We start from the raw sequence: 112,390 nt of genomic DNA on the forward strand, positions 1-112,390 counted from the left end.
GACGCGTCAGTCAGACGGCCGACGACCGTGGCGCGTGGCCCGCGCGATCAGGGCACTCCTCAGTCGGTGAGGACCGAGGCGGCGTCGTCGGTCGGACAGCCGCACTCGAGCGCCAGTTCCTGGAAGGGGGCCGCGAGCGAGGTGCCGCGCATGATCCCGGAGCCGGGCGTGGCGGCGCCGTACCGCTCCCCCAACGCGTCCACCGCGAGGATCACGGCCGCGGCGGTGAAGGTGGAGTGTTCCTCGGGCCAGAACGCGTTGGGGTTGTCGTTCGGATAGGTCGGGTCCTCGTAGACCCACCCCGTCCAATAGCCACCGTCCTCGGCGCGGAGGTGTTGCATCGTCCGGAGCAGCTCGAACCCGCCGCGGTGGTCGCCGAGGTTGTCGAGGGCGAGCGCCAGCTCGCAGGTCTCGGCGCCGGTGACCCATGGGTTCGTGTCGACGCACCGAGCACCGAGGCCGGGGACGACGAAATGGGACCACTGCGACTCGATCAGCTTCCGGCCGGCGGCGCCCGTGACGGCGCCGCCGAGGACGGGGTAGTACCAGTCCATGGAGTACGACGACTTGTCGGCGAACTCGTCACGGTGCTCGCGCAGCGCGTGACCGAGCCGGCCACCGGCGAGCTCCCACTCCGGCTGCGGGTCGTCGACCAGCTCCGCGAGCGCGACGCCGGCCCGCAGCGACTGGTAGATCGACGACGAGCCGGTGAGCAGGCAGAAGGAGTCACGCCGCGTCCAGGCGATGCCGCCGAAGGCCTGCTGCAGACCGACGACGAAGTCGAGGCCCGCGCGGACCGACGGCCACAGCCGCTCCACGAAGGCGCGGTCGCGCCGCATCAGCCAGTGGTGCCAGAGCCCGACGGCGAGGTAGGCCGACATGTTGGTCTCCCCCAGCGGGTCCACGATCTCACCGGCCACGATCCTCATCGGCGCCGAGCCGTCGACGTTCTGCACCGTGGGCACCCAGAGATACGCGGCCTCCGCCTCCTCGACGAACCCGCCGACGAGCAGCCCCATCGCCGCCTCGACATGGTTCCAGACGTCGGCGTGCTGGCCCGCCACCCACGGGATCGCCCCGCAGGGCTCCTGCTGGCGCGCGATGGACCGCGCCGTGGCGCGGACGTCGTCGGCGGAGAGCACACCGTCGACGAAGGGCAGTGGCACCGGCATCGTCACCGGGCGCCTGGCCGTCAAGCCGCCGCCTGCGGCTTGCGGAAGTAGAGCACCAGCGACTTGCCGATGACCGGGTCGAGCACCTTCCCGGCGAGCTTGAGCACCTTCGGCTGCTTCACGATCTCCCAGACCAGCAGCTTGTGGTAGGCCTTCGCGAGCGGGTGCTGGTCGTTGTCGACGCCGACGGCGCACTTGATCCACCAGTACGGCGAGTGCAGGCCGTGGGCATGGTCGTGGCCCTCGAACTCCAGGCCGCGCTTGGTGACCTTGTCGACCAGCTCCTCCTCGGTGTAGATCCGGATGTGGCCACCCTCGACGTTGTGGTAGTCGGCCGAGAGCTTCCAGTTGATGATCTCGGGGAACCAGCGCGGCACGGAGACCGCGAGGGTGCCGCCCGGACGCAGGACGCGGACCAGCTCCTCGATCGCCTGGATGTCGGCCGGGATGTGCTCGAGGACCTCGGCGGCGACGATGCGGTCGAACTCGCCGTCCGCGAACGGCAGCGCGAGCGCGTCGCCCTCCTTGGTCTCCGCGTTCGCGCCCTCGGGGACCTCGCCGGCCTCCTTCATCGCCCAGAACCACTCGTTGACGCGTCCCAGCTCGTCGGCGTCGCGGTCGAAGGCAACGACGTCGGCACCGCGGCGATACATCTCGAACGCGTGGCGTCCGCCGCCGGCGCCCATGTCGAGGACGCGCTCGCCGGGCTTGAGCCCGAGCCGGTCGAAGTCAACGGTGAGCATTCTTCTCCTTGGTGTTATCGGCCGCGAAGTCGGCGAGGACGTCGACGTACGCCGCGACGACCTGCTCGGCCACGGCGTGCCAGCTGAACAGCTCCTCGACCCGAGCGCGGCCGGCCGCGCCGTACCGCTGCCGACGCTCGGGGTCGTCGAGCAGCGCCTCGAGGGCCTGCTCGAGCTCGCCGACGTCGCCGGGCGTGACGAGGTCAGCACAGAGACCGTCGGGGCCGACGACCTCGGGGATGGCGCCGGCACGCGAGACCACAAGCGGGGTGGCGCAGGCCATCAGCTCGGCGGTGGGCAGCGAGAACCCCTCGTAGAGCGAGGGCACGCAGGCGACCTCGGCGGACCCCATCAGCGCCACCAGTTCGTCGTCGCTGAGGCCGTGGACGAAGCGCACGTGGCCGGCGATTCCGAGTTGGTCGATGAGCTGCTCGGTGATCCCGCCGGGCTTCGGCCGCGAGACCAGGACCAGCTCGACGTCACGCTCGGTCCGGAGCTTGGCGAAGGCCTCGAGGAGGGTGCCGATCCCCTTGAGGGGTGCGTCGGCGCTCGCCATGGCGAGGATCCGGCCCGGCACGCGCGGCTCGGTCGGTGGGACGAAGCCGGGTGCGACGCCCAGCAGGATCGGTGTGACCCGCGCCGGGTCGACGCCGAACTCGGTGACGATGTCGCGCTTCGAGGTCTCCGAGGGCGTGAGGATGCGGCGCAGGCGGCGGGCGACCTTCGCCTGCATGCCGACGAACGAATACCACCGGCGCACGCCGAAACGCCGCTTCCAGCCCTCGGCGCTGGCGAGCTCGATCCGGCGGTCGAACGAGATCGGGTGGTGGATCGTCGTGATGAGCGGGAGTCCGAGCTCCTCAATGCGCAGGAGCGGGGTGCCGAGGGTCTGGTTGTCGTGCACGAGGTCGAACTCGTCGCGGCGCGCGGCGAGCAGCTTCACCACCCGGCGGGAGAAGGTCAGCGGCTCGGGGAAGGCGCCGGTGCGCATGCGCAGCCACTCCTCGACGTCGGTGAGGTCGCGGAGCTCGGAGAGCCGCGGGTTGTGGAACGGGTCGGGCTCGGCGTAGAGGTCCAGGCTGGGGACCTTGGTGAGGCCGACGCCCTCGTCGAGGTCGGGATAGGGCTGGCCCGAGAAGACCTCGACGGTGTGTCCCAGCCGGACCAGCTCGCGGCTGAGATGGCGGACGTAGACGCCCTGGCCACCCACATGGGGCTTGCTGCGGTACGACAGCAGCGCGATCCGCATCCGCCTCGGTCCTCTCCCTGCGTTTCTAGAACGTGTTCTGCACTAGCAGGTAGCTAGCGCGAGGGTCACCCTACAGCGGTTCGAGTCAGCTGCCCTCGCTCGAATGACCGGGGAAGACGTGAGCGCCGGGGTGGACGACCGGCACGAGGTTGTTGACCGCAGTCGCCGCCTCGCCGAAGCCGACCGCGATGAGCCGCACTTTACCGGGATGCTCGGTCACGTCCCCGGCGGCGAAGACCCGCGGCAGGGTCGTGGCCATCGTCTCGTCCACGACGATGTGCCGCTTCTCGGTGGCGATGCCCCACTGCTGGATCGGACCCAGGTCGGCGACGAAGCCCAGGGCGGCCACGAGCTGCTGCGCCTTCACCGTCTCGGTGGCGCCGTCGTGGGCGATGTCCACCTCCTCGAGCCACGGGTCGCCGCGCAGCTCGACGACCTCGGCGTCGGTGATGATGCGGGCACCGCCCTGCCGGAGCCGCTGCACGCTGTTCTCGTGGGCGCGGAACTGTGCCCGACGGTGGACGAGCGTGACCGAGCGGGCCAGGGGCTCGAGGTGGATCGCCCAGTCCAGCGCCGAGTCGCCGCCACCGACCACGACGACGTCCTTGCCGGCGTACGGCGCGAACGACGGGACGAAGAAGTCCAGTCCTCTCCCCTGCCAGCCGTCACCGGCCGGCAGCGGCCGGGGGCTGAAGGTGCCGATCCCGGCGGTGACCAGGAGGGCGCGGGCGTGGACGCACGTGCCGTCGGCCAGCCTCAGGTCGAGTCCGTCGTCGCGAGCGTGCAGGTCACACGCCGTACGCCCCAACAGGTAGGTCGGCTCCGCGGTGGCCGCCTGGGCGACGAGTCCGTCGACGAGATCACGGCCCTTGATGCTCGGGAACCCGGCGACGTCCAGGATCTGCTTCTCGGGATACATCGCGGTGATCTGGCCGCCGAGCTCCGGCAGCGAGTCGACCACGGCGACCGAGAGGCCGCGGAATCCGGCGTAGTAGGTCGCGAACAGGCCCGTCGGACCGGCGCCCACGACCGCCAGGTCGACGCTGATCTCCTCGACCGGGTCCTGCTCGCCCGCAGCGGTGACGGTGCTCACGCCCCGATCCTGCCGTGCCACGCCGACCCGTCTCAAGGGCCGGCGTTCCGGCGGGCCGCCGTTAGGGTGACCCCGTGCTGCCGACATGGGGGTCGTCCGTCCGTGCTGATCATCGGCGTATCGCCGCGGTGAGGGGTCGGGCCCGATGATCAGCCGCCGCGCGCCCGCGCTGTGGGCCGTCCGGACCCACCCCAACGCCGTCCTCCTCGTGGCGCAGCTGGCGGTCGTCGTGGGCTATCCCTTCCTCGGGAACTCGACCGCCGGGCGCGCGATCGTCGGCGTGCTGCAGCTCGTCGCGGTGTTCTCCGCCGTCGGCGTCGTACGCCGCAGCCCCGCCGTCACCTGGCTGGCCTTCCTCCTCGGGCCGCCCGCGATGACCTTCGCGGTCTGGGAGTCGGTCGACCCGTCGAGGCACTGGGTCATCCTGATCTCCGCGGCGCTGCACGTGCCGTTCTACCTATTCGTGTCCTACGGGCTCATCCGCTACCTGTTCCACGACCAGGTCGTGACGCGCGACGAGCTCTTCGCCACGGCTGCCGCCTTCACCGTGGTCGCGTGGGCCTTCGCCTATGCGTACGCCGCGGTCCAGGTGCTGTGGCCGGGCTCGTTCGGCGATGCGCGGCCGTGGTACGACCTGCTCTTCCTCTCGTTCACGACACTGACCAACACCGGGCTCGGCGACTTCGGGCCGGTGCTGTCCCATGCTCGCTCGGTGGTCGTCCTCGAGCAGGTGGCGGGGGTCTTCTACGTCGCCCTCGTCGTCTCCCGCCTCGTCGGGCTCGCGATCAACCGAGCCCGCTCCTGAAGCAGTCGCCCGGAGGGCTCGGACGTCCTCGGCGGCTCAGGCGTCCCAGGCCGCCGGGCGGAGGCTCTTGGGCATCCGCGAAACGACCAGCCGGTAGGACTCGTCGACGGCCTCGAGCAACTCGTCCTCGGTGATGGCGCCGTCGAGGCGCAGGGTGTTCCAGCCCGAGCGGCCGATGTAGGCCATGGGCGAGGCATCGGCCGGATGCCGGTGCAGCCACTCGTCCGCGACGTCGCGGTTCGCGCCGCACTTGACGCCGAGCGTCGTCGTCCCGAGGAACGCGAAGATCTTGCCTCGCTCGGCGGGACCGACCTTGGCGACCCGGTCGTCGCCCCAGGGCTGGTCGGCCCAGGCGCCGGGCTTGGCGAGTGCGTACGCCGCCAGCGACCCCGCCAGCCGCTCCGGGTCCATGCCGCGAGTCATGGCTACGCCGCCATCGGACGGTCGACCATGGTCGAGCCCTGCTCGACGCGATCGCGTCCGGTGCCGCGTCGGACCCGACGGCGGTAACGCCAGATCTGGAGCGCGCCCACGCCCCATGCGACGTACTGCACGCTCATCGCCCAGCGGAAGGCCGACGGGGTGTAGTCGGTGGCGCCGCCCGGCGTACGCCAGTCGAGCACCCAGCCGACGACGAGGACGACGAGGAGCGCCGCGACGAAGCCGCCCTGGTTGATGATCCCGGAGGCGCTGGCGAGCCGGGTCGCGGGGTTGCTCGTCCGGCCGACGTCGAAGCCGATCATCGACGCCGGCCCGCCGAAGCCGGTGACCAGCGCGAGGAGAGCGAGCAGCCAGACCGGCGCCTGTCCGGGCCAGGCGAGGACGACGGTCCACATGGCCACGATCGCCGCGACGATCGACAGCGCGGTCGTCGAGCGGTGCCACGGATGGCGGCCCGCGGCCCAGCCCATGATCGGGCCTCCGGTGATGTTGGCGACGACGATGAGGGTCAGCAGCGAGCCCGCCGTCGTCGGGCTGAGCCCCTCGCCCTTGACGAAGAACGGGTAGCCCCAGAGCAGGGCGAGCATGGTGGCGCTGAACGGCGTCGTGAAGTGGACCCAGAAGCCGAGTCGGGTGCCGGGCTGGAACCACGAGGCGCGCAGGCTGGCCGCCAGCGCGCGGCGCGACAACGCCGTGCCGCGCACGTGCTTGCGCTCAGGATGGTCGTGGAGCAGGAACCGCAGCACGACCAGCAGCACCGGCCCGATCGCCGCGGCGGTGAGGTACGCCGTCGTCCAGCCCAGGTGACCCAGCGCCCACGTCATGGGTACGGCGGCGCCGACCGCGCCGAGCTGCCCGATGTTGCCGGTGAGCTGGCTGACCAGTGGCACCCGGCGCCCCGGGAACCAGCTGCTCACCAGCCGTAGCACGCAGATGAACGTCATGGCGTCCCCCATGCCCACGAAGACCCGGGCGACCAGGGCGGCCGGATAGGAGGACGCGAGCGCGAAGCCAGCCTGAGCGAGGCTCAGCACGATGGTCCCGCCGGTGAGCACAGTGCGCGACCCGAGCCGGTCGACCAGCAGGCCGACGGGGATCTGCATCCCGGCATAGACGAGCAGCTGCAGCATCGCGAACGTCGCGAGCTGGCTCGCGGAGATGTCGAACCGGTCGCTCGCCGCGAGCCCCGCGACCGCGAGGCTGCTGCGGTGGAAGACCGCCAGCACGTAGACCGAGAGCCCGACCCCCCAGACCAGCCAGGCGCGACGTGTCGGGGCGGGGTCAGGCTCTGTCACGAGGGGATTTTATGCCCACGCGGAGCGATCGCTCACTTCGTCGACAGGAGTTGGTCGGGCCACGTCCGCAGACGGTCGCCAGCCGCGTGGTCGGTCGGTCCTCGCCGCTCGCTTCGTCGCCGGCGGGCTCGCTTCGCTTCGCTCGCAGCTCCTCGTTCGTCGGGAATGCACTCGCGCTCGTTCCTCGCGCGGCGCATTCCCTCCTCACTTCGTCGCTTCCATCATCTGGCGGAGCTCCTTCTTGAGGTCGGAGATCTCGTCGCGCAGCCGCGCGGCGACCTCGAACTGCAGCTCGGCGGCGGCGCCCTTCATCTGCTCGGTGAGATCCTGGATGAGCTGCGCGAGATCGGCGCTCGGGAGGCCCACCAGGCCGTGCTCGCGGGCGTCCTTCGCCGCATCGCCCAGGACCGGCGTCGGCGACTTCTTCCCGGCCTTGCCCGCACGGCTCTTCGCCTCCGTCCCGGCCCAGGTCTCGAGGAGCGCCTGCGTGCTCTCGTCCTCCCGGGCGAGCATCTCAGTGATGTCGGCGATCTTCTTGCGGAGCGGCTGCGGATCGATGCCGTGCTCTTCGTTGTAGGCGATCTGGATCGCCCGGCGACGATTGGTCTCGTCGATGGCCGACTCCATCGAGGGGGTGATCTTGTCGGCGTACATGTGGACCTGGCCCGACACGTTGCGGGCCGCGCGGCCGATCGTCTGGATCAGCGACTTGTCGGAGCGCAGGAAGCCCTCCTTGTCGGCGTCGAGGATCGCCACCAACGACACCTCGGGCAGGTCGAGGCCCTCGCGCAGCAGGTTGATGCCGACGAGCACGTCGTACTCCCCCAGGCGCAGATCGCGCAGCAGCTCGACCCGCTTGAGGGTGTCGACCTCGGAGTGGAGGTAGCGCGTGCGGATGCCGGCGTCGAGGAGGTAGTCGGTGAGGTCCTCCGACATCTTCTTGGTCAGGGTCGTCACGAGGACGCGCTCGCTCTTGTCGACGCGGAGCCGGATCTCGTGGATGAGGTCGTCGATCTGTCCCTTGGTCGGCTTGATGACGACCTCCGGGTCGACCAGTCCGGTCGGGCGGATGATCTGCTGGACCACATCAGGGGGGCCGCCGCCGTCGCTGACTTTGTCCAACTCGTAGTCGCCGGGCGTCGCCGATAGGTAGATCGTCTGGCCGATCCGCTCGAGGAACTCCTCCCAGCGCAGCGGCCGGTTGTCCATCGCGCTGGGCAGCCGGAACCCGTGGTCGACCAGGTTGCGCTTGCGGGACATGTCGCCTTCATACATCCCGCCGATCTGCGGGACGGCGACGTGGGACTCGTCGATGACGAGGACGAAGTCCTCGGGGAAGTAGTCGAGCAAGCAGTTGGGCGCGGACCCGCGGGTGCGGCCGTCGATATGCATCGAGTAGTTCTCGATCCCGGAGCAGCTCCCGACCTGGCGCATCATCTCGATGTCGTACGTCGTCCGCATCCGCAGCCGCTGGGCCTCCAGCAGCTTGCCCTGCTTCTCGAACGTCGCGAGCTGCTCCTCGAGCTCGGCCTCGATGCCGGCGATCGCGCGCTCCATGCGTTCGGGGCCCGCGACATAGTGGGTCGCCGGGAAGACGTAGAGCTCCTCGTCCTCGGTCAGCACCTCGCCTGTGACGGCGTGCAGCGTCATCAGGCGCTCGATCTCGTCCCCGAAGAACTCCACCCGGACGGCGTGCTCCTCATAGACCGGGAAGATCTCGAGCGTGTCGCCGCGGACCCGGAACGTCCCCCGGGTGAACGACATGTCGTTGCGGGCGTACTGGATCTCCACCAAGCGCCGGAGCACGGAGTCACGGTCGTGCTCCTCGCCCACCCGCAGGCGAAGCATGCGGTCGACGTACTCCTGCGGGGTGCCGAGACCGTAGATGCACGAGACGGTGGCGACCACGATGACGTCACGCCGGGTCAGCAGGCTGTTGGTCGCGCTGTGGCGCAGCCGCTCGACCTCCTCGTTGATCGAGGAGTCCTTCTCGATGTAGGTGTCGGTCTGAGGGACGTAGGCCTCGGGCTGGTAGTAGTCGTAGTAGGAGACGAAATATTCCACCGCATTGTCGGGGAAGAGCTGGCGTAGCTCGTTGGCGAACTGGGCAGCGAGCGTCTTGTTGGGTTGCAGGACGAGGACCGGCCGCTGCAGCTTCTCCGCCACCCAGGCGACGGTCGCTGTCTTGCCGGTGCCGGTCGCGCCGAGGAGCACGACGTCCTCCGCACCCGCCTCGATCCGCTTGGAGATCTCCGCGATCGCCGCCGGCTGGTCTCCCGAGGGCTCGTAGTCGGAGACGACCTGGAAGGGCGCCACCCGGCGCTCGAGATCGGTGACAGGACGCATGCGTCGAGCCTACGTCGGACCACCGACAGTCCGGCTCGGACGGTGGGGTGACCGGCGGCTACCGGGCGCCGGCGTGGCGGGAGCTGTGCCAGTGCAAGCGGTGCCCGGCGAGCGGCCGCCTGCGGGCACGCACAGGCGCTGCCTCTCCGCTGCTTCGGACCTCTCCGTCCCCGCCCGCCGCTGCGGCTCCACCACCGGCGGGCGCGGTCTTCGCGCGTTCCGCGGGAGCAACCCGGTCTGCCGCTCGCGACGCCTCGCGTACGCCGACCACGGCGAACCGGCCGAGCGCGAACGCGGCGAGGAACAGGATCGCGGCGCCGAGCCCGCCGAAGAAGCCGACGTACTCGACGGTCTGCCGCGTCGTGCCGCCGTACGCGGCGCCGACCGTGGGACTCCCCCAGATGGCCGAGAGCGGCACCCCGAGGATGAACCAGGCGCCGCTCACCGCGGCCAGCCAACCGCCGAACATGGCGGTCACCCGGTTGGCGCTGCCGAGTGTCAACAGGCCACCGAGGATGGCGCCGACTCCGGGCAGGATCTCGAGGATGAGCCGACCGTTGGTGTAGTCCCACGTGGTGTTCGGTGCGTACGCGTAGTCGACGTACGGACCGATGAACGGAATGAGGGCGCCCCACACGCCGAGCAGTACGAGCAGGATGCCGCTGATAGCTCCGCGACTGCGCGGAACTCGCATCGTCCCGGGCATGCCGATCACCTTCTGAGAGAGTGCTGAACGGACATTTCGATCATCGCGCGGTGACGCTGCGGACTCAACCACGAGATCTCCCTCGCAATCGACGTGCGGCACCCCGCTACCGTGAGCGGCGGCTGCCGCTCGGCGGACATCCCGGTGGCCCGGCATGACAAGGAGGTCCTCCGCCGCTGCTGCGGTTGACTACGCTGTCCCGCGGTAGGGCGAGGTTGAGGAGGGTCAGCGTGAAGACGGTCCCATCCAACGCGAGCGGGACGGCGGGTGTTCGGCCCGGTTCGGCCGCTCAGCACGATCGGCGTCGGCGCATCCTCGATGCCACGATCGCGCTCGCCACCGAGGGCGGGTTCGAGGCCGTCCAGATGCGGACGGTCGCCGACACCGCCGACGTCGCGCTCGGCACCCTCTACCGCTACTTCCCGTCGAAGGTCCACCTCCTGGTGTCGGCGCTGGGCCGCGAGCTCGAGGGAGCCGACCGCCGGACCGCGCTCCAGGCGCTCGCCGGGGCCACCGCGCACGAGCGCGTCGTGCACGTCCTCGGCCGCACGACCCGACTGCTGCAGACGCAGCCGCGGCTGACCGAGGCACTGGTGCGCGCCTTCATGTTCGCGGACGCGTCGGTCGGTGCGGAGATCGACGAGGTCAGCACGCGTCTGACCTCGATGATCTCGCGCGCGATCTCAGGCTCCCCCGACCACGGTGAGGTCATCGAGGAGCAGACGGTCATCGTGCGCGTCATCGCCGACCTGTGGCTCTCGGCGCTGGTGGGCTGGGTCGCCGGCCGGACGGCGGCGAAGGACGTGGAGAAGTCGATCGACGTCGCCGTAGGTCTGCTCTTGCCATGAGCCGCACGCGATCACGAAGTTCACAGCACGGAACGGGGTGGGCCGAAGTGCCGTTCACCTTGCCGCCTGGCCCTAGATTAGTGCCGTGATGTCGGTGGGGACCTCGGTGCCGGAGCGCATCATGAAGCTCGTCCGTCGACTCCTCGCGGTCTTCTTCGGGCTGCCGGTCCTGATCGCGGTCGGCATGAGCCTCGTCGACGCCTATCGTCGCCGTGGCAAGAAGGCGAAGCCGTTCCCCGTCACGCCGCCCGGCACGGTGCCGGTCGGCGGCGGGTCGCTGACGACGTACACCTTCGGCGACGACCTGTTCGAGGACATGCTGAAGGCCATCGAGGGCGCCCGGAAGCAGATCTTCTTCGAGACCTACATCTGGAAGGGCGACGACGTCGGGCAGCGGTTCAAGACGGCGCTCACCGACGCGGTCGCCCGCGGCGTCGAGGTCTACTGCATCTACGACACCTTCGCGAACCTCGTCGTGCCGCCCCGGTTCAAACGGTTCCCGGCGGGGATGAAGGTGCTGCGCTACCCGGTCTATCCGGCCGGCTGGCGCTTCTTCGACCTGTCTCGCTATGGCCGCGACCACCGCAAGATCCTGGTGGTCGACGACGAGGTCGGGTTCGTCGGTGGCTACAACGTCGGCAGTGCGTACGCCGACGAGTGGCGCGACACCCACGTCCGCATCACGGGGCCGGCCGTGTGGGACCTGCGGCGCGCGTTCGCCGACTTCTGGAACCTCAACCGACGGCGCCGGCTCGGCGCGTCGCACCGGCCGCTCCTCATCGAGACGACGCCGGTGTGGGAGCCGAAGGTGCGCTTCCACCGCAACGTGCCGCGGCTGTGGATGTTCCCCATCCGCTCGATGTACCTCGAGGCCATCAACCGTGCGGCCAAGAACATCTGGCTGACCCAGGCCTACTTCCTGCCCGACCAGGACTTCGTGGACGCGCTCAAGGACGCGGCGCGCCGAGGCGTCGACGTACGCCTGCTGCTGCCGCTCAAGTCCAACCACGTCGTCGCGGACTGGATCTCGCGCGGCTACTTCTCCCAGATGCTCGACGCCGGCGTGCGGATCCTGCGGTTCCGTGACGCCATGGTCCACGCCAAGACGGCCACTGTCGACGGCACCTGGTCGACCGTCGGCACGGCCAACATCGACCGGCTCAGCCTCTCCGGCAACTACGAGATCAACCTCGAGGTGATCGACGAGGCGGTGGCTGCGCAGATGGAGGCGATCTTCGAGCGGGACCAGTCCAACTGCCTCGAGCTCACCCGCGCCGAGTGGGAGGCGCGCGACGTGCACCGCAAGTTCACCGAGCTCGTTCTGACGCCGCTGCGACCGTTGCTGTGACCGGCGCTGGGCCGGCGGTCCGCACGGCCGCGGCTAGGCCGGCAGGTGGGTGCGCGGCGCCATCCGCGGACCGTGCCGCGGCCGGTGACCCGCGACGGCGTAGACGAGTGCGACGACGCGTCGGCGGTGGCCGTGGTAGGGCGCGAGGTAGGCGCGCAGCCGGTCGTCGTCCCACGGCCTGCCGGTGAGGCCATGGCCGACGTCCTTCGCGACGTGCCAGTCGCCGAACGAGACCGCGTCGGGGTCGCCGTGCGCCCGCTGCCGCACCTCGGCGGCGGTCCACTCACCGATCCCTGGCAGGCTGGTCAGCCGCCGCTCCACCTCGTCACCGGGCAGGCCGAGCGTGCGCTCGAGACTGGGCGCGACGCGCGCCGCGGTGACGACCGCCTTCGAGCGCGCCGGGTCGACCGGCATCCGCAGCCAGTCCCAGCTCGGCACGGTGCGCAGGGTGTCAGCGGCAGGCTGAACCCAGAGCCGGTGGTCAGCCCCGGGTCCCGGCGCCCGCTCGCCGAAACGCTGCACCAGCCGGCGGAACCCGGCGAACGCCTCCTGGCCCGTCACCTTCTGCTCGATCACGGCGGGGACCAGGGCCTCCATGACCAGACCGGTGCTGCCGAACCGGGGCACGCCGCAGCGCCGGACGGCGGCGATGAGGATCGGGTCGGTCGGGGCGAAGCCGGTCGGGTCGTCGTACGCGCCGAGCAGGGCCGGCACCTGATCGAGCGCCCAGGTGGCACCGCTCCCCCACGCCTCGGCGACGATTGCCGTCCCCCGCTCGGCCAGAACGAGCGTCGCCGGGCCCTCGGGCGTGCGGATGCCACGCCAGTGCCGACCGCCGATGATCCGGTACGTCGGGTCGCCGCCGCCCCGGCGGAGGTGACCGATCATCGCGCCGATGCGCACGGGCCGCGCCGGCCGCCACACGCGGGTCGCTGCGGGTGTCACCAGCCGATCGCGTTCGGACGTGGCAGGGCTGAGGGCATCGACGGGCCGGGCATGGTGCGACGGTAGCTCAGGGCTGTCGGCGCGCAGGTGTTGACTGGGTCCATGCTGCTCGCCGACCTCGCTGCGACCTCTGCGACCGTCGCCGCCACCCGATCGCGCAAGGCCAAGGTGGCGGCGCTGGCGGCCTGCCTCGAGACCGCGGAGGACGCCGAGCTGGAGGTCGTGACGTCCTATCTCGGCGGGGCGCTGCGCCAGCGTCGTACGGGCCTCGGGTGGCGGTCCTTGACGGACCTTCCGCCGCCCGCGCAGGACGCCTCGCTGACGGTTCTCGAGGTGCACCGTGCCTTCGACGCGATCGCCTCGCTCGCGGGCCCGGGCTCCCAGGGGGCACGTGCCGCGGCCGTCCGGGAGCTCTTCGGTCGGGCCACCGCGGCCGAGCAGCAGTGGCTGCGTGGCGTCGTGACCGGCGAGGTGCGGCAGGGGGCGCTCGACTCGCTCGTCCAGGAGGCGATCGCCCTCGCCGCCGACGTGCCAGTCGTCGCCGTGCGGCGTGCCGCCATGTTCGCCGGCTCGACGGTGGCCGTCGCGCGGCTCGCGTTCGACGGCACGGACGCGCTCGGTGCGGTCGGGCTCGTCGTGGGCCGGCCGGTGCTGCCGATGCTCGCCTCGAGCGCAGGCTCCCTCGCCGAGGCACTCGCCAAGCTCGGCGGGACGGCCGTCGTCGACACCAAGCTCGACGGTGTCCGGATCCAGGTGCACCGCCGCGACGACGACGTCGTCATCGCCACCCGGACGCTCGAGGACATCACCGCCCGGCTTCCCGAGGTCGTCGACGTCGTGCGCCGCCTGCCGGCTTCCTCCGTCGTGCTCGACGGCGAGGCGATGACGGTCGGACCGGACGGCCGACCCCGGCCGTTCCAGGAGACGGCGTCGCGCACGGCGACCCGGGGCGCATCGGCGGTCCACGTCGCGCCCTACTTCTTCGATCTGCTCCATCTCGACGGCCGGGACCTCCACGACCTGCCGCTGGCCGACCGCCTGGCGGCGCTGGATGCCCTGGTGCCCGCCGCCCACCGCGTCGAGCGCCTGGTCACCGACGACGTCGCGGCGGCGGACGACTTCGCGTCCCGGGTGGTCGACGCCGGTCACGAGGGCGTGGTGGTGAAGGGCCTCGACGTGCCGTGGGAAGCGGGTCGCCGTGGCAACGGGTGGATCAAGGTCAAGCCGGTGCACACGCTCGACCTCGTCGTGCTCGCGGTCGAGTGGGGCTCGGGCCGTCGCAAGGGCTGGCTCTCCAACATCCACCTCGGTGCCCGTGATCCCGAGACGGGTGACGTCGTGATGTTGGGCAAGACCTTCAAGGGGATGAGCGACCGGATGCTCGCGTGGCAGACGGAGCGCTTCACCGAGCTGGCGACCGTGCCCGACCCCCGTGCTGACTGGGTCGTGCCTGTTCAGCCGACCCAAGTGGTGGAGATCGCCTTCGACGGGGTCCAGCGCTCGACCACCTACCCCGGCGGCGTGGCCCTGCGGTTCGCCCGGGTGGTCCGCTACCGCGACGACAAGACCGCGGCCGAGGCCGACACGATCGATGCCGTCCGTGCGCTCCTGCCCTAGCGGCGTGGCCGGCGCGATGCGCTCGGTGTTCCCGTGAGCTCCGCGCGCGCTCCCGGTCGGCGCCCACTCGCCGCCCAGCCGCCGACGCGCCATGGGGCTCCGTCCGAACAGATTTCCGTTCGGGACAGAGGTGCTGCCACAGAGGTGCTGCCGACGGCGCGCCAGAGAGCGCGGCGGTGCGCCCACCGCCGTGGACACCGACGCCGCGCAACTGGCAGTTACACGCGTCGTACACTCAAGCCATGACGGCTCCCGAGACCGACGGCCGACGCGCCACGGCCGCCGCACGCCGGCGGGCGCGCGAGGCCGAGATCATCGCGGCGACCCGCGAGCTCTTCGACGAGCGGGGCGTCCGCGACGCGCAGATCGAGGACATCGCCCGCGCCGTGGGGATCAACCGCGCGATCGTCTATCGCCACTTCACCGGCAAGGAGGAGATCTTCGCGCTGACGCTCGTCGTCTACCTCGACGAGCTGCGCGACGAGCTCGGGAGGGCGACCGGCTCGGTGTCGGCCCCGCGCGAGCAGCTCTCTGCCGCGGTCGGCGCCTTCGTCGAGTACGGCGTGGCGCACCCCGCGTTCGTCGACTGCGCCCAGGCGCTGATGCGGCGCAGGGGGCCGGAGCTCCTCGACGAGCTCTCCGAAAGCGCGCTCTTCCGGCTCGGCCGAGCGATCACGGGCTGCCTGAGCATCCTCATCGGCGTCTTCGAGGAGGGCGAGCGCGTCGGCGAGTTCCAGGTCCCGGAGCCGACCCTCCTCGCCAACACGCTCTATGCGACGGGGCTCGGCGCGTTGCAACTGGCGCGGGTCGGGATCCTGGTGACGGAGTCGGCCCCCGGCGTACCCACCATCGGCTCGGTCTCCCCCGGCCAGGTCAAGGACTACCTCGTGACCGCTGCCCTCGCCCTCGCCTCCGCCTGACGCAGGACCGAGCCTGCCGATTCGGCTTGCCTGCATGCCGAACCGAATCGGCAGGCTGAGGTCGCTCAGGGGCGCTCGATGATGGCGGTCACGCCCTGGCCGCCCGCGGCACAGATCGAGATGAGACCACGGCCCCCCGTGCCGGTCGATCCAGCCTTCTCGTCAAGAAGCTTGGCGAGCGTGTGGATGATCCGTCCGCCCGTGGCGGCGAACGGGTGACCGGCCGCGAGTGAGGAGCCGTTGACGTTGAGCTTCTCCCGCGGCACAGTGCCCAGCGGCGCGTCGAGGCCGAGCCGCTCCTTGCAGAACACCGGGTCCTCCCATGCCTTCAGCGTCGAGAGCACCTGCGAGGCGAATGCCTCGTGGATCTCGAAGAAGTCGAAGTCGTCGAAGGTCAGACCGTTGCGCGCCAGCATCCGCGGCATGGCGTACGCCGGCGCCATCAGCAGGCCCTCACCGCCGTGGACGTAGTCGACCGCGGCGACCTCGGCGTCGACGAAGTAGGCCAGGATCGGCAGGTCGTGGGCCTTGGCCCAGTCCTCGGACGCAAGCAGCACCGCGGAGGCGCCGTCGGTCAGCGGCGTGGAGTTGCCGGCGGTCATGGTCGCTGCCTCGCCCTTGCCGAAGACCGGCTTCAGCTTCGCGAGCTTCTCGACCGAGGAGTCGGGCCGCAGGTTGTTGTCGCGCTCGAGGCCGCGGAAGGGCGTGATCATGTCGTCGAAGAAGCCGCGCTCATAGGCGGCAGCCAGCTTCTGGTGGGACGACGCGGCGAGCTCGTCCTGCGCCTCCCGGGTGATCTGCCACTCGAGCGCGGTGAGCGCGGCGTGCTCCCCCATCGAGAGGCGCGTGCGCGGCTCGACGTTGGCGGGGATGTTGGGGATGAGGTCCCCGGGGCGCAGCTTCGCGAAGGCCTTCAGCCGGCCCTGCAGGTCCTTCGCACGGTTGGCCTCGAGGAGGATCTTGCGGAGCTTCTCACCGATCGCGATCGGCGCGTCCGAGGTGGTGTCCGTGCCGCCCGCGATGCCCGCCTCGATCTGACCGAGCGCGATCTTATTGGCGATGTACGTCGCCGCCTGCAGACCCGTCCCGCAGGCCTGCTGCAGGTCGACGGCCGCGGTCTCCGGCGCAAGCTTCGAGCCGAGGACCGACTCGCGGGTGAGGTTGAAGTCCCGGCTGTGCTTCAAGACGGCACCGGCGGCGACCTCCCCGATCCGCTCGCCCTCGAGGCCGTAGCGCGCGACCAGCCCGTCGATCGCAGCGGTCAGCATGTCCTGGTTGGAGGCGGTGGAGTACGCCGTGTTGGAGCGGGCGAACGGGATGCGGTTGCCGCCCACGATGGCGACGCGGCGAGTGGTGGTCATGGCTCCATCCTTGTCTCAGCGGTGCTCACAGAGAAGGGTATGTCGGGGAGGTCACGATATGTGGACACCGAGTTACAACTCTAGTTACATACCCGCGGGTAACATACGCCATGACCACCAGACCCCTGAGACGACCAGTGAGGACGACGACCAGATGAGCGACAAGTACCAGAGCTTCACCCAGTCCACGATCGGCAAGTTCCTGGTCAAGAACCTCGGCCTTCCCAGCCCCACCAAGCTCGAGCGGTACGCCGCCGGCGACCCTCTCGTGAAGGGAACCGTTCTGGTGGGCGGGCGGGGCCGTCTGGCCGAGTCGCTGGCCGGTCTGCTCGGCGAGCTCGGCATCGAGTCGACCGACACGCGGACGGACGGCGCCACCTACAAGGGCCTGGTCTTCGACGCCAGCGGTCTGACCTCCATCGACCAGCTGGTCGCGCTGCAGGAGTTCTTCACGCCGGTGCTCCGCAGCCTGGAGAGCTGCCCGCGCGTGGTCGTGATCGGGACGCCGCCGACGCTGGTCGAGGGCCGTGAGCGGGTCGCGCAGCGTGCCCTCGAGGGCTTCACCCGTAGCCTCGGCAAGGAGATCGGCCGGGGCGGCACGGTCCAGCTGGTCTATGTCGCCGAAGGATACGAGCAGTCCCTGCTCTCCACGCTCGGCTTCCTGCTCAGCCCCAAGTCGGCGTACGTCTCGGGGCAGGTCGTCCGGATCGGCACCCACCGCGAGCAGCAGGCCGAGACCGTCACCGACTGGACGGCCCCGCTCGCGGGCAAGGTCGCCCTCGTCACCGGCGCCAGCCGGGGCATCGGCGAGCAGATCGCGCGCGTCCTCCACCGCGACGGCGCCACCGTGGTCGGCCTTGACGTCCCCCAGGCCGCGGACGAGCTCCAGAAGGTCATGAAGGAGGTCGACGGCGACTGGCTCACCCTCGACATCACCGCGAAGGACGCCCCTCAGCGGATCGCGCAGCACCTCAAGGAGAAGCATGGCGGCGTCGACGTGGTCGTCCACAACGCCGGCGTCACCCTCGACAAGAAGCTGGCCAACCAGACGCCGGAGCGCTTCGGCAAGGTGTTCGAGATCAACATCGACGCGCCGGAGCTGATCACCGCCGAGCTGCTCGCGCAGCAGGTGATCAACCCGAACGGCCGCATCATCGACGTCTCCTCCATGGCGGGCATCGCCGGGAACGTCGGCCAGACCAGCTACGCCGCCTCCAAGGCGGGCGTGATCGGCCACGTCGACGCGCTCGCCGACGAGCTGGTCGACGGCATCACCATCAACGCCGTCGCGCCGGGCTTCATCATCACCCAGATGACGGCCGCGATGCCGTTCGGCCCGCGCGAGGTGGGCCAGCGGATGAATGCGATGGCCCAGGGCGGCCTGCCCGTGGACGTCGCCGAGGCGATCGCGTGGTACGCCAACCCGGCGTCCACGGCCGTCAACGGCAACGTCGTGCGGGTCTGCGGCCAGATGATGCTGGGGGCCTGAGATGACCGAGCCCACCCTGGTGACCCGCACGGGCGTGAGTGCGCTGCTGCGCGCCGCGCTCCCCTCCGTCCCGGTCGTCGGCGCGCTGCCCGGCATCCGCAAGGACAGGGACGCCACCGACGGCTTCGCCGTCACCCGGCCGTCTGCGACGGTCGAGCGTGAGCAGGTCGAGCGGTACGCCGTCCTCTGCGGCTTCCCGGTCAAGGACACCGTCCCGGTGACCTATCCGCACATGCTGGCCGCACCGCTCCATCTCGCCGTCCTCTCCGACCCTCGCTTCCCGTCGGCGGCGATGGGCATGGTCCACGTCGAGAACAGCATCAGCCAGCACCGGCCCATCGCGATCGGCGAGACCCTCGAGGTGACGACCGCGGTCGGCGCGCCGCTCCCCCATCCCGTCGGCACGGCCTGGGCGCTCACCACGACGGTCAGCGCCGCGGGCGAGACGGTGTGGGAGTCGGTCTCGACGTACCTGCGTCGCGGGCGGCGCAACCCCGACGCGACCTGGCCCGACGAGCTGGTCGACGTGCCGCCGAGCGGCCCGGTGTTCGCGCTGAGGAGCGACCTGGGGAGGCGGTACGCCGCGGTCTCCGGCGACTACAACCCGATCCACCTGACGACGCTGTCGGCCAAGGCGCTGGGTTTCCCTCGCCATATCGCCCACGGCATGTGGACCAAGGCCCGGTGTCTCGCCGCGTTGGAGAACCGGCTGTCCGACGCCGTACGCATCGACGTGGCGTTCAAGAAACCGGTCTTCCTGCCGTCCTCGGTCGCGTTCGGCTCGCGGCCGGCGCAGGACGGCAACGGCTACGACTTCTCGCTGCACAGGCGGGGAAGTGACACGCTCCACCTCCTGGGGCGCACCCGCGCGCTCTAGCGCCGCTGGCCGGGAGGGTTGCGTCGCCTCCGACGGCCGGCGAGCTGTCCGGGAGAGCTGTTCACGGCGCCGGTGACGACTCAACCCACCGCGTGGGCGGCTCAGCCCCGACGGGGCGGCCGGATGATGCCCTCCTGCGCCACCGTCGCCACGAGCGTGCCGTCGGCGGTGAAGACGCGCCCGAGGGAGAGTCCCCGGCCGCCTTGGGCCGACGGCGACTCCTGGTCATAGAGCCACCACTCGTCCGCGCGGAAGGGACGGTGGAACCAGATCGCGTGGTCGAGCGAGGCCATCTGGACGTGCCTGGTGTCGAGGGTGTGGGCCGCGAGCGAGGCGCTCAGCAGGGTGATGTCGGAGGCCCACGTGAACGCCGCCTGATGGATCTGCGCGTCGTCGGGCAGGCGGTCGGCGATCCGCAGCCAGACCCGCTGCTGGGACGGGCGCGCCGGATCCGCCTCGAGCCCGAGCTGGCTGTTACCGACGGCGCGCATCTCGACCGCGGCCCACTCCCTGGCGAGCGCCGCGCCCTCGGCGCTCTCGCCCTTCGCCATCAGCTTGAGCATGTCGACACCGGCCTGCGGCGGAATCACCTCCGGCATGGTGTCCTGGTGCTCGAAGCCGACCTCGTGCTTCTGGAAGTTGGCGGTCATGTAGAAGATGTCGCGACCGTGCTGGCGTGCCGCGACCCGGCGGGTCTGGAAGGAACGGCCGTCGCGGATCCGCTCGACGTCGTACACGATCGGCTTGAGCGGGTCACCGGGGAGCAGGAAGTAGGCGTGCATCGAGTGCACGTGGAGGCCTTCGCCGGCGGTCCGGATGGCAGCCATCAGCGACTGGGACGCCACCTGACCGCCGAAGGCGCGACCACGTTCGTTCGGTGCGGGCGCACCGCGGAACAGGTCGAGGTCGATCTCCTCGAGATCGAGCAGGCGCACGAGCGAGGCCACGGCCTCGTTGGCGATGGTCGTCACTGGTCACCTTCGCGGTCGTCGTCGGAGAGACCGGCGAGGAACTGCTCGAACTCGCGCCCGAGCTCGTCCCCCGTCGGGAGGGGCTGGTCCGGCGCGAGCAGGCTGCGGCCGGAGTCCTCCGCGCGCTGGAACGTGTCGTACTGGCGCTCGAGCGCCTCCACGACGTCGCCGACCTCGTCGTTCTCGGTGAGGTACGCCGCGATCTCCTCTTCGCGGCGCTGGGCCTCGGCGCGGAGGTCGGCGAGGTCGATCGTCAGCCGCCCGGCCAGCTCGACCTGCTCGAGCAGAGCCGCGGCGGCAGCCGGGTAGTCGAGCTGGGCGAGGTAGTGCGGCACGTGGGCCACGAAGCCCTGGGCGTCGTGTCCCCACTCCCCGAGCCGCACCTCCACGAGGGCCTGCGCCGACGACGGGACGCGAATCTCGCCGCGCCATGGACTGTCCTCGCGCACCCGGGACGGGTCATTGGCGTGGTGGGTCAGGGTGAGCGGACGTGTGTGGGGCACCGCCATCGGCACGGAGCCGAGGCTGATGACGTCGGTGACGCCGAGACGCTCGACAACGGCGCGCACGGCGCGGGCGTATGCCTCCCAGCGGTTGTCGGGCTCCGGGCCGTGCAGGAGGAGGTACGGCGAGCCGCCCGTGTCGCGGAGCAGCCGCACCACGAGTCGGGGCGCGTCGTACTGCTCGTAGTGGTCGCGGACGAACGAGATCGCGGGCCGCCGGGCGCGGTAGTCGTGGAACTGGTCGACGTCGAACGCCGCCACGATGGGCGCGTCGCCGCTGGTCTGGGCCAGGAGGTGCTCCGCGACGCTCGCGGCGGCGTTGCCGGCGTCCAGGAAGCCGTCCAGGATCTGGATCATCGGCAGGTGACCCCGGGCGTCGCCGAGCCCGGGCACCTCGTCGACGATGTGGACCAGCTTCGACATGGCGGCCTCACTCCTCGGTCTGCTCGGACGGACGGTGTCGGGGCGCTCGCCGGCGCCCGTCTCGGACCTCTGCACACGGCGCTTCCTGGGCTTCCACATGGCGTGGAGGGCAGCGCCGACGACTCCCACGATATTCCCTCCCTGCTCACCGGACGGCGCGCGAGGTTTGAGTGCCCTCCTCGTGCCGGCGCCGGGCATCCTGACGCGACGGCGATGATGTTACCGAAGGGTAGGCCGGCAGCTGGCGGCGCCGTAGGGCCGCTCGGTCAGCGCTCGACTGGCTGGTCGGGGGCGAGTGTCGCAGAGGCGTCGAGGGTGCCGAGCCGTTCGATCGTGTCGAGTGCGATCGCCTGCGGGGTGAGCCCGATCCGCTCGAGGATGGCCTCGCGCTTGGCGTGGTGCAGGAACTCCTGGGGAATGCCGTGGATGCGGACCGGCGTCGTCACCCCGGCGTCCGAGAGCGTCTGCAGCAGCACGGCGCCACAGCCGCCGATCTCTCCGTTGTCCTCGATCGACACGACGAGCGCATGCTCGCGGGCCAGGTCGACCACGGCGGGGTCGACCGGGGTGACCCAGCGCGGGTCGACCACCGTGGCGCCGATGCCCTGTGCGACGAGGCGCTCGGCGACGCCCACCGCCACGCCCGCCATCGCGCCGACCCCGACCACGAGCACGTCCTTGGTGCCGCTGCGGAAGAGCAGGTCAGCGCCGCCGGCCTTGCCGATCGCCGGGATGTCGGCCGGCGGGGCTCCCTTGGGGATGCGCAGGACCGTCGGCGCGTCGTCGACCGCGACCGCCTCGCGCAGCAGCTCCTGCACCCGCGCGCCGTCGCGGGGGGCGGCGAGTCGCAGGCCCGGGACGACCTGGAGGATCGAGAGGTCCCACATCCCGTTGTGGGAGGCGCCGTCGTTGCCGGTCACCCCGGCCCGGTCGAGCACGAAGGTCACGCCGCATTTGTGCAGTGCGACGTCCATGAGCACCTGGTCGAAGGCACGGTTCAGGAACGTCGCATAGACCGCTACCACGGGATGCAGGCCGCCCAGTGCCAGCCCGGCCGCCGAGGTCACGGCATGCTGCTCGGCGATGCCGACGTCGAAGACCCGCTCCGGGTAGGCCGCCGCGAACCGGTCGAGGCCGACGGGGTGCATCATCGCCGCCGTGATGGCGACGAGGTCGGGTCGCTCGGCCGCCAGCGCGAGGATCTCCTCGGAGAAGAAGTCCGTCCAGATCCGGCCCTTCGGGGCCGACTTGTGCGTCACGACGTCGAACGGGTCGGTCTGGTGGAGCTGGTCGACCTCATTGAGCTCAGCGGGGTCGTAGCCGAAGCCCTTGCGCGTGATCGCATGGACGATCACCGGACCGCCGAAGCCCTTCGCCTGCTTGAGCGCCTGCTCCATCGCGGACCGGTCGTGGCCGTCGACCGGGCCGACGTACTTCAGCCCGAGGTCCTCGAAGAGACCCTGAGGTGCGACCGCGTCCTTGAGTCCCTTCTTCATCGCGTGCAGGACGTCGTACGCCGCCGACCCGACGCCGGGGACGGCGTTGAGGCGGCGCTTCACCAGCTCGAGGACCTTCTCGTAGCGCGGGTTGGTCCGCAGGGAGGTGAGCGCGGTCGTGAGGCCGCCGATGGTCGGCTGGTAGGAGCGGCCGTTGTCGTTGACGACGATGACGAGGCGGCTCTCCTTCGCCACGGCGATGTTGTTGAGGGCCTCCCAGGCCATGCCGCCGGTCAGGGCGCCGTCCCCGATGACGGCGACGACGTGGCGGTCCTCGCCCCGGATGACGTAGGCCTTCGCGAGCCCGTCGGCGTAGCTCAGCGAGGTCGAGGCGTGGGAGTTCTCCACGATGTCGTGCTCCGACTCCGCCTGGCTCGGGTAGCCCGACAGTCCGCCCTCCTGGCGCAGGCCGTCGAACTGCGCAGCACGCCCGGTGAGCATCTTGTGGACATAGGCCTGGTGACCGGTGTCGAAGACCACCCGGTCGCGCGGGCTGTCGAAGACGCGGTGGATCGCGATCGTCAGCTCGACGACGCCCAGGTTGGGACCGAGATGGCCGCCGGTGCGGGCGCAGGTCGAGACCAGCAGGTCCCGAATCTGGGTGGCGAGGGCGTCCAGGTCGTCATCGCTGAGGCTCCGCAGATCACGAGGAGAGCCGATTCGTTCGAGAAGACCCATGCTCGGGAGTTTACGCATGGGCGGCTCCGATGCACGTGTCCCGGCCGTCCCCAGCGGCGTGAGGCGTCGCGGCGGTGGCGCTGGCTAGGCTCGGTCCCATGACGGACACGAAGGCGGCCAAGGTCGTCGTGGCATGCACGCTGGCACAGCTCGTCGTCGGGCCGATCACGCTGCGCGACCTGCGCCGCCGTGACGCGGCCCAGGTGCGCGGCCCGAAGCTGCTGTGGCGGCTGTGGGCGGGCTCCAACCTCTTCGGCGCCGCGACGTACTGGGCGGTCGGCCGCCGGTGACTCCGGTCAGCCGGCCAGGAAGCTGAACCGCACCTCACGCTCGGCGTTGTCGACGTTGAGGTCGACGAGACAGATGCTCTGCCAGGTGCCGAGCGCGAGACGGCCACCGAGCACCGGCACGGTGGCGTACGGCGGCACCAGGGCGGGCATCACGTGGGAGCGGCCGTGGCCGCGCGAACCGTGGCGATGCTGCCAGCGGTCGTCGGCGGGCAGCAGGTCGGCGAGCGCGGTGAGCAGGTCGGTATCGCTCCCGGCACCGGTCTCGATGATGGCGAGCCCGGCCGTGGCGTGCGGCACGAAGAGGTGCAGCAGCCCGTCGTCGTACCCACTGACGAAGTCGGCCGCGTCGTGGGTGAGGTCGAGGACGACCTCGTCGCCACCGGTGCGGTAGCTGCGCGTCGTCGACTCCATCACTCGCCTGCCAGGGCCTGCTCGACCCGCTCCACCTTCGCCGTCAGCTGACCGGTGAAGCCGGGCCGGATGTCGGCCTTGAGGACGAGGCTGACCCGGGGTGAGACGGCGGCGACCGCGTCGACCGCCTGCTTCACGACCGCCATCACCTCGTCCCACTCCCCCTCGACGTTGGTGAACATGGCGTTGGTCTCGTTGGGCAGGCCCGACTCACGGACGACGCGGATGGCGTCGGCGACGGCGCGCGACACCGAGCCGCTCGGGTCGTCGGTCGTGCCCGGAGCGATGGAGAAGGCAACCAGCATGTGACCGACCCTAGCGACACCCGGGCTACCCGCCGGTAATGTGCGCGCAGTCACGCAGACCGGCGCATGAGGGAGCGCCGGATGGGGAGGTTGTTCATGACGGAGGAAATCGGCCGCCTGGCGGCCACAATCGGCGTGCCCGAGACGCGGCTGGCGCAGCTGACTGCGTGCGACGGTGAGGAGCTGCGGCGCCTCGACGAACTGATCGACGGGGCACTGCGGGCCGAGGACGAGGCCTTCGACGCCGGGCTCGAGGCGGCACTGCGGTTCGTGCCGCGGCTGGTCCGCGGACCGGCCAAGGCGTTGCTCTTCCCGGGAGGCGCCCGTGGGTGACCTGGCCAGCCGCCTCGAGGTCGCCAAGCTCGCCCGCCAGCTCGGCGTGGACCAGGGCGGCCTCGCTTTCCTGACCGACCGCAGCCCGGCCGAGCTCAAGGACCTCCGCACGGTCGCTGCTCACGCGCTCTTCTCCCGCAACGAGGACCGAGTCACGCGGCTCGCGGCGCTGAGTCGGATGCTGCCCGTCCCGATCACCGCCAAGATCGCCGAGCACGCGCTCGGTCCGATGCTCAGCGCGCGGGTCGCGGCCGTCCTCGATCCGCGGGAGGCGGCCCGGCTCGCCGGCCGCCTCGACCCGGACTTCCTCGCTCGGCTCGCGGTCTCGCTCGACCCCGGCCGGGTCGCGCCGATCGTCCGCGGACTGCCCGACGACCTCGTCGTCGGCGTCGGCCGACGCCTGCTGCGCGCCGGGGAGCACCTTACCCTGGGCCGCTTCGTCTCCGTCGTCTCTGTCGATGTCGCACTCGCGGTCGTCGAGGGCGCCTCGGGGCACGACCTCTTGCAGGTCGCGCTCTTCACCGACGAGCCGTCCTCGCTCGAGGCGATCGTCCGCCGGCTGCCCGACGACCTGCTCGGGGAGATCATCCGCGCCGCCGACGCCGATGGCGCGTACGACGCCGCCGTGGGCCTGCTCCTCTCGCTCAGCCCGGAGAGCTGCGCCCGCCTGGTCGCCCAGGTAGGCATCGTGTCGGCGGGCGCTCGGGAGGCCATCGTCGAGGCGGTTGCCGAGCACGACGTGTGGCCGGCGGTCCTGCCCGCCCTCCATGTCGTGGATGCCCCGGTGCTCGCCGCGCTGGTCAACGTGCCCTCGACCCTCGATGTCGCGGCGGTCGACCGGGTCGTCGAGCACGCCCGCGAGCTCGACCTCGCGCCGGTGCTCGTCCAGCTGGTGCTCGGCTTCGACGACGACCACCTGGACGTCCTCCGGGAGTCCGATCGCCTCCGCGACCCGGCCCTGCAGGAGTGGCTGATCACGCACGCCGGCGTCTCCGGCCGCCTCGTGATCCCGGTGCTCGAGTCGCTCGGGCTGCGCTGACTCCGGCGCCCGCCAAAGCCAGCGGCCCGCTCCTCTTGCGAGGAGCGGGCCGCCGTCGTACGCCGGGCTCGGATCAGCCCTTGAGCAGGTTGCGCAGGACGTACTGCATGATGCCGCCGTTGCGGTAGTAGTTCGCCTCACCGGGGGTGTCGATGCGGACGACCGCGTCGAACTCCACACCCGAGTCGGTGGTGACCTTGACCGTCTTCGGCGTGGTGCCGTCGTTGAGGGCGGTGATGCCGGAGATGGAGAACGTCTCCTCGCCGGTCAGGCCGAGCGACTCGGCGGTCTTGCCCTCGGGGAACTGCAGCGGGATGACGCCCATGCCGATGAGGTTGGAGCGGTGGATGCGCTCGTAGCTCTCGGCGATGACCGCCTTGACGCCCAGCAGCGAGGTGCCCTTGGCCGCCCAGTCGCGCGAGGAGCCGGAGCCGTACTCCTTGCCCGCCAGGACGACGAGCGGGATGCCCTTCTCCTGGTAGTTGACCGAGGCGTCGAACACCGTGGTCACCGGAGCGTCGCCGGCGTTCTCCGCGGCGGTGAAGTCGCGGGTGAAGCCACCCTCGGTCCCGGGGGCGATCTGGTTGCGCAGGCGGATGTTGGCGAAGGTGCCGCGGATCATGACCTCGTGGTTGCCTCGGCGCGAGCCGTAGGAGTTGAAGTCACGCTGCTCGACGCCGTGCTCGAGGAGGTACTTGCCCGCGGGCGAGTCCTTCTTGATGGCACCGGCCGGGCTGATGTGGTCGGTGGTCACCGAGTCGCCGAGCTTGAGGAGCACGCGCGCGCCCTCGATGTCGGTGACCGGCGCCGGGCTCTCCGGCATGCCCTCGAAGTAGGGCGCCTTGCGGACGTACGTCGACGCGTCGTCCCACGCGAAGGTGTCACCCTCGGGCGTCGGGAGCGACTGCCAGTTCTCGTCGCCGGCGAAGACGTCGGCGTAGTCCTTGGAGAACATCTCGGAGGTGATCGCCCCGGCGATCGTGGCCTCGACGTCGGCCGGGCTCGGCCAGATGTCCTTGAGGAAGACGTCGTTGCCGTCGGTGTCCTTGCCGAGCGGGTCGTTGAACAGGTCGACGTCCATCGAGCCGGCCAGGGCGTAGGCGACGACGAGCGGCGGCGACGCGAGGTAGTTCATCTTGATGTCGGGGTTGATCCGGCCCTCGAAGTTGCGGTTGCCGGAGAGGACCGAGACGACCGCGAGGTCCTTCTCGTTGACCGCGGCCGACACCTCGGGGATGAGCGGGCCGGAGTTGCCGATGCAGGTGGTGCAGCCGTAGCCGACGAGGTTGAAGCCGAGCTTGTCGAGGTACGGCGTGAGGCCGGCCTTCTCGTAGTAGTCGGAGACGACCTTCGAACCCGGCGCGAGGGTGGTCTTGACCCACGGCTTGCGCTGAAGGCCCTTCTCGACGGCGTTCTTGGCAAGCAGCGCCGCGCCGATCATGACCGACGGGTTGGAGGTGTTGGTGCACGAGGTGATCGCGGCGATCGTGACGGCGCCGTGGTCGAGGGTGAACTTCGTCCCGTCCTCGAGGGTGACCTCGATCGGGTCGGAGGCGCGGCCGCCGTCCTTCGGCGCAGCCGAGAGGTGGTCGCTCGGAGCGGGCGAGCCGTTGCCGCCGGAGTACGACGGGGCGTCACTGGCCGGGAAGGACTCGGCCGAGGCCTCGTCGTACCCCTCCTCCGGGCCGTTCTCGCCCGCGTAGTCGACCAGCGCGCCGCGGAAGGCCGGCTTGGCGTCGGTGACCTGGATGCGGTCCTGCGGGCGCTTCGGGCCGGCGATCGACGGCACGACCGTCGCGAGGTCGAGCTCGAGCTTCTCGGAGTAGCGCGGCTCGGCGTCGGGGTCGTGCCAGAGGCCCTGCTCCTTGGCGTAGGCCTCGACCAGCTTGAGCTGCTCCTCGGAGCGGCCGGTGAGCTTGAGGTAGCTGACCGTCTCGGCGTCGATCGGGAAGACCGCGATCGTCGAGCCGAACTCGGGCGACATGTTGCCGATGGTGGCGCGGTTGGCCAGCGGCAGCGCGGAGACACCGGCGCCGTAGAACTCGACGAACTTGCCGACCACGCCGTGCTTGCGGAGCATCTCGGTGATCGTGAGGACGAGGTCGGTCGCGGTGGAGCCCTCCGGCAGGTCGCCGTGGAGCTTGAAGCCGACGACGCGCGGGATGAGCATCGAGACCGGCTGGCCGAGCATCGCGGCCTCGGCCTCGATGCCGCCCACGCCCCAGCCGACGACGCCGAGGCCGTTGACCATCGTGGTGTGGGAGTCGGTGCCGACGAGGGTGTCGGGGTAGGCCTGGAGCTCGCCGTCGACCTCACGGGTGAAGATCGTGCGGGCAAGGTGCTCGATGTTGACCTGGTGCACGATGCCGGTGCCGGGCGGGACGACCTTGAAGTCGTCGAAGGCACCCTGGCCCCAGCGCAGGAACTGGTAGCGCTCGCGGTTGCGCTCGTACTCGATCTCGACGTTGCGCTGGAACGCCTCAGGGGTGCCGAAGACGTCGGCGATGACCGAGTGGTCGATGACCATCTCGGCCGGGGCGAGCGGGTTGATCTTCGACGGGTCGCCGCCGAGGTCGGCCATCGCCTCACGCATCGTGGCGAGGTCGACCACGCACGGAACGCCGGTGAAGTCCTGCATCACGACGCGCGCCGGGGTGAACTGGATCTCCTTGTCGGGCTGGGCGGTCTCGTCCCAGCCGGCAAGGGCCTTGATGTCGTCGGCGGTGATGTCGGCGCCGTCCTCGGTGCGCAGGAGGTTCTCCAGCAGCACCTTCAGGCTGTAGGGCAGCGACGCGACGTCCAGCCCCTCGCCCTGCACCGCGTCGAGGCGGAAGATCTCGTAGGACTTGCCGTCCACGTCCAGGGTGCTCTTGGCACCAAAGCTGTCCTGACTGGCCAACGCGTTCATCTCCTTGCTCGCGCATGTGGTGACGTTCAGTCTCAGGCCCATCCTGCCGCGCTCTTCCGCGGCCCGGAAACCAAGGTCTGCCTAAGTTCCGGTGTTGGTCGCCTGGATGTCTCTTGATGTCAAGATACACGATATCGAGCGGAAACCGGAGACCTCGCCGCCCGCGCGTCACCGGTCGGGAGTGGCGGCCTCGTCCGGACGCAGCAGCGCGACACATTCGACGTGGTGCGTCATCGGGAACAGGTCGAACGCGCGCAGCTGCGCCAACCGGTAGCCGTGCTCGGCGAAGATCGCCACGTCACGGGCCAGCGCTGCCGGGTCGCAGGCCACGTAGGCGACGGCTCGCGGCGTACGCGCCGTGACGGCCTCGACGACGGCACGCCTCGCGCCCTCCCGCGGCGGGTCGAGCACGACCAGGTCGAAGGCCTCGTCGTACGACGCCCCGAGGACCGTCGCGACGTCCCCGGCAGTGACCTCGGCCGACGGCACGTTGCGCGCCGAGAGGGCGGAGGCCGTCCGGTCTCCCTCGACCGCGACCACACGCGCGGCGGGTCCCACGCGGTCGGCGAGGAACGCCGCGAAGAGGCCGACGCCGGCGTACAGGTCGAGCACCGACTCCCCCGGCCGCGGCGCGAGCTGGTCGAGGACGGTCTCGACCAGGACCCGGGGTCCGCCCGGGTGGACCTGCCAGAAGCCGTCGGCGGCGACCTCGAACTCGTGAGCCGCCTCGCCGGCCTCGACGCGCTCGACCACGGTGCCCGGCGCCGGCTCCCGGGCGTCGCGGCGCGCGATCAGGCAGTCCTCGACCGGGACCACCTCGTGGGAGCGGTACTTCCGCATCCCCCGTCCCTGCGGCAGCGCGACATAGCGCTGCCGCGTGCGCCAGCGCAGACCACGGTGGGTGTCGGCGTCCCCGGGCACGGGCTCCACCACGACGTCGAGCTCGAGACCGGCCAGCCGGGAGAGCTGCTCGCGGACGACGGCGGCCTTGAGCTCGCGCTGCGTCGGCAGCGCCACGTGCTGGAGGTCGCAGCCCCCGCACAGTCCCGGGCCGGCGTACGGGCAGGGTGGGACGACCCGGTCGGGCGAGGCCTCGACGATCTCGACGGCGTCGCCGCGCCAGAAGCGGTCGCCCTCGGTGCCCTCCGTGATCTCCACGACGACGCGCTCGCCGGGCAGCGCGTGGCGCACGAAGACCACCCGGGACGCCGTGGTGCCGTCGGTCGACGTCACCGGCACGCGTACGACGACGTGGCCGCCGTGCGCGATGGGCCCGGCCGTGGCGGCGTACCGCTGTCCGACGACGGACCTGCCGCGCGGCTCACGACGCCGAGCGTCGCCGCGCCGCTGACCCGACCCCCGCCGGGGCGTGCGACGGCTCATCGGCCGGTCTGGTTGCCGCGGTAGCGCCCGGCGCCGCGGATCGTGCCCGGCGCGACCCAGTACTCGTCGCGCAGCTCCCGCCGGCGCTGCTCCGAGGAGTGCAGCTGATAGGGCACCGAGATCACCATGACACCGGGGGTGAACAGCAGACGCCCCTTGAGACGCAGGGCGGTCTGGTTGTGGAGCAGCTGCTCCCACCAGCGGCCGACGACGTACTCGGGGATGTAGACGGCGACGACGCCGCGCGGGTTGGCCTTCCGGATGGCGCTGGCGTACTCGACCACCGGACGGACCAGCTCACGATAGGGCGAGTGGAGCACCTTGAGCGGCATCGGGATGTTGCGCTCGTCCCACTCCTCCAGGAGCCGCGCCGTCGACTCGTCGTCGATCGAGACCGTGACCGCCTCGAGGGCGTTGGGCCGCGACGCCTGGGCGAAGGCGAGCGCGCGCAGCGTCGGCTTGTGGAGCTTGCTCACGAGCACGATCGCGTGGACCCGCGTCGGCATGACCGAGTCCTCCTGCTCCGCAGCGAGCTCGGCCTCGACGTTGTCGTAGTGGCGCCGGATCCCCCGCATGACCAGATAGAAGAAGATCATCGCGAGGATCGTGATCCAGGCGCCGGCGAGGAACTTCGTGATCAGCACGACGACCAGGACGACCGCCGTGAACGTCAGACCGATCCCATTGATGACCCGCGAACGCATCATCCGGCGGCGCACGACGGGGTCGCGCTGGGTCTGCAGCTCGCGGGTCCAGTGCCGGATCATGCCCAGTTGGCTGAGGTTGAACGAGACGAAGACGCCGACGATGTAGAGCTGGATCAGCCGGGTCGTCTGCGCGTCGAAGGCCAGGATCAGGATGATCGCCATGATGGCGATGAAGAGGATGCCGTTGCTGTAGGCCAGGCGGTCGCCGCGCGAGCCCAGCGCGCGGGGGGCGAACCCGTCGCGGGCCAGGATCGAGCCGAGCACGGGGAAGCCGTTGAACGCGGTGTTGGCCGCGAGCACGAGGATGACCCCGGTGACGGCGACGACGAAGTAGAAGCCCGGCGGGAAGTCGTTGAAGACCGCCTTCGCGACCTGCGCGATGACGGCGTTCTGGGTGTGGTCGTCGCCGAGCGGCTTGCCGTCCAGGAGCAGGCGGTGCTGGGAGTTGGGGTCGACGAACCGCAGCCCCATCTGCTTGGCGAGAACGATGATGCTCACCATCATCGAGATGGCGATGAGACCGAGCATGAGCAGCGTCGTCGCGGCGTTGCGCGACTTCGGCCGCCGGAACGCCGGCACGCCGTTGCTGATGGCCTCGACACCGGTCAGCGCCGCACACCCCGACGAGAACGCCCGCGCGAGCAGGAACAGCAGCGCCATCGTGCCGAGCGGCGACTCCATGCCGGGCGCGGGGACGATGTCGAACTTCGCGCTCTCGACGTGCGGCAGCGAGCCGCCCGCGAGCCGCACGAACCCGTAGAGCGCCGTCCCCAGGATCGCGAGCATGAAGCAGTACGTCGGCACCGCGAACGCCGTCCCGGCCTCCCGGATGCCGCGCAGGTTGATCGCGGTCAGGATGAGCACCAGGGCGACCGCGAGCGCGACCTCGTGCCCCTGCAGGGCAGGGATCGCCGCGGCGGCGTAGTTGGCTCCCGAGGAGATCGACACCGCCACCGTGAGCATGTAGTCGACGAGCAGGGCGCTGGCCACCGTCGTACCCGCGGCGCGGCCGAGGTTGACGGTCGCGACCTCGTAGTCGCCGCCCCCGGACGGATAGGCGTGCACGGTCTGGCGGTACGACGCGATCACTGCGGCCATCACGACCGCGACGGCGATCGCGATCTTCCAGGACCAGACGTACGCCGACGCGCCCGCCAGCGACAGCATGATGAACACCTCGTCCGGCGCGTAGGCCACCGAGGAGAGCGCGTCGCTGGCGAAGACGGGCAGCGCGATGCGCTTGGGCAGCAGGGTCTCCCCGAGCTGCGAACTGCGGAGCTTGCGCCCGAGAAGGATCCGCTTGGAGACATCGCCCACACCCACGAGCGCACAGGCTACGGCAACACGGCCCCGAACTCGCCAGTGGCGAGCTCGGGGCCGTGTTGGGCGGAACGATCACTTCCAGACGATCGGCTTCCCGTCGAACTGGTCGTAGGGCGAGTCAGGCCGGGTGTACTCGGCACCCACGACCTTCGTGCCCTGCCCGGCAAGGTAGGGCACACAGATCTTCATCGACGCGCCCGGGCCGAAGTCGTCCTCGAAGTCGGACGCCGTGCATCGGTCCCAGCCGTAGGCGATGATCGGCGCCGCCGTGCTGCCGTCGGGCAGCAGACCCTCGAAGTCGGAGGAGCCGAGCGTGTAGTACTTCAGCGAGTGAGAGCCGGCACCGCCGGTCACGGTGTAGTGGAGGTACCACGGCACCTGGCCCGCGACCTGGTCACCGAGCTGAAGGGACTTGAGGTCCGCGGGCTTGCCCTTCTCGATCGAGTCGAGACGGAGCTTGATGATGCCGTGGGCTCCCTTGGTGCCGGCGTCCATCTGGACCGTCGCGGTGCCCCCGATCTTCAGGTGCGTGCCCGGCGCGGTCACACCCGCGGGCAGATCCGTCGGCGTGTCGCTGGGTTCGTCGCTGGGCTCGTCACTGGGCTCGTCACTGGGCTCGTCGGACGCGACGTCGGTCGGTTCGTCGCTGGGACTGTCGGAGGGCGTGTCACTGGGGACGTCGGACGGCTCTGTCGAGGTCGAGACCGACGGCGGGCTGAAGACGTTGGCCTTGCCGCTGTCGGAGTCGGACGATCCGCCGCAGGCGGCGAGTCCCAGCGTGAGCGGGACGAGGACGGCGGGGACCAGGAGGAGTCGGGTTCTACGCATGACCGCGTCCTCCCCCACCGCGGGCCGGGGCAAACCTCGGGCGTGCGGTGGTCTCGACCGGTCCGGCCGGCGACAGGGCAGTACGCCGAACCCGCCGCTGCGGCTACGGTAGCGGCGTGCACGTTGTGATCATGGGGTGCGGCCGCGTCGGCTCGACGCTCGCCCGGAGCCTCGAGGACCGGAACCACACGGTCTCCGTCATCGACCAGGACCCGGACGCGTTCCGCCGGCTCGGCCCCGCCTTCAACGGCGACAAGATCGCCGGGATGGGATTCGACCAGGAGGTCCTCGAGAAGGCGGGGATCCGTCGGGCCGACGCCTTCGCCGCGGTCTCGAGCGGTGACAACTCCAACATCATCGCGGCTCGCGTCGCGCGGGAGACGTTCGGCATCCAGCAGGTCGTCGCCCGGATCTACGACCCCGGCCGGGCCGAGGTCTACCAGCGTCTCGGGATCACCACCGTCGCGACCGTGAAGTGGACCGCTGACCAGGTGCTGCGCCGGCTGCTCCCGGCGGGCGCGGAGCCCGACTTCCGCGACATGTCCGGCACCATCCGGGTCGACCAGGTGCCGGTCCCCGAACGGTGGATCGGCCAGCGCACCATCCACTTCCAAGAGCAGTCCCGCTCCCGCATCGCCTGGATCGATCGGCTCGGGGAGGGCGTGCTGCCCACCCGCGAGAGCGTCATCCAGGAGGGCGATGTCCTTCACCTCGTCATGCGCGAGGAGAACGCCGCCCACGCCTACCAGGTTCTCAAGCACGGCCCCGAGGAGCGCTGACCACCCATGCGAGTCGCCATCGCCGGAGCCGGTGCCGTCGGTCGTTCCATCGCCCGCGAGCTCATCGCCAACGGCCACGAGATCCTGCTCATCGACAAGAACCCCGAGTCCATCAAGCCCGAACGCGTCCCCGACGCCGAGTGGCTCCTCGCCGACGCCTGCGAGCTCTCCTCGCTCGAGGAGGCCCGTCTCGACCGCTGTGACGTCGTCATCGCCGCCACCGGCGACGACAAGGTCAACCTGGTCACCTCGCTGCTGGCGAAGACCGAGTTCGGCGTGCCGCGCACGGTGGGGCGGGTCAACCACCCCAACAACGAGTGGCTCTTCACCGAGGCCTGGGGTGTGGACGTCAACGTCTCGACCCCGCGGATCATGTCGGCGCTGGTCGAGGAGGCGGTCACGGTCGGCGACCTCGTCCGGCTCTTCACCTTCCGGCAGGGCAACGCCAACCTGGTCGAGCTCACCCTGCCCGCCGACTCGCCGTACGTCGGCCGGCCCGCCGGTCTCATCCCGCTGCCGGAGAACTGCGCGCTCGTCACGATCCTGCGTGACGGCCAGGTCTACGTCCCCGACCCGGAGCAGCCGGTCGAGCAGGGTGACGAGCTGCTGCTCGTCGTCCCGGCCGCCAACGAGGACGAGCTCGCCGCCCTGCTGGCGCCCAGCCGACGACGGGGCGAGGGCTGACGCTCCGCGCCGGGCCGCGCCCGCTGCCGCGGCGGCGTCAGCGGTCCGACGCGGGCTGAGGCTCGATCGGGGTGTGGTTGCGCGCCAGCAGCCAGACGATCGCGCCCCACGAGGCGATGCGGAGCGCCCAGCCCAGGCCGGTCCGCAGGATGCCGAGCAGGAGGACGGCCGTGTCCTTGTCGAGCGTGCCGCCATAGGCCAGCAGCAGCACGGGGCCCTGCAGGAGCACGCCGACCGCACCCGGGGCGAGGAAGAGCCAGGTCAGCCGGGTGCAGAGCCGGACGACCTGCTTGTCGGAGTGCCACCCCGTGGGATCGCCCGTGACACTGCCGACCATGAAGCCGATAAGAGGCCACCCGGTGAGGCAGGTCGTCACCATGACGATCGTGTAGGCCCCGGTGATGATGACGCCCGGGACGAAGTAGGCGAGCGCCTGGTCCTGCTCGCTCCCGCCCATGCTGCCGGCGAGCCGCACCACGAGGTAGCCGATGAGGATCCCGAAGATGGCGTTGCCGACGTACTGCAGCGTCGAGCGCTGGACCAGCCGTAGCACGAGCGCCACCCCGGCCACCGCGGCGCCGGCGACGAGGGAGGACCGGAGGTCCTTGGTGACGAGCCAGGTGAGCGTGAAGGCGATGCCCGGCACCGCGGCCTCGAGCATGCCGCGCCGACCGCCCAGGGACTGCGCCATCCGGCGGCGTACGACGGCCTCGACCGTGTCCACGGTCGGCGCCTCGTGAGGGGTCGGCGCTTCGGTGCCGGGCCCGGAGTGATGGGCCAGCTCGCGAGGCGGCTCCCGGTCGGGCTGCGGCATGGCGTGGAGGGGGTTGGACTCGGTCACAGGTCACTCACTCGCGGGGTCCGGGATCAGCTCGTAGCGGGGGTTGTAGATCACACGGGTGTCGTCGTGGAGCCCGATCCGGCCCGCGACCTGCAGTGAGCGGCCCGGCGTGATCCCGGCGATCCGGCGCCGGCCGAGCCACACGACCGTGACCGTTCCGGAGCCGTCGAAGAGCTCCGCCTCGAGCGCCGGGACGCCGCCGCGCGGACGCAGCGTGACGGTGCGGAGGGTGCCGCGGAGCCGCACCGGCTCGCGGTCGGGCGCGTCCGCGATCCTGACCACGTCCTTGGTGGCGTAGGCGACGCGGAGGTCGCGGGCCTCCTGGGTCGCGCTGCTGGCCCAGGCGCTGAGACTGCGGCGCAGGCGGCCCTTGCTCATCTCACCGGCTCCTGATCATCCTGGGTCATTCCTCGACGCGGCGCGCGTTGGCGGGGAGCACCACGTCGAGGGCCTCGCCCTTGGGCTTGGCCTCCTTGCCGCGCCGGACGACGACCGAGGCCAGGATCTGCTCCCACTCACCGGCCTCGTCGACCTCGACGGCCGGACGACCGAGGAGGGTGGCGCGCAGCATCCAACGCGGACCGTTGACACCGATGATGCGCGAGGGCTGCACCCCGGCCTGGCCATCGGGGAGCTCGACCTGCATCTGGCAGAGCAGCTCCGGACCCCAGGGCCCCTCCCGATCGGACGTCACGCCGCCACGCTGGGCGACGTCGGCACGGAGCATGGGCAGCGCCTCGGACCAGAGGTCACCGTTGCGCGGCGCGGCGAACGCCCGGAGCTCGAGCGCGCCGTCCTCCGCGGCGAGCAGCACGGACGCGATCGCGCCCGTCGCCTCGTCCACTTGCAGGCGCAGCTCCTTGCCGGGAGCGGGCGCGACGAGCAGCGACCCGAGGTCGACCCAGTCGTCGTCGACGAGGGCCTCAGGCGCCTCCTCGGCGTCGTACGGGCCCGCGGGGACCACCTCGTCGGCGGTCTCCGGCGCGGCGGCCTCCGGGGCCTCGGTGGCCTTCGTGGACTTGCGTCGGAACATCGATGCTCTCTCGTGGGCTCGTCGGACGGGATGGTGATCGGGACGCTGGCACAGCCGGTGACCGTCGTGGTCAACCGCGGGAGAATCCTCCCGTAGAACCGTATCCCCCGGCGCCTCGGACGGACTCGGGCAGTGCCTCGACCTCGACGAACCGGGCACGCTCCACCCGCTGGATCACGAGCTGGGCGATGCGGTCACCCCGGCGGAGCCGGATCGTGTCGGCGGGGTCGAGATTGATGAGCAGCACCTTGATCTCGCCGCGGTAGCCCGCGTCGACCGTCCCCGGCGTGTTGACGATCGAGAGCCCGTGGCGCGCGGCGAGCCCCGAGCGCGGGTGAACGAGCGCGACGAACCCCTCCGGGAGCGCGATCGCCACGCCGGTCGGGACCAGGCACCGCTCCCCCGGCGCGAGCGTGACGTCGACGGCGGTCAGCAGGTCGGCGCCCGCGTCGCCCGGGTGGGCGTAGGCCGGGGGCGGCAGCTCGGCATCGAGGCGCAGCAGAGCGATCTCCAGGGCGTGGGAGGAGTCGGTCCGGGCATGGGTGCGCGCGTCGGTCTGGGCCACTGCGGGACCCTATCGCGCGGCGCCGACAGCGGGATGAAAAACTCTCCGCCGTGAGCACCCCCGCGTACGACGAGCGCCTCCACGTGCCGCTGCGCTGGTGGGTGCAGGGCGTCATGTTCCTGGCGACGGTGTGGATCGCCGTGATCCTGTGGGTGCCCGAGGGTTTGGCCTGGGGCATCACCGCCGCGCTGGTCGCGCTCTTCGTGACCGCGATGCTGGCCTACGGCTCGCCGCGGATCACCGTCGTCGACGGTGTCCTGCACGCCGGTCGGGCCCGCATCGAGGCGGCGTACGTCGGCGCCGCGGAGCCGCTCGACGCCGAGGCCGCCCGACGGGTGGCCGGCCGCGAGGCCGACGCGCGGGCGTTCCTGCTGCTCCGGCCCTACCTCAAGCGCGCCGTCAAGGTCGAGATCACCGACCCGGCCGACCCGGCGCCGTACTGGCTCCTCGCCACGCGCCACCCACGCAGCCTGGCCGACGCGATCGCCGGGCTCGCCGGCCGGCCGGCGGACTCGTCGCACTGAGGCCGACGCCGTCCCGCCGGGCCGGCGACCCACGTTCGTCAGCACGGCGAGCCTGACACCGCCCTCCTCGGCTCGGGACCCTTATAGGGTGGAGCCATGTCGAAGGATGCGAAGGGCTCGAAGATCTGGGCTGTCCTCTCGCTGGTCTCGGCGCTGGGCGCGGCCTCCGTGGCCCGCAAGGCGCTCGACACCGGCTGGAAGGCTGCGACCGGTCGCAAGCCCCCTCAGAACCCGGCCGATCCCGACGTGCAGGTCTGGGAGGCCGTCGCCTGGGCGACCGTCACCGGCGCCACGGTCGCCCTCGCCCGCATGTTCGCGCAGCGCCGCGCGGCCACCTACTACGTCAAGTCGACCGGCCACCTGCCCAAGCAGCTGGAGAAGGACGACAAGTAGTCCCAGGAGTGCATGAGGCCGCACGGACCGACGGTCCGTGCGGCCTTTCGCACGTGTCGCGTTCGCTGCCCGACCCGGGATGCGCCCTCACCCGCCGGCGCCCACTCGGGGCTACTGCGCTCACGCGCAGTCGAAGCAGATCATCCTCTTCGCGTCCGCCAGCTGGCTGCGGTGGTGGACGAGGAAGCAGCTCATGCAGGTGAACTCGTCCTCCTGCTTCGGCTTGACCTCCACCGCGAGCTCCTCGTGGGAGAGGTCGGCGCCCGGGAGCTCGAAGGACTCCGCGGCCTCGGCCTCGTCCTCGTCGACCTTGCCCGAGTTCTTGTCGTGACGCCGGGCCTTGAGCTCCTCGATGCTCTCCTCGGACTGGTCCTCTTCGTTCTTACGCGGTGCGTCGTAGTCCGTCGCCATGCGCCACTCCCCTTTTCGCTCATCATCCCCCGCGACCCCCGAGGGTCACGGCACGGGCCGAGATTGTGCACCATCGGCACTCGTTTCGCACACCAGATCGGCAATGCGACGCGTGAACGTCTGGTGACCGGACGCTATTCCCCCTTTTCGGGGTAAATATGAGTGGGGCCGACCACGATGCGGACGGTGTGCGTGACAGCCGTCCCACGCTCACGCCGGCGGCGTGTCACGGGGCGCTCCTGGCGCGAAGAGGCCGGCGTCGACGGCCGCCGCCCGCAGCTCCTCGAAGCCGTGCTCCGGGGCGCAGACGACGAGTCGGGTCCCGCTCGCGCCGGTGGTCACCTCCCAGCGCGCACCGGCCCCTTCGGCGATCAGGCAGGCGGCCGCGTGGTCCCACGCGTGCAGCCCCTCCTCGACGTAGCCGTCGACGGTGCCGTCGGCGACGCTGCACAGGTCGAGCGCGGCCGCGCCGATCCGGCGGACGTCCCGGATCCGCGGCAGCAGGCGCACCATCGCCCGTGCCTGCAGCTCGCGCAGGCGGGCGTCGTAGGAGAATCCCGTGGCGATGAGCCGCTGGGCGAGCTCGGCCGGCGGGCGTACGCCGAGCGGCGCACCGTCCTTGGTCGACTCGACGCTCCCATCGGGGCGGACATGGGCGGCGTACTCGACGTCATGGGGTACGTCGACGACGACCCCGGCGACGACCCGACCGCCCACCTCCGCGGCGATCGAGACCGCGTAGCGCGGGATGCCGTAGAGGAAGTTGACGGTCCCGTCGATCGGGTCGACGACCCACCGGACCTCCGCGGCGTCGACGCCCGAGCCGGCGCGCTCGCCACCCTCCTCACCGAGGAACGCGTCGCCGGGCCGGACGGCCAGGATCCGCTGCCGGATCAGCGCCTCGGTAGCGCGGTCGGCCTCCGTGACGACATCGGTCGGACTGGACTTCGTCGCCGCGACGGAGACGACGCCGGCGGCGCGCTCGCGCACCAGCGCGGCGGCCTCGCGTGCCACCTCGCGTGCGAGACCGAGGAGCGTCACGGGCGACGCCGCTGACGGGATCACTGGGCCGCGTCCGCGCGCTGGGGTGAGTCCTCGCCCGCGAGGGTCGGCTTGTCGGCCCTCGCGTTGAAGCAGCAGCCGGCCGGACACCGGTCCCAGAGCGCGCCGAACTCACCGACGCTGTTGCGTGTGACCTCCTCGCCGCGCTCGACGGCGGCGCGCTCGAGGACGAGGTCCCGCACCGCGGCGACGAACCGCGGGTCGTCGCCGGCAGTGGCGCTGCGTCGTGCCTGCATCCCGAGCCGCTCGCAGGTCGCGAGCGCCTCGGTGTCGAGGTCGTAGATGACCTCCATGTGGTCGGAGACGAAGCCGACCGGACAGAGCACGACGGCAGTCGTGCCGCGCGCGTGCAGCTCCTCCAGGTGATCGTTGACGTCCGGCTCGAGCCACGGGATGTGCGCGGCGCCCGAGCGGCTGCAGTAGACGAGGTCCCAGTCGTGCGCCACACCCGTCTCGGTCGCCACGCGGTCCGCGACCACACGGGAGACGTCGAGGTGCTGGGCGACGTAGGCCCCGCCCGCGCCGGGACGGCCGCTGGCGTCGTTCATGACCGTCGGGATCGAGTGGGTCACGAAGACGATCCGCGCGGCCGCGCGCTGGTCCTCCGGCAGATCGGCGAGCGCCGAGAGCACTCCGTCGACCACCGGCTCGATGAAGCCGGGGTGGTTGAAGTAGTGCCGCAGCTTGTCGAGCACGGGTGCGGCGCTCACGTTCCCGTCGCCGACCGCCTCGGCGGCGTCGAAGAGGTTCTCGCGGTACTGCCGGCAGGAGGAGTAGGAGGCGTACGCGCTGGTGGTGAAGACCGCCGCTCGGCGTACACCGTCCGCCTTCATCTGCGCCAGCGTGTCGGTGAGGTAGGGGTCCCAGTTGCGGTTGCCCCAGTAGACCGGAAGGTCGACCCCGGCCTCCTTCAGGTCGGCCCGCAGGGCCGCCAGGAAGGCCCGGTTCTGGTCGTTGATCGGCGACTTCCCGCCGAAGCCGAAGTAGTGCTGTCCCACCTCGACCAGGCGCTCTCGCGGGATGCCGCGGCCACGGGTGACGTTCTCCAGGAAGGGGACGACGTCCTCGGGCTTCTCGGGGCCCCCGAAGGAGAGGAGGAGCAGTGCGTCGTACGGCGAGACGTCCGTGCCGGTGGTCGGGGCGGTCGAGGGATCACTCACGCGTCCATCGTATTTCAGCGTCCTCGTGCCTGCGTCCCGGGGCACGCGCGACCGGCTACTCCACGACCGAGGAGTAGGCCACGACCCCACGCTTGAGCCGGTCGACGACGTCGCGCGCCGTCTTCCGCAGGGGTGCGTCGCCGGCCGCGTCGGCGACCTGGCCGGCCAGGTCGACCAGCTGCTTCATCCAGCGCACGAAGTCACCGGCCGCGAGCTCCACCATGCCGAGGACGTCGTCGAGCTCGTCGCCTTCCGCCCAGCGGTAGGCCGCCCAGGCGAAGCCGAGGTCGGGCTGGCGGAGGAAGTCGAGCCGGTGTTCGCGCTCGAGCGCGTCCAGGTCAGCCCAGATCCGCACCATCTCGCCGATGACGTCGCGGATCCGGCCGCCGGGCACGCGCGGCGGCGAGGCGTCGTCGGCCCGCCGCGCCTCGAAGACCAGCGTTGAGAGCGCCGCGGCCAGCTCGCTCGGCGTCAGGTCGTCCCACAGGCCCGCGCGGAGCGCCTCGGCGGCAACAAGGTCCATCTCGGAGTAGAGCCGCATGAGGTGACGGCCCTGGTCGGTCACCTTCTCGTCACCACGGTCGCCGGCGAGGTAGCCGAGCGCCGTGAGCACCTCGCAGACCCGGTCGAACTGGCGCGCGACGGTGTTGGTCCGCGACTCCACGCGCCGCTTCAAAGTGGCGGTGTCGCGCTCGAGCCGGAAGTACCTCTCCGCCCACCGGGCGTGGTCCTCGCGGTCGGGACAGCCGTGGCAGGGGTGTGCCTTGAGCCTGCGGCGGAGCTCCGCGATCTCGGCATCGACCGCGCTCAGCCGCTGACCGCCGCGGCCGCCACGCCCCTCGTAGGGGACCGGGCGAAGGTCGCGGGTGCGCTCACGCAGGTGGGCGGCGAGGTCGCGCCGCATCTGCGGGTTGCGGCCGTTGAACGACTTCGGCACCCGCAGCCTGGTCTGCGCCGCCACCGGCTGGTTGAAGTCGACCAGCGCGAGACGACGCGCCTGCCGGTCGAGGGTCACGACGTAGGGGCGGGGGGTCTCCGGGTCGTGTCCGGGGTCGATGACGACGGCGTAGCCGGCGAACTTCCCGGTCGGGACGTCGATGACGTCGCCGGGCCGCAGACGGCCGAGCGACTCGACGATCTCCTCGCGCCGGTCGGCGCGGCGCTCGCGCGAGGCGTTCTTCTCGACGTCGCTGATGCGACGACGCAGCGCGGCGTACTCCATGAAGTCGCCCTTGTCGCAGGTCGCCGCCTCCTTGTAGCCCTCGAGCGCGTCCTCGGCCTTGCGGACCTGCCGTGCGAGCCCCACCACGGCCTTGTCGGCCTGGAACTGCGCGAACGACTGCTCCAGCAGCTCGCGCGAACGCGGCCGACCGAACTGGTGGACCAGGTTGACCGCCATGTTGTACGACGGCCGGAAGCTGCTCCGCAGCGGGTAGGTGCGGGTGGAGGCGAGTCCGGCGAGCTCGCGCGGGTTCATCCCGGGCTGCCAGAGCACGACCCCGTGTCCCTCGACGTCGAGGCCGCGGCGGCCGGCGCGGCCGACGAGCTGGGTGTACTCCCCCGGCGAGAGGTCGGCGTGGGTCTCGCCGTTCCACTTCGTCAGCTTCTCGATGACCACCGTGCGGGCCGGCATGTTGATGCCCAGGGCGAGCGTCTCGGTGGCGAAGACGGCCTTGATCAGGCCGCGCACGAAGAGCTCCTCGACCACCTGCTTGAAGGCGGGCAGCATGCCGGCGTGGTGGGCGGCGACGCCGCGGGTGAGTCCGTCGAGGAAGTCGTGGTAGCCCAGGACGTGCCGGTCCTCGGCAGGCAGGTCGGCGCAGGCCTCCTCGACGTAGTCGTAGATCGTGTCCCGCTCCGCCGGGGTGGTGAGCCGGATGTTGGCGGCAAGACACTGGGCGACGGCGGCGTCGCAGCCGACCCGGCTGAAGACGAAGACGATCGCGGGCAGCAGACCGTCCCGCTCGAGCGCGGTGATGACCTCGGTGCGGCTGGGGATCCAGACCCGGCGGCCGTTGCCGACGTTGCGCCGGCCGCCGCGCTTGTCACGTGGGCTGCGCCGGTCCTTGATCCGGCTCGACGCCCAGTCGTCGCGCGCGATCTTCATCAGCTCGCCGTTGACGGGGGCACCCTCCGTGACGAAGCCGGCGGCCGCGTCGACGTCGGAGGAGGCGAACAGGTCCGTGATCCGGCGACCGACCATGACATGTTGGTAGAGCGGCACGGGGCGCCGCTCCTCGATGATCGTCGTCGTCTCGCCACGCACGGTCGTCAGCCACTCGCCGAACTCCTCGGCGTTGGAGACCGTCGCCGAGAGCGAGACGACCGCGACCGACTCCGGGAGGTGGATGATGACCTCCTCCCAGACGGCGCCGCGGGAGCGGTCGGCGAGGTAGTGCACCTCGTCCATGACCACGAACCCGAGGCCGAGGAGCGTCGAGGAGCCGGCGTAGAGCATGTTGCGCAGGACCTCGGTGGTCATCACGACGACGGGGGCCTCGCCGTTGACGACGTTGTCACCGGTCAGCAGGCCGACCTGGTCGGGACCGTAGCGTCTCACCAGGTCGTGGTACTTCTGGTTGGACAGCGCCTTGATGGGTGTCGTGTAGAACGCCTTGCGCCCGGTGGCCAGCGCGAGGTGGATGGCGAACTCCCCCACGATCGTCTTCCCCGAGCCGGTCGGTGCCGCGACGAGCACGCCCTTGCCGTCCTCGATCTCGGCGCAGGCCTCGAGCTGGAAGGTGTCGAGCGGGAAGTCGTAGAGGGCGGTGAAGTCCTTGAGCACCGGGTGGGACTTGGTGCGCTGGAACTCGGCGTACCTCTCGGCGGGACTCTGCGGTGCCGACGACGCGTCCATGACCTCGAGCCTACGTGAGAGGACCTACCTCAGAGCACGGGCCACGTGGGCGATCCAAGCGTCCTCGTCCTCCGGCCGGGAGCCGGCGTGTCGGCCGTTGCGGACGATCATCCGCTTGTCGGCGGCGGCGATGGCGTCGAAGAGCGCGAGCTGCCCGTCTCGCGGAAAGACCTCGTCCCGCCACTCGAGGTGGAACAGCACCGGGCACGTGATGGACCGGGCCGCGCGAAGGGATGTCTCCGGGACGTGGAGACCCGACGGCAGCGCCGGTCCCTGGACGAGTCCGTACTTCCCGAGCACGGCGGCGCGGAGGCGGGGGCCGAGCTCCGCTGCGAGGGGCAGGCCGTGGCGAGTCCCCATGGAAAGGCCGACGTAGGCCAGCCGGGCGTGATCGAGCGGCGCGAGCATGGACGCCCCATCGAGCGCGACCAGCCACTCGGCGACCGCTCTGCGCGCCACCGCAGCGGCGCCCTCCTGGATGACCGCGGACTGATAGTCGCCGTCCGCGGGTGCGCGATCGCCGTGATAGGGACCGTCGATGGCGAGGGCGGCGAGTCCGTGACGCCCGGCGAGCGCGGCCGCAAGGCGCACGAGACGCGCGGACCGCTTGTGGCCGCTGCCGCCGTGGCCGAGCAGCACGACCGGCATCGGGGCGTCGGGCTCGCGGGGCTCGGCGGGCGTCCACAGGACGCCGGCGACATCGAGCGGCGAGCGCGGGATCGCGAGCTCACGCTCCACGACCTCGCCCGGGTTCACACGAGCACCTCCACGGCACCGGCCACGCATTCGACCGTGAGCGGCAGCGCGCCGAGCCGCTCGCCGTCGGCGTAGGCGATGACGTTCGGCGCGGCGACCGTGACCGAGCGGACCCGAACCCGCTCGAAGGCGGGGTGGTTGACGTGCTGGCCGGTGCGCACCTGCGGGAAGACCTTGAGGAACTCCAGCTTCGAGGTGGGCTTGATGATGATGACGTCCAGGAGACCGTCGTCGGGCAGCGCCCCGGCGGGGATCTGCAGTCCGCCGCCGTAGGAGTCGGTGTTGGCCACGGCGAGCAGCATCGCGTCGACCCTCCGCTCCACGCCGTCGAGCGCGAGCGTGTAGGGCACGGCCGACCACCGCGGCAGCACCGAGAGCGTCGCGAGGGTGTAGCGCAGGTCGCCGTGCGGCCAGCGCATCGCGTTGGCGCGCTCGTTGACGGCGGCGTCGAAGCCGGCCGCCATGACCGTCGCGAACCAGCGCTCGCCGGTCCGCGCCAGGTCGATGCGGCGACCTGCGCCGCGCGCCACGACGTCGGCCGCCCCCAGTGGGTCCTCCCGTGGGATCCCGAGTGAGCGGGCGAAGTCGTTGCCGGTGCCGAGCGGGACCACGCCCAGGCGGGTGCTGGTCCCGGCGACCGCCTGCACGGCTTGATGGAGCATGCCGTCGCCACCGAGGGCGACCAGCGTGTCGACGCCGTCCGCGACGGCCTTGCGGGCCAGGTCGACCGACTCCTGCTCGTCCGCCCCGGCGAGCACCGTGACCTCGTGACCGGCGGCACGCAGACGCACGACGACCTCGTCCTGGACCCGGTGGGCATGGCCCCTCCCGGCGGCGGGATTGGTCAGCAGGGCGATGTCGCGCGTCACGCGCGGAACACTAGCGACTCAGGCGACCCCGAGCAGCACGGCGTACGACGACGGCGCCGCGCCGACCGAGCACGCGAGCCGGGAGACGGTGTCGAGGACCCGCTCGGCCACGAAGGCGCTGCCGGGTACGGCGAGGGTGAGGCGGGTGCCCCGCTCGACCAGGCAGACCTCGCCACGCCGCCAGGCCTGGTGGGCCGCGCGTCGCAGCCGCTCGTCCGCGACCGGTGACGGGTAGGCCTCGTCGACCGCGAGCAGGTCGCAGGCGAGCGGATCGTCGCCGCCGCGCAGCTCGCCGGCGACGAGGTGGCCCGTGTGGATCCCGGCCGGCGCCGACCAGACGACCTCCGTCGTGCCCAGCCAGTCGGGAAGGTCGAACGGGTCGACCTCCGCCCAGCCGGACTGCTCCCCCTGCTCCCCGGCGCGCGCGCCCGTCACCGGGCAGACCTCAGCGGGCGGGATGTCACAGGGCCGACGGCGTGTCGGGGTCGAGGCCGGCGTACCGCTTGCTGCGCGCCCGGCGCCGGTCGTTGACCCGTGCGATGACCTCCGAGACGAAGAACAGCAGCATCATCGGCACGGCCATGAAGGTCATCGTGAACGGGTCGGTCGACGGCGTCGCGGCAGCGGCGAAGACGAACACCCCGATCACGATCCAGGGCCGGTAGCGGGCCAGCGCCTTGCCGGGCAGAACGCCGACCCGGTTCAGCAGGACCACGAAGACCGGGATCTCGAATGCGATGCCGAAGACCAGCAGCGTGCGGCTGAAGAACGAGAGGTACTCGTTGAACTCGACGAGATTGGTCAGCCCGGAGTGGGTGAAGCCGATCAGGATCTCGACGCCCTTGGGCAGGGTGACGTAGCCGAGCACGACCCCCGCCAGGAAGAGCGGTCCGGCGATCGCGAAGAAGATCCGCGACCAGCGCTTCTCCTGCGGGTGCAGGCCGGGCAGGATGAACGCCCAGATCTGGTAGAGCCAGAGCGGACTGGTCCCGATCAGCGCGGCGAGCCCGCAGAGCTTGAGGTAGGACATGAAGCCGCCGGCGACCCCACTGGTCGTGCCGAGCGTGCGGTTCTCGCCCAGGTCGCGGCGGGCCTGGAGGTAGGGCTCCCACACGAGGTGGAAGAGCTGATCGTAGAAGAAGAGCGCGGCGATGAACCCGGCGACGATGACGAGTGCCGCCTTGAGGATTCGCGCGCGCAGCTCACGCAGGTGGTCGGAGAGAGCCATGCGCCCGTCCGCCCCGATGGGGTGGACAGGCTTGCCACGGAAGAGACCGACGACGCCCGTGATGGACAAACGTCGCCTCCGCTCAGACGGAGCCGCCGTTGAGGCGCTCGCGCTCCGCGTCGAGCTCCGCCTGGCGCTGCTCCAGCTCCGCCCTCTTGGCCTCGACCTCGGGCGAGGCCAGCTCCGGCGTCGCGAGCTTCGCCTTCTCGTCCTCCTCCTTCAGACCGCGGGTCTCGGCCTTGAAGATGCGCAGCGCCTGGCCGGTCCCCCGAGCGAGGTCAGGCAGCTTCGCGGCGCCGAACACGAGCACGACGATCGCCAGGATCACGAGCCACTCGGCTCCCTGGGGCATGCCAATCAGTGGAGACATCAGATCAACCTTTCGGGGGGTACTCCGACGAGTCTACGCGTCGGCGTCGTACAGCTTGAGGGCTTGGGCGGCGCTGGCCGCAAACGTTTCGGTGAACTCCGGGTGTGAGACAACGGTGGCGTACGGCGCGAGCCTCAGCAGCAGCCGGACCAACCAGCGCGGATCGGCCACGTGGAGCTCGACCTCGACCCGCCCGTCGTCGAGCGGACGCACCGCGATGGGGGCGTAGTACTCCGTCACCCAGCGCGCCTCCGGGGCCAGCCGCAACGTGACGACCTGGACGTCGTCGCCCTGGGCGAAGAAGCCGTCGGCCAGGCTGCGCGGCGCCTGGGGTGCGGTGGTGATCGGCGCGTCGAGCACCTCGAGCGCGCCGATCCGGTCGAGTCGGAAGCTGCGCGGCGCCTCGGCGCTGTGGCACCACGCGTCGAGGTAGTCGACGCCTTGATGGGTGACCACGCCGCGGGGATCGACGACCCGCTCGGACTCCTCGTCCCGGCTCGGCACCCAATAGCGCAGCCGCACCTGCCGACGGTCAGCGACCGCACGCTCGAGCGTGGTCCGCAGGCGCGCGAGCTCGGGGTCGAGCACGTCCTCGCCCGGATCGACGCGGGCGGCCGTCTCCGCGCCCGCAGCCCCCTCCGCCGCCGCGTGCTCCAGCTTCGCCAGGGCGCGGTCGATGACCTCGCGGGTGTCGTCGCTGACCGCGCCGCTGCGGAGCGCCCGCAGGGCGACGATGACCGCGGTCGCCTCCGTCGGGGTGAGCCGCAGCGGCCGGGCCAGGTAGTCGGCGTTGGAGACCCGGATCACGCGGTCCCCGTCGGGGTCGACGAGCGCGTCGATGTCGACGTCGATCAGGTCGTCGGGATAACCGCCGGGCAGCCCGCAGAGGAAGAGCACCCGCAGGTCCTTCACCAGCGTGCGCTCCGGCACGCCCAGGTCGCGCGCCGCCTCGTCGAGGCGGACCGAGCCGGCGCCCTTGGCGTGGAGATAGGGCACCAGCGCGAGCAGCCGGCCGACCTGCTCCTTCGCACCGCTGGCGGTCGGGCGGCTCATCGGGCCACCACCGCGCGGAGCCGGTCGACGACCTGGCGGCGGAGCTCCAACGGCTCCTCGACGTAGGCGTCGACACCATGCGCCAGGACCTCGCCGGCGAGGTCGTAGGGCAGCCGGGTCAGCACCAGCCGGTCCCAGTCGGTCGTCCCGTCCGGGCCGGCGACGGCGTACTCCACCTCTTCAGCGGTACGGCGCAACGCATGCCCCGCGCCCCGGCGCACCAGCAGCGTGACGCGCCCGGTGGGCGGTGCGGGCGCGAGGGTGCGGGCGATCGCGCGTACGTCGGTGCCCTCGGGCACCTCGAAGGCCCCGGGCTCGCTGACGATGCGCGCGTCGCCGACGACCCGGGAGAGCCGGAAGATGCGGGTCCCGGCGCGGTCGGTGTCGTGCCCGACGGCGTACCACCGGCCCGCGTAGCGGGCGACGCCCCAGGGTTGGAGGTGGCGTGTCGTCGCGTCGGCGCCGCGGGAGGTGCGGTAGCCGAACTCGACCTCGCTTCGGTCCTGCGTCGCCTGCAGGAAGGTGTCGAACGAGCCTTCCTCCGCCGAGAGCCGTGGCGAGGCGATCTCGAGGGCGCTGACATCCACCTCGACGCCGGCCGCGGTCAGCTTGCGGACCGCCTCGCTCGTCGCCTCCGCCATCGAGGCGTGCTCCCACACCCGGGTGGCGAGGCCGATGACGGCCGCCTCGTCGGCGGTGAGGCTGATCGGCGGCAGCGCGAACTGCTCCGGACTGATCCGGTAGCCCTGCTCGTCCTCGAAGAGCGGGTCGATCGAGCCCAGCTCGATCGGGACGCCGAGGCTGCGGAGCTCCTCCTTGTCCCGCTCGAACATCTTCTCGAAGGCCTCGTCGGACGACGCCGGGTAGAGCACGTCGCGGATGCGGTCCTTCGTGACGTAGCCGCGCTGGACGAGCAGCATGATGAGGAGGTTCATCAGCCGCTCGGTCTTGGCCGCCGCCATCAGCTCACCACCTTCGGAACGTCACTGGCCCTGGGTGCTGGAGCTGGCCGGGGTCTTCTTCGCCGAGACGATGTCGATGACGAAGTAGAGCGTGCTGTTGGCCGGGATGCCGGCGTGGCCCTTGGCGTTCGGCTTCTGCGCCTTGGCGCCGTAGCCGAGGGCCGGGGGGATCTGCAGCAGGACACGGCTGCCGACCTTGAGCCCCTCGAGACCGTAGGTCCAGCCGGGCACGACGTTGGCCAGGGGGAACGGCACCGGCTTCGCCGAATAGCTCTCGTCGAACGGCTTCGACGCGCCGTAGGTCATGCCGAGGTAGTTGGCGGTGACCGTCATGTCCTGGGTGACGGTCTTGCCGGTGCCCTTCTTCACGACCGCCCGCAGCAGCGAGCCGTCGGCGGACGGCTTGCTGACGCCGGAGAAGGAGAAGCCGGACGGCTTGCCGCCCTTCTGCTGCAGGCGCGGGAGCTTGCTCGCCGAGACGTCCTTCGGCGTCGGATCGGCGACGATGTCGGCGACGACCACCAGGGCGTCGTGGTTGCCGATGCCGTACTGAGAGGCGTCACCCGAGCCGAACACGTCCTCGGACTTCGCGATCACCGCCCGCCGGTCGCCGACGCGAGCGCCGTCGAGGAGCTGCTTGAACACGTCGCCCATCGAGGTCGCGATGGCCTCGGGCTGGGCGCTGGAGTAGCCCCAGTCCTTCGCCTCGGTGGTGCCGTCGCCGATGTAGAGCTCGGCCAGGGCCCCCTTGCCGCCGTCGGACGCCGGCGTCACCGCGACGCCGCTGCCCTTGACGAGCGTCCTGACCGACATCGTGCTCGGATAGGCCAGCGCGGCCTTCCACGTCAACGACGGCTTCTTGCCGACGTCACCGGAGATCGAGACGGCGTCGAAGCCGGACGCGGTCTTGTCGCCGTACCCGGTCTTGGTGCCGCCGCAGGCGACCAGAGCAGGGATCAGCAGGACAGGGACCAGTGCGCTGGCGGCACGACGGAGACGAGGCACGGTTCAACCTTCGAAACGGAGGAGCGAGGCGGTTCTCGGACAGCGACGCACACCCTATCCGGCGGCGCCGAGAGATCCTCACATGCCGTCGATGAGTCGCTGCACCCGCTCGTCGTAGGCCCGGAACGGGTCCTTGCAGAGCACCGTCCGCTGCGCCTGGTCGTTGAGCTTGAGGTGGACCCAGTCCACGGTGAAGTCGCGGCGACGCTCCTGCGCCTTCTTGATGAACTCGCCGCGCAGCCGCGCGCGGGTCGTCTGCGGCGGCACCGACTTGGCCTCGAAGATCTTCAGGTCCGAGGTCGCGCGTACGACGGCGCCGCGCTTCTCCAGCAGGTAGTAGAGCCCGCGACCGCGGTGGATGTCGTGGTAGGCCAGGTCGAGCTGGGCCACCCGCGGGTGACCGAGCGGCAGGCCGTGCTTGGCGCGGTAGCGCTCGATCAGCTTCCACTTGATCACCCAGTCGATCTCCCGGTCGACCAGCCCGAGGTCGTCGGACTCGACAGCCTTGAGACCGCGCTCCCACAGGTCGAGCGCCCGCTCGATCGTCGGGGTGCTGATCTGGCGGCGGTCGACGAAGTCGCGCGCCTTGGTGAGGTATTCCATCTGGATGTCGAGCGCGCTGGCCTCGCGGCCGTTGGCCAGGCGGACCTTGCGGCGGCCGGTCAGGTCGTGGGCGATCTCGCGGATGGCGCGGATGGGGTTCTCCATCGTGAGGTCGCGCATGACCACGCCCTCCTCGATCATCCGCAGCACGAGGTCACAGGACGCGATCTTCAGCATCGTCGTCGTCTCGGACATGTTGGAGTCGCCGACGATCACGTGGAGGCGGCGGTACTTCTCGGCGTCGGCGTGCGGCTCGTCGCGGGTGTTGATGATCGGGCGGCTGCGGGTGGTCGCGCTGCTGACGCCCTCCCAGATGTGCTCGGCGCGTTGCGACACCGCGAAGCCCGCGCCACGCGGCGTCTGGGTGACCTTGCCGGCGCCGACGATGAGCTGGCGGGTGACCAGGAACGGGATGAGCACGTCGGCGAGCCGGCTGAACTCGCCGGCCCGGCTGACCAGGTAGTTCTCGTGGCAGCCGTAGGAGTTGCCGGCGGAGTCGGTGTTGTTCTTGAACAGGTAGATCTCGCCCGCGATGCCCTCGTCGTGGAGCCGCTGCTCGGCGTCGAGCAGGAGGCCCTCGAGGATCCGCTCCCCCGCCTTGTCGTGGGTCACGGCCGCGACCACGTCGTCGCACTCAGGCGTGGCGTACTCCGGGTGGCTCCCCACGTCGAGGTAGAGCCGCGCGCCGTTGCGCAGGAACACGTTGCTGCTGCGGCCCCAGCTCACCACCTTGCGGAACAGGTAGCGCGCGACCTCGTCCGGGCTCAGCCGCCGCTGGCCGCGGAACGTGCACGTGACGCCGTACTCGTTCTCGATCCCGAAGATCCGCCGGTCCATGAGTCGACACTAGTCCGTCGCTGGGCGTCGCGGGTGGGACTCGCGGCAGGACAAGGGCCGAGTCGGCGTCCATGGACGCCGACTCGGCCCTCGAGGCGTGGACGGAACCGGCTCAGTCCAGCGGCGGAGCGATCGGCGGTTCGCCGCCGTCGCCGTCCGTGGGGGCCGGCGCCGAGGGCGAGGACGGGGGCTGCTCGCCCGGGGAGACCTCCGGCGCCGTGCTCTCCGGCTGACCCGCGGCCGCGGGCGCGGCGTCCGTGCCACGGTCACCGAGGATCTCGGTCAGGCGCGAGGGACGCACCCGGACGAACTTGCGCGGCTGGGTGCGGGTGCGGTCGAGGACCGCCACCTCGAGGTCGTCGACCGGGATCACCCGGTCGCCCGCGTCGCCGTGACCGAGCGCCGCGACCGCGAGCCGGATCGCGTCCTCGAGCGAGGCACCCTCGCTGAACCGCTCCTTGAGATAGCCCGACACGACGTCGGCGGCACCGCCCATGACGGCGTAGCCCTGCTCGTCGGCGACCATGCCCTCGAAGGTGAGGCGGAAGATCTGGTCTTCGGCCGGCGTGTCGCCGATCTCCGCGACGAAGATCTCCACCTCGTAGGGCTTCTCGCCGCCGCTGGAGAAGATGGTCCCCAGCGTCTGGGCGTAGGCGTTGGCCAGCCCGCGGCCGGTGACGTCGCGCCGGTCGTAGGCATAGCCGCGCATGTCGGCGAGCCGGACACCCGCGATGCGGAGGTTCTCGAACTCGTTGTAGCGACCGACCGCCGCGAAGGCGATCCGGTCGTAGATCTCGGAGACCTTGTGCAGGGCCGCGGAGGGGTTCTCGGAGACGAACACCACGCCGTCGGCGTAGTGGATCGCCACCAGCGAGCGCCCGCGCGAGACGCCCTTCCGGGCGAAGTCCGCCCGGTCCTTCATGAGCTGCTCGGGCGAGACGTAGAACGGAGTGCTCATCGGTTGGTCCCCCCGAGGTCGGCCGCAGGTCCGTCAGGTCGTTGCATCCGCCCGGCGACGACACGGTCGGCGATCGCCGACACCTCGTCCTCCGGGAGGCGCCGCCCACCGTCGCCGCTGATCACGTGGACGACCGGGAAGATCCGCCGGGTGAGGTCCGGCCCGCCCGTGGCGGAGTCGTCGTCGGCGGCGTCGTACAGCGCCTGCACCAGGGCCGTGACGACCGTCTCCTGGTCGAGGTCGGGACGGTAGAGCTTCTTCAGCGCGCCCTTGGCGAAGACGGACCCGGAGCCGACCGACGCGAAGCCGGTCTGCTCGTAGCGGCCGCCGGTGACGTCGTAGGAGAAGATCCGGCCGGCGTCGGTGTCGAGATCGAGCCCGACGAAGAGGGGGACGACGGCCAGTCCCTGCATCGCCATGCCGAGGTTGCCCCGGATGAGCGCCGAGAGCCGGTTGGCCTTGCCCTCGAGGGAGAGCGTGGTGCCCTCGATCTTCTCGTAGTGCTCGAGCTCGGTCTGGAAGAGCTTGACGAGCTCGATCGCCAGGCCCGCCGAGCCGGCGATGCCGACAGCGGTGTATTCGTCCGCGGGGAACACCTTCTGCATGTCGCGCTCGGCGATGAGGTTGCCCATCGTCGCGCGCCGGTCCCCCGCGATGACGACGCCGTCGGCGAACGTCGCCGCGACGATCGTGGTGCCGTGCGGCGCGAGGTCGCCGGCATTGCCACCCGCGCCGATCGGGGTCGTCCGACGCCCGGGCAGCAGGTCAGGCGAGTGGGAGGCGAGGAAGTCGCTGAACGACGACGTGCCCGGCGTCATATAAGCCGCCGGGATGCGCGGTTCGCTCATACGTCCTACTCCCCGCCCTTCTGGATGAACGACTTCACGAAGTCCTCGGCATTGGTCTCGAGCACGTCGTCGATCTCGTCCAGGATGTCGTCGACGTCCTCGTCCAGAGCCTCCTTGCGCTCGGCGACGTCGCTCTCCGGGGCGGTCTCGACGGCGTCCTCGGTCTCCGAGGACTTCCGCGGCTGCTTCTGCTCCTGTGCCATGCTCCCAACCTATCCACACCCACCGACAGACCGGGGGCAACGACGGTCGATTTCTCGCAGAGAGAACATGCGCGTCGCCCGGTCCGACGACCGGTCTCCGCGCGGCCGGTCAGGAGCCGGTCAGCGCCGCGAAGAGCTCCTCGGCGGTCTCGGACCGGTCCATCAGCTCACCGACGTGACGCCTCGTGCCGCGCAGCGGGTCGATGGTCGGGACACGCTGCAGGGACTCCCGGCCGGGCAGGTCGAAGATGACCGAGTCCCAGGACGCCGCGGCCACGTTGGCGGAGTACTTCTCCAGGCACCGGCCGCGGAAGTAGGCCCGCGTGTCGGTGGGCGGCTCGTGCATCGCCGCCTCGATGGACGCCTCGTCGAGCAGCCGCTCGATGCGGCCCGCGCGCACCAGCCGGTGATAGAGCCCCTTCTCGGGACGGATGTCGGCGTACTGCAGGTCGATGAGGTGGAGCTTCGCGTCGTCCCAGTCCAGGCCGTCGCGGTCGCGGTAGGACTGCAGCAGCTTCAGCTTCGCCACCCAGTCCAGCTCGGCCGCGCACAGCATCGGGTCGCGCTCGAGGCGGTCCAAGACCGACTCCCAGCGATCCAGCACGTCCTTCGTCTGAGGGTCCGCGTCCGCGCCGTACCGGTCCTCGACGTACTTCTTGGCCAGGTCGAGATACTCCAGCTGCAGCTGTACGCCGGTCAGCGACCGCCCGTCGCGGAGCGTGACCGTGTGCGTCAGCGTCGGGTCGTGGGAGACCGCCCGCAGCGCCGAGACCGGGCCGTCGACGCTGAGGTCGCGGGCGATGAAGCCGTCCTCGATCATGGCGAGCACGAGCGAGGTGGTCCCGACCTTGAGGTAGGTGGAGACCTCCGCCAGGTTGGCGTCGCCGAGGATGACGTGGAGGCGGCGGTACTTCTCGGGGTCGGCGTGGGGCTCGTCGCGGGTGTTGATGATCGGTCGCTTGAGCGTCGTCTCGAGGCCGACCTCGACCTCGAAGAAGTCGGCGCGCTGGGAGAGCTGGAAGCCGTGCTTCTTGCCGTCCTGCCCGATCCCGACGCGGCCCGCGCCGGTGATCACCTGGCGGCTCACGAAGAACGGCGTCAGATGCCGGACGATGTCGGCGAACGGCGTCGAGCGCCGCATGAGGTAGTTCTCATGGGCGCCGTAGGACGCGCCCTTGTTGTCGGTGTTGTTCTTGTAGAGCGTGATCTGGGGGTTGCCCGGGAGCTGCGACGCCGCCTTGGTCGCGTCGAGCATCACCTGCTCCCCCGCCTTGTCCCACCGCACCGCGTCGAGCGGGGTCGTCACCTCGGGGGTCGAGAACTCCGGGTGGGCGTGGTCGACGTACAGCCGGGCGCCGTTGGTCAGGATGACGTTGGCCAGGCCGAGGTCCTCGTCGGTCAGCTGGCTGGGGTCCGCGACGTGGCGGCTCATGTCGAAGCCGCGGGCGTCGCGCAGCGGCGACTCCTCCTCGAAGTCCCAGCGCGCGCGCCGTGCCTTGAGCGTCGATGACGCATAGGCGTTGACCACCTGCGACGAGGCGACCATCGGGTTGGCCTGCGGCTGACCTGTGACGGAGATGCCGTACTCCACCTCCGTGCCCATCACGCGTCGCACACTCATACGGCGAGCCTACGCGTGCGGTGTGCGCGGCGTCTGCGGCACGCAGCGAGCGGGGCCCGCGCCATCGGCGGTGGCGCGGGCCCGCTCGGTGCCCGGGCGTGCTCATCGGAGCCCGTCGGGCCGTGCGGTCAGGGCCGGACCTCGTAGACGAGGTTGAACGGCGTCTCCGCGGCGCGCCGGAACCGCGTGAACCCGGCCGACTCGGTGACGCTCCGGATGGCGGCCTCGCCCGCCTGCGCGCCCAGGGTGCGGTGGGCGCCCTGGGAGACCGCGTTGGGGACGCAGAGGAACGCCGAGAACGAGTAGTAGACCCGCCCGACCGGGTTCAGGTTGTCCTCGACGGTGTCGCCCGCGAACGGCTCGACGATCATCCAGGTCCCGTCGTCGGCCAAACGCTCCTGGACGTGCGCGGCCGCGGCGTCGGGATCACCCATGTCGTGGAGGCAGTCGAAGGTCGTCACCAGGTCGTAGGGCCCGCCGTGGAACGAGCCCGCGCCCGCGACCTCGAACGTCACCCGGTCACCGAGGCCCTGCTCGGCCGCATGCTGCCGGGCAGTCTCGATCGATCCCTCGTGATAGTCCGAGCCGGCGAACGTCGCCGCCGGGAAGGCCTGGGCCATGAGGATCGTCGAGGCGCCGAGGCCGCAGCCCACGTCGGCCACGGCGCCCCCGGCGCGGAGCTTCGCCTCGACGTCGTCGAGGGAGGGCAGCCAGCTCGACATCAGGTTGGCGGAGTAGCCCGGTCGGAAGAACCGCTCGGTGCCGCTGAAGATGTCCTTGTCGTGCTCGTGCCAGCCGATCCCGTCACCGGTGCGGAACGCCTCGACCAGGCGTGGCGCCGCGCGGAGCGCTCCCAGCGCCAGCTCGAACGCTCCGGGCAGGAAGACCGGTCCGTCGGGGTTCGTCAGCGCGAACGCCTGCTCGGGCGTGAGGGAGTAGTTCTTGCTCTCCGGGTCGTACTGGACGTAGCCGCCCGCCGCCTGGCCACGTAGCCACTCCTCGACGTACCGCACCGCCGTGCCGGTCAGGGACGCCAGCTGGTCCGGGCTCTTCGGCTCTCCCGCCAGTGCCCGGTAGAGCCCCAGCCGGTCGCCGACGACGATCCCGCCCGCGCCGATCGTCGCCCCCAGGTCGACGACGAAGTGGTGGAGGAACTCGTTGAACCGGTCTTCGTCGAAGGTGTCGGCCGGTGCTGAGGGCGCCTCCGTCGCCTCCGGGGCGGGCGCCTGGGTGGCCGTCGGCGGGACCGCCATGTCCACCGTCGTCTCCGTCCCCGGATCCCTCGCCGTGCCTACCGCCGGGTCCATCGCTGTGCCCATCGCTCTCTCCCTCGTCTCGTGGTCTACTGGGATCGGTCACCACGAGTTCTACGGCGGGCCGCGGGCCCCTCTCGTCCGCAGTCGCTACCGAGATCCGAGGTCGCCACTACCGACCTCGAGCCGCGAGGCATAGCGCGCCGCCGCCTCCCGGCGCGTGGCCACCCCGAGCTTGAGCAGGATCGCGGCGACGTGGCTGTCGACCGTCCGGACCGACACCACCAGGCGCTCGGCGATCTCGGCGTTCGTCAGGCCCTCACCGACCAGCGCCAGCACGTCACGCTGCCGCGCGGTGAGGCCCGCCGGATCCGCGCGGGTCGGTGCCGCAGGACCGCGTGGGACGTGCACCGTCCCCCGAGCACGCAGCCGGCGTCGTACGTGCCGGGCGAGCGGCGCTGCGTCCAGCCGGTCCAGCATCGTGAGTGCCGCCAGCAGCGCCTCCTCGTCGTCGAGGTCGGCGAGCGCCTCCGCCTCGTGGTAGGGGCAGCCGGCGGCACGCCAGGCGTACGCCGCCTCGCGGGACCTCCCCACGGCCTGCAGCGCGTACGGCGTCGCCGCCACCTCCCCGGAGGGCGTCGAGACCACCAGGTCCCGTAGGTCGCGGACGGGTACGGGGGCGCCCGCCTTCCCCAGCCGGTAGGCGAGCTCGGCACGCAGCGCGGGATCGCCGAGCGCGACGGCGTCGGCGTACACCGGGAGTGCTGCCTCGACGGCCGCGGGACCCCCGCCGTGCAGCCAGGCCTCCTCCAGCGCGACGGCCGCGACCGGTCCCGTGCGCTGGAGCTCGGCGAGACGCTCCGCGTGCGCACGGGCATCCCGGACCAGCTGGGCCGCCTCCGCTCGCCCCGTGCGTACGGCGACCGCGGCGAGCACCGTCAGCGCGACGGCACGGGCCGGGGCGGCCGTGACGGGGATCCGGGACGCGGCGTCACGTGCGCCTGCCCAGTCCGCGCGGGCGAGGGCGAATCGAGCCCACAGGCCTTGGAGGTACTGCCAGAAGTTGAGGAACTCGACCCGTTCCGCGAGGGCGGAGCCCTCGACGAGGAGCGGCTCGGCGCCCGCGAGGTCGAAGACGTCGAGGAGACCCCACGCAAGGTTCACGTAGGCGCGACAGGCGTCCTCGTGGTCATCGACCTGCCGGGCCACCGCGATCGCCTCCTCCAGGTGCGCCCGACCCGCGTCCGGGCTCCCCCGCATGAGGCTGGTGCCGAGGTTGTTCAACGCATGGGAGAGGATCGGCGCGTCGCCCAGCCGGCGGGCCAGGCCGATGGCCCGGGTGGCGAGCGGGATGGCGTCGTCGTTGTCGTTGGCGAGCATGGCGAGCTGGGACTGGTTGCTGAGGCAGAGCGCCAGCAGACGCGGGTCGTCGGCGCGCGCCGCCACGTCGGAGGCCTCCCGGGCCGCTGCCTCCGCGAGCTGTCGGTGGCCGTCGAACCACGCCATCCGGGACAGCCAGCGCAGGCTGAACCCGAGCGCCCCGAGGTCCGGCAGCCCCTGGCGGAGGGCGACGGCGCGCTGCTCCGCCGGGACCGACGCACGACCGACGGTGTAGAGCTCGATCGCGTAGGCCTCCCACAAGCTCGCTCGCTCGGTGGGCCCGAAGCGGTCGTCGTGCGCGAGGACCGTCTCGTAGTGCGCGACCGCCTCACGGTGGGCTCCCGAGGCCGACGCCTCGCGCGCAGCGACGGGGCCGTGGCGTACGACGGCGTCGACGTCTCCGCAGGCCACCGCGTGGTGCACGAGCCGGCTGACGTCGGGGTGCTCCAGGCTCTCCAGCGCCGCCAGGGCCGACCGCTCGAGCTCGACACGCCGGGAGCCGGGCAGCGAGTCCGCGACCGCGCGTCGGGTGAGCTCGTGGCGGAAGGAGACCACCTCGGGGCGCACGGTGAGGAGCCCACGCTCCTCGGCGGTCCGCAGCCTCCCCCAGCTGCCCGGAACCAGCGCGTCGGCGAGCTCCCGCTCGACCGCACCGGGGACGACGGCGAGCTGCTCCAGCAGGTCCTGAGCCGCGGGCTCAAGGCGACGCAGCCGGCCGAGGACGGCGTCCACCACGGTCGGCGGCACCTCCGCGCCACGCGCGGACGCCACGATCTCCGAGACGAAATACGGGTTGCCATCGGTCAGCGCATAGACCGCCGCCGGGTCGACGGAGCGGTCGGCATCGCCGTCGGCGTGGCGGGCGTCGGCGACCGCCACGGCCACCGCTTCCGGGGAGAGCCGACGCAGCGGGAGACGGAGCACAGGCCCGGCCTGGGCGAGATCGCCCAGCAGCGTCCCGAGCGGATGGTCGCGCACCAGTTCGTCGTCGCGATAGGTGAGCACCAACGCCACCGGCAGTGTCGTGATCCGACGCGCCAGGAAGCGGAGCGTGTCGAGGGTCCCCTCGTCGGCCCAGTGGACGTCCTCCAGGACCAGCATCGTCGCGGCCTCACGCGCGAGCTCGGCAGGCAGCGCCGCCATCACCCGGTCACGCTCGCCCGTGCGCAGCGCCGCGGACAGCTCGGCGCCGACGGAGCCCACCAGGTCACGGAACGGGCCCAGCGCGCGTGGCGTGGACAGCGCGTCGCAGTAGCCGACCAGCAGCCGCGCCTGCGCCGGCAGCCGGGCGTGCAGCGCCCGCACGAGGCTGGTCTTGCCGATTCCGGCCTCGCCGTGGACCAGCACCACTGTCCCGTTCCCGCGCGCGGCGGAGCGCGCCGCGGCCCCGAGAGCCGTCAGCTCGTCGCTGCGCTCGAGCAACCGCCCTCCCACGACCTCGATCGTGATGCCACCCCCGCCTTCCCCGCAACGGACCTTCGACCCGTTCGCAGCGTGAGCCGTCCACCCACCCACCTACGCTGACGACGTGACTGTGACGATCCGGTCGGCCACCGCCGCCGATCTCGGCGCCTGCGACGAGATCTGTCTGCGCACCGGCTGGTCGGGCGAGGACGCGACGGCCTACTACACGGACCCGGCTCTCCTCGGCCAGGTGTACGCCCGGCCCTACCTGCTCCTTCCCGAGGGCATCGGCTTCGTGGCCGAGGATGCCGCGGGCGTCGCGGGCTATGTCCTGGGCACCCCGGACACGCGGCGCTTCGAGGAGGCATGCGAGCGACACTGGTGGCCGGCATTGCGCGCTCGCCATCGCGATCCGGGGACGTCGTCGCCCGTCGGGCTCAGCCCCGACGACCGGCTGCACGCGCTGATCCACCGGCCGGTGCCGGCCCCGGAGGAGGTGATTGCGGATTTCCCCGCCCATCTCCACATCGACCTGCTCCCCCGTCTCCAGGGATCCGGGACCGGGCGCGTGCTCATCGAGCGCTTCCTCGGCCGGCTGGAGGCGGCGGGTGTCCCCGGCGTGCATCTCGGCGTCGGCCGGGCCAACGAGCGGGCCGTCGGCTTCTATCGCCACCTCGGCTTCACGACGCTCCTGGAGCGACCCGACGCGCTCGTGCTAGGACACCGGCTGGGCTGAGGACGTGGGTCCACTCCCGCGCAACGGCGCCGGCGCCGGGCGGGAGCACCCGGGCACTGCGTGGATGCGACCAGGGCGGTGCGACCACATCCGCCGGGGAGACGTCGGGCGTGTCACGCCCTAAGGTCGAAGCGTGCCTGACGACGACAACTCCGCCCGCGCCATCGCCGCGGCCGAGGCACTCGGCCTGGACGCCACCGTGACGCGACACGGTCCGGTCTCGTCCCTGGCCGAGGCTGCGGCCGCGCGCGGCCTCCAACCCCGCCAGATCATCAAGACGATGGTGATCCGGGTCAGCGACGCTGATCACCGGTTCGTCCTCGTGCCCGGCGACCGCGAGATCGCGTGGGCGAAGCTCCGCAGCCTCCTCGGCGTCAACCGGCTCACCATGGCCAGCCAGCAGGCGGCGTACGACGCCAGCGGCTATGTCCGCGGGACGATCACGCCCCTCGGTTCGCTGCGCCCGCTGCCCGTCATCGCCGACGAGCGGGTCACCGGGACCGTCTCGATCGGTGGCGGCGCCCACGGGGTCGCACTCACCGTCGACGCGGCGGCACTGCTGCCGGCGCTCGGAGCGACAGTCGCCGACGTGACCGAGCCCGCGTCGTAGCCCGGGGCCGACGCACACAACAGCCGAGTCGGCGTCCATGGACGCCGACTCGGCAACGGTGTTTTAGAGGTACTGACCGGTGTTGGCGACCTGCTCGATCGAGCGACCCGGCTCGGTGCCCTGCTTGCCGGTGATGAGGGTGCGGATGAAGACGATCCGCTCCCCCTTCTTGCCGGAGATCCGGGCCCAGTCGTCGGGGTTCGTGGTGTTGGGCAGGTCCTCGTTCTCCTTGAACTCGTCGACGCAGGCCTGGAGCAGGTGGGAGACCCGGAGGCCCTTCTGCCCGTCGTCCTGCTCGGAGTCGAGGAAGGACTTGATCGCCATCTTCTTCGCCCGGTCGACGATGTTCTGGATCATCGCCCCGGAGTTGAAGTCCTTGAAGTAGAGGACCTCCTTGTCACCGTTGGCATAGGTGACCTCGAGGAAGCGGTTCTCGTCGGACTCGGTGTACATCCGCTCGACGGTCGCGCGGATCATCGCCGCGACCGTCGCCTCCCGGTCGCCACCGAACTCGGCCAGGTCGTCGGGGTGCAGCGGCAGCTGGGGGACGAGGTACTTGCTGAAGATGTCCCGCGCGGCCTCGGCGTCGGGTCGCTCGATCTTGATCTTCACATCGAGACGCCCCGGGCGCAGGATCGCCGGGTCGATCATGTCCTCGCGGTTGGAGGCGCCGATGACCAGGACGTTCTCCAGCAGCTCGACGCCGTCGATCTCGCTCAGCAGCTGCGGGACGATGGTGTTCTCCACGTCGGAGGACACACCGGTCCCGCGGGTGCGGAAGAGCGAGTCCATCTCGTCGAAGAAGACGATGACCGGGGTCCCCGACGACGCCTTCTCACGCGCACGCTGGAAGACCAGGCGGATGTGGCGCTCCGTCTCGCCGACGTACTTGTTGAGGAGCTCGGGCCCCTTGATGTTGAGGAAATAGGACTTCCCCTCCGCACCGGTGCGGGTCGCGACCTTCTTGGCGAGGCTGTTGGCGACCGCCTTGGCGATCAGCGTCTTCCCGCACCCAGGCGGGCCGTAGAGCAGCACGCCCTTCGGCGGCTTGAGCTGGTGCTCCTTGAAGAGCTCCGGGTAGAGATAGGGCAGCTCGACCGCGTCCTGGATCATCTCGATCTGGCCACCGAGGCCGCCGATCGAGTCGTAGGCGATGTCCGGGACCTCTTCGAGGACGAGCTCCTCGACCTCCGACTTCGGGACCTTCTCGTAGACGTAGCCCGAGCGCGGTTCGAGCAGGAGCGAGTCACCGGCCCGGATGACGTCACCGCGCAGCGGCTCGGCCAGCCGGACCACCCGCTCCTCGTCGGCGTTCGCGATGACCAGGGCGCGCTCACCGTCCGCGAGCATCTCCTTGAACATCACCACCTCGCCGACCTTCTCGTAGTCGAGTGCGTCGACGACGTTGAGTGCCTCGTTGAGCATGACCTCCTGGCCGTAGCGCAGCGCGTCGAGATCCACGTTCGGCGAGACCGTCACCCGGAGCTTGCGGCCCCCGGTGAACACGTCGATCGAGTCGTCCTCGTTGCGCCCGAGGAAGGTGCCGAAGCCGGCCGGCGGCTGCGCCAGCCGGTCGACCTCCTCCTTGAGCTTGAGGATCTGCTCCCGCGCCTCGCGCAGCGTGGCGGCGAGCCGCTCGTTCTGCGACGTGACGGCGGCCAGGGAGCGCTGCGCGTCGGCGAGCCGCGCCTCCAGACCGCGGGAGGATCCCGGCATCTCACTCAGGCGCCGGCGCAGGTCGGTGACCTCCGCTTCGAGAAAACGCGCGTGGCTCTCGAGCTCCTCCCGACTCTGCGGGGTGGAGGGAAAACCTTCGGATGTCGACATCTGCCACACCTCCTAGACCAGTGACCCTACCCGCGGAGAAGGCCAAAGGAAGAGAGGTTTCGGCGGTGCCGGACACATTTGATCGGTCACGATTTGGTCGCGACCCGATCGCGGACCGGACGCCGAGACGTCACCCTGGGGCTGTGCGCGGTGGCTGGGCCACGCAGGTATCCCCCCGAGCGCTGGTTCAGTCGGTCACGGAATCGTCCGCGAGCACCGGCGCGTCGGCGGGTCGCGGTCCCGTGTAGTCGGGACCGTAAGCACCCGGCGCGGGGCGGCGGGTCTTGCGCGGCGGTCGCTGACCCGACGCGAGCCGGCGCGCCGTCACGAGGAAGGCGGTGTGCCCGATCATCTTGTGACCGGGGCGTACGGCGAGGCCCTCGACGTGCCAGTCGCGCACGAGCGACTCCCATGCCTGCGGCTCGGTGAAGCCGCCGTGGACCCGGACGGTCTCCATGAAGCGGGAGAGCTGCGTCGTCGTCGCGACGTAGGCGCACAGGATGCCGCCGGGATAGAGCGCGTCCGCGGCCGCGTCCACGCACTCCCACGGAGCGAGCATGTCCAGGATCATCCGGTCGCAGCGCTCGCCGCGGGCGGGGAGAGCGACCTGGAGGTCGCCGAGCTCGAGCTCCCAGTTGGGGTGGCACTCGCCCGGCGGCGTACCGAAGAACTGATCGACGTTCTTACGGGCGACCTCGGCGAACTCCTCACGCCGCTCGAACGACATCACCCGGCCGTAGGGGCCGACGGCGCGCAGCAGCGAGCAGGTGAGCGCGCCCGAGCCGACCCCCGCCTCCACGACGCGCGCGCCCGGGAAGATGTCGGCCATCGCGACGATCTGGGCGGCGTCCTTCGGGTAGACGACCGCGGCACCACGCGGCATCGAGACGACGAACTCGGAGAGCAGCGGACGGAAGACGAGATATTCGCCGCCGGTCGATGCGGTGACCGTGAAGCCCTCGTCACGGCCGATCAGCTCGTCGTGGTCGATGTGACCCTTGTTCGAGAAGAACCGCTTGCCGGGCACGAGCTCGAAGTTGTGGCGACGGCCCTTCGTGTCGGTCAGCCGCACCCACTCCCCGGCGCGCAGCGGGCCGCGGTGGACGCCCGCGCGGGCTTCGGCAGGGACGTCGGGGACCTGCGTGCTCGGCGGTGCGGCCGTCGGTGTCGTCACCGCGGTCTCGGCGGGCTGCTCGGGCTCGATCGGGAGGTCGGACACGAAAGGTGAGGTTAGTTCGCCGCCCGCTTGAAGGCCGCATCGACGTCGGCGGTGGCGAGGACCCCGAAGATCGACCCGTCGTCCTCGAGGAGGAGATACTCCGCGGCGGGATTGCGGGTGATCGCCATGATGAGCTCCTCCCCTCGGATCGTCACCGGGAGCGATAGGCCGTCGTCCAGCTGGCGGGCGACCGCCGAGGTGGCCATCCACGGGCGGCGGTCGGACGGGGTGGCCAGCAGCGCCGCCTCGTTGACGACACCGATCGGCTGTCCGGAGGTCGTCACGGTGACGATGCTTCCGGCCTGGGCCTCCTGCGCCCGGCGTACGGCTTCGGAGAGCGGCAGGTCAGCAGGCACGGCGAGCGTACGACGGGCGAGGTCACGGGCGACGAGGTCCGGCAGCCGGGAGCGCACCCGGGCGGCCGCCATGGCCGCGCTCGCCCCGCTCCACAGGAAGAGGGCGATCACGACGGCGAGCACGAAGTCGACTCCGGCGGGCCGCTGGTCGAGGAACGTCTCCTGGGCGAACGGCCAGAGCAGCACCAGGACCGCGAACACGCGGCCCACCCAGCCGGCCACCATGGTGCCGCGGTGGACGTTGTGGGTCAGGCCCCACACGGCCGACTTCAGCACGCGCCCGCCGTCGAGCGGGAGCCCCGGGACGAGGTTGAGCGCGGCGACGAACAGGTTGGCCCCGGCCAGTCCCTGGACCGCCATCCGCAGCAGTCCGGCGGGCTCGAGCAGCAGCAGCGCGAGCGCCACGCCGCCGACGGCCAGCGACGTCAGCGGTCCCACGACCGCGATCCAGAACTCGTGGCGGGGTCGCCGCGCCTCGTCCTCGATCGCGGTCGCGCCCCCGAGGAAGTGCAGCGTGATCGCGCCGACCGGGTAGCCGTAGTGCCGCGCGACGTAGGCGTGCGCAGCCTCGTGGAGCAGCACCGAGCCATAGAGGATCACCGCGAAGGCCAGGCCCGCGACGTACTTCCACGCGCCGAGCCCCGGGGTCACCTCCTCGACCCGTGGCGAGACCATCACCGCGATGAGGATGGCGACGAGGAACCACGAGGAGGTGACGATCACGTCGCTGCCCGCGATGGTGCCCAGCTTGATGGCGCCCGGCGGGCGCGGGCGGGACGGGCCGGGGTGATGCTCAGACACTCTGAGAGGCTACTCGACCGCCGGTCGTGTGCGGGCGGCGAGGCCGGGGCTGTCGGTGCGGTCGCCTAGGGTCGGCTACGTGAGCGTGCAGCAGGAGTCCCCCGCCGTCCCCCTCTCGACGCCGATCGACGGCGTCGACGTCCTCGGCGCGCTCTCCCCCAGTCGGGCCGGAGACTTCGTGACCTGCCCCCTGCTCTACCGCTTCCGCACGATCGACCGGCTGCCCGAGCCGCCCTCGCCTGCCGCGACCCGCGGCACGGTCGTCCACAAGGTGCTCGAGCAGCTCTTCGACCTGCCTGCCGCCGACCGCACGCCCGCACGGGCGCAGGAGCTGCTCGAGCCCGCCTGGGCCGCGATCCTCGAGGCGGCTCCCGAGCTGGTCGACCTCTTCCCCGACGACGAGGACGGCGACGAGGCGGCGGCGTGGCTCGCCTCGTGTCGGACCGTGCTCGAGCGCTACTTCACTCTCGAGGATCCGCGCCGTCTCGAGCCCGCCGAGCGCGAGCTCTACGTCGAGACCGTCCTCGACTCGAGGCTGCTCCTGCGTGGCTTCATCGACCGGGTCGACATCGCGCCCGACGGGCGCGTGAGAGTGGTGGACTACAAGACCGGGCGCGTGCCTGCGCCGGGCTTCGAGGCGAAGGCGCTCTTCCAGCTCAAGTTCTATGCCCTGGTCATCTGGCGGACGCGCGGCGTCGTGCCGGCGATGCTGCAGCTGATCTACCTCGGCAGCGGCCACGTCCTGCGCTACGTCCCCGACGAGGCCGACCTGCGCGCGACCCAGCGGAAGGTGGAGGCCATCTGGCAGGCGATCCGCGCTGCCGAGTCCTCGGGCGACTGGCGGGCCAGCCCGAGCAAGCTATGCAGCTGGTGTGCCCACCAGGCGCTCTGCCCGGCGTACGGCGGCACTCCCCCGCCACTGCCGGGCTCGGCCTCGCCGGAGGCCGCGGGCGACGACACGGACCTGGACTGAGGCGCTCACGGCAGGAGGGCCGGCAGGTCCGCCTTGGTGAGCCCGGCGAGCGTCGGCCGGAAGATGCGTCGTGGGCCGGCGAGCACGGGCACGTGGTTCTCGACGACCAGGACGGTGCAGCCGGCCGCCTCAGCGGACTTGGCGCCGGTGTTGGAGTCCTCGATGGCCAGGCACTCCTGTGGCCGCACGCCGAGCGCGGCCGCCGCGGTGAGGTAGGGCTCCGGGTGGGGCTTGCCCTGCTCGACCTGGTCGCCGGTGACGACGACGCTGAAGGTCTCCGGTGGGAGCTCGGCCAGGATCGGGGCGACGAAGCGCTGGTACGACATCGTGACGAGCCCGCAGCGGATTCGGTGATCGTGGAGGTCCGCGAGCAGCTCACGGGCGCCCGGGCGCCAGGGAACCGACTCCTCGACTCGGGCGACGACACCGTCGAGCAGGGCCTCGACGATCTCGTCCGGGCTGAGCTCGAGCCTCATCCGCTGCTTGATGTAGCGGCCGGACTCCAACAGGTCGTTGCCGACGAGCGACAGCGCGTCCTCGCGGGACCACGCGGCGTCGTACTGCTCCGCGAGGGCGAACTCGGTGTCGATCCAGTACGGCTCGGTGTCCACCAGGGTCCCGTCCATGTCCCACAACGCGGCCGCCAGCTTCACGTCCGGATCCTTTCACAGCCCGGTCACCTTCGCTCCGCCCGTGGGGAACGAGTGGTGCGCCAGAGCAGGAGCCATGACAATGCCTGCAAGGTCGCGATGATGGCGGCCAGGACGGTGATGCTGTGGTCGACGAGGGAGCCTGCGAGGGCTCCGCCGGCGAGGGACCCCAGGCCTTGGACCGCGGCGAACACGCCGTAGGCGGTGGCGCGGCGGCTCGAGGGGACGAGGTCGGCGACGTACGCCTTCACAGTGGAGTCCTGGATGCCGGTGGCGGTGCCCCAGATCGCCACTCCGACGAGCACCAGCCACAGCCGGGTCGCGAAGACGCAGACAGGTAGTACCGCGACGAGCACCGGAACGAGCAGCAGCACCCGTCCGCCCTTGCGGTCGAAGAGGTGACCGGTGCCGAGTGCCGCAACTGCCTCGACCGCCATGGCGACGGCGTACACGAGTGGGACCGCGGCCAGCGAGACCAGTCCTGCCTGGACGAACCGATATGACATGACGCCGAAGGTCATCAGGCCGGCGGTCGTCAGAGCGGCGGACAGGGCGAACAGGTGGAACGCTCGCGGTAGGTCGCTGGCGATCGCGGCCTTGCCCAGCGCTGCGAGCAGGCTGGATGCCGGGGCCGCCGCAGTCTGGTCGTCGTGCTCGGGCTCGGAGGTGATCGGGGCGCGCCGGCGCAGTTGGGCCAGAAGCAACAGCGCGAGCGCTCCAGGAACGGCGAGGAGCGCGAAGCCGGGCCACAACACCCCCGTGAGCGCGGCGACTCCGGCGAGCAACAGCGGTCCGGAGAAGGCACCGATCTGGTCGAGTGCCTTGTGTACGGCGAACCCCTTGCCCCGGCCGGTCGAGGTAGCCATGCGCGCCAGGAGCGCGGACTTGGCCGGGCTGCGGACGGCCTTTCCAGTGCGCTCGAGCATGATGAGGGTCGCGGCGACCGCGAGGCCGGCGCTGCCGAGGAACGCAGTGATCGCGAGAAGTGGGACGCATACCGCGGTCATGGCGTAGCCGATGACTGTCAGTCGCCAGTGGTTGTCGCTGCGATCGGCCCAGACTCCGGTTCCCAGCCGTAGGACCAGGGCGACGGCTTCCCCTGCGCCGGTGATCAGGCCGACGGTGAGTGCAGACGCGCCGAGAGTGCCCAAGAAGGGGCCGGCCATGGCGCGCATGCCCTCGTAGACCATGTCAGCAGCGAGACTGACCAGTCCGAAGGCGACGACGGTGCGCCACGCGGACCAGGCTCCGGCACGGGAACCTGACGCTGCGTTCTGGCGCGCGGCTGGCCGGCTCACGCGACCCGAGTCTCGCAGGCGCCTCGCTGGCAGTGGTCGCAGAGGGCACTCCGAGGCACGGTCCGCAACCGGAACGCCGCCGGCGCGACGGGTCGCCCGGGTTCTGTCATGTGGCGGACGGTAGGGAGGGTCAGATGAACGGTTGATGAATCGCGCCACTCGCGCGGCGGACCGGCCGTCTTCCTCGGCCGGTGGACCGCCTTCTTCCGGGCCGTGATGCCCGGAATCGCAGGGCTGAGCCGAATGCGCTATCCGGTGTTCCTGATCTGGAACGCCATCGGCGGCATCAGCTGGGGTGTCACATTCAGTCTCGTCGGATACTTCGCCGGGGCTTCGTACGAGCGGGTCGCCTCCACCATCGGGGAGGGAGCCGCCATCGTCGTACTCGCCGCTCTCGTCGTGTGGCGCGTGCGACGGCACCGGCATCCGTCGGGCCGGGGTACGGCCGATGAGAGGCAAAGAGAAGCTTCCGTGGTTGCGGTCGGTACCCGGGCCCAGTGTCAGTCCTCCGGGTCGTAGCCGAGGTTCGGGGCCAACCAGCGCTCGGTGTCCTTCATCGTCCAGCCCTTGCGGCGGGCGTAGTCGGCGACCTGGTCCTGGCCGAGACGGCCCACGACGAAGTACTGCGACTGAGGGTGGCTGTAGTAGAGGCCGGACACCGACGCACCCGGCCACATCGCCATTCCGTCGGTCAGCTTGATGCCGGTGTTGGTCTCGACGTCGAGGAGGTCCCAGATGGTGCGCTTCTCGGTGTGGTCGGGACAGGCCGGGTAGCCCGGCGCGGGACGAATCCCGGTGTAGCGCTCGGCGATGAGGTCGTCGTTGGATGCCTGCTCGTCCGGGGCGTAGCCCCAGAACTCGGTCCGCACCCGCTGGTGGAGGCGCTCCGCGAACGCCTCCGCGAGCCGGTCACCGAGCGCCTCGACGAGGATCGCGGAGTAGTCGTCGAGCGCCGCACGGAACTCCTGCACCTTCTCCGGCAGGCCGATCCCGGCCGTCACCGCGAACGCGCCGATGTGGTCGCGCAGCCTGGTCGACGCGGGCGCGACGTAGTCGGCCAGCGACCGGTTGGGGATCCCCTCGCGGTGGACCCCCTGCTGGCGCAGCTGGTGGAGCACCGTCCGCGTCTCGGTCCGCGCGTCGTCGGCCCACACGGTGATGTCGTCGGGACCGGTCGCGTTGGCCGGGAAGAGTCCGTAGACGCCGCGCGCCGTCACCCACTTCTCGGCGATCATCTGGTCGAGCATCGCCTGGGCGTCGTCGTACAGCTTGCGGGCAGCCTCACCGGTCTGCGGGTTGTTGAGGATGTCGGGGAACCGACCCTTCATCTCCCACGCGTTGAAGAACGGCTGCCAGTCGATGAACTCGCGCAGCTCCGCCAGGTCGTAGTCGTCGAGGACCGTCACTCCGGGCGTCTTCGGCTGCGGCGGCTCATAGCCCTCCCACTCGATGGGGCTCGCGTTGGACTTGGCCTGGGCGTAGGTGAGCTGCGGCCGGTCCTGCTTCTGCGCGTGGCGGGCCCGCAGGCCGTCGTAGTCCGCCTTGATCTGCTCCAGGAGGACCGGCCGACGCTCGTCGCTCAGCAGCGCGGCGGCGGTCGGCACGGACCGGGACGCGTCCTTGACCCAGACGACGGGGCCGTCGTACTTCGGATCGACCTTGACCGCCGTGTGGGCGCGGCTCGTGGTCGCGCCGCCGATGAGCAGCGGGATCGTCAGGCCGAGACGCTGCATCTCGCCGGCGAAGTTCACCATCTCGTCCAGCGAGGGCGTGATGAGACCGGACAGGCCGATCATGTCGGCGCCCACCTCGGCCGCGGTGTCGAGGATCTTCTGGGCCGGCACCATCACGCCGAGGTCGATGACCTCGTAGTTGTTGCACTGGAGCACGACGCCGACGATGTTCTTGCCGATGTCGTGCACGTCGCCCTTGACCGTGGCCATGACGACCGTGCCGTTGGTGTCCTTCTGCGCCGCGAGCTCGGGGTTGTTGGCCTTCTCCTCCTCGATGAACGGGATGAGATAGGCCACCGCCTTCTTCATGACGCGGGCGCTCTTGACCACCTGCGGGAGGAACATCTTGCCGGCGCCGAACAGGTCGCCGACGACGTTCATGCCGTCCATGAGCGGGCCCTCGATCACCTCGATCGGCCGGCCTCCACGGGCGGCGATCTCCTGACGCAGCTCTTCGGTGTCGGCCTCGGCGTAGGTGTCGATGCCCTTGACCAGCGCATGGGTGATGCGCTCGGCGACCGGGAGGCTGCGCCACTCCTGCGCCTGCTCCTCCGCCTCCTGGCCGGTCTTGTTGTAGTTGCCGGCGATCTCCAGGAGCCGCTCGGTCGCGTCGGCTCGGCGGTTGAGGACCACGTCCTCGATCCGCTCGCGCAACGTGTCGTCGATCTCGCTGTAGGGCACGAGCTGGCCGGCGTTGACGATGCCCATCGAGAGCCCCGCCGCGATCGCGTGGTAGAGGAACACCGCGTGGATCGCCTCGCGCACGGGGTTGTTGCCGCGGAAGCTGAAGCTGACGTTGGAGATGCCGCCCGAGATCTTCACGCCCGGGAGGTTCTGCTTGATCCAGCGGGTGGCCTCGATGAAGTCGACGCCGTACGTCGCGTGCTCCTCGATGCCGGTCGCGACCGCGAAGACGTTCGGGTCGAAGATGATGTCCTGCGGGTCGAAGCCCACCTGATCCACCAGGATGCGGTAGGCGCGCTCGCACACGGCGATCCGGCGCTGGTAGCTGTCGGCCTGGCCGTCCTCGTCGAAGGCCATGACGACCGCCGCCGCGCCGTACCTCTTGCAGAGGCGGGCGTGCTCGATGAAGATCTCCTCCCCCTCCTTGAGGGAGATGGAGTTGACGATCGGGCGGCCCTGCACGTTCTTCAGGCCGGTCTCGATGACGTCCCACTTCGAGGAGTCGATCATGACCGGCACCCGGCTGATGTCGGGCTCGGAGGCGATCAGCTTGAGGAAGCGGTCCATCGCCGCGACCCCGTCGATCATGCCCTCGTCCATGTTGACGTCGATGACCTGGGCGCCGTTCTCGACCTGCTGGGCCGCGACGGTCAGCGCGGTGTCGTAGTCGCCCGCCTTGATCAGGTTGCGGAACTTGGCCGACCCGGTGATGTTCGTCCGCTCGCCGACGTTGACGAAGAGGCTGTCGGCCTTGACCGCGAACGGCTCGAGGCCGGAGAGCCGCAGCGCGGGCTCGATCGTGCTCGGCGTCCGGGGGGCGAGCCCCTCGACCCGGCGTGCGATCTCGGCGATGTGAGCCGGCGTGGTCCCGCAGCAGCCGCCGACGAGGTTGACGAAGCCCGCTCCCGCGAACTCGTGCAGGTGGCCGGCCGTCTCCTCCGGGCCTTCGTCGTACTCCCCGAAGGCGTTGGGCAGGCCCGCATTGGGGTAGCAGGACACGAAGGCGTCCGACACCCGGGCGAGCTCGGCGATGTAGGGACGCATCTCCTTCGCGCCGAGGGCGCAGTTGAGGCCCACGAGCAACGGCTCAGCGTGGCGCACGGAGTCCCAGAACGCCTCCGTGACCTGACCGGACAGCGTGCGCCCCGAGGCGTCGGTGATGGTGCCGGAGATGACGATCGGCCAGCGCCGGCCGTACTCCTCGAAGACGCTCTGCACGGCGAAGATCGCTGCCTTCGCGTTGAGGGTGTCGAAGATGGTCTCGATGAAGATGAGGTCGGCGCCGCCCTCCAGCAGACCCTTCGTGGCGGTGGCGTACGCCGCCACGAGCTCGTCGTAGGTGACGTTGCGCGCACCCGGGTCGTTCACGTCCGGGCTGATGCTGGCCGTCCGGCTGGTCGGACCGAGCGCCCCGGCGACGTACCGCGGCTTCTCGGGGGTGCTGAACTCGTCCGCGACCTCGCGGGCGAGCCGTGCCGACTCGTAGTTGAGCTCGTAGGCGAGCTCCTCCATGCCGTAGTCGGACTGCGAGATCACAGTGGCGTTGAACGTGTTGGTCTCGATGATGTCGGCACCTGCGGCGAGGTACTCGCGGTGGATGCCGACGATCAGCTCCGGCTGGGTCAGCGACAGCAGATCGTTGTTGCCGACCACGTCCGTGGGCCAGTCGGCGAAGCGCTCGCCGCGGTAGCCCGCCTCGTCGGGCCGGTCCCGTTGGATCGCCGTCCCCATGGCGCCGTCGAGCACCATGATCCGCTCGCGAAGGATCGCGGTCAGGTCCTCGGTCGGGTCGGGGCGCAGGCTCACGGTGACAGGCTCCTCACTGGCCGCGGGGCCACGGCCGATACAAGGCTACGTACAGCGTCCCGGGCCGGAGCGCCGTTCCCAGATCGTGACACCCCCCATCTTGGGGGCCGAAATCCCCGGACCGGCCGGCCCGGCTCCCATCTGGTGATGCTGGCGGACGCGGCCCTCCACCCGAGGCCCTAGTGTGGAAGGGTGATCGAGATCGAGGAGACCCATGCGCTGGTCGACCCCGTCGTCATCGCCGCCTTCGAGGGCTGGAACGACGCGGCCGACGCGGCCTCTGCCGCCGTCGACCACCTGATCAACGTCTGGGGCGCGCGCGTGGTCGCCACCATCGATCCCGAGGACTTCTACGACTTCCAGGTCAACCGGCCGATGGTCGGCACCGACGAGCGCGGGCATCGCCGGCTCACCTGGCCCACGACGCAGATCGCCGTCTGCTCGCCACCCGACCTGGACCGCGACATCATCCTCGTGCGCGGCCTGGAGCCGAACATGCGCTGGCGCCAGTTCTGTGCGGAGATCCTGGCCGGTGTCGACGACCTCGGCGGCCAGCTCGTCGTCACGCTCGGGGCGCTGCTCGCCGACACGCCCCACACCCGGCCCATCCCGGTCAACGGCACCGCCACGGAGCCGGAGCTCGTCGACCGGCTGCAGCTGGACTCGCCGTCGTACGAGGGACCCACCGGCATCGTCGGTGTCCTCCAGGACGCGTGCGTCAAGCTGGACATCCCCGCCGTGTCGTACTGGGCCGCGGTCCCCCACTATGTCGCCCAGCCGCCGTGCCCGAAGGCGACCCTCGCGCTCGTCAACCAGCTCGAGGAGCTCCTGCAGTGCGCGATCCCCCTCGGTGACCTGCCCGAGGACGCCCGCGCCTGGGAACGCGGCGTCGACGAGCTCGCGAGCGAGGACGAGGACATCGCCGACTACGTCCGCGCGCTCGAGGAGACGCGGGACACGACCGACCTGCCCGAGGCGTCGGGCGAGGCCATCGCGCGAGAGTTCGAGCGCTACCTCCGCCGCCGCTCCGAGGACTCCTGAGCGAGCGTCCCCGGCTTCGCGGGGCGTCGTACGCCGCCCGAGCGCGCGCGGCCGGTGCGGAACGGTCGAGTCGGCGTAGATGGACGCCGGCTCGGCGTCAGAGGCTGAGGCCGAGGGCCGCGTCCACGAGGGCGGCGATCGTGGCGCCGGCGGTGGCGTCGGAGGTCTCGGCGAGGCCCGAGGTGCCGAGCGTGGCGTCCACCCACGACTGGACCGCGGCGACGGCGCGCGGAGCGTCCAGGTCGTCGGCGAGGGCCGCGAGGACGGTCTCGGCGACCGGCGCGGCGTCCGCGCCGCGGCCGAGCGCGACGGCCCTGCGCCAGTCAGCGAGGGTGTCGACGGCGTCGAAGAGCTGGTCGTCGGTCCACTCCCAGTCGCTGCGGTAGTGGTGGCGCAGCAGGACGAGCCGGATCGCCATCGGGTCGACCTCGCTGTTGCGCAGCGCGGAGACGAACACGAGATTGCCGCGCGACTTCGACATCTTGTGACCGTCGTAGGCGACCATGCCGCCATGGGTGTAGACGCGGGCGAACTCGCGGCCGGCGGCGTGGGCGTGGCTCGCGGACATCTCGTGGTGGGGGAAGACCAGGTCGGAGCCGCCGCCCTGGACGGTGAACCCCGCGCCGAGGTAGGTCAGCGCGATCGCCGAGCACTCGATGTGCCAGCCGGGTCGTCCCGGGCCGTACGGCGAGGGCCACGACGGCTCCCCCGGACGCTCGGCGCGCCACACCAATGGGTCGAGCGGGTCCTTCTTGCCGGGCCGGTCCGGGTCGCCGCCGCGCTCGGGGAAGATCGCGAGCATCTCGTCGCGGCTCATCCGTGACTCGGCACCGAACCGCTCGTCGGAGGCCACCGAGAAGTAGAGGTCGTCGTCGACGCGGTAGACCGCGCCCGCCTTCTCCAGCTCCGCGATGAGCTCGAGGAAGAGCGGGATCGACTCGACCGCACCGGCGTACGTCGCCGGCGGGAGGACCCGCAGCGCCTCCATGTCCTGCCGGTAGAGCTCGGTCTCGCGCTCGGCGAGCTCGACCCAGTCGACACCGACCAGCGTGGCCCGCTCGAGCAGCGGGTCGTCGACGTCGGTGACGTTCTGCACGTAGGTGACGTCGTGGCCGGCGTTGAGCCAGGCACGGTAGAGCAGATCGAAGGCGACGAACGTGTTCGCGTGGCCCAGGTGGGTGGCGTCGTACGGCGTGATCCCGCAGACGTAGAGCGAGCGCCGATCGTCCCCGGTGTCGGTCGTCACGACCTCGCCCGAGGCGTGGTCGTAGAGCGAGACCTCGGGCCCCTTCAGCGGAAGCGTGGGGAACGCGGGGGCAGACCAGGAACGCATGACCTGCACTCTACTGACGGGCCGAGCCGCCTCAGAACGGCGGCCACGGGATGACGTGCCAGTCACCCCGGGGCGCCGGCAGCGCACCCTCGGCCAGCAGCCGGTCGCAGCGCTCGGCGAGGGCCTCGACGTCCCAGTAGGCGAGGTACGGCGACAGCGACTCCTCCAGGGCGCCGTCGAGCCCCGCGCGGACCGCGCGGACCCCCGCGACCTCCTCGTCGGTGAGCGGCGAGCCCATCCACCCCCACAGCACGGTCCGCAGCTTCGGCTCGCTGTGGAAGGTGAGACCGTGGTCGCAGCCGTAGCGGTGGCCGTCGGCCATCTCGAGCACGTGGCCACCCTTGCGGTCGGCATTGTTGACGACCACGTCGAAGACCGCCATCCGACGCAGCGCCGGCGTGTCCTCGTGGACGAGGGAGACCGGCTCGTCACCGGCGCCGACGCCGTCGAAGACGTGCAGGTAGCCGTCCGGGACGCGTCCCTCCGGAACGATCGTCACGGCCTCCTGGGCAGGGTCGACCTCGCACCAGCGTTGCACCATGCCCACGCCGTGTGGGCCCTCGCGGAGCCAGGTCTCGGGCACGACCCCCCAACCCAGGGCCTCCGAGACGAGGTAGGCCGCGATCTCCCGGTGGGCGAGGTTGCCGTCCGGGAAGTCCCACAGCGGCCGCTCCCCCGACACCGGCTTGTAGACGACGGCGACGCCGCCGATGCTGCCCACGAACGTCGCGTTCGAGGCGACCCGGATGCGACCGTGGAGCACCAGCTCGTCGTCGTACAGGTCGAGGGCCGGCTCGCTCATCGCCGGCCCCTCAGACCGGGTCACGGCGCTTGAAGCCGTTCGCGCGCACGCACAGGTGCCCCTCGGGGTCGATCGGCTCTCCGCAGAACGGGCAGCTCGGACGCCCGGCCTCGACCACCAGCTCGGCCCGCTTCACGAACGCCCGGGCATGGGCGGGGTCGAGCCTCACCAGGAGCACCTCCTCGGGCTCCGGCTCCTCGTCCTCCTCGCCGACCTCGAGCTCGTCACCCAGATCCGCGCTGTCCACGAACGGGAAGACCTCGACGACCACCCGCTCCTGCTGCGGGTCCCAGGAGAGCGTCATCGTGCCGACCCGGAACTCCTCGTGGATCGGCTGCTCGAGGGGGTTGGTGTCCTCAAGGTCGTACGGCGCGACCGCGGGCACCACCGTCGAGGAGCTGCTCATCACCTCGTCGAGCAGCTCGTCGAGCCGCTCCGCGAGGGCCGCGACCTGCTGCTTCTCCAGCGCGACGGTCACCAGCCGGGTGCCGGCCCGGGCCTGCAGGAAGAACGTCCGGGAGCCGGGCTCCCCCACGGTGCCCGCGACGAAGCGCTCGGGCGGGTCGAAGGCGTGAACGACTGGCATGGTCCAACCCTATTCGCTGGTCGGTCGGCCCTCAGGCCGGTCCCGCGCCACCACCGACGACCGCGTCGGCGGACTGCGCGCGCCCCCGCGGGCCGCCCTTGCGACGGGTCTTCTTCTTGGGCGCGAGCCAGGACAGGTCGCCGGCGTGCGTGTTGGTCGCGAGCACGAACGGACGGGTCTCGGTGTAGCGGATGATCGAGACCGAGGCCGGGTCGACGCTGATGCGCTGGAAGAGGTCGAGATGCATGCCGAGCGCGTCGGCGAGGACCGACTTGATGATGTCGCCGTGGCTCACCGCGAGCCAGACGCCGGCGTCGCCGTACTCCTCCTGCACAGCGGCGTCGTGCCGGCGTACGGCGGCGACCGCGCGCGCCTGCATCGCCGACATCGCCTCGCCACCGGGGAAGACCGCCGCCGAAGGCTGGGTCTGGACCGTTCGCCACAGCCTCTCCTTGGCGAGATCGCGGATCTTCTGCCCCTGCCACTCGCCGTAGTCGCACTCACTCAACCCACGCTCGGTGACGACCGGGAGCGCCTCGCCGTCACGCTCGGCGAGGATCAGTCTCGTCGTCTGCTTGCAACGCTCGAGCGGACTGGAGACCACCCGCGCCAGGGGCACCGGCACGAGCCGCTCCCCCGTCCGCTGCGCCTGCGCCTGTCCGGTCTCGTCCAGCTTCACACCGGGCAGCCGGCCGGCGAGCGTCCCGCTCGCGTTGGCGGTGGTCCGGCCGTGTCGGACGAGGATGAGCGTCGCCATGCGCCCGAGAGTAGCTAGCCTGCGAAGGTGATCGTCGACAGTGCCCTCTACCGAGGCGGTGAGCGGGTCGACCTGCACTGCCCTCCACACGACTACGTGACCTTGCGCTCGGGTGTGCAGCAGCACGGCGACTTCGTCTGGCTCGGGCTCTACCAGCCGAGCGAGCGCGAGCTGGCGGAGGTCGCGGAGGCGTTCGAACTCCACCCGCTGGCCGTCGAGGACGCGTTCAAGGCCCACCAGCGCCCGAAGCTCGAGCGCTACGACGACGCGCTCTTCCTCGTCATCAAGACGCTTTGGTACGTCGACGAGGACGACGCCGTCGAGACGGGTGAGGTCAACATCTTCCTCGGCCGGGACTACGTCGTGACCGTCCGTCACGGACGCGGTTCCAGGCTCGCGCCCGCCCGACACCTGCTGGAGGCGGAGAACGACGTCCTCACCCAGGGCCCGTTCTCCGCGGTGTACGCCGTCGCGGACTTCATCGTGGACGGCTATCTGTCCGTCGTGGCGGACCTGACCGAGGACGTGGACGAGGTCGAGACGTCGGTCTTCTCCGAGGAGCGCACCCGCGACTCCAAGAGGATCTACGCCCTCAAGCGCGAGCTGGCGGAGGTGCGCCGCGCGGTGATGCCGCTGCGCGAGCCGGTCCGACGCTTCGCCAACGGCGACCCCACCGTGGTCCAGGCCGGGCTCGACGAGGACCTGCAGCCGTTCTTCCGCGACGTGCTCGACCACCTGAACGCCGCGGCGGAGAGCGTCGACAGCCTCGACTCGCTGCTCTCCTCCGCCTTCGAGTCCCACCTCGCCCGCATCTCGCTCCAGCAGAACGACGACATGCGCAAGATCTCCGCCGGCGCGGCGCTGGTCGTCGTGCCGACCCTCATCGCCGGCGTCTATGGCATGAACTTCCACCACATGCCGGAGCTCGGCTGGCGGTTCGGCTATCTCTACGCGCTGCTGCTGATGGCCGCCTCGGTCGCCGGGCTGTGGGTGTTCTTCCGCAAGTCCGGCTGGTTCTGACCCGTGTGATGGCGCGGGTGACGGTCAGCGTGCGCCGGAGCGCACGGTGAGGGTCACACCGTCTGCTGCTCAGGTCGGCGAGACGACCCCGAGGCCGAGCAGCACGAGCAGCACGACGCCGAGCGCCACGCGGTAGGGCACGAAGCGGCCGATCGAGTGGTGCGAGACGAAGCGCAGCAGCCACGCGACGCTGGCGTAGGCGACGACGAAGCTCACCAGCGTGCCGACGACGACGGGACCCGCGCTGATGCCATGGACGTCCTTGAGCTCGTAGAGCCCGGCGGCGGTGAGCGCCGGGATCGAGAGGAAGAAGCTGAGCCGGGTCGCGGTGACGCGGTCCAGGCCGCGCAGCAGCCCGGCCGAGATGGTCGCACCGGACCGGGACACGCCGGGGATCAGCGCGACGCACTGGACGAGCCCGATGATGATCGCGTCCTTCATCCCCAGCTGCTTCTCGCCGCGCTCCTGGCGCCCTGCCCGCTCGGCCCAGACCATGACCGCGCTCCAGGCGATCAGGGCCCCGGCGACCCACCACAGCGAGCGCAGCGGGCCGGAGATGACGTCCTTCGCGAGCAGTCCGACGATGCCGATCGGGATCGTGCCGACGATGGCGTACCAGCCCATCCGGTGCTCGAGGGTGCCGCGGTACTCCGGCTTCGCCAGCCCCTTGAACCAGCCGCCGACGATGGCGACGATGTCGCGGAAGAAGTAGACGAAGACGGCCGCGATGGCGCCCATCTGGATGACGGCGGTGTACGCCGTCACCGCGGCATCGTCGATCTCGAGGCCGAGGGCCTTCTCGGCGATCGTCAGATGCCCAGTGCTCGACACCGGCAGGAACTCGGTGAGGCCCTCGACGATGCCCAGGACCACGGAGTCCAAGTAGTTCATGTGCAGCTTTCCGGTACGGCGGCGGGACAGCCCCGAAGCCTAGGGGGTCGCACCTGAGCGGATCATGAACACTCCCGGGGCGGCGTGCGATTCACCACCGACACGGGGACCAACGTCCCTGACGGCGAGCCAGATGCGGCGACACGCCGTGCGCGGGCTAAGTTCTGACGCATGCAGACACGCCTCGTGGGAGCCACCGGCCTGCGCGTGTCGAGCCTGGGGCTCGGCACCATGACCTGGGGCCGCGGCACCGACGAGCACGAGGCGCGCGACCAGCTCATCGCGTTCGCCGAGGCGGGCGGGACGCTGGTCGACACCGCGGCCGGCTACGGCGACGGCGCGTCCGAGGAGCTGATCGGCTCGCTCGTCGGCGACGTGCTGGCGCGCGACGAGATCGTCCTGGCGACCAAGGCCGGCATCTCGCGTCGCAGCGGTGCCCGACGCGTCGACACCTCGCGCGGCAGCCTGCTGCGGGCCCTCGACGGCTCGCTCAAGCGGCTCGGCACCGACCACGTCGACCTCTGGCAGGTCCACGCCTGGTGCGACGACGTTCCGGTGGAGGAGACCCTTTCCGCGCTCGACCTGGCGGTGAGCAGCGGCCGGGCGGCGTACGTCGGCATCTCCAACTACAGCGGATGGCAGACCGCGCAGGCGGCCACCTGGCAGCGCGCGGTCCCGAGCCGCACGCTCCTCGCCTCGACGCAGATGCAGTACTCCTTGATCGCCCGCGAGGTCGAGTACGACGTCGTCCCGGCGGCCCAGGCGCTCGGCCTCGGGATCTTCGCCTGGTCGCCCCTGGCCGGCGGCGTCCTCACCGGGAAATACCGCACCGGCATCCCCGGTGACTCGCGCGGCGCCAGCAGCGACTTCGGCCGTCGGATCGAGACCTACCTCGACGACCGTGGCCGTGGCATCGTCGAGGCGGTCTGCCGCGCGGCCGACGGGCTCGGCTGGTCGCCCCTCCAGGTGGCGCTGGTCTGGGTCCGCGACCGGCCGGGTGTGACCGCCCCCATCCTCGGTGCCCGGACGTGCGCCCAGCTCCAGGCCGCGCTCGGCGTGGCCGAGCTCACGCTCCCACCGGAGATCGAGGCGGCCCTGGACGACGTTTCGGCCGACTGAGAAGATTCCTCGCCCACCGCCCCGCCCTGACAGCAAGCCCGAGGAGGACCGCATGGCTCGCACCGACCGCCGACCGCCTCGTTCCGGGGTGGAGTGGGAGTTCGACAAGGTGACCTTCTCGCGGGAGTTCTCCCGCAACGTGGTGACCAAGCTGCTCGTCGAGCGCGCGGAGTACGGCGGCTGGGAGCTCGACCGCGTGCGCATCACCCCCGATGGCACCCGTCGGGTCGTCCTGCGGCGCAAGATCATCCGCGCGGTGCGGACCGCCTGAGGCGTACGGCGCCGGCCACGACGGTGCGCGACGTCTCGCCGAGCATCGCCCCGGCGAGGGCCCCGAGCCCGTTCCGCAGGACGTCGGAGCTCTGGCACACGCCCGTCCCGGCGACACTCTGGACGGCCTCGATCCCGGCGCTCAGGGCCACGCAGGCCAGCACGACGGCCCACCACCGTCCCGAGGCGAGGGTCGCGAACAGGGCGAGCGGCACGAAGAGGAGGACGTTGAGACGCGCCTCCGGGCTCGCCAGGGAGAGCCCCGGGGAGAGCAGGCACCCGCGCCCCAGTTCCAGCGGGCCGCCCGAGCGCGCCAGGGTCGTCGCGAGGACGAGCGCCGTCCCGGCGCCGGCCAGCGCAGAGGTGGCGCAGCGCCACCCGGGCCAGCCTCGGCGCCGGCCGACCAGCCAGCCGGCGACCACGAGGACGACCCCGGCGCCGGCGAGGGTCGCCTGGACGGCAGGGTCGCGCAGCACGATCCGTGCGATGACATCCAGACCGTTCACGGGCGGCAACCTATCGGGCGGACGGACCGGTCGTGAGCCACGGCACGCGACGGCGCCGAGCCGGGCCCAGCCCGTGTCCGGGCTCAGCCCGCGTCCGGGCCCAGCCCGCGTCCGGGCTCAGCTCACGGGCTTGACCCAGCGGCGCCACTCCGGCTGCGGCGTATAGCCCGACGAGCGCCACAGGGACTGTCCGAGGTCGTTCCCCTCGAGCACCATCGCGTCGAGCCGCCCGGCACCCAGGGCGACCAGGCGTTCCTCGGCCGCGACGAGCAGCCGGCGCGCCAGTCCCCGACGACGGTAGTCCGGGTGCACGGCGAGGCGGTAGAGATGGGCGCGCCAGCCGTCCCAGCCCGCGACGATGCTGCCGACGAGACGGCCGTCGAACTCGGCGACCACGCACGCCTGCGGATCGCGCGCGAGCAGCCGCGCGACCGCGTCGGCGCTGTCCGAGGGACGGCTGTCGTTCTCCGCGGCCACCTCCCAGAGCGCCAGCAGCGCCGCCACGTCGGCGCGTTCGGCAGCCCGTAGCCGGATCTCTCCCATCGGCGCCTCAGACCTGGTCGAGGAACCGGTCGAGCACGCGCGCGCCGAACTCCAGCGCGTCGAGCGGCACCCGCTCGTCGACACCGTGGAACAGACCGGTGAAGTCGAGCTCCTCGGGGAGTCGCAGCGGCGCGAAGCCGTAGGACCGCATCCCGAGCTTGCGGAAGTGCTTGGCGTCCGTACCGGCGGAGAGGAGGTACGGCGCCACCAGCGCCTCGGGGTCCTCCGCGAGGAGCGAGCGGCTCATCGCGTCGACCAGGGCGCCGCCGTACGGCGACTCCCACGGCTGCTGGTGGGAGACGAAGTCGATGTCGACGCCCTCGCCGCACAGTGCCCGGAGGGTGTCGAAGAAGTCGTCCTCGAAGCCGGGCAGAAACCGTCCGTCGACATGCGCGGTCGCCTCGGTGGGGATCACGTTGACCTTGTAGCCGGCGTCCAGCATCGTCGGGTTGGTGACGTTGCGGAGCGTCGCGGCGAGCATTCGGGTCGCCGGGCCGAACTCCTCCACCAGCGACTCGGCGTTCTCCGGGGTCACCTCCACTCCCGCGAGCTCGCCGACCGAGGCCAGCAGGGTGCGCATCGTCGGCGTGAGCTGGACCGGCCACTCGTGCGCCCCGATCCGGGCGACGGCGCCCGCGAGCCGGGTGACGGCATTGTCACGGTTGATCATCGAGCCGTGGCCCGCGCGACCACGGGCCGTGAGGCGCATCCACGACATGCCCTTCTCCGCGGCCTCGACGAGGTACATCCGGCGGCCCCGGACGGTGGTCGAGAAGCCGCCGACCTCGCCTACCGCCTCCGTGCAGTGCGCCAGCTCGTCGGCGTGGTCCTCCACGAGCACCTGGGCGCCGCGGTGACCGCCGGCCTCCTCGTCCGCGGTGAAGCAGAGCACTATCGGGCGCGCCGGCACCTGGCCGCTGCGCTGTCGGTGGCGTACGACGCTGAGCAGCATCGCGTCGAAGTCCTTCATGTCGACCGCGCCACGGCCCCACAGGTAGCCGTCCTGGATCTCCCCCGAGAAGGGGTCGACCTGCCAGTCCTGAGCGGCCGCCGGGACGACGTCGAGGTGGCCGTGCAGCAGCAGCGCGTCCTTCCCCGGCGGTCCCCAGTGCGCGACGACACTGGCGCGACCCGGGTCGGACTCGTGGATGGTGGTCGGGATGCCGACCTCGTCGAGCAGGCCGGCGACGTACTCCGCCGCCTTCCGCTCGCCGGGCCCGGAGCCGTCTCCGTAGTTGGTCGTGTCCATGCGCAGCAGGTCGCGGCAGATGTCCACGACCTCGGCGTCGACGCCGCCGGCGGCCGCCGACACGGTGGTCTCGTCCCGAGGCTCCATAGCGCCACGGTAGCCAACCCTCCCGTCGTCGCGCCGCACGGGCACGGAGGGGACCCGACACGCGCAGCCTCGTGGGGGCCTGAGAGAATCCACAGATTTGACGAGGATCGCGGCCGAAGACGTGCTGAGGGGGGACCTGCCGGGTTACCGTCATGGAAGCCCGCCTCCCCCGACGGCCCCCGGAGTCACCATGACGCACCACCCCGCCTCGCCGCCCGAGCACCTCATCGAGCTCGGCCACGTCGGGAAGGTGATCCGCAACGCCCTGCTCCTTCTCGTCGAGACCGTGATGGTCCCGACCGCGATCCTCTACGGCTGCATGCAGACCGTCGGCACGGTGCCGGGCCTCGTGGGCGTCATCGTCTGGTGCCTCGGCACCATGGCGCTGCGCTGGGTGCTGGGGTCGCGCGTGCCCTCCACCCTGCTGCTCGTCGTCGGCATCCTCGTGCTGCGCACGGCGATCGCCTTGGCGACCACGAGCGTGTGGCTCTACCTCCTCCAGCCGATCGCGGCCTCCGTCCTGATGGCGATCGTGTTCGTCGGGTCCGCGCTGCTCGGTCGGCCGATCACGCAGAAGCTCGCGCAGGACTTCATCCACCTGCCCGAGCTGCTCCTCGCCGACGCCCGGATGCGCCGGATCTTCATCGAGGTCGCGCTCATCTGGGGCTTCACGCGCATCCTCGACGCCGGCCTGAGCCTCAACTCGCTGCTCAGCTGGGGTGCCGACGCCGGCGTGCTCGTCCGCGGCATCCTCTCCGTCGGGCTGACGGCCCTGTCGGTGATCGGCTGCGCCTACTGGGGTTGGCGGCGGATCCACCGGATCCCCGGCGTCCGGTTCCGCTTCGGCCTGCCCGCGACCGACGCCGCCTGACCACCGGCCCCGATCCCCGGCGGCACTCCCGGCGCGTCGTCAGGCGAGCGCCGCGAGCTGTGCGCGCGTCGGGACGTAGGGCGCCAGCAGGAGCCTCATCCCGGCCTCTTCGGGGGTACGGCTGCCCTTCCGGGCGTTGCACGCGCGGCAGGCCGCGACCGTGTTGAGCCACGTCCAGCCGCCCCCGCGCGACTGCGGCAGGACGTGGTCGATCGTCCGCGCGGGGGCCGCGCAGTAGGCGCACCGGCCACGGTCGCGGAGGAACACGCCGTCGCGGGAGTAGCCGGCGGGGCGATACATCCAGTGCATCGCGACGTACCGCACCAGACGCACCGCCTTCGGCCACGGGTGTGGTCCGATCATCCGATCCGTGCCGTCGGGGCCCTTCGCCGCCTCGTGGACCACGGCGACCTCACGGAACAGCATCAGCACGGCATGCTTGAAGGACACCCGCCCCAGCGGCTCATAGGAGGCGTTGTAGAGCGTCACGGCAGTGAGGGTCGCGCTCACCTGGCCACCTCCTCCCGGCCTGCTCGAGCCGAGCGTCGCACGACGTCGTGTTCGTCCGTCTCCATCATGGTCCCTGCCGCTCCGCGGAAGGGACCATCGATATTCCAACCTGCCCTTCCCTACAGTGACGCCAGGTCGTGATCCGGATCACAAGCGCGGCCACTCGATCCTGCCCAGACGGGCCCGCCCGAGAGGAGCTCCGATGACCGAGCGAGGGACGCACGACACGTCGCGGCGATGCGGCACCAGGCGGCCGGCATGACCGCGGTGGACATGCCCCGCGGCAGCATCCTCGGCACTCGCGTCCAGCGCGTCGAGGACCCGGAGTTCCTCACCACCGGGGCCGTCTACACCGAGGACCTCACCGATGAGCGCCTGACCGGCGCCGTACGCCTCACCTACGTGCGCGCGCCCATCCCCCACGCGCGGATCGCCTCCATCGACACCTCGGCCGCCACGGCGGCCCCCGGCTGCGTCGCCGTGTTCACCGCCGCCGATCTGACCGACGTGCCCGAGGCCGGGCCGGCGATGCCGATGTTCCCCGCGCCGATGGCGCAGTCGCTGCTCGCCTCCGGCACCGTGCGGTACGTCGGCGAGCCGGTCGCCGTCGTCGTCCACGAGGAGCGGTACGACGGCGAGGACCTCGCCGAGCTGGTGGAGGTGGACTACGACCCGCTCCCCGCGGTCGTCGACCCGCGCAAGGCCGTGGCCGGCGAGACCCTCCTCTTCCCCGAGGCGGGGACCAACGTGGCGATGGCGCAGCCGCCCGAGCACGCCGACGACTTCTTCGCCGACTGCGAGGTCGTGGTCACCCACGAGATCGTCAACCAGCGCGTCGCGGTCGCGCCGCTCGAGGTCCGTGCCGCCGCGGCGGTCTGGAGCGACGACCGGCTGACCACCTGGATCCCCAACCAGGGCGCCCAGGGCTCCCAGGCCGCCGTCGCCGGCGCGCTCGGCCTGCCGAAGGAGCAGGTCCGGGTCATCACCCCGGCGGTCGGTGGTGCGTTCGGTGCGAAGTTCGGCGCCGACCCGGAGCACATCCTGGTCGGCTGGGTCGCCCGCCGGCTCGGACGACCGGCGACCTGGGTGGAGACCCGCTCGGAGAACATGGTCGGGATGACCCACGGCCGCGGCCAGGTCCAGACGATCGCCATCGGCGGCGACCGCGACGGCAACATCAAGGCCTACCGGCTCGACGTCGTCCAGGACACCGGTGCCTATCCGCGCATCGGTGCGGTGCTGCCGACGCTCACACTCCTCATGGCGCCCGGGGTCTACGACTTCGACCGGATCGAGACCTCCTTCGCCAGCGTGGTCACCAACACGACGCCGGTCGGTGCCTACCGTGGCGCGGGCCGCCCCGAGGCCACCGCGGTCGTCGAGCGCGCCATCGACCTGTTCGCCGCCGAGATCGGCATGGACCCTGCCGAGGTCCGCCACCGCAACGTCCTGCCGGCGTTCACAGAGCCGGTCCAGTCCAAGGGCGGTGCGCTCTACGACAGCGGCGACTACACGATGGCGCTCGACACCGTGCTCAAGGCCGCCGACTACGACGGACTGCGGCGCGAGCAGGCCGCGCGCCGCGAGCGCGGCGACACGAAACTGCTCGGCATCGGGCTCTCGACCTACGTCGAGATCACCGGCGCCGGGATGGAGGCCGGCAACCCGCGGGAGAACGCCACGGTCGAGATCCACCCCGACGGCACGGCCACGATCCTCACCGGCACCTCGCCGCACGGCCAGGGCCACTCGACGGTCTGGGCGATGCTGGCGAGCGAGGAGCTCGGCATCCCGATCGAGAAGATCACGGTGAAGTGGGGGGACACCGACCTGGTGCCCGAGGGCGGCGGCACCGGCGGCTCCCGCAGCCTGCAACAGGGCGGCGCCGCGGTGAAGCAGGCCGCGGTCGAGCTCGTCGAGGTGGCGCGCGGTCGCGCTGCCGACCGGCTCGAGGTGGCGCCCGAGGACCTCGTCGTCGATCACGCGCTCGCAGGCCTGTCGGTCAAGGGCGTGCCCGACACCGGCATCTCGTTCGCGCAGCTCGCCGAGGACGAGCCGCTGCGCGTCCGGACGGTCTTCAGCGCCCCCGGGGCGACCTACCCCTTCGGGGCGCACGTCGCCGTCGTCGAGGTCGACGTCGAGACCGGCAAGGCGACCCTCGAGCGCCTCATCGCGCTCGACGACGCCGGTGTGATCATGAACCCGCTGATCGCCGAGGGGCAGCGCCACGGCGGGCTCGCCCAGGGCGCGGCGCAGGCCCTGCTCGAGGAGGTGCTCTACGACGAGGACGGCAACCCCACGACGACGACGTTCGCCGACTACCCGATCGTCACGGCCACGGAGCTGCCGAGCTTCGAGCTCGTGACGACGGAAACGCCGACGTCCTACAACTCGCTCGGCGCGAAGGGCATCGGCGAGGCCGGCACCATCGGGGCCACCCCCGCGGTGCAGAACGCCGTCATCGACGCGGTCGCCCACCTCGGCGTACGTCACATCGACATGCCGACGAGCCCGATGCGGATCTGGTCCGCCATCAACGACGCGGCCGGCGCGGCAGCCGGCGAAGGGAACGGGAACTGATGCAGGTCACCATCACGGTCAACGGCGAGACCCGCACCGACGAGGTCGAGCCCCGGCTGCTGCTCGTCCACTACCTACGCGACGTCGCGGGGCTCAAGGCCACCAACATCGGGTGCGACACCAGCTCCTGCGGCGCCTGCACGGTCCACGTGGACGGTGAGTCGGTCAAGTCGTGCACGGTCCTGGCGGCCCAGGCCGACGGCACCAGCGTCACGACGCTCGAGGGCCTGGCCCAGGGCGAGACGCTCCATCCCGTGCAGACGGCGTTCCGCGCCGAGCACGGCCTCCAGTGCGGCTTCTGCACGCCCGGCATGGTGATGGCCGCCGCGTCGCTGCTGAAGGAGAACCCGAGCCCGAGCGAGCAGGAGGTCCGTGAGGGTCTCGAAGGCAACATCTGCCGCTGCACCGGCTACCACAACATCGTCCGCGCCGTGCTCGCCGCGGCGGACACGATGGCGGGCAAGGACGCCACCGGCACGGACGCCAGCGGCTCGGACGCCGAGGCGGTGACGGCATGATCCCCGCCGCGTTCGACTACGTGAAGGCCGACACGCTCGACCACGCCGTCCAACTCCTCGCGGAGCACGGCGAGGACGCCAAGGTCATCGCCGGCGGCCACTCGCTGCTCCCGATGATGAAGCTGCGGCTCGCCTTCCCGACCGTGCTCATCGACATCCGCCGGGCGGCCGACGCGTCGTACGTCCGGGTGGAAGGTGAGGAGGTGGCCATCGGTGCGCTCACCCGGCACGCCGACCTGGTCGCCTCCGACGTCCTTGCCGCCGAGGCGCCGCTGCTCGCCGAGGTGGCCGCCCACGTCGGGGACCCACAGGTCCGCCACCGCGGCACCATCGGCGGGTCGGTCGCCCACTCCGACCCGGCCGCCGACCTGCCCTCCGCGGTCCTGGCCTCCGACGCCACCCTCGTCCTCCAGGGCCCCGGCGGCCGTCGTGAGGTCAAGGCCGCCGACTTCTTCCTCGGCTACTTCGAGACGGTCCTCAGCCCCGACGAGCTCCTCGTCGAGCTCCGGGTGCCTCGGACCGGCACCGGGGGCTGGGGCTATGAGAAGTTCGTACGCCGGGCCAACGACTGGGCCATCGTCGGTGTGGCGACCGTCGCCGGCCGGGTCGCCCTGGCCAACATGGGCAACAAGCCGCTGCGGGCCGCGCGGACCGAGGAGGCGCTCGCGTCCGGGGCGTCGATCGCCGACGCCGCCGCGCTCGCCGCCGAGGACACCTCGCCGGTGGAGGACATGCACGCGAACGCGGACTACCGCCGCCACCTCGCCCGGGTTCTCACCCGGCGCGCCCTGGAGGCCGCCGCGGCCCGGCCCTGACCGACGACCGCGAAACGGCCCCGTCCGCTCTGCCGAGCGACGGGGCCGCCTGCTCCCTCCAAGAGAGCGGTTCCACGATACCCCCAGGGGCATGCGTCGCGGGGCTCCTGCGCGCCGCCGGCCCGCGGGCGAGAACGCGCTGCGCGACCCGCGTCGTACGGGAGCGGCCGCCGTCGCGCCCGTCGACGCGAGCGTGGTGCACGCTTGTTCGCGGCGCCTCGTAGCCTGAGGGTCATGGGAGCTCGCTGGATGAAGAAGGCCCGGAGCGTGCGTGCCGTGTGCGCGGCGGTGGTGGTCCTGTTGCTCACGGCTGCCGGTTGCGCGGGGACGGGGTCGACGCCGGAGGCGGGCTCCACCACCACGTCGCCGCCGGCCTCGCACGCGTCGTCCCCGACGGCGACGCAGACACCGAGCCCACGGCACTACCCCACCGGCCCGCCGATGCTGCTCGACAGCATCGCTCCGCTCAGCGGGACCACCGTGGGCGTGGCGATGCCGATCTCGATCGTCTTCACCGACCCGGTGGCAGTCTCGGCCCGGAAGCGGATCGAGGAGCACATCCGGCTCACCACGTCGGTGCCGGTCGTCGGTGCGTGGCACTGGTTCAGCGACCGACGGGTCGACTTCCGTCCGAAGGCCTTCTGGAAGCCGGGCACCACGGTGTCGATGGTCGCCGGCTTCGACCACGTCGGCGACGGCCACGGGCGCTACGGCACGCACAGCTACACCCGCACCTTCACGATCGGCAGCGATGTCCGCACGCACGTCTATGTGAACCAGCACAAGACCGTGGTGAGCCGGGACGGCAAGGTCCTGCGCACGATGCCGAGCGACGCCGGCAGCCCCGACTGGCCCTCCTGGGACGGCACGATGGCGGTCGTCAACAAGTCACGCACCGTTCGAATGACCTCCTGCAGCGTGCACATCGCCTGCGACAAGAACGACCCCAACTACTACGACCTCACCCTGCCCTGGGACGTCCGGATCACCTGGTCCGGCACCTTCCTCCACTACTCCACCGGCGACCCCTATCCCGGGCACAGCTATGGGTCCCACGGCTGCGTTCACCTCTCGTACGCCGACGCGAAGTGGTTCTACAACCTGGTCAAGCAGGGTGACCCGGTGACCATCACCGGATCGCCGCGCGGCAAGGCGGCCGGCGACAACGGGTACGCCGGCTATGACCTCTCGTGGAGCGAGTGGCTCGCGGGGAGCGGGATGAAGCAGTTCACGACCCACGTCTGAGCGGACGACCCGACCGCACACCGACCGCACACCGTCCGCCCGCCGTCCGACGCAGTCGCGGCCGTCGTACGCGTGGACCTGGCGGCCGGTCGCTAGACCCTCGCCCGGCCCGGGTCCGCACGATCTCGGGTGCGCTACTTGCCAGCGCGCCTGTGCGGATACCGGGGAGCCATGAGTGACCACCGTGACGCCACCGCTCCTGCCGGCCGCCGACTGGGGGCGCGGCCGTGACGGCACGCAGCACCCGTCCCCGCCGCCGTGGCGTCGACCTCGACGGTGCGGTCGTGGTCATCACCGGGGCGTCGAGCGGGATCGGCCGGGCGACCGCGCACCGGTTCGCCGCCGAGCACGCCCGCCTCGTCCTGGCCGCCCGCGCGGCCGCGCCGCTGGACGAGGTCGCCGCCGAGTGCCGGGACGCGGGCGCGCCCTCCGTCCTGACCGTTCCGCTCGACGTCGTCGACGCGGCGGCGCACGAGCGCCTCGTCGCGCGGGCGGTCACCGCCTTCGGGCGGGTCGACGTCTGGGTCAACAACGCGGCCGTGATGTCCTATGGCACGGTCGAGAAGACACCCGTCGAGATCCAGCAGCGCATCGTCGAGGTGAACCTGCTCGGCGTGATGTGGGGAACCCGCGCCGTCCTGCCCGTCTTCCGCCGCCAGGGTCGCGGCGTCCTGATCAACGTCTCGTCGCTCTACGGCAAGGTGGCCACGCCGTACGTCAGCGGCTACGCGGCCAGCAAGTTCGGCATCCTGGGCTTCACCCAGACGGTCCGCCAGGAGATGCACGACGCGCCCGGGGTCGCCGTGTGCGCCGTGCTCCCGGGCTCGATGGACACCCCGATCTTCCAGCACGCGGCGAACTATCTCGGACGAGCGGTGAAGCCGGTGCCGCCCGTGTCGTCGCCGGTCCGCGTCGCACGCGCGATCGTCGACCTGGCACGGCGGCCCCGGCGCCAGGCTCAGGTCGGTCAGCTCCAGCACCTGGTGAGCATCGGGCACGCGCTGCTCCCGCGCGCCTACGGTGACCTCGCCCCCGGGGTCATGCGCTTCGTCGCGGTCGGTCGACGGCCGCAGGCATCGGGTCCGGGCAACGTCCTCCCGCCGGACGCCGCGAGCGACGCCCTGCTCGGGCACTGGCGCAGCCCCCGGGCGCGGGCCGCTGCCGCTGCCCTCGGCGTCGCCGGTACGACGGCGGCCGGGCGACTCCTCTGGGGTCTGCGAACCCGGCGACAGGAGGGGTCCCATTGACCGGACGCTCGATCCCACGGCGTCTCGGCGCAGGGCCCCACGCCGGAATGGAGGGCCCGGGGTCGACGCTCGCCGACGTCACCGCCCGGACGCCGCACGACCTCGCCGTCTGGACACGACGAGCCTTCCTGCTGGTCGTGCTGCTCTTCGTCGTCGCCGGGCTCGCCGGCCTCTTGGGCGTGCGCGCGGCAACCACCTCCGCGGCCGCAGACGGCTACGACCTGTCGCTGCAGTACCCGAGGGTCGCGCGGGCCGGGCTCGACGTCCCGTGGCAGGTCACGGTGACCCACCCGGGCGGCTTCCATGGCCCCGTGGTCCTCGAGGTCACGGGTGACTACTTCGACATCTTCGAGTCGCAGGGCATCTCCCCCGAGCCGTCGCAGGAGACTGAGGACGGCACCTGGTGGCGGCTCACGTTCGACCCTCCACCCGGCGACACGCTGGTCGTCTCGCTCGACGTCTACGTCCAGCCCTCCAGTCAACGCGGGCGCGGCGGCACGCTCCGAGTGCTTGACCACGGCACCCCGACGGCCAGCGTCGACTTCACGACCTCGCTGCTGCCATGAGGGGCCACAGCCGAATCGACCGCCGTAGGGCGAGCGTGGACCGGACGGAGGAGCGCGGATGGAGATCGTGATCCGAGCACTGGTGATCTTCTGCTTCCTGTGGTTGGTCACCCGCGCGGTAGGACGCTCGACGCTGGGTGAGCTGAGCACCTTCCAGTTGCTGCTCTACGTCACCATGGGTGACCTCGTGCAGCAGGCCGTCACCCAGCAGGACTACTCCCTGACCGCGGGGATGCTCGCGATCAGCACCTTCGCGCTGCTGACCGTCTCCCTCTCCTGGGTCCAATGGCGCTTCCCGCGGGCCCGCCCCCTCACTGCCGGCCGCCCTGTGCTGGTCTGGCGCGACGGCGGGCCCGTCGACGAGGCCATGCGTGAGCAACGACTCGCCGTCGCCGACGTCCTGGTGGCCGCACGCGAGCAGGGCATCCGTCGTACGGACGAGATCGAGTATGCCGTGCTCGAGGCCGACGGCCGGTTGTCGTTCTTCACCCGCGAAGCCGGCTCCTCGGACGACGACGGAGCGCCCGAGACCGCGCCGCAGACGTGAGCGGGCCTGCGCATGGGCGGCGGCGTGGAGGTGTTGTCGGGACGCGGTGTGGGGACTGTTCGTCTCGAGGATTCGGACCCGCCGTCCTTCCAAGGAGAGATCGTGGACATCACTGAGCTGATCCTGTTCCAGCACCACGAGCAGCGCCGGCAGTTCGCGCTGCTCGACGAAGTTCCTCCCGACGACACCGACACCCTCGCGGGTCTGTGGCGCCGGCTGAGCGTGCTGCTGGAGGTGCACGCCGAGGCGGAGGAACGCTACTTCTACCCCGAGCTGCTCCGGCTCGGGCACGGTGCGCCGGGGTCGGAAGACGGCCCGGAGGAGGAGACCGAGGACGCCATCAAGGACCACAACGAGATCCGGGACGGGATCCGCAAAGCCGACGCCCACCCTGTCGGAAGCGAAGCGTGGTGGGAGGGGGTCCGCGAGGCGCGCGAGGCCAACAGCGACCACATGGCTGAGGAGGAGCGAGAGGATCTCGCCGACTTCCGCAGGCATGCGGACTTGCAGACCCGGCACGACATCGCCGTGAAATTCATCGCCTACGAGGCCGCCCATTGGTCAGGGATCAAGCCCGTCGACAAGGACCCTGAGGAGTACGTCGCGCGCAACACCTGACGCGGGGTCTGCGTTCGCCGGTCGGGAGCATCGCGAATACGCGCGGAGGGGACTTGAGGTGCTGTACGTTCCGTAAGTCTGAAGAAGGCGGTGGCCGCGATGGTCAGGGATTCGGTGCTTGCGCCGCGTGCCGCCGGGCGCGAGCGCACCAAGAGACCGGTGGCGCGGACGCGCCGGTGGTGGCTCCACCCGCTGTCCGTCGTCGTACTCCTGGTCGGTCTCGCCGTGACGGCCGGCCTGTCGGCGGTCTCGCGGGTGAACTACGACCACAACGAGCGCCGCCAGGTTGCCACGCAGGCCCAGCTGGCCGCGGCTGCGGTGGCGGTGGGACCGGTCGACCTGCAACGCCTGCTGGGTCGCGCGACCACGCTCGTCTCCGCCACTCACAACGTCAGCCTGTTCGACGGCGCCCTCAAGCAGTCGGTGCCGCAGCCGTTCGTCAGCGTCCGGCTCTTCCACATGGTCGACGGTGCTCCTCGGCAGGTGCATTCGCTCGGGCAGCCGACACGGCTGGACACCGCATCGCCGCAGGCGCAGGACCTGCTGCGGCGTGCTGCCTCCAGCGGTTCCCTCACGCTGACACGGGTGGCGACCGCGACCAGCCAGCGTCTCGGCTATGCCTTCGCCGGTACGACCCTCGGCCAGACCTACGTCGCCTACGCCGAGCAGGTGCTGCCGGGCAACCGGCGCATCACCCTCCCTGCGGAGTCTCCGCTGGCGGACATGACCTTCGCGCTCTACTACGGCAAGGCTGAGAACCCCGATGCGCTCCTGGAGACCAACGCCGAGGACCTGCCGCTCGGCAGCGACGCGGCGCGAGTCACCATTCCCTTCGGTGACCACGTCCTGTCTGCGGCGATGACCCCACGGACACCGCTGCTCGGCACCTTCGCCGCCAGACTCACCTGGCTGATCGCCGGCGCCGGCGTCCTGCTCAGTGCGGTCATGGCGCTGCTCACTGAGCGCCTGGCACGGCGTCGAGCCATCGCGGAGCAGCTCGCGCGGGTGACTGGGCAGCTGTATCGGGCGCAGCGCGGTGTCGCGGAGACGCTGCAGACGGCGCTGCTACCCCATCAGCTGCCCACCGCACCACGGCTGGCGGTCGCCACCCGCTATCTGGGCGGGACCGAGGGCATCGAGGTCGGCGGTGACTGGTATGACCTCATCGAGCTTCCCGAGAACCGCATGTTCTTCACCGTCGGGGACGTCTCCGGCCGTGGCTTGAGCGCGGCCACGATGATGTCGCGGCTGCGCCACAGCATCACTGCATATGCCGTCGAGGGCAACGACCCAGCCATGGTCCTCACCAAGGTCAGCGGCCTGATCGACGTGCTTCGCGACGGGCATTTCGCCACCGCCCTGTGCGGCATCATCGACCTGGACACCGGTGTCATCACCGTGGCCAACGCCGGCCATCCCCCGCTCGTGCTGGTCACTGACGGTGTCGCCGAGCAGGTCGTCGCCCCCGTGTCCCCGCCTCTCGGCGTTGGCTCGCACTACGCGACCACGGACGTCCCGCTGAGGTGCGGTGCCGTCATCCTGGCCTACACCGACGGACTGATCGAACGTCGCGACGAGTCCATCGACGCCGGCATCGCACACCTGTGTCGCGTCGCCAGCCGGAGGGCCGACCTGGAGAACCTGCTCGACACGGTCCTCACCGAACTGCTGCCGCAGAATGCGGCGGAGGACGACACCGCCATCTTGGGGCTGCGATGGGCGCCGTAGACACGCTGACTGCCGCGGTCGACCAGGATCCGGACGGCACGCCCGTCATCGTCCTCGCCGGCCAACTCGACCTCGCGACCGCGGAGATCGCACAGCGTGCCCTCGCGAAGGTCCCCACGGCCGGAGGCGCCGCGGGGCGGGATGGATCCGCCGGCGACGTCGTCTTCGACATGACGGATCTGACGTTCATGGACAGCTCCGGCCTGACCGTCCTGCTGACGGCGGTCAGCACCGGCCACGCCGTCCGCGTGCGACGTCCCACGAACGTCATCCGCCGCATCATCGCAACCACCGGGCTCAGCGAGATCCTCCCCATAGAGCCATGACCAGCGCCCACTACCCCCTCCATCCCGCCTCCGTCTCGAAGGCTCGCGCCTTCGTGGCCCACGCGCTGGACCCTGTCCCCGAGGAGCTTCGTGACTGCGCGGTCCTGGTCACCAGCGAGCTCGCGACCAACGCCATCACCCACGCCCACAGCGCTTTCACCGTCAGCGTCACGCTGACCGCGGAGCACGTCCACCTCGCGGTCACCGACGAAGGCGGAGGGATGCCCCGCCTGCGACACACCGGCCCGACACAGGCGCACGGCCGCGGCCTGCTGATCGTGAGCAGCCTTGCGGACCGATGGGGCGTCGACGCCCAGAACGCAACGACGTCGGTCTGGTGCACGTTCGCCGTGAGGCCACGCGCGACGTTCGACGCGTCGGGCTCCCAGGGCGTACCCGTGCCCGACAGCGACGAACGTTCCTGACGCCGTTCTCGACTCCACGCCGACCGACTTCGCTGCTGACCGTGCCCGTCAAGGGCGTGGGCAAAGAGCTTTGGGCACCGGCCGACGGCGCGCACCCCATGGTCTGCTTCTTCGCTCGAGTCTCGAGCCAGGGATCGGGGATGCCGCGGCCGCCGCGAGGTGCCTTGTCCAGAACTCCGCCCCACCCAGGCACTCCGGCGCTATGAGGATCTGCGCGGCGCCTGCACGACCCGGGCGCAGCAACAGAGCCACGGACCGTGTGCACATCAACGCCTCCTCCGGTGGGGAAGAGCAGAGCGGACCCGCGATGCCTCCTAGGCTCTGCCGGCTCTCGGGCGGCGAACAGCTGGATCTGGTCCGAGGACGTCTGATCGGAACCGCGCGATGGGTCGCTCATACATCGCACCAGGGTTCAAGGTACCCGCGCAGCGGGTAGACAGGGGTTGATGGATACCTCGTCGCCGACCTACCTGGTCCTGGATCTGACGGGCACGTTCGCCTTCGCGCTCAACGGCGCGCTGACGGCGATCCGGGTCGCGCGGCTGGACATCGTCGGCGTGGTGACACTGGGGATGTTGACCGCGCTGGGCGGCGGGATGGTCCGTGACACCCTGCTCGATGCCCTGCCGCCGGCAACGTTCCGGGACTGGCACTACCTGACCGTCGCGGCCGGCGGAAGCCTGGTGGCGTTCATGGCCAGCCGCAGTCTCGATCGACTCGCGACTCCGATCCTCATGCTGGATGCGGCCGGGCTGAGCCTGTTCGCCGTCAGCGGGGCCCTCAAAGGCCTCGAATTCGGTATCGGGTTCGGCCAGGCGGTCATCTTGGGAGCGATCACCGCCGTCGGCGGCGGCACCCTGCGCGACGTCCTGATCCGCGAGATCCCGTCGGTGCTGACCAGTGGCCTCTACGCCATCCCAGCCCTTGTCGGTGCCTTCGTGGCGGTGACCGGAGACCGCCTCGGGATCTCCGACCTTCCCTCAGCGGTCACCGGAGCGGTCGTCTGCTTCATCATCCGGATGCTCGGTGTGCGCTTCGACGTCCACGCGCCACGACCACGATGAACAGCACAGGCGCATGATGAAGACATGGCCAATGAAGCAGTGACCGCCGTCCTCGACGGCCCAGAGGGCCTGGAGTCCGTCCGGAATTGGCAGGAGGAGTTCTACCGCGACCTGCACGCCCATCCCGAGCTCCCCCACCAAGAGCATCGAACGGCAGGCAACGTGGCCGTCCGCCTACGCGAGGCCGGTTGCGAGGTTCACGAGGGCATCGGCGGCACCGGCGTCATCGGCGTCCTGCGCAACGGAGACGGTCCGACCGTGCTGCTGCGCGCCGACATGGACGCCCTCCCCGTGCGAGAACGGACCGGCCTGCCCTACGCCAGCACGCAGACCACCGACGACGGCACCCCGGTAATGCACGCCTGCGGCCACGACGTACACGTCACCTGCCTGCTCGGCGCCACCACCCTGATGGCCCAGGCATCCCGGGCCTGGTCAGGGACGCTCGTCGCGCTCTTCCAACCCGCCGAGGAGACCGCCGACGGAGCACAAGGCATGGTCGACGACGGGCTCGCTGCCCTTGTCGACAACGTCGATGTGGCGATGGCCCAACACGTGCTGCCGTTTCCTGCTGGCACGGTTGGCACACGCTCGGGCCCGATGCTGTCGGCTGCGGACAGTATGAAGATCACCGTCCACGGACGCGGCGCCCATGGGTCGATGCCCCAGGCGGCCGTTGATCCCGTGGTCCTCGCAGCCAGCATCGTGATGAGACTGCAGACCATCGTCGCCCGCGAGGTAGCACCCAGCGACACAGCGGTCGTCACCGTCGGAAGCGTTCAGGCCGGCACCAAGAGCAACGTCATCCCGGACCATGCGGTCCTCCAGCTCAACGTCCGCACCTACAACGAGCACACCCGTGCCGCCGTGCTGGCCGCGATCGAGCGGATCGTCCGCGCGGAATGCACCGCCTCCGGGTCACCCGAAGAACCCGAGTTCGAGATGTTCGACCGCTACCCCCTCACGGACAACGACCCTGGCGTCACCGAGCAGGTCGCGACCGCCTTCGCGGACCACTTCGGCGACCACGCCATCGATCTACCCCAACAAAGCGCGAGTGAGGACTTCAGCGACATCCCCCACGACCTTGGCGCTCCGTACACCTATTGGGGCATCGGGGGGATCGACCCTGACGCCTATCGCGCCGCCGAGCAGGCCGGACGCATCGCCCAAGACATCCCCGTCAACCACTCCGCCACCTTCGCACCCGTCCTCCAACCCACCCTGGACACCGGCACCCAAGCACTCGTCGTGGGAGCCCTGGCTTGGCTTCGCACGGATTCCCCGTAAGCACCGGAGATCCCCCTTGCCCTCGATCCACCGACTTTCCCATGGCGGTTCATCACGGGAGGCGCGCGGACCGAGCGGCCCCCTCGGTGCCCCCAAAGCCCGAAATGGAAAGTGGCCCTGACCATGTTTTCCCTGGTCAGGGCCACTTTCACTCGCGTGCGCGAGGGGGGACTTGAACCCCCACCCACTATACGTGGACTAGCACCTCAAGCTAGCGCGTCTGCCTATTCCGCCACCCGCGCGAGTGCGAGAAGAACGTTAGCAGTGTGGCCGCCCGGAATCGAATCGGGGCCGCCTCGACACGTGGCGCGGCGCCGGCCGGGCCGGATCCGACCGCGGCCCCGTCCCGGAAGACCCGGTTCCGGTCGGGACCTTGGCCCCACCGCAAGGGGTCCGTTTCCCTCTCCACCCCTGGGGTGGGCCGGTTCAGGCTGGGGGCACTCGCATCGGAGGGAGCGGGAGATGGAAAGCACCATACGTCGCGGCACGCCAGGCGTACGACGGGCGCTGGTGGTCGTCCACGAGAGACCGGTCGGCCCGGTGGCGCGGGTCGCCGCGGCCGTCGCGGCGGCCCTCCGGGCGGAGGGCGTGACCGTCCGGGTCGTCCGACCCGACGACCTGGTCGACTGGGCCGACCTCGACCTGCTGGTCATCGGGGCGTCCGCGACGGCGCTGGCCACCCGGCGCGACCGCGGGACCGGACTCGGGCACTGGCTCGCGGCGCTGCCGCAGGGCGGCGACGCAGGGCCCGCGCTGGCGACGTACGAGACCCGGCTCAGCCGCCGCGGGCTCCGGCGCGGCGCCGCCGTACGCACGACCCTCGGCCTGTCGTCGCGGGGCTGGCGGGTGGCGTCAGTGCCGGCGACGTTCTTCGTGGGGGCGAGCGGAGCGCTCGGCGTCGCCGAAGTCGCGCGCGCGTCGCGGTGGGGGTACGACCTGGCCCGGGGGGCTCAACGGCACGGTCCACTCGACGACGGTCCCGCCCTGCTCGCCGGGGCAGACCTCACAGGTCCCGCCGAGCTCGTGGGCGCGCTGTCGTAGGTTCGCCAGGCCGCTCTCCACGACCCCGTCCGGGACGCCGAGCCCGTCGTCCTCGACACGCAAGGTGATCGCGTCGGCGACCCGCAACAGGACCGAGGCGCTCGCCGCATGGGCGTGCCGCGTGACGTTGGAGAGCATCTCGCTCAACGCCGCCACCAGATGTGGCAGCAGCACCGGGGCGATCTGGGTGCGGACCGGCCCCTCGAACGCGAGCTGCGGGCGGAACTTCAAGGCGCTCGCCGCCCGCTCGACGACCCGGGTGACGGTGCTCTGCGCGTCGTCGGCGCGCTCGGTGCTGCCGAGTTCGAAGATCGTCCGACGGATGTCGCGGATGGTCTCGTCAAGACCGTCGACCGCCGCGTCGACGACGCGGGCGATCTCGCCGCCGTCCGGGGCGCGGAGCGCGCCTTGGAGGCTGAGCCCGATCGCGAACAGCCGCTGGATCACGACGTCGTGGAGGTCGCGTGCGATCCGGTCCCGCTCCTCGAACAGCCCGAGCCGTTGCTGGTCGTGCGCGCTGCTCACGATCCGTAGCGCCAACGACGCCTGCTCGGCGAAGTTGCCGAGCATCGCCGGGTCGAGGTCGTGGAAGCGGGCGCGACGCTCCGGCGCCCACCCGAGGGCCACGACTCCGTCGGTCCCGGCACTGGACGAGAGCGGCAGCAGGATCACCGGTCCGAGCGACGGCCAGCCGAGGGCGTCCGCCACCTCGGCGTACGTAGGCTCCGAGGCCAGGTCGTCGACGACGAGCGGCTCCCCTGTCGTGATCACCCGGGCCGAGAGCGGCGTGGCCAGCTCCTGCCCGACCAGGCCGCCGTTGTCGAGCTCGGCGCCGGAGACAACGCACAGGCTCAGGCGCTCGATGTCCGGACCGAGCAGCACCCAGGCGAGATCGGCCTCGGCCAACTGGCGCGCGCGGTCGGCGACCAACTGCAGCGCCTCCGTGCCGATGTCGCCCGCGACGAGCCGTGCGATGACCTCGGCGGTCGCCTGCAGCCAGCGCTCGCGCCGGACGGCCTCCTCGTGCAGCTGCGCGTTCTCGATCGCCACGCCGGCCGCCGACGCCAGCGCGACCACGATCCGCTCGTCGCTCTCCGTGAACTCGGGGGCCTCGATCTTGTCGGTGAGATAGAGGTTGCCGAAGACCTTGCCCCGGATCAGGACCGGCACGCCGAGGAACGACGTCATCGGCGGATGCTGGACCGGGAAGCCGTACGACGCCGGGTGACCCGCGATCGACGACAACCGGACCGGCTCCGGGCGGTCGATGATGAGTCCCAGCAGTCCGTGGCCCGCGGGCGGCGGCCCGATCTCGTCGATCTGCTCGTCGCTGAGCCCGTGCGTGACGAAGGTGCGGAGCCGCTGCCGGCCGTCGGTGCCGAGCACGCCGAGCGCGGAGTAGCGCGCCCCCGCGAGGTCGCCGGCGATGCGGGTGATCCTCGCCAGCAGGTCGTCGAGCGAGAGCTCGGCCGCCAGCGTCACGACGGCGTCGAGCAGCAACTGCCAGCGGCTCTCCTCGTCGTGGTGCTCACCCATCGGGCCTCCCCTTGTCGACGCGCAGCCGACGTGCTCACGCTAACAAGCACTCGGACCCCCGGGAGGCGAAAGCCCGGTTCCCGGAACTCTACGCTCCGCTCCCCGTCGCGGCACCGCTCACCCCGGCCAGGACACGGCCGGGACCCGGTCCAGGATGAGGCTCACTGATGGCGCGCGGCGAAGAGCGCAGCCTGCGTGCGGGTGCCCACCCCGAGCTTCGCGAGGATCGAGGAGACATAGTTCTTCACCGTCTTCTCGGCCAAGGAGAGGCGCTCCCCGATCTGCCGGTTGGTCAGCCCCTCCGCCACGAGCCCGAGGATCCGGCGCTCCTGCGCGGTGAGCCGACCCAGCACGGGGTCGGTGTGGTCGCCACCGCGCACGCGCGCCAGCACCCGGGCCGTCACCGCGGGGTCCAGCGTGGAGTGACCCGCCGCCACCCGTCGTACGGTCACGACGAAGTCGTTGCCGCGCACCTGCTTGAGCACGTAGCCGGCGGCACCCGCCATGATCGCCGAGAAGAGCGCGTCGTCGTCGTCGAACGAGGTGAGGACCAACGCGGCGATACCGGGGTCGACGGCACGGATCTCACGGCAGACGTCGATCCCGGAGCCGTCCGGCAGGATGCCGTCGAGGATCGCGACGTCGGGCCGGAGCGCGGGGATGCGACGGGTGGCCTCCTCGGCCAGCCCCGACTCGCCGATGACGACGATGTCGCCCTCCGCCTCCAGCAGCTCACGGATCCCCCGCCGAACGATCTCATGATCGTCGAGCAGATAGACCGTGATCGGACGCTCCTGCGACCGTGCCGTCGACATCACCCCACGTTAGGGAGGCCCCGTCGCCGCCGATATGGGCCTTGGTCCCGCCGGACGGGGCCGTCCGGCACCACCGGACGGCACACCGCGGGGAGCGACCGCGCACTACGATCAGCGCCATGGCCGAGCGATCCGCAGGCCCCGGGCTCTGCACCGGCGCCGATCACCCCGAGTGGCACGACGACGGCCGCGGCCACGGCGAGGGTCACGGGCACCAGCACGGACATGACCATCGCCTCGCTGCCGACGCGGACCGCCGCTATCTCTCCGCGGCTCTGGTCCTCCTGAGCGCCTTCATGGTCGGCGAGATCGTCGCCGCCGTCCTGGCCGGCTCCCTGGCACTCCTCGCCGACGCCGGCCACATGCTCGCCGACGTGGGAGCCCTCGCCGGTGCGCTGTGGGCGCTCCACCTGGCCGCGCGGCCTGCGAGTGGGCCATGGACCTACGGCTGGAAGCGGGCCGAGATCCTGTCCGCGGCGGTCAACGGCATCACGCTGCTCGTCGTCGCCGGGATCGTGACGGTCGAGGCCGTCCGGCGCCTGGCCGCTCCACCGCACGTGGAGGGCGGCCCCGTCCTCGTCGTCGCCCTGGTGGGCTGCGCCGTCAACATCGCCGCCTCCTGGCTCCTCGCGCGTGCCAACCGCACGAGCCTCAACGTCGAGGGCGCCTACCAGCACGTGCTCACCGACCTCTACGGCTTCCTCGGCACCGCGGCCGCCGCGGTCGTCATCCTCCTCACCGGATGGACGCGGGCCGACTCCGTGGCCTCGTTGGTCGTCGTCGTGCTCATGGCGTACGCCGGCGGCCGGCTGCTGCGCGACTCCGGCCGCATCCTTCTCGAGCGCGCCCCCGACGACGTCGACCTGGAGGAGCTGCGCCGACACCTCCTGGAGGTCCCCCACGTGCATGAGGTCCACGACCTGCACGTGTGGACCGTGACGTCGGACCTCCCGACCCTCTCGGCCCACCTCACGGTCGACGACTCCTGCTTCCTCGACGGCCACGCGCCACAGCTCCTCGACGAGGTCCAGGCCTGCCTGCAGGGCCACTTCGACGTCGCGCACTCGACCTTCCAGCTCGAACCGGCCACGCACGCCGAGCACGAGCCCGGCATGCACTGATCCCCCCTTCGGGGACCACGAGGCCGGCGCCGGTGGCGACGAGACCCCCCGATCCCGCCGCCCCGACGCCGGCGCGGCGGTCCGGCGCCCCATCGCCGTGTCCCGCCGCGGAACAGCGCCGCCCGTCGGCGGCGCTGTCACACGGACGTAACGAGCGTCACTGTCCGGAGTCACGCTCAGCCCTTCGGTGTGGCGGCCCGGTGGCTACGGTGGAGTTGTGGTGATCACCCGCGGCTTCACCGGCCGGCCCCGACGAGACCGGCTCCCGGGTGATCTGGGCCGCCGGCTCCCGCCGGGCCAGTACGACGCGGGCGACGAGTGGCCGGTGCTGACCGCGGAGGCCACGCCCCACCTGGTCCCCGAACAGCACACGCTGACCGTCGACGGAGCCGTCGAGCAGCCGCACACCTGGACCTGGCACGACCTGCACACCCTGCCCCACTCGTCGTACGCCGGCGCCATCCACTGCGTGACGACCTGGTCGCGGTTCGGGACGACGTTCACCGGGGTCAGCCTGGACGAGCTGTGGCGCGTCGTTCGTCCGCGCCCGGAGGCGGCGTACCTCCTCGCGCATGCGACGACCGGCTATACGACCAACCTGCCGCTCGAGGACGTGACCGGTGAGAAGGCGTGGGTCGTGTGGGCAGCGGACGGCCGACCACTCCCGCCCGACCACGGCGGCCCGCTCCGCCTCCTCGTGCCGCACCTCTACTTCTGGAAGTCGGCGAAGTGGGTGACCCGGCTCGAGCTGCTCACCACCGACCGGCCCGGCTTCTGGGAGCAGAACGGCTACCACGACCGCGGCGATCCGTGGCTCGAGCAGCGCTACCAGGGCGATCCGTGACGACGGAGGACCTGGCCGTGCCGGGCGAGGCCGCCCCCGTCGGGCGGTGGACCGTCGGCACGCTCGCCGAGGTCGAGCGCCTCGGCGACCGGCTCGTCCGGCTCCGGCTCGCGGTCGAGGACCGGGTCGACCACTGGCCCGGCCAGCACTACGTCGTACGCCTGCGGGCCGAGGACGGCTACACCGCCTCCCGGTCCTACTCGGTCGCGTCCGACCCCGCGGACCCGCTCCTGGAGCTCATGGTCGAGTCGATGCCCGGCGGCGAGGTCTCCGCCTTCCTGCACGACGAGGCCCGGGCCGGGGACCGGTTCGAGCTGCGCGGCCCGATCGGCGGATGGTTCACCTGGCGCGGCGAGGAGACCGCCGTCTGCGTCGGTGGCGGCACCGGCGTCGTGCCGCTGGTGTCGATGCTGCGTCACGCGCGGCGCCACGGGCTCGCCGACCGGCTGCGGGTGTGCGCGGTCGGACGCACCTTCGCGACGCTCCCCTATGCGCAGGAACTGCTCGACGGCGGCGCGTTCGTGGCGCTCACCCGGGAGAACCTCGGTCCACGCGTCGCAGCGCCGCCCTACCTCGAGGAGATCGCGCCCCTGGTCGAGGGCGCCGGGCGCGCCTACGTCTGCGGGTCGGTCGGCTTCGCGTCGTACGCCGTCCGGCTGCTGCAGGAGGCCGGCATGCTCACCCGCGCGATCCGGGTCGAGCAGTTCGGTGCCACGGGCTAGTGCCCTCGTGCGCCACGAGCAGACCGGTCAGGCGAGGTCGACGATCGCCTGCTCGAGGGCGCTCAGGGCGCGACGTGCCACCGCGGAGGTGGCACCCACCACACTGCGCTCCAGCCGGGCGCGCGCCCGGCGGAGGGTGTCCACGTCACGGCCGGCGTAGTCGGCGATCCGCGTGGCGCCGGACGCGATTGACCAATCCGGGGCCAAGGCGTCGCAGACCGCGCGCAGCACGACGAGCTGCGCATCGCGCGGCCCGGCCGGGAAGAGCCTGTCCGCGTTATCGCCGATGGACACCGAGAACCTCCGAGGGCACCAAGAAGAGCCCGCCGGGGTCCGGGGCGGTTGACAGGCAGATCCTATTCCGTCCCCCGACGCGGCCGCGGAGCGGCTGGCCGGCGACCACCTCGCGCCGCGTTCGCGACGACCTCGCGGGCGACGTCGTGCAACCGGTGGCCGGAGGAGCGGGCGAGGGAGCGCAGCACCTCGAACGCGTCCTCGGGTGCACAGCCACGGAGCGCGACGAGGACCCCTTTCGCCTGCTCGAGCACGACCCGGCTGTCCAGGGCCTCGCGTAGCTGGGCCACCGTCGTGCACGCCTCCGCGTGGGCGAGCGTCTCCTTGGCCAGCGCCGTCACCAGCGACTGCCACTCCTCGACGGTCACCGACTCCGGCGCCGGGCGCGACTGCACGACCGCGTCGACCGCGGGGGTGACGTCCTCGGTCTGGTGAAGGACCCCGACCGCCCGGCCGGCGTGGTCGAGCAGCGGAGAGTTCACGGGTGCCCAGTAGCGGCGTACCAGTCCATGTCCTCGCGCGGACACCGGGACGTCGTACCGCTGCAGGCGCATCCGGTGTCGGCGCCCCGTCCGGAAGACCTCGTCGAACGAAGCTCGCAGGTTGGCGACGCCGTCCGCTCCCGGATCCGCCGGGTTGTCCGGGAGGGCACGGAACACCGGCTCCCCGACCAGCTCGTCCAGGCGGCGGCCGGTGACGTGGAGGTACGCCGGGTTCGCGCACCGGATGACCAGCCGGGCGTCCATGACGAGGTAGGGCGCGGCGGTCGCCTGGAAGAGGGGATTCCGGTCGAGGTCCTGCAGCAGCGTCACGGCGCCATTGTGCGACCGCGACGCCGCTCCGGCCCTCCCGCAGGGTCTAAGGTCCTCTCCGTGACCACCCCGTTCCGCGTCGGCTTCGTCACCGGGGCGACCCCCGACAAGTGGGCGCGCGCCTGGCGGGAGCGGAGCCGGGTCCCGCTCGAGCTGGTGCCGGTCACCGAGGCGGAGCAGGAGCGAGTGCTGCGCGAGGACGAGGTCGACATGTGCCTCGTGCGGCTTCCCGTCGACCGGGACGGACTCCACCTCATCGCCTTGTACGACGAGGTGCCGGTCGCCGTCATGGGCCGGGAGCACCTCCTCACCCTCCTGGACGAGGTGTCGCTCGACGACCTCGCCGAGGAGCAGCTGGTGCGGCCGGAGCGCTCCGGCTGGACGCCGTCGGTCGACCAGCTCGCCTGGCCGACGATGAGTGAGAAGGACGCCGTCGAGACGGTGGCCGCCGGCACCGGTGTCGTCATCCTCCCCATGTCGGTCGCCCGGCTCTACCACCGCAAGGACGTCACGCACCGGCCCGTCGTGGGCCTGGAGCCCACCAAGGTCGGGCTCGCCTGGCTCGTGGCCCGTGATGACCAGCGGACCCAGGACTTCGTCGGCGTCGTCCGCGGTCGTACGCCGAACTCCTCGCGCCGCTGAGGGGACGCCCGACTGCGCACCGGCCACCTCAGGTGACCGGATTCACAGGCGGCCCCTGTGACCTGGGCGGACAGCCGCCGCCGCCCGATCCGAGAGCGACACGCGTGGCGCCCGGTTTGTGATCCGGCGGTGATCTTTGGCAACGTCGAGCGGCCGTCTCGACCGCGGGCCGGCCCGACAGACAGGATCACGGTTTGACCTCAGAGACGAAGAACACCTCTCCCCTGGGCCACAGCGCCCACCGCGTCGCCTCGGCCCTCGAGGCGCCCGCGGCCGACGTCGTACCCCATCCCGCACTCGACGCCCCCGTCGAGGAGGCCCACGCGCGCCGCCAGGGCGTCGACTGGATCGTCTTCGGCGTGACGGCGGCCATCGCCGTCGCCTTCCTGGTGTGGGGGTTCGTCGACACCGGCGGCCTCGCGTCGGTGTCCGACGGTGCGCTCGGCTGGGTGATGGGGAGGACCGGCTGGTTCTTCGTCCTGACCGCGAGCGCGTTCGTCGTCTTCGTGATCTGGCTGGCCGTCAGCCGCTACGGCACCATCCCGCTCGGCCGCGACGACGAGGAGCCCGAGTTCAAGACCGTCTCCTGGGTGGCGATGATGTTCAGCGCCGGCATGGGCATCGGCCTGATGTTCTACGGCGTGAGCGAGCCGGTCTCCCACTTCGTCACTCCCCCGCCCGGCACCGGCGCCGCGGGCAATCCGGAGGCCGTCCAGCACGCGATGGCCACGACGATGTTCCACTGGACGCTGCATCCGTGGGCGATCTACGCCGTGGTCGGCCTCGCGATCGCCTACGGCGCCTACCGCAAGGGCCGCGTGCAGCTCATCTCCGCGGCGTTCGAGCCGCTGCTGGGGCGCCGCGCCCGCGGCGGCCTCGGCAAGGTCATCGACATGCTGGCCATCTTCGCCACCCTGTTCGGCTCCGCCGCCTCGTTGGGCCTCGGCGCCCTGCAGATCCGCAGCGGGCTCCAGATCGTCAGCGGCATCGGGCGGGTCGGCAACGGCGTGCTCGTCGCGATCATCGCCGTCCTGACCGTCGCGTTCGTGCTCTCCGCGGTCTCCGGGGTCGCGAAGGGCATCCAGTGGCTCTCGAACATCAACATGGTGCTCGCCGTCGCCCTCGCGGTGTTCGTCTTCGTCGTCGGCCCGACCGTCTTCATCCTCGACCTCCTCCCCACCTCGCTCGGCAGCTACATCGCCGACCTACCGACGATGGCGGCCCGCACCGGCGCCGAGGGTGCCTCCACCCAGGCCTGGCTCGAGAGCTGGACCGTCTTCTACTGGGCGTGGTGGCTGTCGTGGACCCCGTTCGTCGGCATGTTCATCGCCCGGATCTCGCGCGGACGCACCATCCGGCAGTTCGTCGCCGGCGTCCTCCTGGTCCCGAGCCTGGTCAGCGTCGTGTGGTTCTGCATCTTCGGCGGCGCAGCCATCAAGCTGCAGCAGACCGGCACCGACATCGCGGGCGCCGGCGGCATCGAGTCCCAGCTCTTCAGCACCCTCGACGCGTTCCCGCTGGCGACGGTCGCCAGCATCGTCGTCATGGTGCTGGTCGGCATCTTCTTCGTCTCCGGCGCCGACGCCGCCTCGATCGTCATGGGCACCCTCTCCGAGCACGGCACCCAGCACCCGAGCCGCCCGACGGTGATCTTCTGGGGCCTGGCGACCGGCGCGGTCGCCGCGGTGATGCTCCTCGTCGGCGGCGAGGATGCGCTCAACGGGCTCCAGTCGATCACCATCGTCGCGGCGCTGCCGTTCGCCGTCGTCATGGTCGGCCTGGCCGTGTCGCTCGTGCGCGACCTGCGCACCGACCCGCTCGTCGTACGTCGTCAATACGCCCGGGAGGCCGTCGAGAAGGCCGTCATCGCCGGAGTCACCGAGCACGGCGACGACTTCGCGCTCTCCGTCGAGCCCGACCCCAAGCCGAACGAGACGGTCGAGCCCGACGAGCCGGCGTCGATCGAGGAGACCGAGGCCGAGGCGGGGCGCAGCGCCTGACGGCTCGGTCCCTAGGGTGTGGGGCATGGTCCTTCTCGACGCCGGCTCCACCGCCGAGCTCGCGGCGCGCGCCCGTGCCGGTCTTGGTGACGTCCTCGGCAGCGACGCCGCGGTCGTCGGGCGCGCGCCCGGCCGGGTCAACCTGATCGGCGAGCACACCGACTACAACGGCGGGCTCGTCCTTCCGGTCGCGCTCCCCCACGCCACCTACGCGGCGGCTGCGGCCCGAAGCGACGGCACCGTGCGCCTCGCCAGCGCGCAGGAGCCGGACCCCTTCACCGGCCACGTGGACCGGCTCGGTCCCGGCCGCGCGACCGGTTGGGCGGCGTACGCCGGCGGGGTGCTGTGGGCGCTGCGCGAGGCCGGCCTCGACGTCCCGGGCCTGGACCTCTACGTCGACGGCACGGTGCCGCTCGGGGCGGGCCTGTCCAGCTCGGCGGCGATCGAGTGTGCGGTCGCGATGGCAGTCGTCGGCCTGCTCGGGCTCGACGTGGACGACGCGCTGCGCGCCCGGCTCGTCGACGCCTGCATCCGCGCGGAGACCGAGGTCGCGCAGGCGCCGACCGGTGGCATGGACCAGTCCATCGCCCTCCACGCCCGTGCCGGCACGGCCCTGCTCATCGACTTCACGGCCGGCACCCACGAGACGGTCGACCTCGCGCTCGACGACCGCACCATCCTCGTCACGGACACGCGCGTAAGTCACCGGCTGACCGACGGCGGCTACGGCTCCCGGCGGGCGGAGTGCGAGCGCGCGGCGGCGGAGCTCGGCGTCACCACCCTCCGCGAGGCGACGCTGGAGGCCGTGGAGGCGCTCACCGACGACGTCGTACGCCGGCGGGCACGGCACATCGTCACCGAGATCGCGCGCGTGCGACCGACCGTAGCCGCCCTGGGGGCCGCGGACTGGTCGGCCCTGGGCGATCTCTTCGCCGCATCCCACGCGTCGATGCGCGACGACTTCGAGATCTCGACGCCGGAGCTCGACCTCGCGGTCGCGACGGCCGTCGAGGCCGGTGCCGACGGGGCGCGGATGACCGGCGGCGGGTTCGGAGGCTCGATCGTCGCGGTGGTGCCGACCGCGGCGGTCCGGACGGTCGTCGGCGCGATCGACGCAGCGTTCGCGCGCGCCGGCCACGCGGCGCCCGCCCATCTCCTCGCCGAGCCGTCCGCGGGCGCCGCGCTCGTGGGCTGAGGCCGTGACGCTCCGGCGGCGACGCCGCCTGCCCCGCGAACACCCGGACAGACACGCCCGCGCGGCTCTGGCGCCCGGAGCGTGTTCACGGCAGGCTGGGGGTACGGGACCCGTCTACCGAAGGGAGACGACGAATGCCCAAGCTGCCCCTCGATCCGGCCCAGCTGCGTGAGCTGCCTGGGACCGCGATCAAGGCGTTGCGTCATCCGCGGCGCAGTGCCGCCCAGATCGTGAGCGGCACCTTCAGCCTGGTCGGGGGTCTCCTCGACCGGCGGCCCGTCCACGAGCCGGTCCCCGGTGCGACCACCACGGCGCCCGAGCCTCCGCCCACGGACGTCGCCGTCGAGCCGCCGGAGGCCGCCGCGACCGCCGAGGGCGCCACCGCCGACGAGGGGGCCACCGCCGACGAGGGGGCCACCGCCGCCGCTCCCCCGGAGTCGCAGACGCAACCCGAGGCGCCGACCGACGAGCCTCCCGCCGAGGAGGCCGCCGCGGCAGGATCAGCAGCCGCGGAGACCGCGCCGGCGGGCGACGCCGATTCGTCGGACCGCGCCGAGGGCATGGGCGACACGGGAGACACCGGCGAGTCCACCGACGTGCTCAGCGGACCGGTCCCCCACATGCCGCCGTCGATCGCGCAGGAGGTCGAGCGCGACTACGGCGAGGACCTGCCTGGGGTCAGCGAACCCGGTCGGGGCTGATGTTGTCGGCGAGCCAGGCGCCCAGCGCCTGAGCGGAGCGATCGACGAGGGCGACCCAGTCGAGGGCGCCCTCGTCGGCGTTGTCGGAGACGTGCTTCACCAAGCGGCAGGCGACGCCCGCCTCCCGGCACGCCCAGGCGACGGCGTACCCCTCCATGTCGACGAGGTGCGCCCGCGCAGCCAGCGCGTCGCGGACGGCGGGGTCGGTGACGAACAGGTCACCGGTGGCCAGCGCGATGCCGTCCGCTTCCCCACCTTCGAGATCGAGCCACTCCTGCGGGTCGTAGCCCAGCGCGCGCAGCGCCTCGGCGGACAGGTCGTGGTTGAGCACGCGCGCCACCTCGTGGACGCCGCCCAGTCCGCCACGCAAGGCACCGCACGAGCCGATGTTGACGACCAGGTCGATCTCGGGCCGGGCCGCCAGCGCACGCGCGACGGCCGAGGCGGCCGCCACCTTCCCGATCCCGGTGATGACCACCGGCAGTCCGGACGGGACGTGGGCCGCCTCGGCCGCCGTCGCCGAGACGCAGAGGACGCGGGCACCGTCAGCACTCATGGCCCCAGAGGCTAGGGCCTCACTTCAGCTCAGCGCTGGAGAGCCCCAGGACCCGGCGCGCCACGATGAGCTGCTGGATCTGCTGCGTGCCCTCGAAGATGTCGAGGATCTTCGAGTCACGGGCCCACTTCTCGAGCAGCTCGCCCTCGGCGTACCCCACCGACGAGCACAGCTCCACGCACGACAGCGTGATGTCGGAGCCGACCCGTCCCGCCTTCGCCTTCGCCATGGAGGCCTCGAGGCTGTTCGGCTTGCGGTTGTCGGCCATCCACGCGGCCTGGAGCATGAGGAGGTACGCCGCCTCCCAGTCGGCCTCGAGCTGGAGGAACTTCGCGGCCGCCGCCGACTGAGCGTAGGCCGGGCGGTCGTAGTCGACCTCGACACCCGCATCGGCGAGGAGCTCGCGGGTGTAGTCGAGGGACGCACGCGCACAGCCCACCGCCATCGACGCCACCAGGGGCCGGGTGTTGTCGAAGGTCGCCATCGCGCCGGCGAAGCCCTGCTTGACGTCGATCTCCGGGCTGCCGAGGAGGTTCTCGGCCGGCACGCGGCAGTCGGTGAAGGTGATCGTCGCGGTGTCGGACGCCTTGATGCCGAGCTTGTGCTCGAGCCGCTCGACCTTCATGCCGGGGGTGCCCTTCGGCACCACGAAGCTCTTGATCGCCGCGCGGCCGAGCTCCCGGTCGAGCGTCGCCCACACCACGACGGCGTCGGAGCGCTCGCCCGAGGTGACGAAGATCTTCTCGCCGTTGAGGACGTAGTGGTCACCGTCGCGGGTCGCCGTGGTCTTGATGTTGGCGGAGTCCGAACCGGTGCCGGGCTCGGTGATCGCCATCGACGCCCACACGCCCGCGAACCGCTCCAGCTGGTCGTCGTCGGCGACCGAGGCGATCGCCGAGTTTCCGAGGCCCTGGCGCGGCATCGAGAGCAGCAGCCCGACATCGCCCCAGCACATCTCCGCGACCGTCATCACCGAGGCCATGTTGGAGCCGTTCTTGACCTGGCCGTCGTCGGCCGCCGCGCCCCGTCGTACGCCGGCGGCACCCGCGCCCTCGCTCTGGCCGGACTCGGCCAGACCGTCGGCCATCGCCGCGAGCATGTCGAGCTCCTTGGGATAGGCGTGCTCGGCCTTGTCGTACTTCCGGCTGATCGGTCGCAGCATGTTCATCGCGACCTGGTGGACCTGGTCGCGCAGTGGCCGGAACTTCTTGGGATCCTCGAGGTTGATCATCAGACCAGCACCGTGCCTTCCATGATCCCGATGGCGCGCAGGTCGCGGTACCACCGCTCGACGGGGTGTTCCTTGACGAAGCCGTGGCCACCGAGCAGTTGGACGCCGTCGAGGCCGATCTGCATGCCCTTGTCGGCGCACAGCTTCCGGGCCAGCGCGATCTCACGGGTCGCGTCGATCCCCTGCGCCACCCGGGAGGCGGCCTTGTAGGTCACCAGCCGCATCGCCTGCAGCTCGATCGCGATGTTGGCGACCATGAAGGCGACCGACTGCCGGTGGGCGATCGGCTCGCGGAACGCCTCGCGCTCCTTGACGTACGGCGTGACGTAGTCGAGCACGGCCTGGGCCGTCCCGATCGCGAGGGCGCACCAGGCGAGGCGGGAGAGCCGCACGCACTCGGTGTAGGTGCTGCCGTCGGTCGCGCCCAGCACAGCGTCGGCCGGAACCTTCACCTCGGTGAGTGTCAGCCTAGTGAGGGAGGCGGCCCGCACCCCCATCGCCGGATCACCCTCGACCGCCAGGCCGGGGGTCTTCGACTCGACGAGGAAGAGCACGGGCTTGCCGTCGAGCTGCGCGCCGACGACGAAGAGCTCGGCGTCCGCGCCTCGCGCGACGAGCGACTTCACGCCGTTGAGCACATAGCCGTCGGCGGTCCTCTGCGCAGCGGTCGCCGGATTCAGGACGTCGAACAGCACACGTGGCTCCGTCAGCGCGAGCGCGGCCGCCGGCACGCTCTGCCCCGTTTCCGGGGCACCGGTGAACGCCGGCAGGTAGGTCTGCTGCTGCGCATCCGTCCCCCACAGGCCGAGCGCCGTGGCCACGGCGCCGGGCGCGAGCGTCGCCACGGCGAGGCCCAGGTCGCCCTTCGCGAGGGCCTCGGCCACCAGCACCCCGGCCATCGCCGAGCGGGTCTCCGAGATGCCACCCAGCTCCTCAGGGACTCCGAGGATGGGCAGGCCGATCTCGAGGCTCGCCTCGAGCAGTGCCCCCGGGGCCGCGCAGGCCTCGTCTGCCTCGGCCGCCGCGGGTCGCACGACCTCCGTGGCGAACTCTGTCACCACGTCGACCAGCATCTGCTCGTCCTCGGTGGGGGTGAGATCGAACACGCCACGACCCGCGGCGGCGGGCACCCGGACTCCGGGCTTCCCCTTCTTCCCCGCCTTGGCGAACGTGCGCCCGGCGTTGGCCGCCACCTTGAAGCCGCCGCGCGTGACGGTGAAGACAGTCTGCTCCGTCTGCCTGCGCACGCCGAGGCGGTCCAACACGGGGCTCTGCGCCAGGCGGTTGAGCGCCGCGACGGCGTACCCGATGGGGTCTCTGCTCTCAGACGCCGGGACGCCGAAGCGGCCGCCGCCCTTGAGACTCTGAAGAAGGCTCATGACGCTACTGTAACTATGAGTTACAACTGCGTCTACAGCATCCCTGAGTGCCGGACGTCACGCGTCGTGGAAGCGTGACCGCATGGCCTCTCGGAACGCTGTCCTGGCGCGGACGCGCGGGACATCTCGTCCGCCTCGACCAGCCGGAGGCGCTCGCGGCACTCCTCACCGCCTGGGTCCTGCGGCAGACTTGGACGGCCGGTGACTAGGGTTTCGGCCATGCGAGACGAGGCTGAGGAGCCGCTGGCGCCGTACGGTCCCCTTCCCCAGGGCGGCAACGTCCGACCCATGACCCGCTGGGGCACACCGGTCATGCACCGGCCGCACAAGAAGGTCGAGGTCTTCGACGACGCACTGCGGGCGCTCGCGGCCGACATGGTCGCCACGATGTACGCCGCCGACGGCGTGGGTCTGGCCGCCTGCCAGATCGGCGAGGACGTCGCAATGTTCGTCTTCGACTGTCACGACGAGTCCGGGAGGCGGACCGTCGGCGTGGTTTGCAACCCGGTCGTGGCTCTGCCCGAGGGACGTGAGCGGCACCTGGACGACTCCGAGGAGGGCTGCCTCTCCTTTCCCGGCGCGTTCGTCGCCTGCGCCCGTCCGGACTTCGCCGCGGTCGACGGCGTCGGCCTCGACGGCCAGCCGGTCCACTTCGAGGGCGACGGACTGCTCGCCCGCTGCCTCCAGCACGAGACCGACCACACCCTCGGCACGGTCTTCGGCGACCGCCTTCCCACGAAGGCGCGCAAGAAGCTGCAGAGGCAGCACGACAAGCTGGCCCCCGACTACCCGCCCGGCTGGCCCGCCACCACCGCAGACCGATGGTGACGCTCGTCGAGATCGACTCCCCCGACGACCCGAGGCTCGCCGACTACCGCGATCTGCGCGACGTCGAGCTGCGCAAGTCGCTCGAGGCGGCGGAGGGGCTCTTCCTCGCCGAGGGCGAGAAGGTCGTACGCCGCGCGACGGAGGCCGGCTTCGCGCCGCGATCGTTCCTCATGGCGCCGCGCTGGCTCGACGGCCTCGCCGACGTGCTCGCCGCGTCGGAGGCGCCCTGCTACGTCGTGTCGGAGGCGCTCGCCGAGCAGGTGACGGGCTTCCACGTGCACCGCGGGGCGCTCGCCTCGCTGGCCCGGCGCCCGCTGCCGACGGTCGAGTCGGTCCTGTCCGGCGCGAGATCGATCCTGATGCTCGAGGACATCGTCGACCACACCAACGTCGGCGCGATCTTCCGCTGCGCCGCGGGGCTCGGCTTCGACGCCGTGCTCCTCGCGCCACGCTGCGCCGACCCGCTCTACCGTCGCTCGATCAAGGTCGCCATGGGCACCGTCTTCTCGGTGCCGTGGACCCGGCTGCCGGACTGGTACGACGCCCTCCCGACGCTCGAGTCTGCGGGGTTCACCACGGTGGCTCTGACGCTCTCCGCCGACTCGACCGACATCGAGGAAGCGGTTCGCGGACTCGACAAGGTCGCCTTGGTGCTCGGCTCCGAGGGGCACGGCCTTTCCGAGCACTGGGAGCGCGCGGCGTCACGCCGCGCGATCATCCCGATGCATGCCGGCATCGACTCGCTCAACGTGGCCGCCGCCACGGCCGTCGCCTGCTACGTCACCTCCCGGCGTTGACGGGACGCCCGGGCGGGCCGCCGAGGTCGTTGCCGAAGGCGATCCGCGTCGCCACTCAGCGCGTCGGGTTGGTGTCCTCCACCATGTGGACCCGGCGCAGACAGCCGAGTGACGGAC

108 protein-coding genes, 1 tRNA gene and 1 pseudogene are annotated in these 112,390 nt (G+C 71.3%); 45 read left to right on the plus strand and 65 right to left on the minus strand.

Going from position 1 to position 112,390, the window contains the following annotated elements; translation table 11 throughout:
* Window positions 1-59: 59 nt before the first annotated feature.
* The 4 genes from AB3X52_RS05290 to AB3X52_RS05305 all read right to left on the minus strand — a co-directional run bounded on the left by AB3X52_RS05290 (window position 60) and on the right by AB3X52_RS05305 (window position 4,257).
* Window positions 60-1,196 carry a prenyltransferase gene (locus tag AB3X52_RS05290; protein ID WP_367992018.1) on the minus strand — a complete coding sequence of 379 codons (1,137 nt, stop codon included), beginning with the start codon at window positions 1,194-1,196 and terminating at the stop codon, window positions 60-62.
* Complete coding sequence (locus AB3X52_RS05295) at window positions 1,193-1,915, minus strand: class I SAM-dependent methyltransferase (RefSeq protein ID WP_367992020.1); 723 nt, start codon at window positions 1,913-1,915, stop codon at window positions 1,193-1,195. Before AB3X52_RS05295 ends, AB3X52_RS05290 begins: the two co-directional genes overlap by 4 nt.
* Window positions 1,902-3,164, minus strand: coding sequence for a glycosyltransferase family 4 protein (locus AB3X52_RS05300; RefSeq protein WP_367992022.1), 1,263 nt, complete (start codon window positions 3,162-3,164; stop codon window positions 1,902-1,904). The genes AB3X52_RS05295 and AB3X52_RS05300 overlap by 14 nt, the downstream gene beginning before the upstream one ends.
* 85 nt (window positions 3,165-3,249) lie before the next feature.
* The gene (locus AB3X52_RS05305; protein WP_367992024.1) at window positions 3,250-4,257 is read right to left on the minus strand and encodes an NAD(P)/FAD-dependent oxidoreductase; all 1,008 of its coding nucleotides are present in this window, start codon (window positions 4,255-4,257) and stop codon (window positions 3,250-3,252) included.
* A gap of 145 nt (window positions 4,258-4,402) precedes the next feature.
* On the opposite strand from AB3X52_RS05305, the gene AB3X52_RS05310 reads away from it, so the two are divergent.
* A complete protein-coding gene (locus AB3X52_RS05310; protein ID WP_367992026.1) occupies window positions 4,403-5,062 on the plus strand; it encodes an ion channel in 660 nt (219 codons plus the stop codon).
* Between the two features lie 36 nt (window positions 5,063-5,098).
* Here the strand turns inward: AB3X52_RS05310 and AB3X52_RS05315 are convergent, their stop codons facing one another.
* From AB3X52_RS05315 to AB3X52_RS05330, 4 genes are all read right to left on the minus strand, one after another.
* Window positions 5,099-5,485, minus strand: a complete 387-nt coding sequence (locus tag AB3X52_RS05315; RefSeq protein ID WP_367992028.1) for an MmcQ/YjbR family DNA-binding protein — start codon at window positions 5,483-5,485, stop codon at window positions 5,099-5,101.
* Window positions 5,486-5,487: 2 nt separating this feature from the next.
* On the minus strand, window positions 5,488-6,798 hold the full coding sequence (locus tag AB3X52_RS05320; RefSeq protein ID WP_367992030.1) for an MFS transporter: 1,311 nt from the start codon (window positions 6,796-6,798) through the stop codon (window positions 5,488-5,490).
* A gap of 204 nt (window positions 6,799-7,002) precedes the next feature.
* Window positions 7,003-9,144, minus strand: a complete 2,142-nt coding sequence (uvrB, locus tag AB3X52_RS05325; protein ID WP_367992032.1) for an excinuclease ABC subunit UvrB — start codon at window positions 9,142-9,144, stop codon at window positions 7,003-7,005.
* Between the two features lie 58 nt (window positions 9,145-9,202).
* Window positions 9,203-9,850, minus strand: a complete 648-nt coding sequence (locus tag AB3X52_RS05330) for a hypothetical protein (protein ID WP_367992034.1) — start codon at window positions 9,848-9,850, stop codon at window positions 9,203-9,205.
* Window positions 9,851-10,080: 230 nt separating this feature from the next.
* On the opposite strand from AB3X52_RS05330, the gene AB3X52_RS05335 reads away from it, so the two are divergent.
* Both AB3X52_RS05335 and AB3X52_RS05340 read left to right on the plus strand, forming a co-directional pair.
* Complete coding sequence (locus tag AB3X52_RS05335) at window positions 10,081-10,698, plus strand: TetR family transcriptional regulator (RefSeq protein ID WP_367992036.1); 618 nt, start codon at window positions 10,081-10,083, stop codon at window positions 10,696-10,698.
* A gap of 121 nt (window positions 10,699-10,819) precedes the next feature.
* The gene (locus tag AB3X52_RS05340; RefSeq protein ID WP_437440535.1) at window positions 10,820-12,046 is read left to right on the plus strand and encodes a phospholipase D-like domain-containing protein; all 1,227 of its coding nucleotides are present in this window, start codon (window positions 10,820-10,822) and stop codon (window positions 12,044-12,046) included.
* A gap of 33 nt (window positions 12,047-12,079) precedes the next feature.
* Here the strand turns inward: AB3X52_RS05340 and AB3X52_RS05345 are convergent, their stop codons facing one another.
* Entirely contained in the window at window positions 12,080-12,991 is a 912-nt protein-coding gene (locus AB3X52_RS05345) for a DNA-3-methyladenine glycosylase family protein (RefSeq protein WP_367992038.1), read from the minus strand.
* A gap of 102 nt (window positions 12,992-13,093) precedes the next feature.
* Here AB3X52_RS05345 and AB3X52_RS05350 point away from each other — a divergent pair, with 102 nt between their 5' ends.
* Both AB3X52_RS05350 and AB3X52_RS05355 read left to right on the plus strand, forming a co-directional pair.
* Window positions 13,094-14,608 carry an ATP-dependent DNA ligase gene (locus AB3X52_RS05350; RefSeq protein ID WP_367992040.1) on the plus strand — a complete coding sequence of 505 codons (1,515 nt, stop codon included), beginning with the start codon at window positions 13,094-13,096 and terminating at the stop codon, window positions 14,606-14,608.
* A gap of 242 nt (window positions 14,609-14,850) precedes the next feature.
* A complete protein-coding gene (locus AB3X52_RS05355; protein WP_367992042.1) occupies window positions 14,851-15,528 on the plus strand; it encodes a TetR/AcrR family transcriptional regulator in 678 nt (225 codons plus the stop codon).
* Between the two features lie 65 nt (window positions 15,529-15,593).
* On the opposite strand, the gene AB3X52_RS05360 is transcribed toward AB3X52_RS05355, so the two are convergent.
* On the minus strand, window positions 15,594-16,889 hold the full coding sequence (locus tag AB3X52_RS05360; RefSeq protein ID WP_367992044.1) for an acetyl-CoA C-acetyltransferase: 1,296 nt from the start codon (window positions 16,887-16,889) through the stop codon (window positions 15,594-15,596).
* A 154-nt stretch (window positions 16,890-17,043) separates the two neighbouring features.
* Between AB3X52_RS05360 and AB3X52_RS05365 the strand changes: the two genes are divergently transcribed.
* Together AB3X52_RS05365 and AB3X52_RS05370 are read left to right on the plus strand one after the other, a co-directional pair.
* A complete protein-coding gene (locus AB3X52_RS05365; protein ID WP_367992045.1) occupies window positions 17,044-18,378 on the plus strand; it encodes a 3-oxoacyl-ACP reductase in 1,335 nt (444 codons plus the stop codon).
* Between the two features lies 1 nt (window position 18,379).
* Window positions 18,380-19,255, plus strand: coding sequence for a MaoC/PaaZ C-terminal domain-containing protein (locus AB3X52_RS05370; RefSeq protein ID WP_367992047.1), 876 nt, complete (start codon window positions 18,380-18,382; stop codon window positions 19,253-19,255).
* A 101-nt stretch (window positions 19,256-19,356) separates the two neighbouring features.
* Here AB3X52_RS05370 and AB3X52_RS05375 read toward each other — a convergent pair whose 3' ends face one another.
* The 3 genes from AB3X52_RS05375 to dxs all read right to left on the minus strand — a co-directional run bounded on the left by AB3X52_RS05375 (window position 19,357) and on the right by dxs (window position 23,326).
* Entirely contained in the window at window positions 19,357-20,226 is an 870-nt protein-coding gene (locus tag AB3X52_RS05375) for an acyl-CoA thioesterase (protein WP_367992049.1), read from the minus strand.
* The gene (locus AB3X52_RS05380; RefSeq protein ID WP_367992051.1) at window positions 20,223-21,152 is read right to left on the minus strand and encodes a PAC2 family protein; all 930 of its coding nucleotides are present in this window, start codon (window positions 21,150-21,152) and stop codon (window positions 20,223-20,225) included. Before AB3X52_RS05380 ends, AB3X52_RS05375 begins: the two co-directional genes overlap by 4 nt.
* A 266-nt stretch (window positions 21,153-21,418) precedes the next feature.
* Window positions 21,419-23,326 (minus strand): 1-deoxy-D-xylulose-5-phosphate synthase, encoded by a 1,908-nt coding sequence (gene dxs / locus AB3X52_RS05385; protein WP_367992053.1) that lies wholly within the window; start codon window positions 23,324-23,326, stop codon window positions 21,419-21,421.
* A gap of 98 nt (window positions 23,327-23,424) precedes the next feature.
* On the opposite strand from dxs, the gene AB3X52_RS05390 reads away from it, so the two are divergent.
* Window positions 23,425-23,616, plus strand: coding sequence for a hypothetical protein (locus AB3X52_RS05390; RefSeq protein ID WP_367992055.1), 192 nt, complete (start codon window positions 23,425-23,427; stop codon window positions 23,614-23,616).
* A 6-nt stretch (window positions 23,617-23,622) separates the two neighbouring features.
* Here AB3X52_RS05390 and AB3X52_RS05395 read toward each other — a convergent pair whose 3' ends face one another.
* Together AB3X52_RS05395 and AB3X52_RS05400 are read right to left on the minus strand one after the other, a co-directional pair.
* On the minus strand, window positions 23,623-24,027 hold the full coding sequence (locus tag AB3X52_RS05395; RefSeq protein ID WP_367992057.1) for a YjbQ family protein: 405 nt from the start codon (window positions 24,025-24,027) through the stop codon (window positions 23,623-23,625).
* The gene (locus tag AB3X52_RS05400; RefSeq protein ID WP_367992059.1) at window positions 24,027-24,332 is read right to left on the minus strand and encodes a thiamine-binding protein; all 306 of its coding nucleotides are present in this window, start codon (window positions 24,330-24,332) and stop codon (window positions 24,027-24,029) included. The genes AB3X52_RS05395 and AB3X52_RS05400 overlap by 1 nt, the downstream gene beginning before the upstream one ends.
* Window positions 24,333-24,428: 96 nt before the next feature.
* On the opposite strand from AB3X52_RS05400, the gene AB3X52_RS05405 reads away from it, so the two are divergent.
* Both AB3X52_RS05405 and AB3X52_RS05410 read left to right on the plus strand, forming a co-directional pair.
* A complete protein-coding gene (locus tag AB3X52_RS05405) occupies window positions 24,429-24,665 on the plus strand; it encodes a hypothetical protein (protein ID WP_367992061.1) in 237 nt (78 codons plus the stop codon).
* Window positions 24,658-25,704, plus strand: coding sequence for a hypothetical protein (locus AB3X52_RS05410; protein ID WP_367992063.1), 1,047 nt, complete (start codon window positions 24,658-24,660; stop codon window positions 25,702-25,704). The genes AB3X52_RS05405 and AB3X52_RS05410 overlap by 8 nt, the downstream gene beginning before the upstream one ends.
* A gap of 73 nt (window positions 25,705-25,777) precedes the next feature.
* Here the strand turns inward: AB3X52_RS05410 and AB3X52_RS05415 are convergent, their stop codons facing one another.
* From AB3X52_RS05415 to AB3X52_RS05430, 4 genes are all read right to left on the minus strand, one after another.
* The gene (locus AB3X52_RS05415; RefSeq protein ID WP_367992284.1) at window positions 25,778-28,612 is read right to left on the minus strand and encodes an aconitate hydratase; all 2,835 of its coding nucleotides are present in this window, start codon (window positions 28,610-28,612) and stop codon (window positions 25,778-25,780) included.
* A 168-nt stretch (window positions 28,613-28,780) separates the two neighbouring features.
* Complete coding sequence (locus AB3X52_RS05420; protein ID WP_367992065.1) at window positions 28,781-29,995, minus strand: class I SAM-dependent RNA methyltransferase; 1,215 nt, start codon at window positions 29,993-29,995, stop codon at window positions 28,781-28,783.
* The gene (locus AB3X52_RS05425; RefSeq protein WP_367992067.1) at window positions 29,992-32,025 is read right to left on the minus strand and encodes an APC family permease; all 2,034 of its coding nucleotides are present in this window, start codon (window positions 32,023-32,025) and stop codon (window positions 29,992-29,994) included. The genes AB3X52_RS05420 and AB3X52_RS05425 overlap by 4 nt, the downstream gene beginning before the upstream one ends.
* 72 nt (window positions 32,026-32,097) lie before the next feature.
* Window positions 32,098-32,853: a hypothetical protein gene (locus AB3X52_RS05430; protein ID WP_367992068.1), complete on the minus strand. Its 756-nt coding sequence runs from the start codon at window positions 32,851-32,853 to the stop codon at window positions 32,098-32,100.
* Window positions 32,854-32,969: 116 nt separating this feature from the next.
* On the opposite strand from AB3X52_RS05430, the gene AB3X52_RS05435 reads away from it, so the two are divergent.
* On the plus strand, window positions 32,970-33,632 hold the full coding sequence (locus tag AB3X52_RS05435) for a potassium channel family protein (protein ID WP_367992070.1): 663 nt from the start codon (window positions 32,970-32,972) through the stop codon (window positions 33,630-33,632).
* Window positions 33,633-33,638: 6 nt separating this feature from the next.
* Window positions 33,639-34,316: a potassium channel family protein gene (locus tag AB3X52_RS05440; protein ID WP_367992072.1), complete on the plus strand. Its 678-nt coding sequence runs from the start codon at window positions 33,639-33,641 to the stop codon at window positions 34,314-34,316.
* Between the two features lie 37 nt (window positions 34,317-34,353).
* On the opposite strand, the gene AB3X52_RS05445 is transcribed toward AB3X52_RS05440, so the two are convergent.
* The 4 genes from AB3X52_RS05445 to dut form a co-directional block, all read right to left on the minus strand.
* Entirely contained in the window at window positions 34,354-35,157 is an 804-nt protein-coding gene (locus AB3X52_RS05445) for a DUF3159 domain-containing protein (protein WP_367992074.1), read from the minus strand.
* Between the two features lie 3 nt (window positions 35,158-35,160).
* Entirely contained in the window at window positions 35,161-35,535 is a 375-nt protein-coding gene (locus tag AB3X52_RS05450) for an OB-fold nucleic acid binding domain-containing protein (RefSeq protein WP_367992076.1), read from the minus strand.
* A gap of 25 nt (window positions 35,536-35,560) precedes the next feature.
* The gene (locus AB3X52_RS05455) at window positions 35,561-36,190 is read right to left on the minus strand and encodes a DUF3710 domain-containing protein (RefSeq protein WP_367992077.1); all 630 of its coding nucleotides are present in this window, start codon (window positions 36,188-36,190) and stop codon (window positions 35,561-35,563) included.
* A 70-nt stretch (window positions 36,191-36,260) separates the two neighbouring features.
* Window positions 36,261-36,704, minus strand: a complete 444-nt coding sequence (gene dut / locus AB3X52_RS05460) for a dUTP diphosphatase (protein WP_437440536.1) — start codon at window positions 36,702-36,704, stop codon at window positions 36,261-36,263.
* A gap of 101 nt (window positions 36,705-36,805) precedes the next feature.
* On the opposite strand from dut, the gene AB3X52_RS05465 reads away from it, so the two are divergent.
* Entirely contained in the window at window positions 36,806-37,279 is a 474-nt protein-coding gene (locus tag AB3X52_RS05465) for a DUF3093 domain-containing protein (protein WP_367992081.1), read from the plus strand.
* A gap of 96 nt (window positions 37,280-37,375) precedes the next feature.
* Window positions 37,376-37,672 (plus strand): DUF4235 domain-containing protein, encoded by a 297-nt coding sequence (locus AB3X52_RS05470; protein ID WP_367992083.1) that lies wholly within the window; start codon window positions 37,376-37,378, stop codon window positions 37,670-37,672.
* Between the two features lie 120 nt (window positions 37,673-37,792).
* On the opposite strand, the gene AB3X52_RS05475 is transcribed toward AB3X52_RS05470, so the two are convergent.
* The 19 genes from AB3X52_RS05475 to AB3X52_RS05565 form a co-directional block, all read right to left on the minus strand.
* The gene (locus tag AB3X52_RS05475) at window positions 37,793-38,083 is read right to left on the minus strand and encodes a DUF4193 domain-containing protein (protein ID WP_367992085.1); all 291 of its coding nucleotides are present in this window, start codon (window positions 38,081-38,083) and stop codon (window positions 37,793-37,795) included.
* A 210-nt stretch (window positions 38,084-38,293) separates the two neighbouring features.
* The gene (locus tag AB3X52_RS05480) at window positions 38,294-39,124 is read right to left on the minus strand and encodes an inositol monophosphatase family protein (RefSeq protein WP_367992087.1); all 831 of its coding nucleotides are present in this window, start codon (window positions 39,122-39,124) and stop codon (window positions 38,294-38,296) included.
* A gap of 20 nt (window positions 39,125-39,144) precedes the next feature.
* Window positions 39,145-40,305 (minus strand): ferrochelatase, encoded by a 1,161-nt coding sequence (locus tag AB3X52_RS05485; protein ID WP_367992089.1) that lies wholly within the window; start codon window positions 40,303-40,305, stop codon window positions 39,145-39,147.
* A 55-nt stretch (window positions 40,306-40,360) separates the two neighbouring features.
* On the minus strand, window positions 40,361-43,162 hold the full coding sequence (locus AB3X52_RS05490; protein WP_367992091.1) for a DEAD/DEAH box helicase: 2,802 nt from the start codon (window positions 43,160-43,162) through the stop codon (window positions 40,361-40,363).
* Between the two features lie 24 nt (window positions 43,163-43,186).
* The gene (locus tag AB3X52_RS05495) at window positions 43,187-43,918 is read right to left on the minus strand and encodes a dienelactone hydrolase family protein (protein ID WP_367992093.1); all 732 of its coding nucleotides are present in this window, start codon (window positions 43,916-43,918) and stop codon (window positions 43,187-43,189) included.
* Window positions 43,915-44,787, minus strand: coding sequence for a diacylglycerol/lipid kinase family protein (locus AB3X52_RS05500; RefSeq protein ID WP_367992095.1), 873 nt, complete (start codon window positions 44,785-44,787; stop codon window positions 43,915-43,917). Before AB3X52_RS05500 ends, AB3X52_RS05495 begins: the two co-directional genes overlap by 4 nt.
* 18 nt (window positions 44,788-44,805) lie before the next feature.
* Entirely contained in the window at window positions 44,806-45,222 is a 417-nt protein-coding gene (locus AB3X52_RS05505) for a hypothetical protein (protein ID WP_367992097.1), read from the minus strand.
* Window positions 45,223-45,247: 25 nt separating this feature from the next.
* The gene (tatC, locus tag AB3X52_RS05510; RefSeq protein ID WP_367992099.1) at window positions 45,248-46,015 is read right to left on the minus strand and encodes a twin-arginine translocase subunit TatC; all 768 of its coding nucleotides are present in this window, start codon (window positions 46,013-46,015) and stop codon (window positions 45,248-45,250) included.
* A gap of 82 nt (window positions 46,016-46,097) precedes the next feature.
* Window positions 46,098-46,367: a twin-arginine translocase TatA/TatE family subunit gene (tatA, locus tag AB3X52_RS05515; RefSeq protein WP_367992101.1), complete on the minus strand. Its 270-nt coding sequence runs from the start codon at window positions 46,365-46,367 to the stop codon at window positions 46,098-46,100.
* A 51-nt stretch (window positions 46,368-46,418) separates the two neighbouring features.
* On the minus strand, window positions 46,419-47,438 hold the full coding sequence (locus AB3X52_RS05520; RefSeq protein ID WP_367992103.1) for a helix-turn-helix transcriptional regulator: 1,020 nt from the start codon (window positions 47,436-47,438) through the stop codon (window positions 46,419-46,421).
* Window positions 47,435-48,400 carry a helix-turn-helix transcriptional regulator gene (locus tag AB3X52_RS05525; protein WP_367992105.1) on the minus strand — a complete coding sequence of 322 codons (966 nt, stop codon included), beginning with the start codon at window positions 48,398-48,400 and terminating at the stop codon, window positions 47,435-47,437. The genes AB3X52_RS05520 and AB3X52_RS05525 overlap by 4 nt, the downstream gene beginning before the upstream one ends.
* 21 nt (window positions 48,401-48,421) lie before the next feature.
* Window positions 48,422-49,405, minus strand: coding sequence for an FKBP-type peptidyl-prolyl cis-trans isomerase (locus AB3X52_RS05530; protein ID WP_367992107.1), 984 nt, complete (start codon window positions 49,403-49,405; stop codon window positions 48,422-48,424).
* A gap of 78 nt (window positions 49,406-49,483) precedes the next feature.
* Entirely contained in the window at window positions 49,484-50,845 is a 1,362-nt protein-coding gene (gene pafA, locus AB3X52_RS05535; protein ID WP_367992109.1) for a Pup--protein ligase, read from the minus strand.
* Between the two features lie 112 nt (window positions 50,846-50,957).
* Window positions 50,958-51,803 carry a proteasome subunit alpha gene (prcA, locus tag AB3X52_RS05540; RefSeq protein WP_367992111.1) on the minus strand — a complete coding sequence of 282 codons (846 nt, stop codon included), beginning with the start codon at window positions 51,801-51,803 and terminating at the stop codon, window positions 50,958-50,960.
* Complete coding sequence (prcB, locus tag AB3X52_RS05545) at window positions 51,800-52,651, minus strand: proteasome subunit beta (protein WP_367992113.1); 852 nt, start codon at window positions 52,649-52,651, stop codon at window positions 51,800-51,802. Before prcB ends, prcA begins: the two co-directional genes overlap by 4 nt.
* A gap of 5 nt (window positions 52,652-52,656) precedes the next feature.
* Entirely contained in the window at window positions 52,657-52,854 is a 198-nt protein-coding gene (locus tag AB3X52_RS05550) for a ubiquitin-like protein Pup (protein WP_367992115.1), read from the minus strand.
* A 109-nt stretch (window positions 52,855-52,963) separates the two neighbouring features.
* Window positions 52,964-54,475, minus strand: coding sequence for a depupylase/deamidase Dop (dop, locus tag AB3X52_RS05555; RefSeq protein WP_367992117.1), 1,512 nt, complete (start codon window positions 54,473-54,475; stop codon window positions 52,964-52,966).
* 128 nt (window positions 54,476-54,603) lie between these two features.
* Window positions 54,604-55,794, minus strand: a complete 1,191-nt coding sequence (locus AB3X52_RS05560) for a class I SAM-dependent methyltransferase (protein ID WP_367992119.1) — start codon at window positions 55,792-55,794, stop codon at window positions 54,604-54,606.
* Between the two features lie 84 nt (window positions 55,795-55,878).
* A complete protein-coding gene (locus AB3X52_RS05565; RefSeq protein WP_367992121.1) occupies window positions 55,879-58,542 on the minus strand; it encodes an ATP-binding protein in 2,664 nt (887 codons plus the stop codon).
* Between the two features lie 94 nt (window positions 58,543-58,636).
* Here AB3X52_RS05565 and AB3X52_RS05570 point away from each other — a divergent pair, with 94 nt between their 5' ends.
* A complete protein-coding gene (locus AB3X52_RS05570) occupies window positions 58,637-59,248 on the plus strand; it encodes a GNAT family N-acetyltransferase (protein ID WP_367992123.1) in 612 nt (203 codons plus the stop codon).
* A gap of 133 nt (window positions 59,249-59,381) precedes the next feature.
* The gene (locus tag AB3X52_RS05575; RefSeq protein ID WP_367992125.1) at window positions 59,382-59,858 is read left to right on the plus strand and encodes an aminoacyl-tRNA deacylase; all 477 of its coding nucleotides are present in this window, start codon (window positions 59,382-59,384) and stop codon (window positions 59,856-59,858) included.
* 63 nt (window positions 59,859-59,921) lie between these two features.
* On the opposite strand, the gene arc is transcribed toward AB3X52_RS05575, so the two are convergent.
* The 3 genes from arc to AB3X52_RS05590 form a co-directional block, all read right to left on the minus strand.
* Window positions 59,922-61,685, minus strand: coding sequence for a proteasome ATPase (arc, locus tag AB3X52_RS05580; protein ID WP_367992127.1), 1,764 nt, complete (start codon window positions 61,683-61,685; stop codon window positions 59,922-59,924).
* A 187-nt stretch (window positions 61,686-61,872) separates the two neighbouring features.
* Entirely contained in the window at window positions 61,873-62,775 is a 903-nt protein-coding gene (locus tag AB3X52_RS05585; RefSeq protein WP_367992286.1) for a tRNA (adenine-N1)-methyltransferase, read from the minus strand.
* A gap of 140 nt (window positions 62,776-62,915) precedes the next feature.
* Window positions 62,916-64,061, minus strand: coding sequence for a site-2 protease family protein (locus AB3X52_RS05590; RefSeq protein ID WP_367992129.1), 1,146 nt, complete (start codon window positions 64,059-64,061; stop codon window positions 62,916-62,918).
* 79 nt (window positions 64,062-64,140) lie between these two features.
* Here AB3X52_RS05590 and AB3X52_RS05595 point away from each other — a divergent pair, with 79 nt between their 5' ends.
* Window positions 64,141-65,034 carry a RecB family exonuclease gene (locus AB3X52_RS05595; RefSeq protein ID WP_367992131.1) on the plus strand — a complete coding sequence of 298 codons (894 nt, stop codon included), beginning with the start codon at window positions 64,141-64,143 and terminating at the stop codon, window positions 65,032-65,034.
* A gap of 5 nt (window positions 65,035-65,039) precedes the next feature.
* Here the strand turns inward: AB3X52_RS05595 and AB3X52_RS05600 are convergent, their stop codons facing one another.
* On the minus strand, window positions 65,040-65,687 hold the full coding sequence (locus AB3X52_RS05600; protein ID WP_367992133.1) for an HAD family hydrolase: 648 nt from the start codon (window positions 65,685-65,687) through the stop codon (window positions 65,040-65,042).
* A 23-nt stretch (window positions 65,688-65,710) separates the two neighbouring features.
* Window positions 65,711-66,982 carry an MFS transporter gene (locus tag AB3X52_RS05605; RefSeq protein WP_367992135.1) on the minus strand — a complete coding sequence of 424 codons (1,272 nt, stop codon included), beginning with the start codon at window positions 66,980-66,982 and terminating at the stop codon, window positions 65,711-65,713.
* Between the two features lie 168 nt (window positions 66,983-67,150).
* Between AB3X52_RS05605 and AB3X52_RS05610 the strand changes: the two are divergent.
* Window positions 67,151-67,501, plus strand: a pseudogene (locus tag AB3X52_RS05610) (DedA family protein); the annotation flags it as partial.
* On the opposite strand, the gene metH reads toward AB3X52_RS05610, so the two are convergent.
* Window positions 67,483-71,205 carry a methionine synthase gene (gene metH / locus AB3X52_RS05615; RefSeq protein WP_367992137.1) on the minus strand — a complete coding sequence of 1,241 codons (3,723 nt, stop codon included), beginning with the start codon at window positions 71,203-71,205 and terminating at the stop codon, window positions 67,483-67,485. The pseudogene AB3X52_RS05610 and the gene metH overlap by 19 nt on opposite strands.
* 192 nt (window positions 71,206-71,397) lie before the next feature.
* Here metH and AB3X52_RS05620 point away from each other — a divergent pair, with 192 nt between their 5' ends.
* Window positions 71,398-72,246, plus strand: coding sequence for a PAC2 family protein (locus AB3X52_RS05620; protein ID WP_367992138.1), 849 nt, complete (start codon window positions 71,398-71,400; stop codon window positions 72,244-72,246).
* Between the two features lie 97 nt (window positions 72,247-72,343).
* On the opposite strand, the gene mshC is transcribed toward AB3X52_RS05620, so the two are convergent.
* From mshC to AB3X52_RS05640, 4 genes are read right to left on the minus strand one after another with little or no spacing between them, the layout of a single operon-like run.
* Complete coding sequence (gene mshC, locus AB3X52_RS05625) at window positions 72,344-73,579, minus strand: cysteine--1-D-myo-inosityl 2-amino-2-deoxy-alpha-D-glucopyranoside ligase (protein WP_367992140.1); 1,236 nt, start codon at window positions 73,577-73,579, stop codon at window positions 72,344-72,346.
* Between the two features lie 31 nt (window positions 73,580-73,610).
* Window positions 73,611-74,381 (minus strand): SCO1664 family protein, encoded by a 771-nt coding sequence (locus tag AB3X52_RS05630; RefSeq protein WP_367992142.1) that lies wholly within the window; start codon window positions 74,379-74,381, stop codon window positions 73,611-73,613.
* 10 nt (window positions 74,382-74,391) lie between these two features.
* A complete protein-coding gene (locus AB3X52_RS05635) occupies window positions 74,392-74,967 on the minus strand; it encodes a DUF3090 domain-containing protein (protein WP_367992144.1) in 576 nt (191 codons plus the stop codon).
* 31 nt (window positions 74,968-74,998) lie between these two features.
* Entirely contained in the window at window positions 74,999-75,724 is a 726-nt protein-coding gene (locus AB3X52_RS05640) for a histidine phosphatase family protein (protein WP_367992146.1), read from the minus strand.
* 27 nt (window positions 75,725-75,751) lie between these two features.
* On the opposite strand from AB3X52_RS05640, the gene corA reads away from it, so the two are divergent.
* On the plus strand, window positions 75,752-76,744 hold the full coding sequence (gene corA / locus AB3X52_RS05645; protein WP_367992148.1) for a magnesium/cobalt transporter CorA: 993 nt from the start codon (window positions 75,752-75,754) through the stop codon (window positions 76,742-76,744).
* A 69-nt stretch (window positions 76,745-76,813) separates the two neighbouring features.
* On the opposite strand, the gene AB3X52_RS05650 is transcribed toward corA, so the two are convergent.
* On the minus strand, window positions 76,814-77,635 hold the full coding sequence (locus AB3X52_RS05650) for an undecaprenyl-diphosphate phosphatase (protein ID WP_367992150.1): 822 nt from the start codon (window positions 77,633-77,635) through the stop codon (window positions 76,814-76,816).
* Between the two features lie 171 nt (window positions 77,636-77,806).
* Between AB3X52_RS05650 and AB3X52_RS05655 the strand changes: the two genes are divergently transcribed.
* Together AB3X52_RS05655 and AB3X52_RS05660 are read left to right on the plus strand one after the other, a co-directional pair.
* Window positions 77,807-78,754, plus strand: a complete 948-nt coding sequence (locus AB3X52_RS05655) for an aldo/keto reductase (protein ID WP_367992151.1) — start codon at window positions 77,807-77,809, stop codon at window positions 78,752-78,754.
* A 52-nt stretch (window positions 78,755-78,806) separates the two neighbouring features.
* On the plus strand, window positions 78,807-79,025 hold the full coding sequence (locus AB3X52_RS05660; protein WP_367992153.1) for a DUF5703 family protein: 219 nt from the start codon (window positions 78,807-78,809) through the stop codon (window positions 79,023-79,025).
* On the opposite strand, the gene AB3X52_RS05665 is transcribed toward AB3X52_RS05660, so the two are convergent.
* The 3 genes from AB3X52_RS05665 to AB3X52_RS05675 form a co-directional block, all read right to left on the minus strand.
* Window positions 79,000-79,530: a VanZ family protein gene (locus tag AB3X52_RS05665; protein ID WP_367992155.1), complete on the minus strand. Its 531-nt coding sequence runs from the start codon at window positions 79,528-79,530 to the stop codon at window positions 79,000-79,002. The genes AB3X52_RS05660 and AB3X52_RS05665 overlap by 26 nt on opposite strands.
* A gap of 117 nt (window positions 79,531-79,647) precedes the next feature.
* Window positions 79,648-80,073, minus strand: coding sequence for a GNAT family N-acetyltransferase (locus tag AB3X52_RS05670; RefSeq protein WP_367992157.1), 426 nt, complete (start codon window positions 80,071-80,073; stop codon window positions 79,648-79,650).
* A 7-nt stretch (window positions 80,074-80,080) separates the two neighbouring features.
* Window positions 80,081-81,409 (minus strand): M20/M25/M40 family metallo-hydrolase, encoded by a 1,329-nt coding sequence (locus AB3X52_RS05675; protein ID WP_367992159.1) that lies wholly within the window; start codon window positions 81,407-81,409, stop codon window positions 80,081-80,083.
* A gap of 190 nt (window positions 81,410-81,599) precedes the next feature.
* On the opposite strand from AB3X52_RS05675, the gene AB3X52_RS05680 reads away from it, so the two are divergent.
* Complete coding sequence (locus AB3X52_RS05680) at window positions 81,600-82,280, plus strand: VC0807 family protein (RefSeq protein WP_367992161.1); 681 nt, start codon at window positions 81,600-81,602, stop codon at window positions 82,278-82,280.
* A gap of 39 nt (window positions 82,281-82,319) precedes the next feature.
* On the opposite strand, the gene AB3X52_RS05685 is transcribed toward AB3X52_RS05680, so the two are convergent.
* Window positions 82,320-82,790 (minus strand): HNH endonuclease, encoded by a 471-nt coding sequence (locus tag AB3X52_RS05685; RefSeq protein ID WP_367992163.1) that lies wholly within the window; start codon window positions 82,788-82,790, stop codon window positions 82,320-82,322.
* A gap of 258 nt (window positions 82,791-83,048) precedes the next feature.
* Between AB3X52_RS05685 and AB3X52_RS05690 the strand changes: the two genes are divergently transcribed.
* The 13 genes from AB3X52_RS05690 to AB3X52_RS05750 all read left to right on the plus strand — a co-directional run bounded on the left by AB3X52_RS05690 (window position 83,049) and on the right by AB3X52_RS05750 (window position 95,759).
* On the plus strand, window positions 83,049-85,370 hold the full coding sequence (locus AB3X52_RS05690) for a xanthine dehydrogenase family protein molybdopterin-binding subunit (RefSeq protein WP_367992165.1): 2,322 nt from the start codon (window positions 83,049-83,051) through the stop codon (window positions 85,368-85,370).
* A complete protein-coding gene (locus tag AB3X52_RS05695; protein ID WP_367992167.1) occupies window positions 85,370-85,888 on the plus strand; it encodes a (2Fe-2S)-binding protein in 519 nt (172 codons plus the stop codon). Before AB3X52_RS05690 ends, AB3X52_RS05695 begins: the two co-directional genes overlap by 1 nt.
* Window positions 85,885-86,703 carry an FAD binding domain-containing protein gene (locus tag AB3X52_RS05700; protein ID WP_367992169.1) on the plus strand — a complete coding sequence of 273 codons (819 nt, stop codon included), beginning with the start codon at window positions 85,885-85,887 and terminating at the stop codon, window positions 86,701-86,703. Before AB3X52_RS05695 ends, AB3X52_RS05700 begins: the two co-directional genes overlap by 4 nt.
* 234 nt (window positions 86,704-86,937) lie before the next feature.
* Window positions 86,938-87,948, plus strand: coding sequence for a L,D-transpeptidase (locus AB3X52_RS05705; protein WP_367992171.1), 1,011 nt, complete (start codon window positions 86,938-86,940; stop codon window positions 87,946-87,948).
* Between the two features lie 227 nt (window positions 87,949-88,175).
* Window positions 88,176-89,195, plus strand: a complete 1,020-nt coding sequence (locus AB3X52_RS05710) for an SDR family NAD(P)-dependent oxidoreductase (protein WP_367992173.1) — start codon at window positions 88,176-88,178, stop codon at window positions 89,193-89,195.
* Window positions 89,192-89,761 (plus strand): hypothetical protein, encoded by a 570-nt coding sequence (locus AB3X52_RS05715; RefSeq protein ID WP_367992175.1) that lies wholly within the window; start codon window positions 89,192-89,194, stop codon window positions 89,759-89,761. Before AB3X52_RS05710 ends, AB3X52_RS05715 begins: the two co-directional genes overlap by 4 nt.
* A gap of 58 nt (window positions 89,762-89,819) precedes the next feature.
* Complete coding sequence (locus AB3X52_RS05720) at window positions 89,820-90,308, plus strand: DUF421 domain-containing protein (RefSeq protein ID WP_367992177.1); 489 nt, start codon at window positions 89,820-89,822, stop codon at window positions 90,306-90,308.
* A 102-nt stretch (window positions 90,309-90,410) separates the two neighbouring features.
* Window positions 90,411-90,926, plus strand: coding sequence for a hemerythrin domain-containing protein (locus AB3X52_RS05725; RefSeq protein WP_367992179.1), 516 nt, complete (start codon window positions 90,411-90,413; stop codon window positions 90,924-90,926).
* A gap of 99 nt (window positions 90,927-91,025) precedes the next feature.
* Window positions 91,026-92,654: a PP2C family protein-serine/threonine phosphatase gene (locus AB3X52_RS05730; protein ID WP_367992181.1), complete on the plus strand. Its 1,629-nt coding sequence runs from the start codon at window positions 91,026-91,028 to the stop codon at window positions 92,652-92,654.
* On the plus strand, window positions 92,642-92,980 hold the full coding sequence (locus AB3X52_RS05735) for an STAS domain-containing protein (RefSeq protein WP_367992183.1): 339 nt from the start codon (window positions 92,642-92,644) through the stop codon (window positions 92,978-92,980). The genes AB3X52_RS05730 and AB3X52_RS05735 overlap by 13 nt, the downstream gene beginning before the upstream one ends.
* The gene (locus AB3X52_RS05740) at window positions 92,977-93,405 is read left to right on the plus strand and encodes an ATP-binding protein (protein WP_367992185.1); all 429 of its coding nucleotides are present in this window, start codon (window positions 92,977-92,979) and stop codon (window positions 93,403-93,405) included. Before AB3X52_RS05735 ends, AB3X52_RS05740 begins: the two co-directional genes overlap by 4 nt.
* A 446-nt stretch (window positions 93,406-93,851) precedes the next feature.
* A complete protein-coding gene (locus AB3X52_RS05745) occupies window positions 93,852-94,469 on the plus strand; it encodes a trimeric intracellular cation channel family protein (RefSeq protein ID WP_367992187.1) in 618 nt (205 codons plus the stop codon).
* Between the two features lie 24 nt (window positions 94,470-94,493).
* The gene (locus tag AB3X52_RS05750; protein ID WP_367992189.1) at window positions 94,494-95,759 is read left to right on the plus strand and encodes an amidohydrolase; all 1,266 of its coding nucleotides are present in this window, start codon (window positions 94,494-94,496) and stop codon (window positions 95,757-95,759) included.
* Window positions 95,760-95,916: 157 nt separating this feature from the next.
* Here AB3X52_RS05750 and AB3X52_RS05755 read toward each other — a convergent pair.
* The 3 genes from AB3X52_RS05755 to AB3X52_RS05765 form a co-directional block, all read right to left on the minus strand.
* Window positions 95,917-96,001, minus strand: a tRNA-Leu gene (locus tag AB3X52_RS05755).
* Window positions 96,002-96,611: 610 nt separating this feature from the next.
* The gene (locus tag AB3X52_RS05760; protein ID WP_367992191.1) at window positions 96,612-98,336 is read right to left on the minus strand and encodes a sensor histidine kinase; all 1,725 of its coding nucleotides are present in this window, start codon (window positions 98,334-98,336) and stop codon (window positions 96,612-96,614) included.
* A gap of 161 nt (window positions 98,337-98,497) precedes the next feature.
* Window positions 98,498-99,151 carry a response regulator gene (locus AB3X52_RS05765; protein WP_367992193.1) on the minus strand — a complete coding sequence of 218 codons (654 nt, stop codon included), beginning with the start codon at window positions 99,149-99,151 and terminating at the stop codon, window positions 98,498-98,500.
* 119 nt (window positions 99,152-99,270) lie between these two features.
* Here AB3X52_RS05765 and AB3X52_RS05770 point away from each other — a divergent pair, with 119 nt between their 5' ends.
* The 3 genes from AB3X52_RS05770 (at window position 99,271) to AB3X52_RS05780 (ending at window position 101,838) form a co-directional block, all read left to right on the plus strand.
* Window positions 99,271-100,272 carry a cation diffusion facilitator family transporter gene (locus AB3X52_RS05770; RefSeq protein WP_367992195.1) on the plus strand — a complete coding sequence of 334 codons (1,002 nt, stop codon included), beginning with the start codon at window positions 99,271-99,273 and terminating at the stop codon, window positions 100,270-100,272.
* A gap of 217 nt (window positions 100,273-100,489) precedes the next feature.
* Entirely contained in the window at window positions 100,490-101,116 is a 627-nt protein-coding gene (locus AB3X52_RS05775) for a sulfite oxidase-like oxidoreductase (protein WP_367992197.1), read from the plus strand.
* Window positions 101,113-101,838 (plus strand): FAD-binding oxidoreductase, encoded by a 726-nt coding sequence (locus AB3X52_RS05780; RefSeq protein ID WP_367992199.1) that lies wholly within the window; start codon window positions 101,113-101,115, stop codon window positions 101,836-101,838. The genes AB3X52_RS05775 and AB3X52_RS05780 overlap by 4 nt, the downstream gene beginning before the upstream one ends.
* A 27-nt stretch (window positions 101,839-101,865) precedes the next feature.
* Here AB3X52_RS05780 and AB3X52_RS05785 read toward each other — a convergent pair whose 3' ends face one another.
* Together AB3X52_RS05785 and AB3X52_RS05790 are read right to left on the minus strand one after the other, a co-directional pair.
* The gene (locus tag AB3X52_RS05785) at window positions 101,866-102,132 is read right to left on the minus strand and encodes a hypothetical protein (protein ID WP_367992201.1); all 267 of its coding nucleotides are present in this window, start codon (window positions 102,130-102,132) and stop codon (window positions 101,866-101,868) included.
* A 62-nt stretch (window positions 102,133-102,194) separates the two neighbouring features.
* A complete protein-coding gene (locus tag AB3X52_RS05790; RefSeq protein ID WP_367992203.1) occupies window positions 102,195-102,944 on the minus strand; it encodes an ANTAR domain-containing protein in 750 nt (249 codons plus the stop codon).
* A gap of 60 nt (window positions 102,945-103,004) precedes the next feature.
* Here AB3X52_RS05790 and AB3X52_RS05795 point away from each other — a divergent pair, with 60 nt between their 5' ends.
* From AB3X52_RS05795 to AB3X52_RS05810, 4 genes are all read left to right on the plus strand, one after another.
* Window positions 103,005-103,586 carry a LysR substrate-binding domain-containing protein gene (locus tag AB3X52_RS05795; RefSeq protein ID WP_367992204.1) on the plus strand — a complete coding sequence of 194 codons (582 nt, stop codon included), beginning with the start codon at window positions 103,005-103,007 and terminating at the stop codon, window positions 103,584-103,586.
* Window positions 103,587-103,780: 194 nt separating this feature from the next.
* Window positions 103,781-105,586 (plus strand): BCCT family transporter, encoded by a 1,806-nt coding sequence (locus AB3X52_RS05800; protein WP_367992206.1) that lies wholly within the window; start codon window positions 103,781-103,783, stop codon window positions 105,584-105,586.
* A 25-nt stretch (window positions 105,587-105,611) separates the two neighbouring features.
* Window positions 105,612-106,781: a galactokinase gene (gene galK / locus AB3X52_RS05805; RefSeq protein WP_367992208.1), complete on the plus strand. Its 1,170-nt coding sequence runs from the start codon at window positions 105,612-105,614 to the stop codon at window positions 106,779-106,781.
* A 134-nt stretch (window positions 106,782-106,915) separates the two neighbouring features.
* Entirely contained in the window at window positions 106,916-107,482 is a 567-nt protein-coding gene (locus AB3X52_RS05810) for a hypothetical protein (RefSeq protein ID WP_367992210.1), read from the plus strand.
* On the opposite strand, the gene AB3X52_RS05815 is transcribed toward AB3X52_RS05810, so the two are convergent.
* The 3 genes from AB3X52_RS05815 to AB3X52_RS05825 are packed head-to-tail and all read right to left on the minus strand — an operon-like array spanning window position 107,460 to window position 110,648.
* A complete protein-coding gene (locus AB3X52_RS05815) occupies window positions 107,460-108,038 on the minus strand; it encodes a nucleosidase (protein ID WP_367992212.1) in 579 nt (192 codons plus the stop codon). The genes AB3X52_RS05810 and AB3X52_RS05815 overlap by 23 nt on opposite strands.
* A gap of 19 nt (window positions 108,039-108,057) precedes the next feature.
* The gene (locus tag AB3X52_RS05820; RefSeq protein WP_367992214.1) at window positions 108,058-109,269 is read right to left on the minus strand and encodes an acyl-CoA dehydrogenase family protein; all 1,212 of its coding nucleotides are present in this window, start codon (window positions 109,267-109,269) and stop codon (window positions 108,058-108,060) included.
* Complete coding sequence (locus tag AB3X52_RS05825; protein WP_367992216.1) at window positions 109,269-110,648, minus strand: acyl-CoA dehydrogenase family protein; 1,380 nt, start codon at window positions 110,646-110,648, stop codon at window positions 109,269-109,271. Before AB3X52_RS05825 ends, AB3X52_RS05820 begins: the two co-directional genes overlap by 1 nt.
* 219 nt (window positions 110,649-110,867) lie before the next feature.
* Between AB3X52_RS05825 and def the strand changes: the two genes are divergently transcribed.
* Window positions 110,868-111,476, plus strand: a complete 609-nt coding sequence (gene def / locus AB3X52_RS05830) for a peptide deformylase (RefSeq protein ID WP_367992218.1) — start codon at window positions 110,868-110,870, stop codon at window positions 111,474-111,476.
* On the plus strand, window positions 111,470-112,273 hold the full coding sequence (locus AB3X52_RS05835) for a TrmH family RNA methyltransferase (protein ID WP_367992220.1): 804 nt from the start codon (window positions 111,470-111,472) through the stop codon (window positions 112,271-112,273). Before def ends, AB3X52_RS05835 begins: the two co-directional genes overlap by 7 nt.
* Window positions 112,274-112,390: the final 117 nt, after the last annotated feature.

This window comes from Nocardioides eburneus, assembly GCF_040838215.1.
Classification (GTDB): domain Bacteria; phylum Actinomycetota; class Actinomycetes; order Propionibacteriales; family Nocardioidaceae; genus Nocardioides; species Nocardioides eburneus.

Coding starts and splice junctions, on each gene's coding strand:
- AB3X52_RS05395 (WP_367992057.1), bottom strand. CDS start 24,027: ATGGAGTCGACGACGCGCAGCTACCGCACCGGTGGCGACGAGGTCGTC.
- arc (WP_367992127.1), bottom strand. CDS start 61,685: ATGTCGACATCCGAAGGTTTTCCCTCCACCCCGCAGAGTCGGGAGGAG.
- AB3X52_RS05440 (WP_367992072.1), top strand. CDS start 33,639: ATGCGAGTCGCCATCGCCGGAGCCGGTGCCGTCGGTCGTTCCATCGCC.
- galK (WP_367992208.1), top strand. CDS start 105,612: ATGGTCCTTCTCGACGCCGGCTCCACCGCCGAGCTCGCGGCGCGCGCC.
- AB3X52_RS05380 (WP_367992051.1), bottom strand. CDS start 21,152: ATGTCGAAGCTGGTCCACATCGTCGACGAGGTGCCCGGGCTCGGCGAC.
- AB3X52_RS05490 (WP_367992091.1), bottom strand. CDS start 43,162: ATGGACGCGTCGTCGGCACCGCAGAGTCCCGCCGAGAGGTACGCCGAG.
- pafA (WP_367992109.1), bottom strand. CDS start 50,845: ATGGACCGGCGGATCTTCGGGATCGAGAACGAGTACGGCGTCACGTGC.
- AB3X52_RS05680 (WP_367992161.1), top strand. CDS start 81,600: ATGACGCACCACCCCGCCTCGCCGCCCGAGCACCTCATCGAGCTCGGC.
- AB3X52_RS05525 (WP_367992105.1), bottom strand. CDS start 48,400: ATGGCGGCGGCCAAGACCGAGCGGCTGATGAACCTCCTCATCATGCTG.
- AB3X52_RS05640 (WP_367992146.1), bottom strand. CDS start 75,724: ATGGCGACGCTCATCCTCGTCCGACACGGCCGGACCACCGCCAACGCG.
- AB3X52_RS05825 (WP_367992216.1), bottom strand. CDS start 110,648: ATGAGCCTTCTTCAGAGTCTCAAGGGCGGCGGCCGCTTCGGCGTCCCG.
- AB3X52_RS05370 (WP_367992047.1), top strand. CDS start 18,380: ATGACCGAGCCCACCCTGGTGACCCGCACGGGCGTGAGTGCGCTGCTG.
- dop (WP_367992117.1), bottom strand. CDS start 54,475: ATGAGTGTGCGACGCGTGATGGGCACGGAGGTGGAGTACGGCATCTCC.
- AB3X52_RS05770 (WP_367992195.1), top strand. CDS start 99,271: ATGGCCGAGCGATCCGCAGGCCCCGGGCTCTGCACCGGCGCCGATCAC.
- AB3X52_RS05350 (WP_367992040.1), top strand. CDS start 13,094: ATGCTGCTCGCCGACCTCGCTGCGACCTCTGCGACCGTCGCCGCCACC.
- AB3X52_RS05660 (WP_367992153.1), top strand. CDS start 78,807: ATGGCTCGCACCGACCGCCGACCGCCTCGTTCCGGGGTGGAGTGGGAG.
- AB3X52_RS05520 (WP_367992103.1), bottom strand. CDS start 47,438: ATGAGCCGCCCGACCGCCAGCGGTGCGAAGGAGCAGGTCGGCCGGCTG.
- AB3X52_RS05550 (WP_367992115.1), bottom strand. CDS start 52,854: ATGGCACAGGAGCAGAAGCAGCCGCGGAAGTCCTCGGAGACCGAGGAC.
- def (WP_367992218.1), top strand. CDS start 110,868: ATGCGAGACGAGGCTGAGGAGCCGCTGGCGCCGTACGGTCCCCTTCCC.
- AB3X52_RS05415 (WP_367992284.1), bottom strand. CDS start 28,612: ATGAACGCGTTGGCCAGTCAGGACAGCTTTGGTGCCAAGAGCACCCTG.
- AB3X52_RS05730 (WP_367992181.1), top strand. CDS start 91,026: ATGGTCAGGGATTCGGTGCTTGCGCCGCGTGCCGCCGGGCGCGAGCGC.
- AB3X52_RS05835 (WP_367992220.1), top strand. CDS start 111,470: ATGGTGACGCTCGTCGAGATCGACTCCCCCGACGACCCGAGGCTCGCC.
- AB3X52_RS05765 (WP_367992193.1), bottom strand. CDS start 99,151: ATGTCGACGGCACGGTCGCAGGAGCGTCCGATCACGGTCTATCTGCTC.
- AB3X52_RS05695 (WP_367992167.1), top strand. CDS start 85,370: ATGCAGGTCACCATCACGGTCAACGGCGAGACCCGCACCGACGAGGTC.
- AB3X52_RS05430 (WP_367992068.1), bottom strand. CDS start 32,853: ATGCGTAGAACCCGACTCCTCCTGGTCCCCGCCGTCCTCGTCCCGCTC.
- AB3X52_RS05690 (WP_367992165.1), top strand. CDS start 83,049: ATGACCGCGGTGGACATGCCCCGCGGCAGCATCCTCGGCACTCGCGTC.
- AB3X52_RS05655 (WP_367992151.1), top strand. CDS start 77,807: ATGCAGACACGCCTCGTGGGAGCCACCGGCCTGCGCGTGTCGAGCCTG.
- AB3X52_RS05630 (WP_367992142.1), bottom strand. CDS start 74,381: ATGAGCGAGCCGGCCCTCGACCTGTACGACGACGAGCTGGTGCTCCAC.
- AB3X52_RS05740 (WP_367992185.1), top strand. CDS start 92,977: ATGACCAGCGCCCACTACCCCCTCCATCCCGCCTCCGTCTCGAAGGCT.
- AB3X52_RS05635 (WP_367992144.1), bottom strand. CDS start 74,967: ATGCCAGTCGTTCACGCCTTCGACCCGCCCGAGCGCTTCGTCGCGGGC.
- AB3X52_RS05300 (WP_367992022.1), bottom strand. CDS start 3,164: ATGCGGATCGCGCTGCTGTCGTACCGCAGCAAGCCCCATGTGGGTGGC.
- AB3X52_RS05310 (WP_367992026.1), top strand. CDS start 4,403: ATGATCAGCCGCCGCGCGCCCGCGCTGTGGGCCGTCCGGACCCACCCC.
- AB3X52_RS05705 (WP_367992171.1), top strand. CDS start 86,938: ATGGGAGCTCGCTGGATGAAGAAGGCCCGGAGCGTGCGTGCCGTGTGC.
- AB3X52_RS05340 (WP_437440535.1), top strand. CDS start 10,820: ATGAAGCTCGTCCGTCGACTCCTCGCGGTCTTCTTCGGGCTGCCGGTC.
- AB3X52_RS05560 (WP_367992119.1), bottom strand. CDS start 55,794: ATGGGCACAGCGATGGACCCGGCGGTAGGCACGGCGAGGGATCCGGGG.
- AB3X52_RS05745 (WP_367992187.1), top strand. CDS start 93,852: ATGGATACCTCGTCGCCGACCTACCTGGTCCTGGATCTGACGGGCACG.
- AB3X52_RS05330 (WP_367992034.1), bottom strand. CDS start 9,850: ATGCCCGGGACGATGCGAGTTCCGCGCAGTCGCGGAGCTATCAGCGGC.
- AB3X52_RS05810 (WP_367992210.1), top strand. CDS start 106,916: ATGCCCAAGCTGCCCCTCGATCCGGCCCAGCTGCGTGAGCTGCCTGGG.
- AB3X52_RS05450 (WP_367992076.1), bottom strand. CDS start 35,535: ATGAGCAAGGGCCGCCTGCGCCGCAGTCTCAGCGCCTGGGCCAGCAGC.
- AB3X52_RS05420 (WP_367992065.1), bottom strand. CDS start 29,995: ATGAGCCGTCGCACGCCCCGGCGGGGGTCGGGTCAGCGGCGCGGCGAC.
- AB3X52_RS05470 (WP_367992083.1), top strand. CDS start 37,376: ATGTCGAAGGATGCGAAGGGCTCGAAGATCTGGGCTGTCCTCTCGCTG.
- tatC (WP_367992099.1), bottom strand. CDS start 46,015: ATGGCTCTCTCCGACCACCTGCGTGAGCTGCGCGCGCGAATCCTCAAG.
- AB3X52_RS05675 (WP_367992159.1), bottom strand. CDS start 81,409: ATGGAGCCTCGGGACGAGACCACCGTGTCGGCGGCCGCCGGCGGCGTC.
- AB3X52_RS05820 (WP_367992214.1), bottom strand. CDS start 109,269: ATGATCAACCTCGAGGATCCCAAGAAGTTCCGGCCACTGCGCGACCAG.
- AB3X52_RS05815 (WP_367992212.1), bottom strand. CDS start 108,038: ATGAGTGCTGACGGTGCCCGCGTCCTCTGCGTCTCGGCGACGGCGGCC.
- AB3X52_RS05650 (WP_367992150.1), bottom strand. CDS start 77,635: ATGAACTACTTGGACTCCGTGGTCCTGGGCATCGTCGAGGGCCTCACC.
- AB3X52_RS05475 (WP_367992085.1), bottom strand. CDS start 38,083: ATGGCGACGGACTACGACGCACCGCGTAAGAACGAAGAGGACCAGTCC.
- AB3X52_RS05760 (WP_367992191.1), bottom strand. CDS start 98,336: ATGGGTGAGCACCACGACGAGGAGAGCCGCTGGCAGTTGCTGCTCGAC.
- AB3X52_RS05735 (WP_367992183.1), top strand. CDS start 92,642: ATGGGCGCCGTAGACACGCTGACTGCCGCGGTCGACCAGGATCCGGAC.
- AB3X52_RS05700 (WP_367992169.1), top strand. CDS start 85,885: ATGATCCCCGCCGCGTTCGACTACGTGAAGGCCGACACGCTCGACCAC.
- AB3X52_RS05365 (WP_367992045.1), top strand. CDS start 17,044: ATGAGCGACAAGTACCAGAGCTTCACCCAGTCCACGATCGGCAAGTTC.
- AB3X52_RS05455 (WP_367992077.1), bottom strand. CDS start 36,190: ATGTTCCGACGCAAGTCCACGAAGGCCACCGAGGCCCCGGAGGCCGCC.
- AB3X52_RS05750 (WP_367992189.1), top strand. CDS start 94,494: ATGGCCAATGAAGCAGTGACCGCCGTCCTCGACGGCCCAGAGGGCCTG.
- AB3X52_RS05670 (WP_367992157.1), bottom strand. CDS start 80,073: ATGGGAGAGATCCGGCTACGGGCTGCCGAACGCGCCGACGTGGCGGCG.
- AB3X52_RS05390 (WP_367992055.1), top strand. CDS start 23,425: ATGACGGACACGAAGGCGGCCAAGGTCGTCGTGGCATGCACGCTGGCA.
- AB3X52_RS05315 (WP_367992028.1), bottom strand. CDS start 5,485: ATGACTCGCGGCATGGACCCGGAGCGGCTGGCGGGGTCGCTGGCGGCG.
- uvrB (WP_367992032.1), bottom strand. CDS start 9,144: ATGCGTCCTGTCACCGATCTCGAGCGCCGGGTGGCGCCCTTCCAGGTC.
- AB3X52_RS05295 (WP_367992020.1), bottom strand. CDS start 1,915: ATGCTCACCGTTGACTTCGACCGGCTCGGGCTCAAGCCCGGCGAGCGC.
- prcB (WP_367992113.1), bottom strand. CDS start 52,651: ATGAGCGAACCGCGCATCCCGGCGGCTTATATGACGCCGGGCACGTCG.
- AB3X52_RS05400 (WP_367992059.1), bottom strand. CDS start 24,332: ATGCTGGTTGCCTTCTCCATCGCTCCGGGCACGACCGACGACCCGAGC.
- tatA (WP_367992101.1), bottom strand. CDS start 46,367: ATGCCCCAGGGAGCCGAGTGGCTCGTGATCCTGGCGATCGTCGTGCTC.
- AB3X52_RS05720 (WP_367992177.1), top strand. CDS start 89,820: ATGGAGATCGTGATCCGAGCACTGGTGATCTTCTGCTTCCTGTGGTTG.
- prcA (WP_367992111.1), bottom strand. CDS start 51,803: ATGAGCACTCCGTTCTACGTCTCGCCCGAGCAGCTCATGAAGGACCGG.
- dxs (WP_367992053.1), bottom strand. CDS start 23,326: ATGGGTCTTCTCGAACGAATCGGCTCTCCTCGTGATCTGCGGAGCCTC.
- AB3X52_RS05405 (WP_367992061.1), top strand. CDS start 24,429: ATGACGGAGGAAATCGGCCGCCTGGCGGCCACAATCGGCGTGCCCGAG.
- AB3X52_RS05360 (WP_367992044.1), bottom strand. CDS start 16,889: ATGACCACCACTCGCCGCGTCGCCATCGTGGGCGGCAACCGCATCCCG.
- mshC (WP_367992140.1), bottom strand. CDS start 73,579: ATGCGTTCCTGGTCTGCCCCCGCGTTCCCCACGCTTCCGCTGAAGGGG.
- AB3X52_RS05355 (WP_367992042.1), top strand. CDS start 14,851: ATGACGGCTCCCGAGACCGACGGCCGACGCGCCACGGCCGCCGCACGC.